This is a genomic window from Sulfurimonas sp. NW15 (genome assembly GCF_051132285.1).
Taxonomy (GTDB): domain Bacteria; phylum Campylobacterota; class Campylobacteria; order Campylobacterales; family Sulfurimonadaceae; genus Sulfurimonas; species Sulfurimonas hydrogeniphila.
In genome coordinates this window covers 2,066,303-2,181,645 of the sequence record NZ_CP093237.1, presented here as the reverse complement: position 1 = coordinate 2,181,645, position 115,343 = coordinate 2,066,303, and the positions used below count along the sequence as shown (strand labels likewise).

116 protein-coding genes, 1 tRNA gene and 3 pseudogenes (2 of these 120 running past the window's edge) are annotated in these 115,343 nt (G+C 37.7%); 87 read left to right on the top strand and 33 right to left on the bottom strand.

What is annotated here, in order from left to right; all coding sequences use genetic code 11:
- The 16 genes from MLC52_RS11245 to MLC52_RS11170 form a co-directional block, all read left to right on the top strand.
- Positions 1-141: the 3' end of an adenylosuccinate synthase gene (locus tag MLC52_RS11245; protein WP_434580505.1), read on the top strand. The gene continues 1,119 nt to the left of window position 1, outside the view; the window shows 141 of its 1,260 coding nt (coding positions 1,120-1,260); the start codon falls outside the window, past its left edge; it ends in the stop codon at positions 139-141.
- 9 nt (positions 142-150) lie between these two features.
- On the top strand, positions 151-579 hold the full coding sequence (locus MLC52_RS11240) for a flagellar export protein FliJ (protein WP_434580503.1): 429 nt from the start codon (positions 151-153) through the stop codon (positions 577-579).
- Positions 576-1,085: a MotE family protein gene (locus tag MLC52_RS11235; protein WP_151899415.1), complete on the top strand. Its 510-nt coding sequence runs from the start codon at positions 576-578 to the stop codon at positions 1,083-1,085. The genes MLC52_RS11240 and MLC52_RS11235 overlap by 4 nt, the downstream gene beginning before the upstream one ends.
- Positions 1,086-1,126: 41 nt before the next feature.
- Positions 1,127-1,678, top strand: coding sequence for a DUF507 family protein (locus tag MLC52_RS11230; RefSeq protein ID WP_151899416.1), 552 nt, complete (start codon positions 1,127-1,129; stop codon positions 1,676-1,678).
- 4 nt (positions 1,679-1,682) lie between these two features.
- The gene (gene carA, locus MLC52_RS11225) at positions 1,683-2,822 is read left to right on the top strand and encodes a glutamine-hydrolyzing carbamoyl-phosphate synthase small subunit (RefSeq protein WP_346389731.1); all 1,140 of its coding nucleotides are present in this window, start codon (positions 1,683-1,685) and stop codon (positions 2,820-2,822) included.
- 213 nt (positions 2,823-3,035) lie between these two features.
- Positions 3,036-4,529: a cytochrome-c oxidase, cbb3-type subunit I gene (gene ccoN, locus MLC52_RS11220; RefSeq protein WP_346389730.1), complete on the top strand. Its 1,494-nt coding sequence runs from the start codon at positions 3,036-3,038 to the stop codon at positions 4,527-4,529.
- 18 nt (positions 4,530-4,547) lie between these two features.
- A complete protein-coding gene (gene ccoO, locus MLC52_RS11215; RefSeq protein WP_346389729.1) occupies positions 4,548-5,240 on the top strand; it encodes a cytochrome-c oxidase, cbb3-type subunit II in 693 nt (230 codons plus the stop codon).
- Positions 5,241-5,254: 14 nt separating this feature from the next.
- The gene (locus tag MLC52_RS11210; protein WP_346389728.1) at positions 5,255-5,458 is read left to right on the top strand and encodes a CcoQ/FixQ family Cbb3-type cytochrome c oxidase assembly chaperone; all 204 of its coding nucleotides are present in this window, start codon (positions 5,255-5,257) and stop codon (positions 5,456-5,458) included.
- A gap of 9 nt (positions 5,459-5,467) precedes the next feature.
- The gene (locus tag MLC52_RS11205; protein WP_346389727.1) at positions 5,468-6,409 is read left to right on the top strand and encodes a c-type cytochrome; all 942 of its coding nucleotides are present in this window, start codon (positions 5,468-5,470) and stop codon (positions 6,407-6,409) included.
- Between the two features lies 1 nt (position 6,410).
- Positions 6,411-6,620, top strand: a complete 210-nt coding sequence (locus MLC52_RS11200; RefSeq protein ID WP_346389726.1) for a DUF4006 family protein — start codon at positions 6,411-6,413, stop codon at positions 6,618-6,620.
- 109 nt (positions 6,621-6,729) lie between these two features.
- Positions 6,730-7,449 (top strand): 3-dehydroquinate dehydratase, encoded by a 720-nt coding sequence (locus MLC52_RS11195; RefSeq protein WP_151899422.1) that lies wholly within the window; start codon positions 6,730-6,732, stop codon positions 7,447-7,449.
- Positions 7,427-7,954 (top strand): FixH family protein, encoded by a 528-nt coding sequence (locus MLC52_RS11190; protein WP_151899423.1) that lies wholly within the window; start codon positions 7,427-7,429, stop codon positions 7,952-7,954. The genes MLC52_RS11195 and MLC52_RS11190 overlap by 23 nt, the downstream gene beginning before the upstream one ends.
- Before the next feature lie 2 nt (positions 7,955-7,956).
- Positions 7,957-10,302 (top strand): PD-(D/E)XK nuclease family protein, encoded by a 2,346-nt coding sequence (locus MLC52_RS11185; RefSeq protein WP_434580499.1) that lies wholly within the window; start codon positions 7,957-7,959, stop codon positions 10,300-10,302.
- Between the two features lie 309 nt (positions 10,303-10,611).
- A complete protein-coding gene (locus MLC52_RS11180) occupies positions 10,612-10,899 on the top strand; it encodes a nucleotidyltransferase family protein (RefSeq protein ID WP_151899425.1) in 288 nt (95 codons plus the stop codon).
- On the top strand, positions 10,892-11,272 hold the full coding sequence (locus MLC52_RS11175; protein ID WP_230973290.1) for a HepT-like ribonuclease domain-containing protein: 381 nt from the start codon (positions 10,892-10,894) through the stop codon (positions 11,270-11,272). The genes MLC52_RS11180 and MLC52_RS11175 overlap by 8 nt, the downstream gene beginning before the upstream one ends.
- Positions 11,265-13,982 (top strand): RecB-like helicase, encoded by a 2,718-nt coding sequence (locus MLC52_RS11170; RefSeq protein WP_434580498.1) that lies wholly within the window; start codon positions 11,265-11,267, stop codon positions 13,980-13,982. Before MLC52_RS11175 ends, MLC52_RS11170 begins: the two co-directional genes overlap by 8 nt.
- Before the next feature lie 159 nt (positions 13,983-14,141).
- Here the strand turns inward: MLC52_RS11170 and MLC52_RS11165 are convergent, their stop codons facing one another.
- The gene (locus MLC52_RS11165; RefSeq protein ID WP_434580170.1) at positions 14,142-15,767 is read right to left on the bottom strand and encodes an IS1634 family transposase; all 1,626 of its coding nucleotides are present in this window, start codon (positions 15,765-15,767) and stop codon (positions 14,142-14,144) included.
- Positions 15,768-15,900: 133 nt separating this feature from the next.
- On the opposite strand from MLC52_RS11165, the gene MLC52_RS11160 reads away from it, so the two are divergent.
- Positions 15,901-16,032 (top strand): hypothetical protein, encoded by a 132-nt coding sequence (locus tag MLC52_RS11160; RefSeq protein ID WP_434580497.1) that lies wholly within the window; start codon positions 15,901-15,903, stop codon positions 16,030-16,032.
- Between the two features lie 53 nt (positions 16,033-16,085).
- On the opposite strand, the gene MLC52_RS11155 is transcribed toward MLC52_RS11160, so the two are convergent.
- The 6 genes from MLC52_RS11155 to MLC52_RS11130 all read right to left on the bottom strand — a co-directional run bounded on the left by MLC52_RS11155 (position 16,086) and on the right by MLC52_RS11130 (position 23,853).
- Positions 16,086-16,463: a response regulator gene (locus tag MLC52_RS11155; protein WP_151899427.1), complete on the bottom strand. Its 378-nt coding sequence runs from the start codon at positions 16,461-16,463 to the stop codon at positions 16,086-16,088.
- A 10-nt stretch (positions 16,464-16,473) separates the two neighbouring features.
- A complete protein-coding gene (locus tag MLC52_RS11150) occupies positions 16,474-19,656 on the bottom strand; it encodes an ATP-binding protein (RefSeq protein WP_346389723.1) in 3,183 nt (1,060 codons plus the stop codon).
- 3 nt (positions 19,657-19,659) lie between these two features.
- Positions 19,660-21,108 carry an Hpt domain-containing protein gene (locus tag MLC52_RS11145; RefSeq protein ID WP_434580496.1) on the bottom strand — a complete coding sequence of 483 codons (1,449 nt, stop codon included), beginning with the start codon at positions 21,106-21,108 and terminating at the stop codon, positions 19,660-19,662.
- Between the two features lie 11 nt (positions 21,109-21,119).
- Positions 21,120-21,536, bottom strand: coding sequence for a PAS domain-containing protein (locus tag MLC52_RS11140; RefSeq protein WP_151899430.1), 417 nt, complete (start codon positions 21,534-21,536; stop codon positions 21,120-21,122).
- A gap of 69 nt (positions 21,537-21,605) precedes the next feature.
- Positions 21,606-23,408, bottom strand: a complete 1,803-nt coding sequence (gene uvrC / locus MLC52_RS11135; RefSeq protein ID WP_151899431.1) for an excinuclease ABC subunit UvrC — start codon at positions 23,406-23,408, stop codon at positions 21,606-21,608.
- The gene (locus tag MLC52_RS11130) at positions 23,398-23,853 is read right to left on the bottom strand and encodes a hypothetical protein (RefSeq protein WP_151899432.1); all 456 of its coding nucleotides are present in this window, start codon (positions 23,851-23,853) and stop codon (positions 23,398-23,400) included. Before MLC52_RS11130 ends, uvrC begins: the two co-directional genes overlap by 11 nt.
- 158 nt (positions 23,854-24,011) lie before the next feature.
- Between MLC52_RS11130 and nadB the strand changes: the two genes are divergently transcribed.
- The 11 genes from nadB (at position 24,012) to MLC52_RS11075 (ending at position 37,016) form a co-directional block, all read left to right on the top strand.
- Positions 24,012-25,463 carry an L-aspartate oxidase gene (gene nadB / locus MLC52_RS11125; RefSeq protein ID WP_151899434.1) on the top strand — a complete coding sequence of 484 codons (1,452 nt, stop codon included), beginning with the start codon at positions 24,012-24,014 and terminating at the stop codon, positions 25,461-25,463.
- Positions 25,463-26,770, top strand: coding sequence for a sodium:proton antiporter NhaD (gene nhaD, locus MLC52_RS11120; RefSeq protein ID WP_151899435.1), 1,308 nt, complete (start codon positions 25,463-25,465; stop codon positions 26,768-26,770). The genes nadB and nhaD overlap by 1 nt, the downstream gene beginning before the upstream one ends.
- Before the next feature lie 249 nt (positions 26,771-27,019).
- The gene (guaA, locus tag MLC52_RS11115; RefSeq protein ID WP_151899436.1) at positions 27,020-28,570 is read left to right on the top strand and encodes a glutamine-hydrolyzing GMP synthase; all 1,551 of its coding nucleotides are present in this window, start codon (positions 27,020-27,022) and stop codon (positions 28,568-28,570) included.
- Between the two features lie 126 nt (positions 28,571-28,696).
- Complete coding sequence (locus MLC52_RS11110; protein ID WP_434580493.1) at positions 28,697-29,338, top strand: uroporphyrinogen-III synthase; 642 nt, start codon at positions 28,697-28,699, stop codon at positions 29,336-29,338.
- 298 nt (positions 29,339-29,636) lie between these two features.
- Positions 29,637-30,902, top strand: coding sequence for a phosphoribosylamine--glycine ligase (gene purD, locus MLC52_RS11105; protein WP_346389718.1), 1,266 nt, complete (start codon positions 29,637-29,639; stop codon positions 30,900-30,902).
- Positions 30,903-30,913: 11 nt separating this feature from the next.
- The gene (locus tag MLC52_RS11100; protein WP_151899439.1) at positions 30,914-31,363 is read left to right on the top strand and encodes an RDD family protein; all 450 of its coding nucleotides are present in this window, start codon (positions 30,914-30,916) and stop codon (positions 31,361-31,363) included.
- Positions 31,356-33,548 carry an LPS-assembly protein LptD gene (locus tag MLC52_RS11095; protein ID WP_434580490.1) on the top strand — a complete coding sequence of 731 codons (2,193 nt, stop codon included), beginning with the start codon at positions 31,356-31,358 and terminating at the stop codon, positions 33,546-33,548. Before MLC52_RS11100 ends, MLC52_RS11095 begins: the two co-directional genes overlap by 8 nt.
- An 11-nt stretch (positions 33,549-33,559) precedes the next feature.
- Positions 33,560-34,228, top strand: a complete 669-nt coding sequence (locus MLC52_RS11090; protein WP_434580488.1) for a phosphoribosyltransferase — start codon at positions 33,560-33,562, stop codon at positions 34,226-34,228.
- The gene (locus MLC52_RS11085; protein WP_434580487.1) at positions 34,225-36,405 is read left to right on the top strand and encodes a polyribonucleotide nucleotidyltransferase; all 2,181 of its coding nucleotides are present in this window, start codon (positions 34,225-34,227) and stop codon (positions 36,403-36,405) included. The genes MLC52_RS11090 and MLC52_RS11085 overlap by 4 nt, the downstream gene beginning before the upstream one ends.
- Before the next feature lie 141 nt (positions 36,406-36,546).
- Positions 36,547-36,861 carry a F0F1 ATP synthase subunit C gene (locus MLC52_RS11080; protein ID WP_151899443.1) on the top strand — a complete coding sequence of 105 codons (315 nt, stop codon included), beginning with the start codon at positions 36,547-36,549 and terminating at the stop codon, positions 36,859-36,861.
- 71 nt (positions 36,862-36,932) lie between these two features.
- A tRNA-Leu gene (locus tag MLC52_RS11075) sits at positions 36,933-37,016 on the top strand.
- 104 nt (positions 37,017-37,120) lie between these two features.
- On the opposite strand, the gene MLC52_RS11070 is transcribed toward MLC52_RS11075, so the two are convergent.
- The 6 genes from MLC52_RS11070 to modA all read right to left on the bottom strand — a co-directional run bounded on the left by MLC52_RS11070 (position 37,121) and on the right by modA (position 43,314).
- Positions 37,121-38,773 (bottom strand): EAL domain-containing protein, encoded by a 1,653-nt coding sequence (locus MLC52_RS11070; protein ID WP_188110016.1) that lies wholly within the window; start codon positions 38,771-38,773, stop codon positions 37,121-37,123.
- A 101-nt stretch (positions 38,774-38,874) separates the two neighbouring features.
- Positions 38,875-40,554, bottom strand: a complete 1,680-nt coding sequence (locus tag MLC52_RS11065; RefSeq protein ID WP_434580484.1) for an EAL domain-containing protein — start codon at positions 40,552-40,554, stop codon at positions 38,875-38,877.
- A 99-nt stretch (positions 40,555-40,653) separates the two neighbouring features.
- Entirely contained in the window at positions 40,654-41,508 is an 855-nt protein-coding gene (locus MLC52_RS11060; protein ID WP_434580483.1) for an ABC transporter ATP-binding protein, read from the bottom strand.
- On the bottom strand, positions 41,505-42,176 hold the full coding sequence (modB, locus tag MLC52_RS11055) for a molybdate ABC transporter permease subunit (protein WP_151899447.1): 672 nt from the start codon (positions 42,174-42,176) through the stop codon (positions 41,505-41,507). The genes MLC52_RS11060 and modB overlap by 4 nt, the downstream gene beginning before the upstream one ends.
- Positions 42,173-42,571, bottom strand: a complete 399-nt coding sequence (locus MLC52_RS11050) for a TOBE domain-containing protein (RefSeq protein ID WP_151899448.1) — start codon at positions 42,569-42,571, stop codon at positions 42,173-42,175. Before MLC52_RS11050 ends, modB begins: the two co-directional genes overlap by 4 nt.
- Positions 42,568-43,314, bottom strand: coding sequence for a molybdate ABC transporter substrate-binding protein (gene modA, locus MLC52_RS11045; RefSeq protein ID WP_434580480.1), 747 nt, complete (start codon positions 43,312-43,314; stop codon positions 42,568-42,570). The genes MLC52_RS11050 and modA overlap by 4 nt, the downstream gene beginning before the upstream one ends.
- 118 nt (positions 43,315-43,432) lie before the next feature.
- Between modA and rplM the strand changes: the two genes are divergently transcribed.
- The 14 genes from rplM (at position 43,433) to MLC52_RS10975 (ending at position 55,806) form a co-directional block, all read left to right on the top strand.
- Positions 43,433-43,855 (top strand): 50S ribosomal protein L13, encoded by a 423-nt coding sequence (gene rplM / locus MLC52_RS11040; RefSeq protein ID WP_151899450.1) that lies wholly within the window; start codon positions 43,433-43,435, stop codon positions 43,853-43,855.
- A gap of 11 nt (positions 43,856-43,866) precedes the next feature.
- Positions 43,867-44,259 (top strand): 30S ribosomal protein S9, encoded by a 393-nt coding sequence (gene rpsI / locus MLC52_RS11035; protein ID WP_151899451.1) that lies wholly within the window; start codon positions 43,867-43,869, stop codon positions 44,257-44,259.
- Between the two features lie 127 nt (positions 44,260-44,386).
- Positions 44,387-45,742, top strand: coding sequence for a hypothetical protein (locus MLC52_RS11030; protein WP_434580478.1), 1,356 nt, complete (start codon positions 44,387-44,389; stop codon positions 45,740-45,742).
- Positions 45,742-47,259, top strand: a complete 1,518-nt coding sequence (locus MLC52_RS11025; RefSeq protein ID WP_434580476.1) for a peptide-binding protein — start codon at positions 45,742-45,744, stop codon at positions 47,257-47,259. The genes MLC52_RS11030 and MLC52_RS11025 overlap by 1 nt, the downstream gene beginning before the upstream one ends.
- A gap of 1 nt (position 47,260) precedes the next feature.
- Positions 47,261-47,914, top strand: coding sequence for an HAD family hydrolase (locus MLC52_RS11020; protein WP_346389711.1), 654 nt, complete (start codon positions 47,261-47,263; stop codon positions 47,912-47,914).
- 112 nt (positions 47,915-48,026) lie between these two features.
- The gene (locus MLC52_RS11015; RefSeq protein WP_346389710.1) at positions 48,027-48,584 is read left to right on the top strand and encodes a pyruvate flavodoxin oxidoreductase subunit gamma; all 558 of its coding nucleotides are present in this window, start codon (positions 48,027-48,029) and stop codon (positions 48,582-48,584) included.
- 10 nt (positions 48,585-48,594) lie between these two features.
- A complete protein-coding gene (locus tag MLC52_RS11010) occupies positions 48,595-48,990 on the top strand; it encodes a 4Fe-4S dicluster-binding protein (RefSeq protein ID WP_346389709.1) in 396 nt (131 codons plus the stop codon).
- Entirely contained in the window at positions 48,991-50,214 is a 1,224-nt protein-coding gene (locus MLC52_RS11005; RefSeq protein ID WP_346389708.1) for a 2-oxoacid:ferredoxin oxidoreductase subunit alpha, read from the top strand.
- 9 nt (positions 50,215-50,223) lie between these two features.
- Entirely contained in the window at positions 50,224-51,180 is a 957-nt protein-coding gene (locus tag MLC52_RS11000; RefSeq protein ID WP_226066313.1) for a thiamine pyrophosphate-dependent enzyme, read from the top strand.
- A gap of 221 nt (positions 51,181-51,401) precedes the next feature.
- Complete coding sequence (gene luxS, locus MLC52_RS10995; RefSeq protein WP_434580472.1) at positions 51,402-51,917, top strand: S-ribosylhomocysteine lyase; 516 nt, start codon at positions 51,402-51,404, stop codon at positions 51,915-51,917.
- Complete coding sequence (locus MLC52_RS10990) at positions 51,917-52,219, top strand: hypothetical protein (RefSeq protein WP_434580470.1); 303 nt, start codon at positions 51,917-51,919, stop codon at positions 52,217-52,219. The genes luxS and MLC52_RS10990 overlap by 1 nt, the downstream gene beginning before the upstream one ends.
- Before the next feature lie 8 nt (positions 52,220-52,227).
- Positions 52,228-52,719, top strand: a complete 492-nt coding sequence (locus MLC52_RS10985; RefSeq protein ID WP_434580468.1) for a hypothetical protein — start codon at positions 52,228-52,230, stop codon at positions 52,717-52,719.
- A gap of 183 nt (positions 52,720-52,902) precedes the next feature.
- The gene (locus MLC52_RS10980) at positions 52,903-54,000 is read left to right on the top strand and encodes a tyrosine-type recombinase/integrase (protein ID WP_434580466.1); all 1,098 of its coding nucleotides are present in this window, start codon (positions 52,903-52,905) and stop codon (positions 53,998-54,000) included.
- Between the two features lie 96 nt (positions 54,001-54,096).
- Positions 54,097-55,806, top strand: a complete 1,710-nt coding sequence (locus MLC52_RS10975) for a DNA-methyltransferase (RefSeq protein WP_434580464.1) — start codon at positions 54,097-54,099, stop codon at positions 55,804-55,806.
- Here the strand turns inward: MLC52_RS10975 and MLC52_RS10970 are convergent.
- Positions 55,799-56,446, bottom strand: coding sequence for a hypothetical protein (locus MLC52_RS10970; RefSeq protein ID WP_434580462.1), 648 nt, complete (start codon positions 56,444-56,446; stop codon positions 55,799-55,801). The two genes, MLC52_RS10975 and MLC52_RS10970, sit on opposite strands and share 8 nt — an antisense overlap.
- A 387-nt stretch (positions 56,447-56,833) precedes the next feature.
- Between MLC52_RS10970 and MLC52_RS10965 the strand changes: the two genes are divergently transcribed.
- Entirely contained in the window at positions 56,834-57,361 is a 528-nt protein-coding gene (locus MLC52_RS10965) for an antirestriction protein ArdA (protein WP_434580460.1), read from the top strand.
- A 452-nt stretch (positions 57,362-57,813) separates the two neighbouring features.
- Here MLC52_RS10965 and MLC52_RS10960 read toward each other — a convergent pair.
- The 3 genes and pseudogenes from MLC52_RS10960 to MLC52_RS10950 all read right to left on the bottom strand — a co-directional run.
- Positions 57,814-58,295 (bottom strand): annotated as a pseudogene (locus MLC52_RS10960) (IS3 family transposase); the annotation flags it as partial.
- 62 nt (positions 58,296-58,357) lie between these two features.
- A complete protein-coding gene (locus tag MLC52_RS10955; protein WP_434580458.1) occupies positions 58,358-58,582 on the bottom strand; it encodes a transposase in 225 nt (74 codons plus the stop codon).
- A complete protein-coding gene (locus MLC52_RS10950) occupies positions 58,573-58,992 on the bottom strand; it encodes a transposase (protein WP_434580457.1) in 420 nt (139 codons plus the stop codon). Before MLC52_RS10950 ends, MLC52_RS10955 begins: the two co-directional genes overlap by 10 nt.
- 191 nt (positions 58,993-59,183) lie before the next feature.
- Here MLC52_RS10950 and MLC52_RS10945 point away from each other — a divergent pair, with 191 nt between their 5' ends.
- A complete protein-coding gene (locus tag MLC52_RS10945) occupies positions 59,184-60,404 on the top strand; it encodes a protein NO VEIN domain-containing protein (protein ID WP_434580455.1) in 1,221 nt (406 codons plus the stop codon).
- Between the two features lie 2 nt (positions 60,405-60,406).
- Here MLC52_RS10945 and MLC52_RS10940 read toward each other — a convergent pair whose 3' ends face one another.
- From MLC52_RS10940 to MLC52_RS10925, 4 genes are all read right to left on the bottom strand, one after another.
- Complete coding sequence (locus MLC52_RS10940) at positions 60,407-61,438, bottom strand: replication initiation protein (protein WP_434580452.1); 1,032 nt, start codon at positions 61,436-61,438, stop codon at positions 60,407-60,409.
- Positions 61,425-61,679: a hypothetical protein gene (locus MLC52_RS10935; RefSeq protein ID WP_434580451.1), complete on the bottom strand. Its 255-nt coding sequence runs from the start codon at positions 61,677-61,679 to the stop codon at positions 61,425-61,427. Before MLC52_RS10935 ends, MLC52_RS10940 begins: the two co-directional genes overlap by 14 nt.
- Positions 61,680-62,201: 522 nt before the next feature.
- Positions 62,202-62,408, bottom strand: a complete 207-nt coding sequence (locus MLC52_RS10930) for a hypothetical protein (RefSeq protein ID WP_434580449.1) — start codon at positions 62,406-62,408, stop codon at positions 62,202-62,204.
- Positions 62,409-62,423: 15 nt separating this feature from the next.
- Positions 62,424-63,413, bottom strand: a complete 990-nt coding sequence (locus MLC52_RS10925; protein ID WP_434580447.1) for a coiled-coil domain-containing protein — start codon at positions 63,411-63,413, stop codon at positions 62,424-62,426.
- 101 nt (positions 63,414-63,514) lie between these two features.
- On the opposite strand from MLC52_RS10925, the gene MLC52_RS10920 reads away from it, so the two are divergent.
- The 6 genes from MLC52_RS10920 (at position 63,515) to MLC52_RS10895 (ending at position 66,575) form a co-directional block, all read left to right on the top strand.
- The gene (locus MLC52_RS10920) at positions 63,515-64,723 is read left to right on the top strand and encodes a hypothetical protein (RefSeq protein WP_434580445.1); all 1,209 of its coding nucleotides are present in this window, start codon (positions 63,515-63,517) and stop codon (positions 64,721-64,723) included.
- Positions 64,724-64,937: 214 nt separating this feature from the next.
- The gene (locus tag MLC52_RS10915; protein ID WP_434580444.1) at positions 64,938-65,171 is read left to right on the top strand and encodes a hypothetical protein; all 234 of its coding nucleotides are present in this window, start codon (positions 64,938-64,940) and stop codon (positions 65,169-65,171) included.
- Between the two features lies 1 nt (position 65,172).
- Positions 65,173-65,454, top strand: a complete 282-nt coding sequence (locus tag MLC52_RS10910) for a hypothetical protein (protein ID WP_434580442.1) — start codon at positions 65,173-65,175, stop codon at positions 65,452-65,454.
- Positions 65,454-65,810, top strand: coding sequence for a hypothetical protein (locus MLC52_RS10905; RefSeq protein WP_434580441.1), 357 nt, complete (start codon positions 65,454-65,456; stop codon positions 65,808-65,810). Before MLC52_RS10910 ends, MLC52_RS10905 begins: the two co-directional genes overlap by 1 nt.
- Positions 65,803-66,042 (top strand): hypothetical protein, encoded by a 240-nt coding sequence (locus MLC52_RS10900; protein WP_434580439.1) that lies wholly within the window; start codon positions 65,803-65,805, stop codon positions 66,040-66,042. Before MLC52_RS10905 ends, MLC52_RS10900 begins: the two co-directional genes overlap by 8 nt.
- 83 nt (positions 66,043-66,125) lie before the next feature.
- Complete coding sequence (locus MLC52_RS10895) at positions 66,126-66,575, top strand: hypothetical protein (RefSeq protein ID WP_434580437.1); 450 nt, start codon at positions 66,126-66,128, stop codon at positions 66,573-66,575.
- Between the two features lie 226 nt (positions 66,576-66,801).
- Here the strand turns inward: MLC52_RS10895 and katG are convergent, their stop codons facing one another.
- Positions 66,802-68,964, bottom strand: a complete 2,163-nt coding sequence (katG, locus tag MLC52_RS10890; protein WP_434580436.1) for a catalase/peroxidase HPI — start codon at positions 68,962-68,964, stop codon at positions 66,802-66,804.
- A gap of 150 nt (positions 68,965-69,114) precedes the next feature.
- On the opposite strand from katG, the gene MLC52_RS10885 reads away from it, so the two are divergent.
- Positions 69,115-69,906: a tRNA (5-methylaminomethyl-2-thiouridine)(34)-methyltransferase MnmD gene (locus MLC52_RS10885; protein ID WP_434580435.1), complete on the top strand. Its 792-nt coding sequence runs from the start codon at positions 69,115-69,117 to the stop codon at positions 69,904-69,906.
- Here MLC52_RS10885 and recQ read toward each other — a convergent pair.
- The 4 genes from recQ to MLC52_RS10865 form a co-directional block, all read right to left on the bottom strand.
- Positions 69,903-71,774, bottom strand: coding sequence for a DNA helicase RecQ (recQ, locus tag MLC52_RS10880; RefSeq protein WP_434580433.1), 1,872 nt, complete (start codon positions 71,772-71,774; stop codon positions 69,903-69,905). The genes MLC52_RS10885 and recQ overlap by 4 nt on opposite strands.
- A gap of 78 nt (positions 71,775-71,852) precedes the next feature.
- Positions 71,853-72,467: a riboflavin synthase gene (gene ribE / locus MLC52_RS10875; protein ID WP_151899467.1), complete on the bottom strand. Its 615-nt coding sequence runs from the start codon at positions 72,465-72,467 to the stop codon at positions 71,853-71,855.
- Between the two features lie 75 nt (positions 72,468-72,542).
- Positions 72,543-73,229 carry a tetratricopeptide repeat protein gene (locus MLC52_RS10870; RefSeq protein WP_151899468.1) on the bottom strand — a complete coding sequence of 229 codons (687 nt, stop codon included), beginning with the start codon at positions 73,227-73,229 and terminating at the stop codon, positions 72,543-72,545.
- A complete protein-coding gene (locus MLC52_RS10865; RefSeq protein WP_151899469.1) occupies positions 73,229-73,432 on the bottom strand; it encodes a hypothetical protein in 204 nt (67 codons plus the stop codon). Before MLC52_RS10865 ends, MLC52_RS10870 begins: the two co-directional genes overlap by 1 nt.
- A gap of 428 nt (positions 73,433-73,860) precedes the next feature.
- Here MLC52_RS10865 and mnmG point away from each other — a divergent pair, with 428 nt between their 5' ends.
- The 14 genes from mnmG to MLC52_RS10795 all read left to right on the top strand — a co-directional run bounded on the left by mnmG (position 73,861) and on the right by MLC52_RS10795 (position 87,007).
- Entirely contained in the window at positions 73,861-75,738 is a 1,878-nt protein-coding gene (gene mnmG / locus MLC52_RS10860; RefSeq protein ID WP_434580431.1) for a tRNA uridine-5-carboxymethylaminomethyl(34) synthesis enzyme MnmG, read from the top strand.
- Entirely contained in the window at positions 75,735-76,601 is an 867-nt protein-coding gene (locus tag MLC52_RS10855) for a hypothetical protein (RefSeq protein ID WP_434580430.1), read from the top strand. The genes mnmG and MLC52_RS10855 overlap by 4 nt, the downstream gene beginning before the upstream one ends.
- Before the next feature lie 61 nt (positions 76,602-76,662).
- On the top strand, positions 76,663-77,229 hold the full coding sequence (petA, locus tag MLC52_RS10850; protein ID WP_434580428.1) for a ubiquinol-cytochrome c reductase iron-sulfur subunit: 567 nt from the start codon (positions 76,663-76,665) through the stop codon (positions 77,227-77,229).
- Positions 77,230-77,243: 14 nt separating this feature from the next.
- Positions 77,244-78,458, top strand: a complete 1,215-nt coding sequence (locus MLC52_RS10845; RefSeq protein ID WP_434580426.1) for a cytochrome b — start codon at positions 77,244-77,246, stop codon at positions 78,456-78,458.
- A 10-nt stretch (positions 78,459-78,468) separates the two neighbouring features.
- On the top strand, positions 78,469-79,437 hold the full coding sequence (locus MLC52_RS10840; protein WP_434580425.1) for a c-type cytochrome: 969 nt from the start codon (positions 78,469-78,471) through the stop codon (positions 79,435-79,437).
- A gap of 234 nt (positions 79,438-79,671) precedes the next feature.
- Complete coding sequence (locus tag MLC52_RS10835; RefSeq protein WP_346389674.1) at positions 79,672-80,136, top strand: RDD family protein; 465 nt, start codon at positions 79,672-79,674, stop codon at positions 80,134-80,136.
- Between the two features lie 54 nt (positions 80,137-80,190).
- On the top strand, positions 80,191-81,156 hold the full coding sequence (moaA, locus tag MLC52_RS10830; protein WP_151899476.1) for a GTP 3',8-cyclase MoaA: 966 nt from the start codon (positions 80,191-80,193) through the stop codon (positions 81,154-81,156).
- Entirely contained in the window at positions 81,153-81,911 is a 759-nt protein-coding gene (locus MLC52_RS10825; RefSeq protein WP_434580423.1) for a 7-carboxy-7-deazaguanine synthase QueE, read from the top strand. The genes moaA and MLC52_RS10825 overlap by 4 nt, the downstream gene beginning before the upstream one ends.
- Positions 81,912-82,151: 240 nt before the next feature.
- Positions 82,152-82,733, top strand: a complete 582-nt coding sequence (locus MLC52_RS10820) for a 6-pyruvoyl trahydropterin synthase family protein (RefSeq protein WP_151899478.1) — start codon at positions 82,152-82,154, stop codon at positions 82,731-82,733.
- Positions 82,734-82,824: 91 nt separating this feature from the next.
- Positions 82,825-84,258 carry a Fe-S cluster assembly protein SufB gene (gene sufB / locus MLC52_RS10815; protein ID WP_151899479.1) on the top strand — a complete coding sequence of 478 codons (1,434 nt, stop codon included), beginning with the start codon at positions 82,825-82,827 and terminating at the stop codon, positions 84,256-84,258.
- Positions 84,259-84,263: 5 nt separating this feature from the next.
- Positions 84,264-85,007: a Fe-S cluster assembly ATPase SufC gene (sufC, locus tag MLC52_RS10810; protein ID WP_434580420.1), complete on the top strand. Its 744-nt coding sequence runs from the start codon at positions 84,264-84,266 to the stop codon at positions 85,005-85,007.
- Between the two features lies 1 nt (position 85,008).
- Positions 85,009-86,241 (top strand): SufD family Fe-S cluster assembly protein, encoded by a 1,233-nt coding sequence (locus MLC52_RS10805; protein WP_434580418.1) that lies wholly within the window; start codon positions 85,009-85,011, stop codon positions 86,239-86,241.
- Positions 86,242-86,282: 41 nt separating this feature from the next.
- Positions 86,283-86,660, top strand: coding sequence for a SufE family protein (locus MLC52_RS10800; RefSeq protein WP_434580415.1), 378 nt, complete (start codon positions 86,283-86,285; stop codon positions 86,658-86,660).
- Positions 86,657-87,007, top strand: coding sequence for a metal-sulfur cluster assembly factor (locus MLC52_RS10795; RefSeq protein WP_346389668.1), 351 nt, complete (start codon positions 86,657-86,659; stop codon positions 87,005-87,007). The genes MLC52_RS10800 and MLC52_RS10795 overlap by 4 nt, the downstream gene beginning before the upstream one ends.
- A 10-nt stretch (positions 87,008-87,017) precedes the next feature.
- Here MLC52_RS10795 and MLC52_RS10790 read toward each other — a convergent pair whose 3' ends face one another.
- Complete coding sequence (locus tag MLC52_RS10790) at positions 87,018-88,229, bottom strand: molybdopterin molybdotransferase MoeA (RefSeq protein WP_151899483.1); 1,212 nt, start codon at positions 88,227-88,229, stop codon at positions 87,018-87,020.
- A 60-nt stretch (positions 88,230-88,289) separates the two neighbouring features.
- On the opposite strand from MLC52_RS10790, the gene MLC52_RS10785 reads away from it, so the two are divergent.
- From MLC52_RS10785 to MLC52_RS10735, 11 genes are all read left to right on the top strand, one after another.
- On the top strand, positions 88,290-88,703 hold the full coding sequence (locus MLC52_RS10785) for a hypothetical protein (protein WP_434580413.1): 414 nt from the start codon (positions 88,290-88,292) through the stop codon (positions 88,701-88,703).
- A 1-nt stretch (position 88,704) separates the two neighbouring features.
- On the top strand, positions 88,705-89,376 hold the full coding sequence (locus tag MLC52_RS10780; protein WP_434580411.1) for a 16S rRNA (uracil(1498)-N(3))-methyltransferase: 672 nt from the start codon (positions 88,705-88,707) through the stop codon (positions 89,374-89,376).
- A gap of 23 nt (positions 89,377-89,399) precedes the next feature.
- Entirely contained in the window at positions 89,400-91,079 is a 1,680-nt protein-coding gene (locus tag MLC52_RS10775) for a sensor domain-containing diguanylate cyclase (protein WP_434580409.1), read from the top strand.
- A 112-nt stretch (positions 91,080-91,191) separates the two neighbouring features.
- Positions 91,192-91,392 carry a 50S ribosomal protein L31 gene (rpmE, locus tag MLC52_RS10770; RefSeq protein WP_151899487.1) on the top strand — a complete coding sequence of 67 codons (201 nt, stop codon included), beginning with the start codon at positions 91,192-91,194 and terminating at the stop codon, positions 91,390-91,392.
- A gap of 9 nt (positions 91,393-91,401) precedes the next feature.
- Positions 91,402-92,211, top strand: coding sequence for a 16S rRNA (cytidine(1402)-2'-O)-methyltransferase (gene rsmI / locus MLC52_RS10765; RefSeq protein ID WP_434580408.1), 810 nt, complete (start codon positions 91,402-91,404; stop codon positions 92,209-92,211).
- Positions 92,212-92,259: 48 nt separating this feature from the next.
- Complete coding sequence (gene rlmB, locus MLC52_RS10760) at positions 92,260-92,946, top strand: 23S rRNA (guanosine(2251)-2'-O)-methyltransferase RlmB (protein WP_151899489.1); 687 nt, start codon at positions 92,260-92,262, stop codon at positions 92,944-92,946.
- On the top strand, positions 92,936-93,718 hold the full coding sequence (locus MLC52_RS10755; protein WP_434580406.1) for a hypothetical protein: 783 nt from the start codon (positions 92,936-92,938) through the stop codon (positions 93,716-93,718). Before rlmB ends, MLC52_RS10755 begins: the two co-directional genes overlap by 11 nt.
- Entirely contained in the window at positions 93,712-94,545 is an 834-nt protein-coding gene (locus MLC52_RS10750) for a hypothetical protein (protein ID WP_434580404.1), read from the top strand. Before MLC52_RS10755 ends, MLC52_RS10750 begins: the two co-directional genes overlap by 7 nt.
- Positions 94,546-94,619: 74 nt before the next feature.
- The gene (locus tag MLC52_RS10745) at positions 94,620-95,852 is read left to right on the top strand and encodes an LL-diaminopimelate aminotransferase (protein WP_151899492.1); all 1,233 of its coding nucleotides are present in this window, start codon (positions 94,620-94,622) and stop codon (positions 95,850-95,852) included.
- On the top strand, positions 95,852-97,114 hold the full coding sequence (locus MLC52_RS10740; protein WP_434580402.1) for a homoserine dehydrogenase: 1,263 nt from the start codon (positions 95,852-95,854) through the stop codon (positions 97,112-97,114). The genes MLC52_RS10745 and MLC52_RS10740 overlap by 1 nt, the downstream gene beginning before the upstream one ends.
- A gap of 8 nt (positions 97,115-97,122) precedes the next feature.
- Positions 97,123-97,590: an SDR family NAD(P)-dependent oxidoreductase gene (locus tag MLC52_RS10735; RefSeq protein ID WP_434580400.1), complete on the top strand. Its 468-nt coding sequence runs from the start codon at positions 97,123-97,125 to the stop codon at positions 97,588-97,590.
- Positions 97,591-97,613: 23 nt separating this feature from the next.
- Here the strand turns inward: MLC52_RS10735 and MLC52_RS10730 are convergent.
- Positions 97,614-99,239, bottom strand: a pseudogene (locus MLC52_RS10730) (IS1634 family transposase).
- A gap of 141 nt (positions 99,240-99,380) precedes the next feature.
- Here MLC52_RS10730 and MLC52_RS10725 point away from each other — a divergent pair.
- The 4 genes and pseudogenes from MLC52_RS10725 to MLC52_RS10710 all read left to right on the top strand — a co-directional run.
- Positions 99,381-99,896 (top strand): annotated as a pseudogene (locus MLC52_RS10725) (SDR family NAD(P)-dependent oxidoreductase); the annotation flags it as partial.
- A gap of 119 nt (positions 99,897-100,015) precedes the next feature.
- Entirely contained in the window at positions 100,016-102,091 is a 2,076-nt protein-coding gene (locus tag MLC52_RS10720; protein ID WP_434580399.1) for a molybdopterin oxidoreductase family protein, read from the top strand.
- Between the two features lie 126 nt (positions 102,092-102,217).
- The gene (locus MLC52_RS10715) at positions 102,218-102,547 is read left to right on the top strand and encodes a YraN family protein (RefSeq protein ID WP_434580397.1); all 330 of its coding nucleotides are present in this window, start codon (positions 102,218-102,220) and stop codon (positions 102,545-102,547) included.
- A gap of 51 nt (positions 102,548-102,598) precedes the next feature.
- On the top strand, positions 102,599-103,687 hold the full coding sequence (locus tag MLC52_RS10710; RefSeq protein WP_151899497.1) for an HD domain-containing phosphohydrolase: 1,089 nt from the start codon (positions 102,599-102,601) through the stop codon (positions 103,685-103,687).
- On the opposite strand, the gene MLC52_RS10705 is transcribed toward MLC52_RS10710, so the two are convergent.
- A complete protein-coding gene (locus tag MLC52_RS10705) occupies positions 103,684-104,082 on the bottom strand; it encodes a thioredoxin family protein (protein ID WP_434580395.1) in 399 nt (132 codons plus the stop codon). The two genes, MLC52_RS10710 and MLC52_RS10705, sit on opposite strands and share 4 nt — an antisense overlap.
- Positions 104,083-104,155: 73 nt before the next feature.
- Between MLC52_RS10705 and MLC52_RS10700 the strand changes: the two genes are divergently transcribed.
- Positions 104,156-105,574, top strand: a complete 1,419-nt coding sequence (locus MLC52_RS10700) for an aldehyde dehydrogenase family protein (RefSeq protein ID WP_434580393.1) — start codon at positions 104,156-104,158, stop codon at positions 105,572-105,574.
- Positions 105,575-105,740: 166 nt separating this feature from the next.
- Positions 105,741-106,211: a DUF523 domain-containing protein gene (locus tag MLC52_RS10695; protein ID WP_434580391.1), complete on the top strand. Its 471-nt coding sequence runs from the start codon at positions 105,741-105,743 to the stop codon at positions 106,209-106,211.
- Between the two features lie 63 nt (positions 106,212-106,274).
- On the opposite strand, the gene MLC52_RS10690 is transcribed toward MLC52_RS10695, so the two are convergent.
- Together MLC52_RS10690 and MLC52_RS10685 are read right to left on the bottom strand one after the other, a co-directional pair.
- Positions 106,275-106,742, bottom strand: coding sequence for a DsrE family protein (locus MLC52_RS10690; protein WP_434580390.1), 468 nt, complete (start codon positions 106,740-106,742; stop codon positions 106,275-106,277).
- A gap of 74 nt (positions 106,743-106,816) precedes the next feature.
- Positions 106,817-107,287, bottom strand: a complete 471-nt coding sequence (locus MLC52_RS10685) for a rhodanese-like domain-containing protein (RefSeq protein WP_151899503.1) — start codon at positions 107,285-107,287, stop codon at positions 106,817-106,819.
- A 109-nt stretch (positions 107,288-107,396) separates the two neighbouring features.
- On the opposite strand from MLC52_RS10685, the gene MLC52_RS10680 reads away from it, so the two are divergent.
- Entirely contained in the window at positions 107,397-107,756 is a 360-nt protein-coding gene (locus MLC52_RS10680) for an ArsR/SmtB family transcription factor (RefSeq protein ID WP_151899504.1), read from the top strand.
- A gap of 16 nt (positions 107,757-107,772) precedes the next feature.
- On the opposite strand, the gene MLC52_RS10675 is transcribed toward MLC52_RS10680, so the two are convergent.
- A complete protein-coding gene (locus MLC52_RS10675) occupies positions 107,773-108,723 on the bottom strand; it encodes an MBL fold metallo-hydrolase (RefSeq protein ID WP_434580388.1) in 951 nt (316 codons plus the stop codon).
- 334 nt (positions 108,724-109,057) lie between these two features.
- Between MLC52_RS10675 and MLC52_RS10670 the strand changes: the two genes are divergently transcribed.
- A complete protein-coding gene (locus MLC52_RS10670) occupies positions 109,058-110,770 on the top strand; it encodes an oleate hydratase (protein WP_434580386.1) in 1,713 nt (570 codons plus the stop codon).
- Between the two features lie 76 nt (positions 110,771-110,846).
- On the opposite strand, the gene MLC52_RS10665 is transcribed toward MLC52_RS10670, so the two are convergent.
- Entirely contained in the window at positions 110,847-111,656 is an 810-nt protein-coding gene (locus tag MLC52_RS10665) for a hypothetical protein (RefSeq protein WP_434580384.1), read from the bottom strand.
- 161 nt (positions 111,657-111,817) lie between these two features.
- Between MLC52_RS10665 and alaS the strand changes: the two genes are divergently transcribed.
- The 3 genes in view from alaS to maf are tightly spaced (each overlapping or abutting the next) and all read left to right on the top strand, a layout consistent with a single transcriptional unit that may run on beyond the window.
- Positions 111,818-114,409: an alanine--tRNA ligase gene (gene alaS / locus MLC52_RS10660; protein ID WP_434580383.1), complete on the top strand. Its 2,592-nt coding sequence runs from the start codon at positions 111,818-111,820 to the stop codon at positions 114,407-114,409.
- A complete protein-coding gene (locus MLC52_RS10655) occupies positions 114,409-114,945 on the top strand; it encodes a hypothetical protein (protein WP_434580381.1) in 537 nt (178 codons plus the stop codon). The genes alaS and MLC52_RS10655 overlap by 1 nt, the downstream gene beginning before the upstream one ends.
- A protein-coding gene (gene maf / locus MLC52_RS10650; protein WP_346389649.1) for a septum formation inhibitor Maf crosses the window boundary here: on the top strand, positions 114,935-115,343 show its 5' portion. The gene runs 149 nt beyond the window's last position; 409 of the gene's 558 nt are visible here — the first part of the coding sequence; the start codon lies at positions 114,935-114,937; its stop codon lies off the right edge, out of view. Before MLC52_RS10655 ends, maf begins: the two co-directional genes overlap by 11 nt.

Sequence of the window (115,343 nt, the reverse complement as noted above, 5' to 3'; positions counted from 1 at the left end):
GACAATTCAGTGGGCGTGAGAACTTTTGAAGAGTTGCCGGCATCTGCGCAGGATTATGTGAAACTTATTGAAGAGATAAGTAAAACAAAAGTCGGTATAATTTCTACATCACCGGAAAGAGAAGATACAATAATTTTATAAGGATACGCCGTGAAAACACGTTTTACCTCTTTGGTACATGTAAAGAAAAACATTATGCAAAAGAGTGAACGTGTTTTGCAAGAGGCAAATACAAACCTGCAAAAAGCAAAAAAAGCGCTGGAAGACTCTCTGGTGTTTTTGCAGGAAATTTCTCTCCCCTCACATGGAAAAATAGCAGAATTTATGGCAGGAAGGGCACTTTTGGATGCACAAAGAGCCGTGATACAGCATAACCAGGAATGGTTGCAATATGCAAAAAACGAAGTAGAACAGGCAAAAGAGGCATTGAAAAAAAACATGACAGAGTATGAAAAGTATAAATATTTAGAATATGAAGAGATAAAAAAAGCACTCAAAAAAATAAAAATCAAAGAGGCAAAAGATTTGGATGAAATTGCTCTAATGACCTATACAAACAAAAGCAAGGAAGCCTCTTGAGATATCTTTTACTTACAGCATTTCTCTGCTCTTCACTTTTTTCGATACAAAACAGTGACAAACTTTTTGAATGCACACAAATATTCAACGAAAGAAAAAATGAACTTTTGGTTGAACTTGAACGTATAGATGAGCAAAAACAGGCATTAAATGCCTTGAAAACGGCTACTGAAGAGTTATTGAAACAAAAAGAGGCAAAACTTTCTTTGAAAGAAGAGGAAGTGAATGCCAAACTGGAGCAGATCAGCGAAAAAGAGAAGAAAATAAAAGCAATGCTTGAAAAAGATGCGCAAATTCTCAAAGAGCTGAAATCGACAAAGATGAATAAAATATCGCAAACATTTGCAAAAATGAAAGCAGGGGCTGCGGCAAATGTACTCTCGGACATGGACGAAATAGAAGCAGTGGCTATTTTGCAGTCTCTCAAACCAAAAGTAGTAGGAAAAATATTAACCAAGATGGATCCAAAAAAAGCATCAAAGTTAACGCAACTATTAGCTAAATAATTGTAAAATACTTAAATTTAATTTATAAGCAGGCTGAATCTATGAAAATATCTCTTAAAACTATTCCCCATATCGCAAATAAAATTGCTGTTGATTTAAACAAAAGCGGTGCTGTTACAATGACAAAAGGGCTTGAAAATGTCGCACTTGAGGCACAGAAAGTATTGGAAGAGAATGTCAAGCAGGAGATGGCTCTTGAGAAAAAAGTAGATGAGATCTGTATGGACAATGAAGAAGAGATTGAGTTTATGCTTGCAGACGAGAGACAGCTTTTCTTTATGATTAAGAAAAAACTGGCTCCCGAATACGGGGTGATTCTGGATTATGAGGAGCGGTACTCGGATATATCGCACAAAATTCTTGATGAACTTTATGAAGAAGATTTGATTCATTTTGAAGTAACGGAAAATCGTATTAAAAATATTATTTACAATGCCATTACTTCTTTTATTGCGGATGCGTCGGAAATTGAAGATGCTGTAATGGACAAAATTCGTTCGTACAAGAGAAAATTTATTCCCGGAACAGATGAGTTTGACATCTTGCATGAAAAACTTTACAGAGAAGAATTAATGAAAAGAGGAATGGAGTAAGCGTATGAGTTATTCATTGAAAAAAGCCTGGATATATTTGGAGAACGGTACTTTTTTGGAAGCAAACAGTTTTGGTGCAGACAAAACAGAGGTCGGCGAAATCGTTTTTAATACCTCAATGAGCGGCTATCAGGAGATAATGAGTGATCCCTCGTATGCCGGACAGTTTGTTACTTTTACAATGCCGGAGATCGGAAATGTCGGTGTGAATGAGCAGGATATGGAGAGCGCCAAGGCGCATGCCAAGGGAATGATAGTGCGAAAATACCAGGGGCGTTATTCAAATTTTCGTGCACAAAACTCCTTGCATGATTTTTTGATTGAGAACAGTGTGATGGGTATTTGTGATATTGACACACGCTATCTGACAAAAATGCTCAGAAGCGAAGGTTCCATGATGATGGTTGCTTCAACACAAATAAGCGACAAAGAAGAGCTGAAACAGATTCTCCAAAACGCTCCCCGCATTGAAGATGTAAACTATATAGAACAGGTCAGCACAAAAGAGCCGTATCAGCATACTTCAAGCACTTTTTCATACAGAGCATTCAAGTATGACGAAGCACCAAAAGCAGAAGCAAAAATCGTTGTCATTGACTTTGGTGTCAAGCGTAATATTTTAAATGAACTTGTGAGTGCAGGCATCGAGGCAGAAGTCATCCCAAATGATTTTATAGCCGAAGACCTGATAGAAAAATATCATGCAAAATTAATTGACGGCGTCTTTTTGTCAAACGGTCCCGGAGATCCTCTGGTGCTTAAACGCGAACAGGAGCAGATTAAAAAGCTTATAGATGCAAAAGTGCCGATGTTTGGAATATGTCTGGGGCATCAACTGCTCTCAATTGCTCACGGGTATGATACTTTTAAATTAAAGTTCGGACATCACGGCGGCAACCATCCTGTCAAAAACGAAAAAACCGGACTGGTTGAGATTACAGCACAAAACCATAACTATAATGTTCCGGACACTATTACAGAGATTGCAGAGGTGACACATACAAATCTTTTTGACGGAACCATTGAAGGCTTACGTTATCATGAAGCGCCTGTATTTTCAGTCCAGCATCACCCGGAAGCTTCCCCCGGTCCCAAAGAGAGCCGCTATATATTCAGTGAGTTTTTATCTTTGATAAGAAGATAAAACTCTCTCTTTTCTCGTAATTTTCTTATAGCAAACACATAATTCCTAATTAATTGCTTCCTTTTAGAATGATATTAAAAAAAGTGTCATTTTTATGTCACTTTTAAGATAGATTAAACAAATCTATTGTTAATATACAAATGTTGATTAGTCTTTTGAGTGTATTTATACATTTAAAAGACTTAATTGCTTTGAATCTTAAGGAGGCTATATATGGAGAATCGTCCATTAGAGTACGACTATACGGTTGCAAAGATGTTCATGTTGACAACAATTGTTTTAGGAATTGTTGGCATGACCATCGGTGTATTTATTGCATTTGAACTTGCATTCCCGGGATTGAATACAATCTTTGGTGCTGGTTTGGCTGAATATACAAACTTTAGTCGTCTTCGTCCATTGCACACAGACAGTGTTGCATTTGGTTTTACAGTAAGTGGTATTTTTGCTACTTGGTTTTATGTTGGTCAGAGGGTACTGAAAGTATCTATGGCAGAATCAAAATTTTTGATGTTTATCGGTAAACTTCAATTTTGGTTATATGTTATCGGTGTTGCAGCAGCAGTTGTAACGCTTTTTATGGGCTATACATCTTCAAAAGAGTATGCAGAATTTGAATGGCCTATTGACATTGCCATTGTTGTTGTATGGGTACTGTGGGGTGTAAGTATTTTTGGTCTTATCGGTATTCGCCGTGAGAAAAGTTTATATATCTCTGTATGGTATTATATTGCTACATTCTTAGGTGTGGCTATGTTGTATCTTTTTAACAATATGGAAATACCTACAATGCTGGCAACTTCTGCTGCAGGTGAGACAAACATTGGTGATTGGTTCCATTCAATTTCAATGTATGCAGGTACAAATGATGCGCTTGTACAGTGGTGGTATGGACACAATGCGGTTGCATTTGTATTTACAGTGCCTATTATTGCTATGATTTACTACTTTTTACCAAAAGAGTCCGGACAGGCGATTTATTCATACAAATTGTCTTTACTATCATTTTGGGGTTTAATGTTTGTTTATCTTTGGGCAGGTGGTCACCACCTTCTTTATTCAACTGTTCCTGACTGGATGCAAACTATGGGTTCTATCTTCTCAGTAGTCTTGATTTTACCGTCTTGGGGTTCAGCGATCAATATGCTTTTGACAATGAAGGGTGAATGGCAACAGGTTGCAGCATCTCCATTGATTAAGTTTATGGTTCTTGCTTCAACTTTCTATATGTTCTCTACACTAGAAGGTCCTATCCAGGCGATTAAATCTGTTAATGCTATTGCACACTTTACTGACTGGATTGTCGGTCACGTACATGACGGTACTCTTGGTTGGGTCGGATTTATGATTATTGCTGCGCTTTACCATATGGCTCCGCGTGTATTCAAACGTGAACTGTATTCTAAAAGTCTTATGGCTGCACAATTCTGGATTCAAACTTTAGGTATCGTTCTTTACTTTACTTCTATGTGGATTGCAGGTATTACACAGGGTATGATGTGGCGTGCTCACGATGAGTTTGGAAACCTGGCATATTCATTTATGGATACTGTTGATGTATTGCATCCATACTACGCACTTCGCGGTACAGGTGGATTGTTATATCTTATCGGTTTCTTTATGTTTGCTTATAATATTTACAAAACTATGTCGTCTCGTCCTGTGGAAGAGTCTGAATTACAAAATGCTTCGCCTATGGGCGCTTAAGAAAGGGAGGATTATATTATGTTTCATTGGTTAGAAAAACACCCGTTCTTTTTTGCGGTAGGTGTATTTGTAGTAATTGCTTTTGCAGGTTTGATTGAAATCGTTCCAAACTTTGCACAGGCTTCTCGTCCTGTTATCGGAACTAAACCGATAAGTCTGTTAGAACAGGCCGGTCGTGATGTTTATATCAAAAACAGCTGTAATGCCTGTCATTCACAGCTGATTCGTCCGTTTAAAGCGGAGACTGACCGTTACGGTCACTACTCTTTAAGTGGAGAGTATGCGTATGACAGACCATTCCTTTGGGGTTCAAAAAGAACAGGTCCGGATTTACATAGAGTAGGAAATTACAGAACAACGGAGTGGCATGAAAACCACATGAAAGATCCAAAGTCTGTAATGCCTTCAAGTATTATGCCTGGTTATCCGTGGATGTTTGCAAATACTGCAGACATAGATACTGCGTATGCGACACAGTTGACAAATGCTCAGTTCTTTGGTGTACCGTATAACAAGCCTGTTCCTATGAAAGACGGCTCAACTACAGTAGTTAAAATGGCAGATTCTGTTGCTCAAGCACATGCTATGGCACTGGAAGAAGCGAAAAAAATTACAGCGAAAATGAAAGATCAAGACGTTAAAGATGCAGTGGCACGTGGTGAAATACCTGAAATAGTTGCATTAATTGCATATTTAAACAGTCTTAAATAGCAAAGGTGTATATAGTGGACTTTAATGAATTTGCAGCGTATGCGTACTTCTTTTTAATAGTATTTTTGGTTGTCGGGACATACTCTTATGTTTATCATCTTTATACAAAAAAGAAAGATGCTACCGGAGTTGATTATGAACACTATAGTAATATGGCACTGAAGGATGATATAGGGGATACTCCGGTAAAACCTGTATCAAAGACAGAAGAAAAATAGGAGAGATATATGAATAAGCTTTATCTTTGGGGAATTATCATAACTGTTGCAATGTTGGCTGCAACATATGTAACAGTTGGATACCAAAAAGGCGGTCTCAATGATGATATCGTCAATATGCTTGCTATTGCAGGGGCTGTGGCACTTGTAATAATTACAGTATTTGTGGTTATCAAGTATGTTCGTCAGATGCAGGTTGATCAGGCAACTGGTGAATTGGCAGATGAGTCATGGGACAACATAGGTGAATATAAAAACCCGGTACCTTTTGGTTGGGCAATTATGTTTTTAGGTACAATGATTTGGGGTATGTGGTATTTTACAATCGGGTATCCGGTAAATGCATTTTCTCAAATCGGTCAGTACAATGAAGAAGTTGCAGAAAAAAATGCTGAATTTGAAAAACAATATGCAAACATCAAAGGCGAGCAACTTGTAAATATGGGTGAATCAGTTTACCTTGTTGAGTGTGTTGCTTGTCACGGTTTGAATGCTGACGGCAATAATGAAGTTGATGCGGCAGATTTAAACCGCAGAATATCTGCTAAAAGTGTGAAGTATGTTATCAATCACGGTTCAAACAACAAACTTTTAGGAACAGAGATGCCGATGCCTGATAGAAACGGTCTTTTCAATGCAGCAACCGGTGCATTGATTACAGACAAAGAGATTGATGAAGTGGCTGATTATGTTGCAGGCGGATTAAAAGATGCAAACAGTGCAGGTGCGGCAGTATTTGCTAATGTATGTGCTGCATGTCACGGTCCTGACGGAAAAGGCATGGCATACGTTGCTCCGGATATTGCAACTTGGAATCAACAACTGATCATCAATGTTCTTGATAACGGTAAAACAGGGGCTATTGGTAAAATGCCAGCAATGGACAGACTGAACCCTAAACAAAAAGAAGCTATTGCAGCATATGTGATGAGCTTAAGTAAAGGAGAGTAGCATGAATGAAAATAGAAGTGTTTTTGCTCTTGACGGTGTAACGGGTATGCTGATTGCAACTGTTTTACTACTTAGCATATTGGCTTTTTTAAGTGTCAATGCTGTAAGTGTACAACATGCTCAAGCTGAAAACTTTTATAAGATAAAAGATGAAAAATCAATTAAGATGTTTAGTACTGAAAATGCTAAGCATGTTGTTGATGTGAAGTAAGGAGTTTAGAATGGAAAAAATTATTTCTTGGGGCCTTGTAATTATGGCTGCATATACTCTTTGGGCTGTTGTAACTCCAAATCATCTTTATGTTGGTTAGGAAGTTTATTTGAAACTTTTAAGAAGAGGGCTTTATGCCCTCACCCTCATACTGTTATTTCAAACACATTTATTTGCAGAGTATTTATATAAAGATGAAGTGATACACAACCCAAAATTCACGGAAGAGGTGGAAACCTTAGGGAGTACGCTTTATAAGAAAACAGGGATTTCTTTACGCCTGATGATGCTTAAAGAACTGCCAAAGAATATGACGATGTACGAATATGAAAAAAAAATATTATCGCAGTTTCAGGAACCGACAATATTGTTGACATTCTCTGAAATGAATTCGCAGGTAGATATAGAAGCAAATGATCAGTCTTTATATAAATATTTTGACAAAAAACAGGTACTGAGTCCGGTTACATCCTATGTACAGGCTTTTATGATGGCAGCCTTTTATGCAAAAAGCTGGGATGACTTTGTCAGCATTATGAGCAATACCGGAGGGACTATTTTGCCTCTTTTAGGCGGAAAAGCAAAAAAAGGAATGGTCGCAGACAAATATTCTGCGGCAATGTTTAACGGTTACCTGGATATAGCGCAGCAGATAGCAAAAGCCAAGGGTGTCAAGTTGGGACATGGATTTGACAGTGATGCAAATCAAACGTCTTTGTTTTATGTAAGAGTATTATTCTATGGTTTTATTTTATATGGTATAGTTATGCTTTTTAAAAGAAAAATTTATAAAATGAGGCATAAAAATGAGCATTATAAAAAGTGGTAGACTCTGGCCTTATGCAATAGGGCTGGCAATTACAGGTGTTTTTGGCTTATGCGTATGGACAATTATAGAAACAAGCAAGGCTGACATACAGCCGAGTGATGATTATATGACAAAATACCAGGATGCAGATGCAAATGCAAACAAACTTATCAAACAGAGAATAGCTTTTGACAAAGCATATAAACTGAAATTTGTTTCAGACAGAATTTCAGAAAATGGTTCGGATGTAAAGTATGCCCTCACTACAAAAGAGGGCAAAGCGGTCAAAGGCGCAAAAATGATTTTGGAAATCAGCCGTCCTGAAGTTGACACCTACACAAAAACGCTCAAAGATCCTGTGTTTGAAGAGGGTCTTTATGTATTTCATGATGTGAAATTTCCAAAAAAAGGTGTTTGGAATCTGTTGTTAAAAGTAGATGTCGGTGACAAGAGCAGATTTTATGCTATCAAAACTGATACCCGCATCATAAACGACAGAAGCATCCAGGAAGCTTCGCAGTACTAAATATGGAAGAGACAACCATAGTCCTTCCGACTGCCCGTGCTATTCGTCACGAGCAGCTTGCTGCACAAGAACAGACACTCTTTTTACCCAACTACATTACTATGAGCGATTTTATCGCCAGACTCACGCTTGTAAAAGGCTATAAATTTATAGATGATGAGAGCAGAATACTGCTTTTGCTTGAAGCGTCAGATTTTAAAGGCTTTGCAAACCTTCAGATCGAGCGGAATTTTTTTACCTTTACCAAAAATTCTTCGTATATCTTTAAATTTTATGAAGAACTGAGTGCAGAACTTTATGATATCAATCTACTCAGCAGTGCCGATGTCTATGCCGAGTATGAAGAGCATATTGTCATTTTGCAAGAACTTTACAAACGTTATGAAAAACTGTGCAATGAAAAAAAACTGCTTGACAGAATATTTTTGCCAAAGCTTTACGAATTTAACGAAGCGTATGCAAAAACACATCAAAATGTGACGATTTATTTAGACGGGCATCTGACAAACTTTGAGCTTGAACTGTTGCAAAAGGCAAAGTCGTTTATGTCTATAAAACTCCGTTTCTGGGCGACGCGCTTTAATGAAAAGATGCAAAACAAACTGGGCGAACTCGGGTTTGAACTGGAAGCCGGATTTATATATGAACTTGACTTTAACAACATAAAAACGCTCACAAAAGAAAAAATACCTACAGATTACAAGCTTACATGTAACAGTTTCAGCGAATCTCTTTTGCAGGTTGCCTTTGTACAGCAGAAAATCTATGAATTTGTACAAAAAGGATATAATCCCCAAAAAATTGCCGTCATTTTGCCCAATGAAACCGCAGCACCGATACTTAAAAGCTTTGATGAAAAGTGCAATCTGAACTTTGCAATGGGGGAGTCTTTTCGTCACTCCGGAGTTTATAAAAAAATCGAAGCAACATTAAATGCGATAGAACAGGACTCAAAAGAGAATGAGGCACGTATACAAAGAGTGGGAGATGAGCTTTTTTTGCTCTTGCACGGACTCTACTATAAAAAAGTTTCAGAGATTGATTTTATACAAAATATGCAGGAAGTGGCTGCTTTTTTTACCAATAGACAGGAGAAGAAAATATTGAACGAGGAGTTGCATAAAATAGAAAAACTTTTGCCTTTTATGCAGGATATGGGTGTAAAATCACTCTTGAATATTTTTATGCAGCGTCTGGCTTTGAGAACTGTGGATGATGTCCGTGGGGGCAAAGTGACGGTAATGGGAGTACTTGAGACAAGAAGTGTTCATTTTGATGCAGTAATTATTATAGATTTTGATGACAAAAATGTTCCAAAACGCAGTGATAAAGATATGTTTTTAAATACACAGATACGAAAAGCTGCCTCTTTGCCAACGATGGGAGACAGGGAAAGCCTGCAGAAACATTACTACCAAATGCTGATTTCACGCTCAAAAGAGGTGGCAATCGCCTATGTCAACTCAAGTGAGAGCAGCGGTTCAAGGTTTTTAAAACAACTCGGCATTACACAAAAAAATGAGTACAGAGAACTGGACTACGCTGAAATTCTCTTTCAAAAAAGAGAGGCAGGTTTTCAAAAAGAAGAAGAGATAATAGAGGAGTACAGTTTTAAAAATGTAGCGCTCTCTGCCAGCAGGCTCAAAACCTTCCTTACATGTAAGCGTAAATATTACTATAAATATATCCAACATATAAAAAACCATGAAATACCAAAAGATATGCCTCAGGAGTATGAAATAGGCAATGTCGTGCACAGTGCATTAAAAGCAGTCTATGAAAAGCAGAATTTTTATACGGATACCGAAAAGCTCAAAAAAGATATCAACAAAGCTCTGGATGATTTTTGCGGAGAGAGTGAGCTTGACAAGTATCTCGTTGAAATGCAAAAAAAACGTCTGGAGGCTTTTGCGGAGGCTGAAATAGAGCGGTTTAAAAAAGGCTGGAAAGTATTCAAAACAGAAGAACTTTTAGAAACGAATTTTGCAGGCATGAAAATTGTCGGTCAAATAGACAGAATAGATAAAAAAGAAAATCTTATCGAGGTGCTTGACTATAAAACAGGTACCTACATGCTTTACAATAAAAACAACTACACAGAGGCAACGGACTTTCAGCTTGAATTTTACGCTCTTTTGGCCGGCGGTTTTGGAAATGTTGAGCGTTGCGGTTTTTATGATTTGAAAGAGTCTCAAATCATCCCGGAAGCATTTTTGCAAGAAAAAACAGAAATATTAAAATCTCATATCAAAGATCTTCTTTCCATAGAGTCCGTCAACTTTGAAAAATGTGAAGAGACAAAGCCCTGCCAGTTTTGTGAATATGCCATCATGTGTAATAGAGATTAATTGTAAGTATAATGCAAAATATTATTTATGAATACAGTAAAATTGAAAATAAAGGTCTGAAAAGCCATATCATCAACACGCCTAAACTATATAAATATTTTAAACTTGATTGGAATGTTTTATAATCACGACAGTATTGTGGGATATTGAATTTTGGGGCATTATACATTTGTAAAAGAGTATTTTTATGCCGATGAAAAAAGTGCAGATGAAATAACGGAAGAGGTCTTGAGAGAAAATAATGGCTAAGTTTGTTATTTACAGAAATGCTATAATACACTTAAGAAAGCAAAAAAGAGGTATATTATTATGACAAAACGTGATGTACTTAATTATTTAAAAGAGCATTACCCCGAGTTCCATAAACAATATGCGGTTGAAAAAATTGGATTGTTCGGAAGTTATGCAAGAGATGAAGCAACACCGCAGAGTGATATAGATATTTTTGTAAAAATGAGACCTAATATGTTTGATATGATTGCAATAAAAGAGCAGATAGAAGAAGATTTGCATATAAAAGTGGATATTGTGCGTGAACATAAAAATATGAAACCTTTTTTCCTGGAAATGATTCAAAAAGATTTGATTTATGCTTAATGATAAACAAAGAATGATTTTATCCACACTTGATGATATACGAATATCATTAGAACTCATTATTCAAAGATGCCAAAAAATAAATTCGAGTGATGATTTTTTAGAAAACGATGAGGGACTTTTAAAACTTGATAGTATCTCAATGCGACTAATTGCTATTGGAGAGGGTTTTAAAAATATTGATAAATTGTCTGAGGGAAAAATATTGCCTCAGTATCCAAATATTCCGTGGAGACAGGTAAAGGGAGTGCGAGATGTTTTATCTCATCACTATTTTGATTTGGATGCGGAGGTAATATTTGAAATTTGTCAAAATGATATACACAATCTTTTAGAAGCAACTGTTGAAATAATAAAAGATCTTCATGTCTAAGTTTAAAAATAATCTTGCCTACGAAGCGAGTGCGGGGAGCGGGAAGACTTTTATGCTTGTTGTGCGCTATCTTTCTCTACTTTTTAAAGGTGCGGAGCCTGCGAAGGTTTTGGCTCTTACTTTTACAAATAAAGCGGCTGCCGAGATGAGTGAGCGGATTGTCGAGACACTGCAGGCATTGGAATCACGTATGGAATTGCATGAAATTGCCAAAGAGTGTGGGATGTCTGACAAAGAGATTTTGGCAAAACGGTCGCAGATTTTGGCCGAGTTTTTAAATGCACATACGAAGATTATGACGATAGACAGCTTTTTCGCTCAGATTTTGAGAAAATTTTCTCTGTATGCCTCTTTGATGCCCGATTTCTCAACGGCGAATGCCCAGCATGAAGTCAAACTGATGTCTCGTTTTTTAAAAGAAGTCAGTGTTGCCAACAAACGCAAGACACTTATCAATCTCTCTTTGGAATCAAACAAACGTGTCAGTGACATTTTTGCGCTGCTGGATGGTTTTTATCTTAAAAAAGAGGAACTTTCTCATCTGAAGTTTCAAAAAAAATCGATACAGGCGTATGAAGAGGAGGCGATGCAAGGGCTCTCTCTTTTGCAAAATATTGTAAAAAACTGCAAAGAGGCATCGGTGACACTGCAAAAAGCCGTTGTTGCCCAAAATTTTGAAGCACTCAAAGCAAAAACATGGGTCTATAAAGAGAGCCTGAACTACTGGGTCTTTAAAAAATGCTTCAGCCCTGCAATGGATGCAGCTCTGTTGCAAATTCAGCGTGCCGTACAGGCGCATGCAAAGGCAAAAGAGCAGAATTTTTTCTATGCTCTGAATGAACTTGTTGTACTTTACAAAAAGGCAAAAAAAGCACTCTATGTAGATGAGGGAGAACTCAGTTTTTCGGATGTGACGCTTCTGGTGTATGAGATTTTGCACCGTCTCAATGAGAGCGAATTTCTGTACTTTCGCCTCGATGCAACGATAGAACATATGCTGCTTGATGAATTCCAAGATACCAGCATATTGCAGTATGAGATTTTAAAACCGCTTATCACAGAGATAACTTCGGGTGCGGGTGTCTGCAGCGAGGGAAGTTTTTTCTTTGTGGGGGATGTTAAACAGTCTATTTACCGTTTTAGGGGAGGTGTGTCGGCTCTTTTTGGGGAGGTGGCAAAAGAACACCGCACCGAGGTAAAAAAACTTTTGACAAACTACCGTTCGCAAAAAGAGGTTATAGAGTTTGTCAACAGAGTCTTTGCGGATAAAATAAAAAACTACACTCCTCAGCTTGTTCGCAAAGAGGCACAGGGCGGTTTTGTCGAAGTGATTGCAGATGAGGAACTTTTGGATGCACTGGTTGAGCAGGTAAAGCGCTTGATAGATCTTGGCGCAGATGTGAATGACATTGCCGTTTTATGTGCGACCAACAGTGACGGACAGGTCATTAAAAACGTACTTGATGAACAAAATATAGAGGTTGTGACTGAGACAACCACAAAGCTTATCAACCAAAGAAGTGTCAAGGCTGTTTTGGAGTATTTGAAATATCTCTATTTCAGAGAAGAGATTTACAGACAGAACTTTTTTGCTTTGATAAATCAGGAGGTCAGGGCTGTTGCCACTGTAGATTTTAACAGTGTCAAGCTTGTAGATGTTGTGAAGAGATGTATAGAAGAGTACAGACTTTTTCAAGATGATTTTCATCTGATTCGCTTTTTGAATGCTGTATCCAAATATGCAGATATTGAAGCGCTTTTGTTTGAGTATGAAAGACTTGATACTTCTGCAGCAGCGGCTGATATCAGTGGAGTGAGGGTTTTAACGGTACATAAATCAAAAGGCCTGGAGTATGAGCATGTGATTGTCATGGACAGACTGAAAAAGGCTCCTGCTCCAAGAGATGCCATTATTTACAATTATGACGGCATCAAACTGCAAAATCTTTATCTGAGAACAAAAAACAGAGAGCTTATTGACCATGACTATGCCTATGCTCTTTCCAAAGAAAAAGAGCTTATACGAGAAGACAGTTTGAATGCCCTGTATGTTGCTTTTACAAGAGCAAGAGAAAACTTGATCATCCTTGCAAAACCAAAAGATTCCATATTTGCATTGCTGGATTTACAACCTCAAAGCTTCGGAGAACTGCGCTCTACATGTAAAGCCAAAAACATACCGCAGGTATATAAAAAACTTTCGTTTGAAAATATCTATTACGGAACACAGAGTGATTTGTTGGCATTAGAAAAACACAATGAAGAAGATTTGCAAGCCATTAATTTTGGAATTGCTTTGCACTATACTCTGGAGATGATGCAGGAGTTTACACAAGAAGCGCTTGCTTGTGCCAAAGATATGATGCTGAACAAATATGGCTTTATGCTCACAGAGTCAGAGATAGATGATATACAGCAGAGAATAGAGAGGCTTGTTGCTGCACCGGAGTTTTTGACTTTGACCCGGGGAGCATGCTATAAAGAAAAGGCTCTGCGCTATAAGAACAATCTGCGTTATCTTGATTTGTTGGTCAAACATGAAAAGGGAGAGTGGAGTGTGATAGACTACAAAAGTGCGATGCATTTTACCGAGGAACATCGCAAGCAGGTTCGATACTATGTAAAAGCAGTGAAAGAGATAACGGGAGATGAAGTGCGTGGCTATATCTGCTATATCTTGGAAGATACCGTTAAAATAGAGACCGTTTAAATGGGTAGAAGAGGTATTAAAAACAGGTCCTTGTGCAGAACCTGTTTTGCAGTTTAGACGATGACTGTTTTGATTTTTGCAATCAAATCGTCATTGCGTATAGGTTTCATTAAAAATCCATTTGCACCGCACCTGACTTCCGCGATAAGGCACACATTTTCAATTTTCAAAAATATCAAGGATTTGCTTCTGAATCGGTGATGGATTTATAGGCAGTAATTCATCATCAATTTTTAAAGCTGTAATATGTTCAATAATTTTTCTTAGTAATTTCTGCGAGAACTTAAATCTGACATCATGCAACTTTAATCTTCTTTCAAACTCTTTGTAAACTGCATATGATACAAACGAAATAAGTACATGTGCTTTTATTCTCTCCTCAACGCGATGGTATATTGGCCGAATGCGTAAATCTGTTTTTGAGATTCTAAAAGCTCTCTCAACATCATACTGATTCTGATAATGTGCTATAACATCATTGGCATTGAGTGAAAAATCATTTGTTGCAAACCCTTTAATACCATCAAGTCTTTCATCTTGCATTACTTTATTTGGGTTGAGTTTGTATTTAATACTGCACTTCTCATCTATATCCAAATATTTTGCATAATATGAAAGCTTTAAATCACTTTTTGTAATATTTTTCTTTGAGAGTTTTGCTTTGATTTTCTCTAACGCTTTCTCTCTTGTTCTTTTATCTTTTTTTGCTCTTTTGGAGGAGTAGGTAAGAATCAGTTTCTGTCTGATAGGGAGTTGCTGTTTATTGCCAAATTCATCTATATAATTTATCGTTTTATCTATATCAATGGTATGGATAGTCCCATCATCAATAAATGTCAAATTTGCAATTTGCTCTTTGAGTACATTGTCAATATTTTTGATTTTATAGGCAAGGATATATTTATAACCGTTATTCTCTAAAAAAGCAATATTTGCATGGGTGAGCATCCCTCTATCCGCAACTACTATCGGTTTTTCTTTGAGTTGAAACCGTGTTTGAAACTTTTGAAGTATATCGATAAGGGTATGCCCTTCATATTTATTTCCCTCGTATATTTCAAAGCTCAGTGGATACCCTTCTAGAGTTGTAAAAAGACCAAGGAGTATTTGGGGACGGGCAAGTTTTCCCTCTTTGGAAAAACCGATTCTTCTTAAATCATCTTCACTCTCACTTTCAAAGTAGAGTGTTGTTACATCATAGAAAGTTACAGTGATAGTTCCTGACATCACTTTTTGGGTGTGTTCAAATACACATTGCTCTATTTGTGTCTTTATCTCCTCTTGATAGATAGTATCCAAGAAGCGATAAATTGTATCTGTTGTCATCTCTTGATGTTTGAAGTAGTCCAAATAGTGTATCAGCTCCAATTTGCTGCCGGGGTAAAGTATTCTTGATATTACCAATGAGCGAAATAAAAACTGTTTTTCTGAAACTTTACGAATGGATGTTGTTTGTAACTTTTCAAAAACTTTATTACACCCTATATCATCAAACAATCTCCCAAATATTAACTCATCACCAATAGGTATAAAATCTTGTGTTGTATATTCTGCAAGCAGCTTTTTTAACAACTCTTTTTTACTGTTAGTTTGTAAAAAATAGAAAAGATTATACTCAAGTTCATCAATACGCCCCAGTGCTTTTTGGTAAAGTTGCTCAATCTCATCTGGATCTTTACTGCTACCCAAAGTTTCAACTACTTTATAGCCTCGATTGCTTCTGTCAACAATATGAATACTGATACTTCCACTGCTATTTTTCTTTTTTCTGACTTTTAATCTCATATAAAATGATAACAAATTCTATGAATATATTCCCGAGGCACACAAATCGTGCCTTTTTATCCTCTGAAAGTACCTATTTTACGAGGTTAAGTTTTATTTAAAAAGTTATCGCGGAAGTCAGGAAAAAAGTGCGATGCATTTTACCGAGGAACATCGCAAGCAGGTTCGATACTATGTAAAAGCAGTGAAAGAGATAACGGGAGATGAAGTGCGTGGCTATATCTGCTATATCTTGGAAGATACCGTTAAAATAGAGACCGTTTAAATGGGTAGAAGAGGTATTAAAAACAGGTCCTTGTGCAGAACCTGTTTTGCAGTTTAGACGATGACTGTTTTGATTTTTGCAATCAAATCGTCATTGCGTATAGGTTTCATTAAAAATCCATTTGCACCGCACTCCAAAGCTTCTGCTTTTTTTGTTTCATCTGTTGTAAGAACCAAAATAGGAAGTTGACGCAGACTTTCATCGGCACGCACGACTTTAAGCATATCGATACCACCCATGATAGGCATGATGATATCCAAGAGTATCAAGTCAATATCATCACGGCTTTTTAAAACACCTATGGCATCTGAGCCGTTTTTTGCTTCGACAACCTCTTTTACATTTCCGCTTTTCATCAGCATAGATTTTAAAAGCTTCAAATTAATGAGATCATCATCAACTGCAAGCACAACCAAATCAGTTTTTTTCATAGTTATTTCCTTAAATAAATTTTTCTATAACAAGTCTCAGCAAGTCTTTGTTTATAATATTTTTAATCGTTTCATCTACATATTTTGAATCTTCTTCACTTACAGGTACAGCCGGATCTACAATCAATACCAGGTAGGTGGAGAGATTGTTTTTTTGACTTTTCTCTTTGACTGACCGGGCGAAATCTTTCAAGTCTAAAGTTTCTGTCTCTTTGTCAAACAATATAAGTTTATAGCTCTCCTCTTCAATTTTCTTTTGCAATTCATCTATATTGTCTATGACTTCGTAAGTATATCCAAGTGAACTGAGAATTTTTGTAAAAAGCTTTGTTTCAAAGGGACTTTTTTTAGCAAGAAGAATATCAGCTTTGTATTTTGCCGGAACTTGTTCCGGTACTGCTTTTTCTTCTTTTTCCGGTACTGCTTTTTCTTCTTCTTTTGCTTCTTCTTCCTGCTGTTGTGCTTTTTCTGTTTTCTTTTCTTCTGTCTTTGCATCATTGACATCCACAATGTGGTCTGCTAAAAAATGATTCAGCAGTGTTATGATCTCTTCACGTACTAATGGTTTTGTTGTATATTCATCAAGTCCGGCTGCTAAAAATCTTTCACGATCACCCTTGAGTGCATTTGCTGTTAAAGCGATTATTGGAACATGGGGCTGGTTGTATACCTCTTCATATTCAAGAATCTCCTGCGTCGCTTCTATACCATCAAGGAAAGGCATTTGGATATCCATAAAAATCAGATCATAGTTATTGTCTTTGCGTTTTTGGAATGCTTCAAGTCCATTGGATGCGATATCAACAGTGAGTCCCAAGTCTTCAAGTGTCCGTTTTATCAGTTTCTGGTTGATTATATTGTCTTCTGCAACAAGTACTTTTGCTGCAAATTTAGACGAACCGACTGTAAAGACTTTGTTTGAAGTTGTTTTTAATTTTGGTGCTGTAAAATTTTGACTTTGGTAATTTTCAAGGGCTGCTTTTAATTTGGTATTATTTAATGGCTCATATATGGTCTTAAATATCTCTATACCCATAGAGTCGATTTTTCTCATAAAATAAGATTTTGTAAGAAGTATCAGCTTTTGCGGAAGAGTGCTGTATGCTTTTAATTCTTCTTCGGTTGCATATTCATAATCTACAAAAAGCATATCATAATTTATTTGTCGCTGGAGTGTTTCAATTTCATTTTTGTTTTTAAATGTTGTATAGCTTACGCCGTAAAAATCAAGATACTCTTTGAGATAGGTGTCTTGTCTCTTTGTTTTATGAGCAGACTCTAAAATTAAAGCATTGATTCCCAGATATTGTTCTTTGGCACTTTCGCTGATAACTTCTATCTCTTCAAAATCAAGTGTAAAGAAGAAAGTTGTTCCTTCTCCCGGTTCACTGTGCAGATCAAGTTGTCCGCCCATCAGTTCAATAAAACGCGCAGAAATTGTAAGACCAAGACCTGTACCGCCGTATTTACGTGTAATGGATGTGTCTGCCTGTGAAAAAGCTTCAAAAATCCTGGATTTTTGCTCGCTTGTAACACCGATACCGCTGTCTTGCACTTCAAATCTGATACGTGTTGTTCCTTCCTGAGGTGATTGCAGTTTTCTGATATCGACATTGATAGCTCCGGAACTGCTTGTAAACTTCACAGCATTAGAGAGCAGGTTAATAAGAACTTCTTTAATTTTTGTCGGGTCACCTTTGAGCGGCTGTTCAAGTTCAGGGTCAATAAAACATCCCAGATCAATGTGCTTTTCACTTGCACGGACAGCATATACATCAACGGCACTTTCAAACTCTTCTATAGGATTAAAGATTACATCTTCAATTTCAAGTTTATTGCTCTCGATTTTTGAAAGGTCAAGAATATTGTTGATAATTTCAAGCAGGTTTTCTGAAGATTTTTCGATAATTTCAACAAACTCCTGTTGCTCTTCTTTGAGTCCTGTATCTTTAAGTAGTTCTGTAAAGCCAACAATTCCGTTGAGCGGCGTACGAATTTCATGGGACATATTTGCAAGAAACATCGATTTTGCTTCACTCGCTTCCTGTGCTGCTTCTTTATCCCGTTTTGTCTGTTCAATGATTTTTTCCAAAAGACTGTAGGCCTCTTCTGTCCCTTTGGCTGTATGAAGATTGATCTCAACTGCTTTGTCGCTCTCATTCGTGTCTTCTGCAACTTTTCTGAGGACACCTTCAAGGTTGTGAATATTTCTGGCAATTTCATTAGAGAGCAAAAAGCCCAAAACTGCCAATATGATTGAAATCAGCCAAATTGTCAATGTAATGGTCAAAAACTGTAAAGCTTCTGTTTTTACCTGAACGGCTCTGGTGTCCATGGCACTCAGGACAACATTTTCTCCCTCTGAAATAAGGTTGCTTTTTTCTGAAAGCATGGCAAACCAGACACCCGGGTTTGTTTCATACTCTCCGCTTGCTGCAGCAATTAAAATAGAAGCACGTTCTGAGTTAAGGTCATCAAAGAGCTCAAGAGCATCATCACTTTTAAATAGTTCATCAAGCTTTTTCTCAAGATTTTTGTCTTTGAGGTTATAGAAGTTGATAGCATCGGCTTTTGCGATTAATGAGAGCCATTGATTTATTTCTTCTTCTTCCATTTCTGTTGAACGGGCAAGGGTATAAGAGATAAAGTCACGTTCATCTGCAGTATAGGCATTTGCACGTACCAGCGAAATATAAACAGAAGCATAAGTGTTGATTTTACTGTCAAGCTGGTGCGACGTAATCGTTTCAAGCTGCTTGATAATTATTTTTTCTGCTTTACCGTATACTTTGTTGTATATATCTTCAAAGTTTATTTTATGTGTATCAACCAATGTTCTGGCATGTTTTATACTTTGCATCGCATTTTTTAATGCCGTGTCTTTTTGTGAAAGTGCCTGTAGCTTTTGAAAATAGAGTTTTTCCTGTTTGTCAACGATCTTTCTCTGCTTTAAGAGTGATTTTAATGTATTTGGTGAGGAATTACCAAGGTACATTACGGTCATACCTCTTTCCCGGGAAACATTTCTCAGAAGGTTGTTGAGTTGCCTGTTTGTGGAAAGTTTATCCTGAAGAAGTTGTGCTGCTTTATAGTTTTCGTATGAGTTATATACAAAATAACTTGTAATAGAAATTAAAATAATAATCGGTAATAAACTAATAAGTCGAAGTCTGTTTTTTAGTCCTATTTGCATTGCCTATTCCTCTTCTTTTGAAATTGCTGTAAGTATATTTTCTATCTCTTTTACAGTTTGTGTCAGCGTCTCTTTATCTGTAGAGTGTGTGAGTGTTTCAAGTTCATTTGTAAAAGTGTGCATTCTCATATTGTCACTCATTCCTTTTAATTTTAAGGCTTGCCGCTTCAGTGCAGAGTAGTCTTGGGTGGCGAGAGCATCATTTATTTTTGCAATTATAGCATGTGCTTCTTTTATAAAGTCTTCAAAGAGTTCATTGAAACTCTCTAAATCCAGGCCTATCTCATTGGCAATTTTTTCTTTAGAATATTTTTTCTCATTTTCTGATTCTTCCTGCGTTTCTGTCCCTTCCTGCGTCTCTGTCTCTTCCTGAATTTCCTGTTCTTCTTGAATCTCCGGCTCTTCTTTAAATTCCAAAGTCAGTTCAGGTTCATCATCTTTAAAAGTGAGAATTTCTTCAGATTCCTGTGGTGCAACAAAATCATCATCATAAAGTTCCGGAATTTCAATTTTTTGAGGCACTTCATCATCTTTTATGGTGGCAAGATCTTCTTCACCGGCTAATTTTGCAATAATTCTGTAAAAATCATCCAGGTTTGTCTGTATGATATCGACATCAGAAGTAGCATTTATAATTGAAAGTACTTCATGTGCATCTTCAATACGAAGATTCGCTGCGACTCCTTTAAGCTTGTGCGAAAGAGTTTTAACATTATCAATATTTCCTTCTTCAAGTGATTTGTAAAGTTCATCTTTAAAGTCGTTTGCCTGGGTTATAAAATCCTGTATAAACTCTTCAATCAAATCAAGTGGCAAACCAAGCTCTTTTGATGCGATATTGGGGTCAAAAACATAGGTGCTTTTCGGTTTTTGAGGAGATTCCTGAACGAAAGGCTCTGTCTTTGTTACTTCCGGGGTTTCGATGCTTAAGTCACCTACATCCAGCATTGCATCAAGGTCTTCTTTCTCTTGTGTCTCCACATGTAACGGAGTGTCATACTCATCTTGTATGACTGTTGCTTCTTCTGTTGTCTTAAGGATTGGTTGTGACTGCTGTGGAGATACTGTTTCCGGTATTGTTCTTTGCGTAATATCTCCTGAAATAGCATCATACTCCTGCGCTGTAAGTGTTCGCAGATTGTTTAAGTGTACTATATAGGCTTTTTGAGTCGGATTGTCTACAAGGTAGGCATTTGTAATTGTAATTATTGCTTTGTAGTTTTTTGAATTGGCATTAATGATGACTTTGGATTCTTCATTAGACTCTGCACATGTTATATAGTCAATCCAGTGCACATGCTGAAAATTATGTATATATCCTGGTGTTTTTACAAACAAATCTGCGAAATCTGTCACTTCTGCGCGCAGATCAGCCAAATCTTTATATCCCAGTGTATGCAGGTTTTTTTCGTCAATACCCAAAAACTCTTTTTGAAAATTATAAATTAGCATTCTTCCATCCCTTATTCCTCTTCTGTCTCAAGCATCTTTTTATATGTTTCTTCTGTTTCTTGAATATCTTTGCGAGAGGCTGCTTTTCTGGCAGCAATATAACCTGTTATATTTTCATCATTATCTCTGATTGGCAGAATTTCTGTCTCTACCCAGTAGTACAGACCGTCTTTTCTAAGGTTTTTTACAAGTCCGTTCCAAGCCTGTCCACTTTGAATAGTTTCCCACATTTTTGCAAATATGCTGCGCGGCATATCCGGATGTCTGAGTATGTTGTGGGGTTGTCCTACCAGTTCATCGGCTTTATAACCGGATACACTGCAAAATAGTTTGTTTGCATAGGTAATAACACCTTTTAAATCTGTCTGAGAAATAATGACATTTCCGTCAAAAAAATACTCTTCGTCTACAGGGATAATTTTGCTCATTAAAAAACCTTATAATTAGTGATTCACTTGAATTCTCACAAATATATCATAAAGGAGTGAAAAAAAAACTTATTTATAAAAATTTTTGATGGTTTTTGCATCTTTTGTATTTAAAAGTGAACGAATATCATCAAATGTGGCACTTTTGAGTGCTTCAAAGGTGCCATAATGATTGAGCAGTTTTTGAATTTTTGCAGCCGATATTCCATGTAAACTTAAAAGTCTGCTCTCCTGGTCAAGTTTGAGTTTTGTTTTTTTGTGAAATGTGATCGCTGCTCTGTGTGCTTCATCCCGTAAATTTTGAACCCACTGCAGACGTTTGTCACTTGTTTTGAGTCTGAAAATTTTCTCTTTTGTATAGAGAATATCCTGAGCATTTCCTTTGGCCCGGTGTGCCTTGGCATCAACTTTTTCTTTTGAAATGGCTATGACATCAAGGGCGATACCGTTGGATTCAAGTATGTCAAGTGCAAGTTTAAGCAGTGTTGCTCCTCCGTCGAGTATCCACAGGTCCGGCGGTGAATTTTTAGAAAAACTCTCTACTCTTTTTGTAAGTGTTTCGCGCATTTGGGAGTACTCGTCTTTTGCCTCCAGATGATAGGTTCTGTAGGATTTCTTGTCAAACTTTGCATTTTCATATACGACCATAGCTCCGACTGTTGCAACACCGGACATATGGGAATTGTCAAATATTTCCACTCTGTTTGGAATTTTTTGCAATTGACACAGTTCCTGGAGTTCTTCGAGTATTTTGACATTAAGTGTTTCTTTGTCTTTTTTCAATAACTCCGCTGCATTTAATTTTGCCAAAGCAATCAAGTCTTTTTTCTTTCCTCTTTGAGGGATGAGAATGTGTGCTTTTTGACCAAATACTTTTGTGAGGTGATGCGCTATAAGTTCTTTGTCCTCAAAACTCTGAGGAAGAAGAATCGGAGCAACGATGGGAGGCTTTTCATCTTTGTAAAATCCAAGCAGTGCTCTTGAATAGAGCTCATTCAAATCCAAGCCTTCATGAAGCTGCAGATACTCATGAGAAGAAGAGATTATTTTGCCGTGTCGCATAAATATTTTTACAACTACCGCTCTTTTTTCAGAATTTTCTATTGCAAAAATATCATAATGTTCATTTGTGGCAAAATCAATTTCGCTTTTAATCTGGGACCGTTCTATTCTCTCTATGGTGTCTCTGAGCTCGGCGGCTTCTTCAAAGCGCAACTCCTGGGCATAAAACTCCATTTTTTCTTCCAGTTTGCCAAGAAGCAGTTTTTTGTTTTTAATCAGCTGCGATGCAAGTGTTACTTCCTGCTGATAACGCTCTTTGCTGATTGGCAGTTCACAGGGACCGAGACATTTGTCTATCTGATAGTAGAGACAAAGTTTTTTTGACTTCAGACAGGATTTTTTCTGTACAAGTTTGCAAATATCATAAATGGAGTTGAGAATATCTCTCGCACCGACAGAGTAGGGACCATAGTAGGTGATATCTTTGGAGTTAATCACCTTTCTTGTAATGTCGAACCGAGGGTACTCCTGAGAGTTGTCTATATAAATGTAGGGGTAGGTTTTGTCATCACGGAGCAAAATATTGTATTTCGGACCCAGCTGTTTGATCAGTGAATTTTCAAGTATGAGCGCATCATGTTCGGAATTTACAATGATATAATCCATGGAAACGGTTTGGTTTATCATTTTTGAGATGCGCAAAGAGAGCTGCGGATTTGCACAAAGTTCGGGAGTAAACTGCCAGTAGCTTTTTACACGCTTGGCAAGGTTCTTGGCTTTGCCCACATACAGGAGATGGCCGTTTTTGTCAAAATACTGATAGACTCCCGGGTTGTTCGGCAGTTGTTGGATTTTTTCTTTAAGTGTCATTTTTTTCTTTTATAATTTTTTGGATAGAGAGAATAAGTTCTCTGAGTTTTTCATCATGAACAGGAATGTCAAAGTTTCCCGTTGCTCTTTCCCTGTAGGATACAATTTTTCTGGGTTGTGTCAATGCTGTTGTGTCTCCATGTAAAGCAGGTTTATGTGTAACAAAAGCTTTTATATCTGTTATAGTTTCATTTTCACATTCTGCGGGAGTGTGAAACTTTAAAGCACTTTTAATGCTTTGTATACTATTATCAAATTCTTGTTTGGCACCGGGATGATTGAGAACGAAAAAAAGTATTTTATTTTTTATATATGAAAACTTAATCATCTTTTGTAAAGGGGGGCTGAATGCCGATTGTATTTTATGAATGCATTTGTATTGAGACAGTTTGGAAAATTGAGGTTTATTTTGAAGAGAGTTGAGAATATCACTGCTGTTTTTCATAGGCTAATTATAGCAAGCTTTTTATTAAGCGTAAGCGGGTGCGGCTATAAAGCACCCCCTTATTATGAACAGAGTGTACCAAAAGAGGATAAAAATGTGAAGTTTATTATTCAAAAGAAAGAGTTTAATAATGATACGAATGAAAGCTGTGCACCGTAATGACTGAATATGATGTAGTAATAATAGGCGCAGGTGTGGCAGGACTCTATGCAAGTATGAATATCCCTGCTGAGAAAAAAGTGCTTATTATCAATAAGCGGGAAACTTTTAAATGCAATACATTCTATGCCCAGGGCGGAGTAGCGCTGGCTCGTGATGAAGCGGATATTCCGGTACATATAAAAGATACGCTTGCCGCCGGTGACGGGCTGTGTGATCCGGAAGCGGTGGATGTGCTGAGCCAGAATTCACGTCAGGCGATTGATGACCTGATAGAACAGGGGTTTCGTTTTGACACCAATGAAGAGGGGGAACTTCTTTATACAAAAGAGGCGGCACATTCCTGCGAACGGATACTGCATGCAGGCGGTGATGCGACGGGGAGATATCTGCACCATTTTCTTCTTGAACATACTGCCCATGCGATGCTCAGTGATGCAAGAGTCGTTGATCTGCTGATTGATAATGGCGAATGTTATGGCGTTACCGTACTTGATCACAGACAGCGCAGAAACATATATGCAAAAAATGTCATTATAGCGAGCGGAGGCGTAGGTTCTTTGTATGAATACCATACAAATGCACCCTGTATCAGTGCTGATATACAGGGACTTTGTGTGATGAAAGGCATAGCCCTTGACAGAATGGAAATGTTGCAGTTTCATCCCACTGTATTTGTAAATTCCAACAATGCCCAAAAAATGCTCTTGACAGAAGCTCTCCGTGGAGAAGGGGCAACCATAGAGGATGAAACCGGAAAAAGATTCCTGTTTGATTATGATGAGAGAGGCGAGCTGGCTTCACGCGATATTGTCAGCAAGGCAATATATAAATATAAAAAGAAGACAGGTATGCATGTGTATCTCAACTGTGAAAATTTTGATAAAGAGTATTTTGAACACAGGTTTCCAAATATTTGCAAGAACCTAAGGGAACTGGGCTTTAATGTTCCTGCGCAAAGGGTTCCGATATCGCCTGCTTTTCATTATGCCATCGGTGGTATTCGCACCGATTTGAATGCCAGAGTGCCAAATGTAAAAAATTTGTATGCTGTTGGCGAAGTTGCTTCAACAAGGGTGCATGGAGCAAACAGACTGGCATCGAACTCACTGTTGGAGGGTTTGGTTTTTGCAAAAAGGGCAGTGGATGATATTTTAAAAAATATTGACACTCCTAAAAGTATGAAAACATTTGAACTCCATGATGAGGTGATGAGTCTCAAAGAGGACAAGGCGAAAAAAGACCAGCTCAGACGAATAATGTGGGAAAATGTTTCTATAATTCGTACAAAAAGCGGATTAAACGATGCTTTATCCACAATTAATGCACTTTTAAATGAAAATATTGGTAAACTACTAAAATTTCGTTTACTGACGGCAAAAGAGATAGTAATATCTGCATTAAACAGGCATGAATCCATAGGGGTTCATACAATACAAGAGGAGAATTAATGGAACACGAAGCAATAAATCTTGCAACAACCTGGGTAGGATGGCTGAGCTTAGCTGTCTTTGTTATAGCGTATTATTTTATCGCTACAGAAGAAAAATATGAGATAAACAAAGCAAAACCGGCACTGTTTGCCGGTACATTTATGTTTATGCTTATCGGTATTTATTATGCTATTAACGGGATGAATCCTGATCCGCTGCATGATGAACTGGAAAAACTGATTTTGGAAATAGCCGAAATTTTCTTTTTCCTGCTTGTTGCAATGACTTTTATTGAGACGCTTTTAGAACGCGGTGTTTTTGATCTGTTAAAGTATAAACTTGTCTCAAAAGGGTATACCTATAAAAAACTCTTTTGGCTGACCGGTCTGCTGGCATTTTTTATCTCCCCTGTCGCAGACAACCTGACAACTGCTTTGATCCTTTCCACCGTGCTTTTTACGATTGACAAGAAAAATCTTGCATTTTTGGTTCCGGGAGCTATAAATATTGTCGTAGCTGCCAATGCAGGCGGCGCATGGTCTCCGTTTGGTGACATTACAACACTCATGGCATGGACTGCCGGCAAAGGAGAGTTTGTGGACTTTCTTTTCCTCTTTCCTGCTTCTGTTGTCGGCTGGGTTGTTACAGCATTTTTACTCTCTTTGTCCGTTCCCTCGGGAGAACCGCCGTTTGATGCAGCGACAGAAAAGAAACCCAAAGTACTTGATGGTGGAATAACCGTTGCCTATTTGGGAGTATTGACCATTGCAATTGCTGTTCTCGGGCATACATTTTTTCATTTTCCGGCAATGTGGGGTATGATGTTCGGTCTGGCTATTTTAAAACTTTATGCGTTCCAGCTTGAAAGAACAGGAAAGAACAGTTTTAACATTTATGTCAATATGGAAAAGGTAGAGAACGATACGCTTCTTTTCTTCTTCGGTATTCTTTCGGCTGTCGGAGCATTGCACTTTTTAGGCTTTTTGGAATACATCCATCATCTGTATGAGTTGCTTGGTTCAACCACAGCCAATATCGGTGTCGGATTCCTTTCTGCAATTGTAGACAATGTACCGGTAATGAGTGCAATTTTAAAATCTTCTCCAAACATGGGAATAGACCAGTGGATGCTTGTAACCATGACAGCGGGTATCGGCGGCAGTCTGATCTCTTTTGGTTCGGCAGCCGGTGTCGGAGTTATGGGAAAACTTCGCGGAATCTATACTTTCGGTTCACACATGAAGCATTCATGGACTATTTTAGTGGGATATGCGGTCTCTATTATAATCTGGTACGTTCAGTTTGAAATTATGGGACTTTATTAAAAATCCAAATTTCGGAACCCGTACTTTATGTGCGGGCTTTGTCTCTAATGGCTAAGACTTGGATTTCCAAGAACAAATCAAACATTAATCTTATTTATTGTATCCTTTCATAACTTAAATTCTTTTCAACTTTTCTTTTCTCAAAAAACATTGTTTTTTGTAGCTTTAGGGGGTTGTAGGGACGCAGAGTCCCTGCTGTAAAATGGGCTTTTGCTCATTTTATATATAAATTTATCAAAAGGCATTTCAATGACAAATGTTAGCATTATAGTTTTAGACTTTGGTTCTCAATACACACAACTCATCGCTCGTCGTCTTCGTGAAGATAAAATATACTGTGAAATCCTTCCTTTTCATACAAAAGCCCAGGATATTGCAGCGAAAAATCCTCAGGGTATCATACTCAGCGGAGGTCCTTCTTCTGTATACAACAAAGATGCCTATGAAGTTGACAAAGAGGTTTATAAAATGGGCATTCCGATTCTTGGTATCTGTTATGGAATGCAAAGGATTGCGGTAGATTTTGGCGGTTCGGTTATACGTTCTGACCACCATGAATACGGAAAAGCAGAACTTGACATAGTCGGCTACCCTGACAATGTTTCTCCTCTTTTTAAAGATTGTGACAATCACACTGTAGTATGGATGAGCCACTCGGACAGAGTAGAAACACTTCCTGAGGGTTTTAAGGTAATCGCCACATCTGACAATTCACCGTATGCGGCCATTGCAAATGATGAAAAACGTGTCTATGCGCTTCAGTTTCATCCGGAAGTACAGCACTCTGAAGAAGGGTACCTGATGCTTCGCAACTTTGCAAAAAATATCTGTGGCGTCACAGAAAAATGGAAAATGGAGCATTTTCTCAAGCAGCAGATTGAATCCATTCGCGAACGTGTCGGTGACGCCAAAGTGCTTTGCGGACTGAGCGGGGGAGTTGACAGTTCTGTTGTGGCAGCAATGCTGTATGAAGCAATCGGTGATCAGCTTATTCCTGTGTTTGTAGATAACGGACTGTTACGCAAAGGTGAGAGAGAGCAGGTTGAGGAAGTTTTCAAAGTAAATCTCAAAGCGCCTCTTGTTACTGTGGATGCAGCGGATAATTTCTTAACAAAACTGGCAGGAGTGAGCGACCCTGAACAAAAACGCAAAATTATCGGGCATACTTTTATAGAAGAGTTTGAAAAAGAGGCGAAAAAACATGACGGTATTAAGTTTTTGGCACAGGGAACACTCTATCCGGATGTCATTGAATCTATCTCTGTCAACGGTCCCTCAGAAGTGATTAAATCTCACCATAATGTCGGCGGTCTTCCTGACTGGATGGATTTTGAACTGATTGAGCCGCTGCGTGAACTTTTTAAAGACGAAGTACGTAAAATCGGACTGGAACTGGGACTTCCGGAGAGTATGATTAACCGTCATCCTTTTCCCGGACCTGGTCTTGCTATTAGAATCATGGGGGATGTAAATGTTCCTGATTTGGATCTTTTACGCGAAGCAGATGTTATTTTACTCGATGAACTCAAAGCAAGCGGATATTATGCAAAAACATGGCAGGCTTTTGCCGTGCTTTTAAATGTAAAATCAGTAGGGGTTATGGGTGACAACCGTACCTATGACAACACGGTATGTATCAGAGTTGTAGAAGCAGTTGATGGTATGACAGCAACATTCGCACATCTGCCACATGACCTGCTTGAGAGAATTTCAAGAAGAATCATTAATGAGGTCGATGGAATAAACCGCGTAGTTTATGATATATCATCTAAACCGCCCGCAACAATAGAGTGGGAATAAAATTGAGAAAAATTTCGGCTCATCTTGAAAGGATTGAGGAATCAGCATAGTTTAACTATGCCTTAACCTCAAAACATTCCAATCTGAACCAAACTTTTTACAATTTCCATAAACGAGGAAATTTCAATGCATAATAAGCCCATTTACCTTTTTTCTGTCTCTTCTCATCCTGATGCTCACCATGTAAACTCTTTGGATATTACTTTTTTTCAGCCTGATATTGATTTTTCCAAATATGATTATCTGATAATTACCTCAAAGCAGGCATCAAAAGCGTTGCAACAGTATGAAAAAAAAGAGTATATAAAGAAGCAGGCGCTGTGTATCTCAAAACAGAGTGCAAAAAGTTTTGAAGATTTAGGGGGTCAGGTCCTGGCTGTCGGTAAGGGGTACGGCGATACTCTTGCGGAAAAAATAAAACAATACCCAAAAGAGACAAAATGGCTTTATTTGCGTGCTGAACTTGTTGCTTCTGATTTTGTCCTTACATGTAAAGAAGAGGGATACTGCATAGATGAAAAAATTGTCTATGCAAGCAAATGCAGTGAAGAGTTGTTACATGTAACAGTGCCGCAGGATGCTATACTTATTTTCACCTCTCCTTCAAGTGTAGAGTGTTTTTTAAGCAGGCATACTTTGCTGCACACACATAAAATAATCGTTATAGGCAAAACAACGGCAAAAGCACTGCCAAAAAACTGCTCCTGTATTCTCTCTGATGAGACAACTATTGAGAGTTGTATGCAAATAGCGCATTCCCTAAAATAAAAACAAGCATATTTTTAGTATAATTATCTTGTTAATCTGAGTAGTTCGTGTCAGCACATATATGCGGGTTCTACATATTCAACCTGTGAATCAGTAGGGTTGTCGTGTGTCGGTGGTTTCGCTTGAGGTATGTTCACTCTGCCGATGAAATTGCCGCCGTCAGGCAACCCTCTCTTCACCCAAATTCGGCTTTTAGAACCAAGCCAGTAGTGCGACGGCTGCTCGGGTTAATGCAAAAAAAGTTTATTTATTTCATCAGGGTGGGCTAAATAAATTTTTTAATTATATGGAGATACAAATGAAAATATTGATCTTGGGGAGCGGTGGACGAGAGTACTCTATTGCCCGTGCTATAAAAAATGAAGAAGAGGAACATGAACTTTTTTTTCAGCCTGGAAACGGTGCAACAAACAATCTGGGAACAAACCTCGATATCAAAGATTACAATGATTTGGCAGCATTTGCAAAAAAAAATGAGATTGATTTGACTATAGTAGGTCCTGAAGCGCCTCTGGTGGATGGTGTTGTTGACATATTTAAAGCACAGGGACTGACAATTTTCGGACCGGGTAAAGAAGCTGCTCAGCTTGAAGGCTCAAAAGTCTACATGAAAAACTTTTTGGCAAAATACAATATTCCTACCGCAAAATATATAGAGAGTGATTCGATAGAAGAGCTGTTCAGGTTTACAAACACCCTGCAGACACCTATCGTTGTAAAAGCAGATGGTCTGTGTGGCGGAAAGGGTGTTATCATCGCACAATCCCATGATGAGGCAAAAAAAGCAATTTCCGAAATGCTCAGCGGAAAAAGTTTCGGTGATGCGGGTAAAAAAGTAATCGTGGAAGAGTTTTTAGACGGCTATGAACTTTCTATGTTTGCAGTATGTGACGGGAAAGATTATATCTTGCTTCCGGCTGCACAGGATCACAAACGCCTGCTTGACGGTGACAAAGGTCCAAATACAGGGGGAATGGGTGCCTATGCCCCGACTCCGCTTGTAGATGAAACACTGTACCAAAAAGTACGAGAGCGTATTATCCGCCCTACACTTGAGGGCATGCAACAAGAGGGTGCACCTTTTGAGGGTGTACTTTTTATCGGTATTATGGTGGTAAACGGTGAGCCGATTACTCTGGAATTTAATGTACGTTTTGGAGATCCTGAATGTGAAATTCTTATGCCGTTAATGACTTCAAGCGTATCTGACATGTTTTACAAAGCGGCAACAAACCGTTTGGGCGAAATCAAAGTAGAATTTTCAGACCAGTATGCTGTCGGTGTGGTTATGGCGAGTGAAAATTATCCGTACGGACCATCAACGCCTGCTGAAATTATTTTAGATGATGTCAAGCATAAAGAAATAGAAGAAAATACACATATATCTTTTGCCGGTGTTACAATGGAAGACGGGAAGCTCTACGCAACGGGTGGACGTGTTTTGGTATGTGTCGGTTTGGGTGAGAGTATCAAAGAGGCGCGTGACAGAGCCTATATGAGATGTGGACAGGTTCATTTTGCAGGAAAAAAACTTCGTACAGATATCGCCTACCAAGCTCTTTAGGAATTTGAATTTTGAATGAAGAGATTGAAAAACTTCTCAACCGAGAACATTTACAGCTCGCCTCTGTTAAAAAAAGGGCAATGGCATTTTTTATAGATGAAATGCTGCTCTCTTTTTTACTTATTATCGCGATGTCTGATTCATTTGCCAATGCGCAGACGGTTGAAGATATTATTATACTGACAAATACCTATGTATTGCAGTATATTGCGATGAAAATAGTCTATCAGACTTTTTTTGTAATGCAGTACGGGGCTACTTTAGGGAAGCTGGCAATGAAAATAAAGGTTATTGATGTGCGCACACTGGACAATCCGAACTTTGCAGCAGCACTCAACAGGGCAGTTTTCAGAATTATAAGTGAAATGATTTTTTATCTTGGTTTTTTATGGGGAATGTTTGATCCGCAGCGCCAGGCATGGCATGATAAAACCGCAAAAACTTTGGTGATAGATGCTTAAATATTTTCTTTTTTTCCTTCTCGCCTGTATGGGTATTCTGATTGCAGATGACAAGATTGAAATATATGCATCCTCTGTTAAATCAAAAAACAATATTGTGTATGCGGACGGAGGAGTCAGTGTTGTTTACAAAGATTATTTTTTAACTGCTCAAAGAGCGGTGTATAACCAAAAGACGCAAGATTTGGAACTCTTTGGGAAGGTACGGCTCAACCATAACAAAAAGTACAAGATACTCGGAAAATATGCAAAACTCAATTTGGCAAAAAAAGAGCGGTATTTTAAACCGCTTTATCTGCTTGAGAACAAATCTGATGTCTGGATCAGTGCAAATGAAGGTGAATCAAAAGGAGTGCTGCTGGATATCACTTCAGGTTCAGTCAGTGGATGTGATCCTGTAGACCCTTTATGGACAATGGAGTTTTCTTCATCGGAATACAATACAGATTCCAAATGGATTAATTTATACAATGCACGGCTTTATATTTACGATATACCGGTATTTTATACACCCTATTTTGGCTACTCTCTTGATACGACACGGCGTACCGGTCTTTTGAAGCCGTCTTTTGGAGTATCCTCAACCGAAGGGTTTTATTATGAACAGCCGATTTACATTGCCGAACAAAACTGGTGGGATTTAGAAATCAATCCACAGATCAGAACCACAAGAGGAAAAGGACTCTATACTACTTTCAGATTTGTGGATTCTGCTGTTTCACACGGAGAATTCAAAGCAGGATATTTTAAAGAAAACGAGGAGTATTATTTAAAATATAATCTGCAAAATCAATCCCATTACGGATTTAATTTTAAGTATGACAATACAAATCCTCTGAATCAATGGCTTGGACTGGACTTGCCGGGACAGTCCGGAATATATGCAGATATTAACCATATGAATGATGTTGACTACATTAACCTTGCACAAAACAACAATGCACTGCAGCAGGCAACTGCAACACAGGTACTTTCACGAGTAAACCTTTTTTATAATACAAATGACAACTATACAGGTGCCTATTTTAAATATTATGAAGATTTGACACTCCAGACAAATGACAATACACTGCAAAAACTCCCAACTGTTCAATACCATCATTATGTAGATACTTTTTTGAAAGATCATTTGCTGTACTCCTTTGATGTGCAGAGTAATAATATTCAAAGAATCATAAACAAAAAAGTAATTCAAACAGATGTAAATCTGCCTGTAACACTTCAGACGCCATTGTTTGGTGAATATGTCAATCTTTCATACAAGGCAAATCTGTATCTGCAACATTCTCAATTTAGCGGGCATGAACAAAATCCAATTCCGGGTTTTGAATATCATGACGGCTTTTATGCAAGCAACTACAATACTGTTACTGTTTCAACACAGTTAACAAAGGCATATGCAAATTTTAGTCATGTTGTAGGCTTTGAAGTGAGTTATAATGCGAAAGGCTGGAGTAAGAAAGACGGTTTTTATCAGGACAATATGGACTACTGTTCAGATTTTACAAATAAGGCAGATCCAAATTTTGCACAAAGATGTGAGTTTTATAATATAGCAACAATTCAAAATGATACACAGCTAAACTTTCAGCAGTATTTTTATGACAGTACCGCACAGGAGATTATCTATCACAGACTTTCCCAAAACATCTCTTACGAAAATACAAAAGAACGCTATGGTGACCTGGAAAATGAGCTTGACTATAAGATAACGAGTTTTTTGTCCTATTACAATAACATGTTTTATAATTATAAGGAAAAAAAGTTTTCAAAGATTTTGAATCAGGTGTCATTCAACAGGAATGGCGTGAAAATTGCACTCTCACATCTCTATAAAAATACCTTTTTACCAAAAACAGCCACTTATACGCCCTATACAAGTTATCTCACATCAAATGTAAAATATACTTACAACAAACACTATTCTTACAATACAAGCTATAATTATGATTTAGAATCAAAAGAGAGAAAAAGTTTTTCTTTCGGATTTTTGTACACAAAGCGATGTTGGGATTTTGGAGTGCAGTATACCGAAAACAACAGACCTGTCTTGACTACAGTCGGGAGTACAAGTTCCTCTGTGTATGACAGGTTTATATACTTGACTATTGTATTAAAACCGTTAATGAAAGCAAATGCCGGCAGCTCTTTTTTATCGTATAAATTGCCGGATGATACAAGATAGGATGCAAAAAGATGCAAAAGTATAAGCATATTTTACAAGACAGGGAAGATGCAGCACAAAAGCTTCGTGATGTACTTCCTATGCAAAAATTAAAAGAAGAAGCGTGGAATATTGTTGCAGTGTCAAAAGGCGGACTTGAATTGGCTTCACTGATAAAAGGCAAGTTGAAAAATAACCTGGAAATTCTTTTTTTAGAAGCAATTATGGCGCCAAACAATCCTGAATGTGAAGTTGCCAGAGTCAGTGAGACAGAGGAGATTGTCCTCAATGAAGAGTTGATTAATGCCTTTGGAATACAGTATGATTATATCTACGGAGAAGCTCACAGAAAGCATGAAGAGGATATACTTAGCTATATATACAAGTATCGCAAAGGAAGACCGTTTCCTCCTATGAAAAACAAGATTGTTTTACTTGTAGATGAGGGAAGTGAGACAGGAAGCAAGTTTATGACTGCACTCAAAACAGTTTTGGCCCAGAAACCAAAAGCAGTTTATATTGCCAGTCCTGTACTGCCAAGAGATGTTTTAGAATTGTTAGAAACATTCGTAGATGACATATTTTTTCTGTATGATATAGATGACTATGTAGAAACATCATTGTATTATAAGAATTTAACAATAATGGAAGATGAAGAAATAGAAGAAATACTCAGTAAAGATTTAAAGGATAACAGATGACGTATGATGTAAAATTAGAATTAGAAAACAGAGTAGAAGAATACTCCTTTGGTGATGTTGCCAAACAGGCAAACGGTTCGGCATGGCTTAAATCAGGTAAAACTGTAATACTGGCGACGGTAGTAATTGATGAGACTGAGGTTGTCAAAGATGACTTTTTGCCTTTGACTGTACAGTATATAGAAAAAACATATGCAGCCGGAAAAATTCCGGGAGGGTTTTTCAAACGTGAAACAAAGCCGAGTGATTTTGAGACTCTGACATCACGAATAGTAGACAGAAGTCTGCGTCCCTTGTTTCCAAAAGGATTCGGGCACCCGACACAAATTACCATTATGGTATTTTCGGCAGATGCTGAGTCTGATATGCAGCTTCTTGCTCTTAATGCCGCTTCGGCTGCACTTTTTACTTCGGACATAGATATAAACAGCAGTGTATGTGCGGTTCGCGCAGCAAAAGTAGACGGAGAGCTTGTCTTGAACCCAACACTTTCACAGCTGAAGAACTCTACACTGGATTTGTATCTTTCAGGAACGAAGAAAGATTTACTGATGATAGAGATGCGTTCCATCGGCAGTGAAAAGGTTGAGGTTGAAGAGACCTACGAGCCGATGCTTGACCCGATGATGGATCCGAGTCTTGGTACAATAGTGGTAGATACACATGTATCCAATGCAATGAGTGAAGATGAACTGATAGAAGTGCTTGATAAAACAGAAAAAATTCTTTTTGCTTCAAATGTTGAATATGAAGTGGCCTTTGGACCGTATCAAAAAGAGATAAAACCTCTGGAACTCAAAACAGACGGTTTAAATGAAGAGATGGTGGCTTTTGTGAAAGAACGTCATATGCAAGACATCATAGATGCCATGAACCAAATGGCAAAGTCTGAACGCTCAACTGCCTTAAGAAACCTCAGAAAAAGAATTCTTACCAATAATCTGGAGTGGGATGAACTTGAACTCAAAGCGGCAATAGAAGCGGTTAAAAGAGAGCAGGTGCGTGCACAGATACTCAATGAAAAAGTGAGAGCCGACGGACGTACACTGACAGAAATACGTCCTATCAGTATTGATACAAATGTATTGCCGGCTGCGCATTCCTCTTGTCTCTTCACCCGTGGACAGACACAGGCTCTTGTGGTCTTAACGATGGGCGGACCCAAAGATGCGCAAATGTTTGAAGGTTTGACAGATTCCGGCACTCAAAATGAAAACTTTATGGTGCATTATAACTTTCCGGGATTTTCGGTAGGGGAAGCTTCTCCTATTATGGGAACAAAAAGACGTGAACTCGGACACGGAAATTTAGCAAAACGTGCGCTTGAACCGATACTCAACCTTGATGGACAGACAGTCCGTCTGGTGTCTGAAATACTGGAGTCAAACGGTTCTTCTTCAATGGCAACTGTGTGTGGCGGGTATCTTGCACTTAAAGCTGCAGGGCTTGAGACAAGTGATACGGTTGCTGGTATTGCCATGGGTATGATAAGTGACGGAGAGCGTTATGCAATTCTTTCTGACATTATGGGTCTTGAAGATCATGATGGTGATATGGATTTCAAGGTTACCGGTTCGAAAGAGGGTATTACCGCTATGCAGATGGATATCAAACTCGGCGGTGTGAGTCTGAACATTTTAAAAGAAGCATTGTACCAGGCAAAAGAAGGACGTGCACATATTATTGATATTATGCTTGATGCAGAGGCTAAAATAGAATTTAATGACGGCGTACTCCCTGTTACAGAATTTTTTCATATTGATCCGGGATTTATCGGTGAAATTATAGGTCAGGCAGGAAAGACAATCCGTGAAATGATAGAAAAATTTGAAGTGGCGATAGATATAGATAAAAAAGAGGGAAAAGTTAAAATTACGGGTAAAAACAAAAATGGTGTAGAGGGAGCAAAAGAGCATATTCAAAAAATTGTCAATGCACCGAAAAAAGAAAAAATAAAATATGAAGTAGGCGGAAAATACGAAGGGACTGTAAAAAAAATCGTTGACTTTGGTGCTTTTATAGAGTTGCCTGACGGAACAGACGGCCTGTTGCACATATCCAAACTTTCAAAAGACAAACGTGTGGAGAATGTAAGTGATATTTTAAGTGAAGGCGATAAAGTAAAGGTGGAAATTTTAGAATTTAAAGGAAATAAAATTTCTTTAGGTCTTGCATAAGAGAATATTTAGCAAAACTTTCATATAATGCGCTTATCAATTTCTAGTAGGGAAATCTGGGCATTTATGTTCAGGTTGCTTCATTACATGTAATGAGGTTACGCTATCCGAACGGATTGTAATTATTTCAAGGAATATATTATGAAAAAAATTCTTTTTCTTTTAGTAGCTTTTTCTGCTGCTGCATTCGCAAATGACGGTGAGGTTGCCAACCAAACTCTTAAAGCATACTCAATGATCGCTGCGGGTCTCGGTCTTGGTCTTGCTGCATTAGGTGGAGCTATCGGTATGGGTCATACTGCTGCTGCAACTATTGCCGGTACTGCACGTAACCCTGGTCTTGGTGCTAAACTTATGACTACAATGTTCATCGCTCTTGCAATGATCGAAGCACAGGTTATTTATGCACTGGTAATTGCGTTAATCGCACTTTACGCTAACCCGTATTTAGGATAATCTTCAAAGATTACTAAATATACCTCAGACCTGGCTCCCAAAGAGTCAGGTCACTTTTATACCACACAAATGCGCAGGTGGTGGAACGGTAGACACGCAACGTTGAGGTCGTTGTGCCTTCGGGTGTGGGGGTTCAAATCCCCCTCTGCGCACCATAACCCCCTATTTTCGAACTTTCAAAGCAATATTTAAAAACCGGCATAAAAGACAACGGAAGATGAAGTGCATGGACATATATGCTATATTTTGGCAGATACCGTTAAGATAGTTCAGGCTTAGGTTCCGATATTTCATAACCCTGGGCATAATCTATCCCCATTTTTTTTACATAATCATAAACTTCCAAAGAACAGACAAATTCGGCAATGACCGGAATATTTTTCTGGTGCGCATAGTCGAGTATTGTTTTTGCGGTAATCTGGGAGTTTCTGTCTGCAACGATGTTTTTGATAAATACCCCGTCTATTTTTATAAAATCGATTTTTAGGTTGTTGAGCTGTCCGAAATTTGAACACTCAGCGCCAAAGTCATCAATGGCAAGTTTACACCCGAGGTCATGCAAAATATTAAGCGTTTTTTGAATCTCTTTGTGTTTTGCGATACTGTTGTTTTCCAAAATTTCAAAGGTCAGTCGTTCCGGACTGATACTGTATTTTTCAATATTTTTTTTCACAACTGCCATAAACTGCGGATGTTTCAGGTCATAGTCACTGATGTTGACGGTAAAATTATAAACACTGGTCTGAATTTTTTTACAGGCCTCTTCAAGAATTATTTTAAATATTTCAAAGAGCTGTCCGCTGTAGCGGGCGGCATCCAAAAAATGGTAGGGAGAATAGATTTCACCTTCATACTCTATGCGGACAAGACTTTCATATTTTTCAATTTTATCTGTTTTGAGATTTTTTATAGGCTGAAAATAGGTAAGAATTCTATGCTCACTCAGGGCGTCCCGGATTCTTCCTGTCCACAAAGAGTTTGAATGGATAGTGCGGAGAATTGTCAGGTCATCACTGTATTTCTTCAGATTGTTTTTTCCATACAGACGGGCTTCTTTTAAGGCAAATTCTGCTTTTTGTATAATGTTTCCATAGTCATCGATGACAACACCAATGCTGGCAGTCAAATGTATTTTAATACCGTTGATGGAGAAAAGATGGTTGTAAATATCATCTTTTACCTTTGTAATTCTCTGCTCGGTTGTGAGCGTGTCTCCCTGTGTATAGAGCATGGCAAAAACATCTGCTTCAAGGTGAAAAACCTGGGCATCCTGTGTATATTTTTCCAATAAAAAACGGGAAAAAGCCCGCAGAACTTTGTCTCCAAAATCAAATCCGTTGTGGTTGTTAATAACACTGAAATCATCAATATTGATAAGTATGAGAGATTTCTTGCCGCTACTGCTGAGATTTTCAGAGAGTTTGAGCCGATTTGGCAGTTTTGTCACCTCATTTGTAGTCATCTTAGTGTAAATTTCATCTTTTTTGTCTTGAATGTCTTTAAACTGCTGGTACTGTTTGATAGCTGCACGCACAGTCAGAAAGAATTTTTGAGACTCTATGCAGGCGCGTGACCTGTAGTCATTTATATCATAATGCTCAAGAATTTCATCAGTGGGAACAGCTGAGTCTACACTGTCTATAATGACTATGCGCATTGTAGTACTGATTTGTGCCCGAATGTAGTTGATTAATTGCAGTCCGCCGCTTAGTTTTTCTATATTGATATCTATAAAGGCAACAGCGATATCTTTATTGTTTTGAATGATTTTTCGTGCTTCTTCTGCGTTGTGTGCATGAAGTACTTTGAGCTTTTTATGGAAAATGACGGCATCTCCCAACTTTTCCTTTAAAATATCGTGGACAAAAGCATCATTGCCAACCAGTAGTATTTCCCAAAATTTTGTAGACATTATGAACTCCATGCGTTAGTAACTATTATATATCGCTGCTCATAAAACTTTTATTAATCAATTAAATGAGGATTGTCAGAAGGAAAGGCTTTTTATCTGTACTAAGGAGACAAGGAGTCTAATTCCTGCAGATCAGGTTTCGGTTCTGCTATTTCATACCCCTGCACATACTCCACGCCCAAAGCCTTTACATAATCATACACCTCTTTGGAGCAGACATATTCTGCAATGACCGGAATCCCTTTTTTGTGGGCAAAGTCAATAATGGTAGTCGTGACTATCTGAGAGTTTTCATCTGTTATGATATTTTTGATGTAGGCTCCGTCAATTTTAATGAAATCTATGGGCAGGTTGTTAAGCTGTCCAAAGTTTGAACACTGGGCACCAAAGTCATCTATGGCAAGCCGAAAGCCCTCTGTATGGAGTTCATTTAAAAGTACCTGAATATTTTTGTTGTGGGCAATGCTGTCATTTTCCAGAATTTCAAAAGTAATACGGGAATGGGACAGGTTATATTTCTTTACTGTCTTTTTGACTGTCGGAAGAAAATCAGGATACTGCATATCGTACTGGCTGATATTTACCGTAAAAAAGTAAGTGCTTTGGGCAGCTTTTTTACAGGCCTCTTCCAAAACAAACTGAAATATTTTAAATATCTGTCCGCTGTAGAGTGCGGCATCCAAAAAGTGAAAAGGGGAGTAGATCTCATTTTCGTATTCCAGTCTGACAAGGGCTTCGTATTTAATGATTTTACCGGTTTTTACTTCTAAAATAGGCTGAAAATAAGTATGCATTTTATGGTTGTGCAGGGCATCGCGTACCCTTGTACTCCATAGTGAATTGGTATGAATCGTCCGGAGTATGTTCAAATCATCTGTATACTTTTGGATACTGTTCTTGCCGTAACGGCGTGCCTCTTTGAGGGCAAACTCCGCTTTTTGGATGATATTTCCGCGTTGATACAGTGCAATGCCTATACTTGCTGTCAGGCGTGTTTTTATACCGTTGACGTTAAAAATATATTTTGCAATATCGTCTTTGATGCGTAAAATATTCTCTTCGGTTGTTTCATTTCCCTGTTTGAGACACAAGAGTGCGAAATTGTCGGAGTGCAGATGAAAAACCTGGGCATATCTGCCATATTTTTTCTCCAAAAATTTTGCAAAAGCACGCAGTACTTCATTGCCAAAGTCAAACCCGTTATGTTCATTGATGAGGCTGAAGTCGTCTATATTAATGAGTATAAGAGATTTTTCTCCCATTGTGTCCAGATATTCTGAGAGTTTGATTCTGTTTGGCAGATGGGTTACATTATTGGTCGTCATCTTTTTATAGATCTCGTCTCTGCTGGATTTTATCTCTTTGTACTGTTCATACTGTTTGAGGGCAGTTCTGACAATCAGATAAAATTTACCGCTTACAATTTCTTCTCTTTCTTTGTAGCCGTTAATATCATAATGGTCAAAAATTTTATCAGGAGGAACCGGCGAGTTTCCGCTGTCTATCATGACAATTCTTATGTTGCTGTTGTGCAGAACATTTCTTATATGTTCAACAAGCTTCAAGCCTGCGTCGGGTGTTTCCATGGATATGTCAACAAAAGCAATAGCAGTATCAGCATTGTTTTTTAAGAGTTCTTTCGCCTCTTGTGCATTGTGTGCATGGAGGATTTTGACAGGTTTGTTTTGAATAAAGATATTTTGCAGTTCTTTCTTAATGACATTATGCACAGCTACATCATCATCAACGACTAAAATTTCCCAATATTTTTCAGACATCATTATATTTCCTAGTAGTATTAACCATAGCCTAGCATGAAAAAGATTAATATCTGTTTATAATAAACGGGGGGGGGAATACCGTTAAGCCAATAAAAAGCTTTAGTTTTGTGTGACAGTCGGAGCAAAAGCCTTTGTACTGAGTCTGACACTTTGTCCGATTTGGAGATTTTTGGCTTCTGTGGAACTGACGACAACCTCGACGAGTTGCTGTCCTATGGCTACAACAGCGATGTAGATGACATCTGCTTTTTTAATATCGAGCAGTTCTCCTTCAAAAGAAAATTTTTGACTGCCCTGCGTCTTGAGCAAAACCTCTTTTGGTGCGCCGTCATTGATGATTTTTCCGTTTTGTAAAATGATGACACGAGAGGCAAGACGGTATATTTCGCTCGGGTCGTGACTGACCATAATGGTTGTCGTGCCAAACTCTTTATGCAGCACAAGCAGTTCGTTTTGCAGCTTTGTCCGCATAGCAGGGTCAAGTGCCGAGAGGGGTTCGTCAAGCAGTAGTATTTTTGGTTTTTTCATCAAGGCACGGCAGATGCTGACTCTCTGTTTCTGCCCGCCGCTGAGGCTGTTTGGATAGCGTTCTTTGAGGCTGGAGAGTTCACTCAGCGCCAAAAGATGTTCGGCTAATTTTTTGTCATTGTTGACAAAAAGCAGATTTTTTTCTACACTCATATTTTCAAAAAGGGCATACTCCTGAAAAACAAAACCGATGGCTCTTTTTTGAACAGACAGGGCCCCTTTTGCATCAAGCCAGACGCTGTTTTGTACAGTGATGCTTCCTTTAGCCTCTTCAAGCCCTGCTAAAATTCTCAAAAGTGTGGTCTTTCCGCTGCCGCTTTTTCCACTGATGGCTACAAACTCGCCCTCTTTTATATTGAGCTTTACATGTAAAGGCATAATGCCCTGGGCTCCGTGAAGTGTTTTTGTGACATCTATATGTATCATAATCCAAACCTTCTGTTGTGTCTGGCATTAAAGATGTAGACGCTCAGAAGTACTGCAAAAGAGATGCCCACCATTATGGCGCTGTAGATATGAGCGGCAGTGTAGTCCATATTTTCCACCATTTCATAAATGGCTACAGAGGCCACCTTTGTCTCACCCGGTATGCTGCCGCCTACCATTAAAACCACGCCGAATTCTCCGACTGTATGGGCAAAAGTGACAATGACGGCAGTGAGTACCGCCGGTTTCATATTTGGCAGGGCGACAAAAAACAGAGTCTGGAGTTTGCTTTTGCCGGCAATGTAACTCGCTTCAAGCATATTTTTGTTGAGACTCTCAAACCCGTTTTGAAGAGGCTGCACCATAAATGGCAAAGAGTAAAAACAACTTGCCACAACAAGTCCCGTAAAAGAAAAAACAAGTTTGACATCAAAAGTCTCTTCAAAAAAGTGACCGATTGGGGAGCTGTATGCAAATGCCCAAAGCAGATAAAACCCCAAAACAGAAGGGGGCAGAACAATTGGCAAAGCTGTGAGGGCTTCTAAAAAAGGTTTTGTTTGTGATTTTGTCTGTGAGAGAAACCATGCAAGCGGCAGGGCGATACAAAAGAGAATAAAAGCTGTCAACGCCGCAAGTTTGAAGGAGAGCACAAAGGGTTCAAAACTCATGAAACTATCTCCTTGAGTGACAAATCACTTGATTTTATCAGTGCAATGACAGATTCCCCCACATGTAACTGCATTCTTTGCAAAGAATCGCTTGTGATGATGGACTCTAAAACATTGTCATAAAACTGTAACTCTACAACAGACAAGAGCTCTCCGACTTCTATAGAACGCACCGTTACATGTAACTGGTTTGCATGGCTCAGTTCTCCCTGAAGATTTTTTGCTATGGCAATGGCTGTGGGTTTACATGTAAGGAGAACTTCTGTGTTTTGTGTGAGCGTTTGGGGCAATTCAAGGCTCATCATGCCCAGCGTGCTCTCATTACATGTAAAGTGTACTACATGTAAGTTTTGTACTGTTTGGATTGTCTCTGCTTTTGCTGGAATTGTATTCATTGTACACTGTATCCGTACGCTTTGAAAATATCTTTTGCCGGTTGTGAGAGTAAAAAGGTGTAAAAAGAGTGTGCGTCTGCATTGTCTGTGGCATGTTTGAGCAAAACAATACCCTGTGCAATGGGTGTGTAGAGTTTTGGATCAACATCTTTAAAATTGACGCCTTCTTTATAGTGTTTCATTTTAGGCGAAAAGAGTGCTGACTTGGCGATAAAACCCAAATCAGCTGCCGTGACTGCATAGGCAACAGTCTGTCCGACAGACTCTCCGTACACAAGTTTCTTTTTGATTTTTTTATACAAAGAAGCATTTTGCAGTGCCTGACGCGCTGCTATTCCGTAAGGTGCGGTTTGCGGATTGGCTATGGCTATTGTTCTGATATTTTTGTCAAGAACGAGAGCTGTTCCCTGCTGAAACTCTCTTTTTTTTGTGCTAAAAAGAGCAAGCGCGCCCCGGGCATACACAACCGGTTTGGTCAGAGCAAAGCCTTTTTCGTATAATTTTTTTGGATAGGCCATATTTGCAGAGAGAAAAATGTCATAAGGTGCGCCGTGCATTATCTGTGCTGTGAGTTTTCCACTGCTGCCTATAGTCATTTGTATTTTTGTTTGCGGATTGTTTTTCTGAAATTCTTTTATCAGTCGGGGAAGGGCATAACTGACATTTGCCGCGGTTGCAATGTTGAGAGTACCCGCCAAAACAGTTGTAAAGGAGAATAAAAGTATAATAAGATAATTTTTCATTACAAGATTATAGCAGAGAAACCCTAATCGGCAAAACTTACAAATAACTTAAATTCAGTTGTTTATAAGTTTATACGGCTATACTTCCATCAAATAAAATTACTTGAAGGGTTCGAGAATGAAATTTACAAAAATTGCAACTCCTGAACAAATCGATCAAAAATGGGTTTTGATTGATGCTGAGGGTAAAACATTCGGTCGTATGATCACTGAAGTAGCTACTATACTTCGTGGGAAAAACAAACCGTGTTTTACTCCTAATATCGACTGTGGTGACTATGTAGTTATCATCAATGCTTCTAAGGCAAAATTTAACGGTCTTGGAAAAATAGCAAACAAAGAATATTTTTCTCACTCTGGGTACTTCGGTAGCACAAAGAGCGTTAAAATGACTGAGCTTTTAGAAAAGAACCCTGAGAAACTGTATAAGTTGGCAACTCGCGGTATGCTTCCTAAAACAAAGCTTGGTGCTAAAATGCTTAAAAAATTAAAAATTTATGCAGGTGCTGAACATCCTCACACTGCACAAATTGCTAAATAAGGACTGATTATATGGCAAATAAAATATATGCAACAGGTCGTCGTAAAGCCTCTGTAGCAAAAGTATGGTTAACTCCAGGAACCGGTAAAATCACTATCAACGGTCTTTCGTTAGACGCATGGTTGGGTGGACTTGAAGCGAAAAAACTTCGTGTAAAACAGCCATTGGTAGTAACAAAACAAGAAACAAATGTTGATATCGTTGCTACTACTTTAGGCGGTGGTTTCGGTGGTCAGGCAGATGCACTTCGTCACGGAATTTCCCGTGCTTTGGTAGCATACAATCCAGAATTAAAAGCAATGCTTAAACCTGAAGGTATGATGACTCGTGACTCACGTGTTGTTGAACGTAAGAAGCCAGGTAAGCGTAAAGCTCGTCGTTCTCGCCAGTTCTCTAAACGTTAATCGTTTGGAATTTTTATCAATGCTTTTTGCATTGGTAAAATTCTTTTTTATCTCCTCTTTGCAAAGTACACAATAAATTAACTCTATTAGTATATAATGTCTGTTCCATAAAAAAGCAGGTATTTATATGAAAAGAACAACGCTCATTCTCACACTGTTTACCATACTCATAATGCTTCTTTTTCCGTTTTTCGGCAACAGTTTCATGCAAAAACTTATAGATGAAAATATTCAGGTTTTGCAGTCACAGGGTCTGGTACTTAAAAAGAGTACAAAAGAGAGCGGTTATCTTAACACAAAACAGCATTTTGAATTTGTTTTGCAAGATACACAGGCACTGCAAAACTATTTACGTTCTTACACAAAATCAGCAGTGCCGCCGGCTGTAGAGAAAGTTTTTCAAGGTGCGACAATAGGCGCAGATGTTGCCTACAGCAATATTCCCTTTTCAAAGGCTGTGACTGTAGAGGTATATCCTTTGCAGCTTGCAAATACACTTATGCAGGAGATGAAAAAAAACAATCCGCAAGCCTACAGATATTTTACTGATTTTCTTAATGCAAAAGGGCTTTTGTATCATGTAGAGTACAATGTGCTCAGTAGTGATTTTAACGGCTTTGTCAAAGATATAGATACGCATTACAGTGTAAAAAAGAATGCAAATGTGCGTATGCAGTTAGAAGGTATCAGGTTCAGCGGAGAGGGAAGCCTTTTTGCAGCAGAAAATATGACTTTTCATCTACAAACAATGAAGCTCGCTTTGGAAGATGCTGCAAATGCACTCTCTTTTGAGATAAATAATTTGCAAAACAGGAGTGAATTTACATCTTTTTCCCACTATACAACGGATACTAAAGTATTTCAAATCAAGTTTTTGATGAAAAATTCTCAGGATGATATCAATATATCTCTTGGTAATGTGGATATGGCTTCCTCTTCTTCTGAAAAAGACGGCAAAGTGGCATTGCATTCAAAAAGCTTTATAGATACTTTGATATTTCACGCAAATAAATTAAATTTTTCTCTCAAAGCATTGAACAGCGATATCTCTATTGAGGACCTGGACAAACAAAGCTATGAAAAATTTTCGCAGTTACTCACACAGTCAAAACAGATAAAACAGCAGGCCTTGCTTGCCATGCTTGCACACGGTTTACATGTAAAGGTATCGGACCTCTCCTTTGAAAATATAACACTCAACAGGATTGAAGAACTTGGCAGTATGAAAATTCAAAGTGATTTGAAAATAGCACAGGACAAAGATTTTGCCAAAAAACTCAAGATGTCACCTCTGTTGCTGCTTGCAAATGCACAGATGAATATGAAAATAAAAGTGGCAAAAGCACTCTATCTCAAAATGATAGAAGATACACCTGCGGCAGCAGTGATTGTATCCTATGCAAAAGAGGATGCGCAGAGTGTCTATTTTGATATAGCATTTACAGACAGCAGACTTACAGTAAACGGTAAAGTTGTACAGTAATGGCAAAGACGGTTTTTTTTCTTTTTTTTTCCTGGAGTTTCTTCTTGGGCTCTCTCAACGGAGCCACTTTGCATCTGGCTACATCGTCAAATCCTTCAAGGCTCAATCCTGTTTTGGCAACAGATTCTTCTTCCTCGGAAATCAGCTCTTTTATATTTAACGGGCTTGTCAAATATGACAAAGATTCCAAAGAGATTATAGGGGATTTGGCAGAGAAATTTTATTTTAAAGACAATAAAACACTTGTTTTTGAACTGAAAAAAAATGTTTTGTGGCATGACGGCAAAAAATTCAGTGCCAAGGATGTACTCTTTACCTATAAAACACTTCTCTCAGATAAAATAGTTTCTCCTTACAGTTCAGATTTTCGTTTTGTCAAAAGCGTCAGGATCATCAATGACTACAAGATAGAAGTACGATACACAAAACCTTACTTTAAGGCACTTGAGACATGGATGATGGGGATACTCCCCGAACATATTTTAAAAAACGAAAAAAACCTGATGAACGCCTCTTTTAATACACATCCGACAGGGACAGGTCCCTATAAACTGACGCGTCTTGAATACTCAAAAAATATAGAGCTCTCTGCTTTTGATACGTATTTCGAGGGCAGACCAAAGATAGATACTGTTTCTTTCCATGTTATCGGTGATGCAATGACAAGATTTTTGATGCTTAAATCAGGACAACTGGATATCGGCAGTGTAGAGCCTTTCGTCTATGAAAGACAGCTTACTCAGAAATTTTTTGAAAACTTCAATATATATGAAAAAATCACTCTCTCCTATACATATCTCGGATTTAATCTGCGAAAAAAGAAGTTTCAAAATCCGAAAGTCAGACGCGCACTCTCTTTGGCGATTGACAGGCAGGAACTCATCGACATCCTTTTTTTAAAACATGCAAAGGTCTGCACGGGTCCGTTTCTGCCGGGAACAATTGCCTTTAATCCTGATGTCAAAGCTCCGACACAAAATATTGGGGAGGCAAAAAGACTGCTTAAAGAGGCAGGTTATGACGAGCAGCACCCTTTTACTTTTGAAATAGCCACATCAAACGCCAGCTCGATTCGCCCCTATGCGGCAGAAATCCTGCAGTATCAGCTCAAAAAAGCCGGTGTAATTGTCAAGCTGAGAGTCATGGAGTGGCAGGCCTTTTTAAATATGGTGGTTTTTCCGCATAAATTTGACACGGTTCTTTTGGGCTGGGGACTCTCACCTACACCCGACCCCTATATGTTCTGGCACTCAAAAAGCGATAAACCGGGCGGTTTTAACCTTGTAGGCTATCACAACAGTGAAATAGACGCAATGATAGAAAAATCACAGGCGACAATTGACAGAAAAAAACTGGGAGAGCTGTGGAGAAAGATGTTTAAAATCATTGCAGAGGACAACCCTTATCTTTTTTTGTATATTCCAAATTCCATCACGGCCGTGAATAAAAAGATAAAGCATATTCAACCGGCACAAAGCGGTATATGGCACAACTACATACAATGGGAGAAAAACTGACGTGATAATATTATTTGATTTGGACGGCACACTTATAGACTCGACAGAGGCAATTTTGGAGAGTTTTCACAACTCTTTTGCAGTGCACGGCTTCTCTGTACCCGCTGATGCACAGATAAAGGCGCTTATCGGCCATCCTTTGGATGTAATGTACAGAGAACTCGGGGTGGATGAAGCGCTTGTTTTGGATTTTGTCACTACCTACAAAGAGCATTACAGAGAAATTTCCACGCAAAAAACAAAACTCCTGCCCAATGCCAAAGAGGCCGTAGAAGCGGCAGCAGCATTTGCTTCTTTGGGAATAGTGACAACAAAAACAGGAAAATATTCCCGGATTTTAATGGAACATTTCGGATTAATGGATAAATTTGAGGTCCTTGTAGGCAGAGAACATGTGCAAAATCCCAAACCGCATGCGGAACCGATTTTAAAAGCTCTGCAGAGTTTTGATACAAAAAACAAAGAGATATGGATGATCGGAGATACACAGATGGATCTGTTGTCGGCAAAAAATGCCGGTGTCAATTCCATCGGTGTTTTGAGTGGATATGAAGAGAAAAAAAGTTTAAAAAAGTTTTCTGACATTATATTTAATGATTCTTTGGATGCAATCGGTTACCTGAAAAGTAGAAAAACCGCACACTTTATAGTATAAGTTAATCTTAATCATATTATCAAGCTAACTTTAAGTGGGTCTGTTCTAAAATAGAGCTTAAGAATTGACAAAAATTGTTAAAGTAAGTTTCTTGAAAATTGAAGGAGAATTTATGCTAGAGATTAGATGGCATAGTCGTGCTGGCCAAGGTGCTGTTACAGGTGCCAAGGGTTTGGCAGACGTTATTTCTACAACTGGTAAACATGTACAGGCATTTGCGTTTTACGGTTCTGCAAAACGTGGAGCTGCGATGACAGCATATAATCGTGTGGATGATAAAGTAATCATGAATCATGAAAAATATATGGAGCCTGATTATGTCTTTGTCATAGATCCCGCTTTGGTATACACAACAGATGTTACGGTAAACGGGAAAGACAATACAAAATACATCATTACAACGCATATGAGTACAGAAGAACTTGTCGCCTCTCAGCCAAAACTTGAGGGCAAAGATGTTTACACGGTTGACTGTATTAAAATTGCGCAAGAAACGATTGGGCGTCCTATTCCTAATACACCGATGCTTGGTGCTTTTATGAAGATATCGGGTATGTATGATATTGAATTCTTTAAAGAGAATATGATGAGAATATTAGATAAACTGCCTAAGAAAATTGTTGATGCAAATATGATCGCCATACAGCGCGCATATGATGAAGTAAAATAAGGAGCTATAGATGGCAAATACAGGTTGGGACGAATTTGAAATCGGAGCAATGCTTCGTACATTTGATGGTGCAGTAGAAGATATTGCAGGTACACTCCAAGAAGACCGTCCGTATTCACAAAACAGCTCTTTTTCTGCAAGTGTTGCTGACTGGAGAATTGAAAAACCGGTTTTTAATAAGGATTTTTGTATTGATTGCCAATTTTGCTGGGTCTACTGTCCGGATATTTCAATTATTTCAAGAGACAAAAAGATGATAGGTATAGATATGGATCACTGTAAAGGGTGCGGAATTTGTGTTGAGGTTTGTCCTACAAACCCAAAATCACTTTTAATGTTTCCGGAACAGGCAGACGAAGAGACAGAAATAGCAAATTGGCCTGCTAAAGAGACAAAGGAGAAATAGATGGCATTTGATAAAATGGAATTAAGAGATATCGAAGTATGGGATGGAAACTTTGCAGCTGCACAGGCAATGAGACAGTGTCAAATTGATGTTGTTTCCGCATACCCGATTACGCCGTCAACTCCTATAGTTGAGGGATATGCAAAATTTTTGGCAGACAACTATGTCGAGGGTGAATTCGTAATGGTTGAGTCTGAACATGCGGCTATGTCGGGATGTATCGGTGCCGCAGCTGCCGGCGGGCGTGTTGCTACCGCAACATCTTCACAGGGTTTTGCTTTAATGGTTGAAACGCTTTATCAGGCTTCCGGTATGCGTTTGCCGATTGTCTTAAATGTCGTAAACCGTGCATTGGCTGCACCGCTGAACGTAAATGGTGACCATTCAGATATGTATCTTGGACGCGACTGCGGTTGGATACAGCTTGATGCATACTGCCCTCAGGATGCGTATGACTTGAACTTTATCGCTTTTAAAGTGGCTGAAGATCATGATGTGAGACTGCCGTGTATGGTACACCAGGATGGTTTCATGACTTCACATACAGCACAGGGTGTGCATACACTTGATGATGATACCGCATACAGTTTTGTAGGTGATTTCAAGCCTATGAACGATATGCTTGATTTTGAACATCCGGTAACACACGGAGTACAAACAGAAGAAGACTGGCATTTTGAACATAAAGCACGCCAGCATAATGACCTTATGACAAAAGTAATGCCAAAGATTCAAGCAGCCTTTGATGAGTTCGAGAAACTCTCAGGACGCAAATACAATATCGTTGAAAAATATGATATGGATGATGCGGATGTGTGTGTTGTATGTATGGGTACTTCAGTGGAAACTGCCCGTGAAGTGGCAACCGAGATGAGAGAAAAGGGTGTTAAGGCCGGTGTTGTCGGACTTCGTGTTATTCGGCCGTTTCCGTTTTTTGAAATTCAAGAAGCGCTTAAAGATGTAAAAGCTATAGCAGCACTTGACCGTTCGTCTCCAAACGGAGCGCCGGGTATGCTTTTTAATGAAATTGCGGGTGCACTTTTTAACACAGATACAAAAGCCTTACTTTCGGGTTACATTTATGGTCTTGGCGGGAGAGATTTAACAAAAAGACATCTCACAGACCTGTATACTGAACTGCAGGCAAATGCTGATGCCGGCAAGGTGCTTACTCCACTACAACAATTTATCGGTGTTCGTGGACCGAAATTACAATTTTTATAGGAAAAAACGATGAGTGAAATGAAAAAAATTAAAAACTTAAAAGAGTTTTCTACATCAGCAGACCGTTTTGAAGGGGCAAACCTTCTTTGCCCTGGTTGTGCACACTCTATCATTGTTCGTGAAGTTTTAAATGCAACGAATGATGACCTGGTTCTTTCAGCATCTACCGGATGTTTAGAAGTTTGTACAGCAGTGTATCCTTATACTTCATGGGATGCTTCATGGATTCATATCGGTTTTGAAAACGGCTCAACTGCTGTTGCAGGAGCTGAAGCCATGTATAATGCATTAAAACGCAAAGGCCGTCTCAAGCAGCCTGACCGTAATCCTAAATTCGTATCTTTTGCCGGTGACGGTGCTTCTTACGATATCGGTTTTCAGTGGATTTCAGGCTGTATGGAGCGTGGGCACAATATGATGCATGTTGTTTTAGACAATGAAGTATATGCAAATACGGGCGGACAGCGTTCCTCTTCAACACCGATCGGTTCAAGCACAACAACTGCACCGGCAGGTCGTGTAAGCTACGGTGAGAAGAAAAACAAAAAAGACATGGTAAGCATTATGGCAAGCCACGGTATTCCGTATGCGGCGCAGGTAGCTCCAAACAAATGGAAAGATATGGTGAAAAAAATCCAACACGGTATGGCAGTGGAGGGGCCTGTATTTATCAATGCAGTTTCTCCTTGTACGACTGAGTGGAAATTTGACCCAAAAGATACGATGCTGTTAACGGACCTTGCGACTGATTCGTTGGTATTTCCGCTTTATGAAATCATTGACGGGCATGAGTTAAACATAACATACAGACCAAAAAACGTTATTCCTGTTGAAGAATATCTGGCTGCACAGGGACGTTTCAAGCATCTTTTTAAAGATGAATACAAACATCTTATTAAAGAGTGGCAAGAGCGTGTAGATGCAAACTGGGAGTACTTAAACCGCCGAGAAGAAGCTCGCGTTTAAGAAGTTTCATCTTCACCGCATTTTGCACAAAAGTCAGAAACGGCAGGCTGTTAGCCTAGCCTTTTTCTGACTTTGGCACAAACTACAGTAAATCTAAAACTTCTTTATTTTTCGGAACCCGGACTTCAGTCCGGGCTAAAATTCATGCCTGCTTTCATCCTTCAATTTATCATCAATTTTTTTCGCTAAAATACATGTAATATAAACTAAGGAATAGACTCATGCCATTATTAGACTCATTTACCGTTGACCACACAATTATGCCGGCACCTGCAGTGCGTAAAGCAAAAGTTATGAAAACACCGTGCGGAGACAAAATTACAGTTTTTGACTTGCGTTTTTACAAACCAAACGAAGAGAAAATGGACGGACGGGGAATTCATACCTTGGAACACCTTTTTGCAGGATTTATGCGCAATCATTTAAATTCGAAAAATGTTGAAATTATTGACCTCTCGCCGATGGGATGCCGCACAGGATTCTATATGTCGGTAATTGGAACTCCTGATGAAAAAAGAGTGGCAAAAGCCTGGAAAAAATCTATGGAAGATGTCTTACATGTAAAGAGCAAAAAAGATATTCCTGAACTCAATATTTATCAGTGCGGAACCTATAAAATGCACTCTCTTAAAAATGCCAAAAAAATTGCCAGTGACATTCTTTCGAATAAAATAGGCGTGATGGATAACAAAAAACTGCAACTGAGTAAAAAGAAACTTAAAGAGATAAACAGCTAATGTTGGTTTTAGTACCGATGAACACTGCAGATGTGCAAGCAGCCGAGATTACACCGGTTTTAGAAGCAAAAACATGGGCACAGCTTCGTATAGAAGAGGGTGAACTTGTAGAGGTACTGCATTGTGACACATACGACGGTTTTGAGAACTGGTCTGAAGCCGTTGTTGTAAACAGCGATGGTGAACCTGTTATGGACTTTATGAATATGTCCATGATGGTACTCGTTGCACATACGCAAAAAACGATTGATGAGATTGTAGAAGCGTATTTATTTCGAGAACTGCATGATCTTGCATATTAGGAGAAACAATGGAGTTAAAACAGTTTTTAGAACTTTTTAACCCTCTGCCGGGAAATCACTATATTCAGATTACCGACAAAATTGATGCAACGACCCTTGCTTTGCAAAAAATGATTGCAGCAGTTGAGGGTGAGTTTCATCTGGCTCTTTATACAGAAATAAAGCTGCAAATTCCCGATGTTCTCAAAGAGACTAAAATAGAGTATATACCAAATTTTTCAAAACCTTTTCGTGCATTGCCCAGAGATCATGACCTTGTAATTTTCAAAGATGTTTTTTTTAGGCATCAAAACCCGGAGCTGCTCCTCAGAATTGCCTACACAACACTTGCAAATACGGCAAATGTGATAATTATGCAAAAAAAAGGGACAATGGATATAGAAAATACAAAAGAGCTATTAGAAAAATTTGAATTTCGTGCTCCCAATGCCATAGACATACTGCCTGAGTATGATTTGGTTATGGCAAAAAAAATGCACATGTGGGGCAATGGGTTATAATAATTTTATGTACCCCTTGTAAATAGTCATAAAATCCCTTATTTATGGTATTTAATGCTAAATGAAGCATATGTTTTGAACCACTTTGAACCACTATTTACCATTTTGAAGTACATAAAAAAGTACATAAATATTTTTATTCTGCTACAATACATTAATACTTCAATTAGGAAAATGTATATTATGTCTAAATATCCAGGAATAACTACAAAAGTAATGAAAAATGGGACTACTTCCATTATGGTTAGTTTTAAATATCTATCTAAAAGATATCCAACAAAAAACTTCACTAAATTATTTGGTTCTAAAACTGAAAAACAAGCATATTATAGGCTTCAAGAAGTAAAGCTTGAAATCTCAAAAGGTAGAGACCCATTTACAATAACGAAAGAAACATTAAATGACTTATATGAAGAAAGGAAAATCACAAGTCTAAAAAATGGAACTTGGAGACCAAGAACGGTGGAAAGTTATGACTATTTTTACAATAAATATATTAGAAAAACCATCGGACATAAAAAGTTGTCAAAAATTACTTATGAAGATTTGAGAAAAATATATGATATTGAAATGGCACATGTTGAAAACTCAACTAAAAATCAATTTAAAAGAATAGTAAGACCAATCTTTGCAGAGGAGATAAAAAAGGGAAATCTACATACTAATGTAGTTGATATGATAGAAACATATAATATGCCTGTCCGCGAGAAAATAGAGTTAAGAACATTTGAAAATAATCTTGATATAGTAAGAAAATTATATAATGCAGTTCCAAAGTATGAGGCACTTGCTTATAGTCAAAAAGAAGAAATGAGAAGTTATTTAATGATGATTGTAATGACTGCTCATAGACACGGAGAATTAAGACAATTAACCATTGAAGATTGCTATTTAGATAGAAAAATGGTTATAGCACCTAAAACAATCACAAAAACAAAGGAAGATTACAGATACCCCATTCCAGAAGAAGTTATACCATATTTGAAAACTATAAAATCGGGTTTAATCTTTCCGACAGTCAAGAAAGGTTCTATGTATCAAGTATTTCAAAGATTAGTAAAGTCGGCAGGTATAGAAACTTTTAAAGGCAAAAGGATATCTCCACACGATATGAGAAGATTGATGTTATCTGTTATGATTAAAGATTTAAGAATTGATAGTGTCCTTGCTGATAGTTGTTTAAATCATAAACAAAGAGGAGTAATTAACCATTATTTGAGTTTTGAATATAAAGATATTGAAGAAGCATATTATAAATATTGGAAATTGATAAGAAAATAATTTAAATTTTATTTTCTATAGATAATACATAGGTTTTAGCTTGGCAAATAGATTTTGCTTTGCTATACTTTGAAAATAAATTTAGGGATATAATATATGAAAATAATATCAGTAAAAAAATCGGATGAACTATGGAAAGAAGATAAATATGATGTTGTGATTGTAAATACATATTTTGAACTTTCTGAAATCAAAACTCCATATAAAGAGGATGGTACATTCTATTATATACAAGATATTGTTTTAAATATTGAAAAACATATAAATAAAAATGGTTTAATTTATATATATGGTATCACACAAGAGTTAATTTATTTTGCTTTGGAATTGAATAAGAGGTTTATATTTAAGTACTGGAATGTAATAGATATAGTTAGAGATAATCAAGATGAAGATTTACCTAATAATCATGTAGGCTTATTAGTATATTCAGTAAGTAAAAATTTATCTTTATTTACACCTAATAAAATTAGAATACCTTATAAAGCATGTACCATTTGTGGAAAAAATGTTAAGGATTGGGGTGGTAAAAAGCATCTTATGAATAAAAATGGTACGGCTTTATCTGATGTATGGACAGATTTCAATGTTGTAAAAGAAGTTATTAAAGACCCCGATGTTGAAAATATTGAATTATTAAAGATAGATATAGATAAATTAGAATTAAATTTACAAGATTGCAAAATTCCTAAAAAAGTTTTAAATCGTATCTTAAATATGTCAAATACAGAAAATGTTTTACAAGTTAATTTATATAATTCAATAAGAAATATCATTAAAGCTCCAGAAGTACAAACTCTTAAATCTATAAAAGTATCAGATACAGATATAAATGATGAATATTCAAATAAAATTTTTTTAAGAGATTCTATTGATTTATTGAAAGAAATTATTGATAAATATCCAAATGGTTATTTTGATTTAATTTTTGCAGATCCTCCGTATAATTTAGTAAAAAAATATAAAGATCACAATGATGGGATGGAGGAAATAGAGTATATTAAATGGTGTAATGAATGGTTATCTCTTTGTTCGAAAGCATTAAAACCAAATGGAAGTTTATATGTTCTTAATATACCAAAATGGTCTATTTATCATGCAGAGGAATTAAATAAACATATGTATTTAAAAAATTGGATAGTTTGGGATGCATTATCTGTTCCAATGGGTAAGGTAATGCCAGCACATTATACACTATTATATTATGTTAAAAATCCAAATGACTATACTTTTAATTTACAATTTAGTACAGAAAGAAAAGATTTATGTTTGAGAAATAAATGTATTAAAATTAGAATAAATAAAGATTTACATTTTGATAAAGTAAATAATATTTGGAGTGATATACATAGAATAAAACATAAAAAAGATAGAGACGAACATCCTTGTCAATTGCCATTAAAGTTAATGAATAGAATTATTAAAATGAGTACTAATAAAAATGATATTGTTTATGACCCATTTTGTGGAGCAGGAACTACTGCAATTGCAGCGAAAGGATTAGGAAGAAAATACTGTTCATCTGATATATCGGATATGTATGTACAAATTACAGAGAAAAATCTTCAAAATATAGATGATCAAGGATCGTTAAATAGAAAAAGTGTTAAAAAGTTAAGAACAAATGTATATACAAAAAAAGAAATTGAACTGAGAGTACAAGAGTTGGCTAAAAAATATAATAGAAAAATAACAATTAATGAACTTCTTAGAGAATCTCCTTTTGAAGAATCTGATCTTATATCACTATATAAAAATCTATCAATACCTTTGAAAGCTTGTTCAAAGGTGATTGATATTAATTAGAAAAAAACTCTTTTTTTAATTTTTCCATATATTCTGGATAATCTTGAAGATCTTTTATCTTTTTCGCTGCTATCCTATAAGCACGATATAAATTAGTAGAGTTTAATTTTGTTTTAAACTCTGTAATATTATGAACATATGATGTTCCTGATTCAAAATCTTCCCATGATTTAGGTCGTAAATTTCCATCTTTTTCACGATATTTTAAAGTACCTGCTCTATTTTCTCCAATAAATTTATAAACTTTATCTATAAATACATCATCGATTTTATTCACAGTATCATCATCATCACATCCATATTTGACAAAAACATAGTATATATTATCATTAAATTTATTGAGTTTTTTAGTCCAAGAATTCAATGTTCCCATGTCATTCTCTGGATTTGCATTATTTCTTCCAGCTTTAATTTCTAAGGCAATCTTATCATCTATTAATTCAAAGTCTGGAAAATAATTTTTATCTGGTGCTATCTTGAACTTTGAAATACCTATTTTTGTAAAGTAATTTGACATTGAGTCAGTGATGAAAACTTCTATTTCTTTACCAAAAGTAGTGTAGTCAAAGCTGTTTTGACTGGGAACATTCTTAATATCATTTAAAATATGTTCTTGTAATTCTTTTATGTTTATATTCATGTTAATCTCCAATTGTAATATTTGTACAATTGTAGCAGAATTTTTTTTGGCATTAAACTTTAAAAATAATTTCTAAACCCTTTAATTTTCATTAGCACATCATAACTTCAAAAAATCAATAATCTTTCAAAGCTCAATCATTAGTTCAAGTTTTCGTCATTTAACTCTATCCAGTTATCTACTGATACTAACATTAAATATTGCATATTTAGAGGTTATTATAAGTCAAAATTTTCTTCATACAATCCTACAAACCCGATGAACTAACGAAAGAGATATTTGAAAGATTAAGAGATTTTTGTTTGAAGTTTTTAAAATTAAAAAGTTAAGAAGAAAAAACACCCCTCAAAATCTTCAAAAAAGATATTTAAATTTAAAGGACAAGAGATGAGAGTATATATAACAGACTTAGAGGCTTACAATAACGGACATTTGGTTGGAGAGTGGTATCAACTACCTATGAGTGAGGACTTACTTGCTGAGAGTATTGAAAATGTGTTAAACGAGGGTAAAGAGATTTGTGAAGATGAACATTTTCACGAAGAATATTTTATAGCTGACTATGAATGTGAGTATATGGAAATAGACGAGTATGCAAACCTTACAAAACATAATGAAGTTGCCGAAGCTATGGAAGCTATGAGTGAATATGAGATAAAAATCATAAAATTTTTACTTGATAATCATATTGTTTCAGATATTTTTGAAGCAATAGAACAAAGAGATGATGTTCGTGTATATGAAGACCAGACTATGGAAGATATAGCATATGATTTAATCGAAGAGTGTTACAACCTTGATAATATTCCCTCTATCATTTCCAACAATATTGACTATAAATCAATAGCGAGAGATTTAGAGATAGAAGGCAGTTATTATAAATTTGGTTCAGACATATATGAATATATAGGGTAAAATACCTTATATTTATCAATTTTTTTAAAAAGGAATACAAAATTATGAAAAACTTAATATTAGTGCTTTTACTATCATTTATAATTATATAATTATCAACGGTAAATTAAAAATATATCAAACTAAAACCTATAAAAATAACTATAAAATCAAAGATAAAAAACATTATGATTTATGGGCTATGAGTGGGAGTTTTGAGAATTGTAGTGTTGCTAAAATAGTGAAGAAAAAAATGACTGGTTATTATAGAAAAGATGGCTATAAATGGTGTAAGGTTCAAGACTACCCTCAATCAACTTTTAGAAGTAATGAAGATTTTAATTTTTAAATTTTTATTATATAATACTTAAAAATAAAGTTGAAAAATGTCAAGATACTTATGCACCGATTATAATGCCCCTAAAAATCAAGACAACTTCTCCAGAAATTTAATTTCATCTTCATCTGTTACCCTATGCCACATTTTTTAGATATTCAAGATAAACATTCATTGGTTTTTGATAGTTTATACTTGAATGAAATCTTTTAAAATTATATTTGTGTATATATGCTGCTACTCCTTCTTTTAAATCTTTGATTGTTATATAATCATTTATATAGATATTGCTGTGCTTGAGAGTTCTGAAGAATCTCTCAATTACGATATTATCGATACTTCTGCCTCTGCCATTCATTGATATTTGGATATCATGTTTTTTGAGTAATTGGGTGTGCTCATAACTTGTATACTGGCTCCCCTGATCAGAGTTAAATATCTTAGGCTTAGGATACTTTGCAAGTGCCTCTTGAAGTACATCTGTGGCAAGTGTTGCATCCATACTGTTAGAGATTTTATATGCAAGCACAGCTTTACTGTGCCAGTCGATAATAGCAGCAAGATACAAAACCCACCATTGATGCGAATATAGGTAATATCTCCACTCCACACTTCATTGGTGTTGAGACATACACTGTTTTTTCTTGCCGTTTTGAGTCCAGTACTGCTTGAGCAAATATTCATATACTGATGTTGGGGATGTTTGATACTTGTGACTCTTTCTTTGTTGGATATATCGCTTGTATCCCTAAAATCCCCATATATTTGAGCACTCTATTTCTTCCAATATTGTAGCCATCCTCTTTGAGTTGTTCATAGATGAGTCGATACCCATATTCTGAATTATCAGTAGCGATTTCATCGATTTTATGGAGTATTTTTATATTCTCTGCACTTATAGGCACGGGGTATAGTAAAAACTACTTCTACTGACACCAATAAGTTCACACTGCTCTGATATTGAAAGTTGTTTATGCCTGGACTCTATCAGAGCTCTTTTTTCAATCAAGTCCAAGCTCTTTAACTTTCCCACTGCCCACTCCGCCTTTACAGTTGCCTTGCCGAGTGCTTTAGCCAACTGCTCATTTTCAGATTTAAGCTCTTCTATCTCATCTTTATAGGCTTTGGTAGCTCCGCCAACATCAAATGCTAAAGAAGCATTTTCTAAAAACTGCTGTTTCCATTTCCCTAATGATTGTGATGTTACCCCATACTTCGAGGCTAATTGACTTGTTGTCATCTCCTCTTTTAGCATCTCTAAGACTATTTTTGTTTTTTGTTCAGCTGTGTAAGTTTGACCTTTTTTTCTACTCATAATTTCATCTCCATAATTCTTATTATTTTAACTTTTTTGAAAATAAATCTTACTGAATTGTTGTCTTAGATTTTAGGGGCATTATAGATAACAATAATTTTAATACTCAAGAAAACTTAAAAATATGTGAAAAATTTACAGAGTTTAAGGAGTGCTTTTTTGAGAATGGAGTTTCATTTTTTGACAAAAATTTGAATCTTTTTGAAGACAATGAAGTATTTATAGAGTTTGAAAATAGAATAATTACAAATTTTGATGCTTCCAATAGAAAGAATACTGAAAAATACAAAATTCAATTAAATGGTGCAAGTAAAAAATTTAGGCATTTTTTTGCAAATTTAATTTGGCTATATAATTATCCAATTGCAGATAAAAAACGAGAAACAAAGCTGTCTGAATTAAAAATGTATCTTAATAATAGTTATAACCAAGATATCTTAGAAAACACTGTTTTAGAACATGGCATAGCTTCATATGGAAGATTATCTCAATATATTTATTATGATATAAATTTTTTATATTTTTTCACAAAACAATATATTCAAAATAAAACACAAAATCCTCATGATATCATTGAAAATATTAATTTATATGATTTAATGAAAGATTTAACAACAGAAGATTTTAAAAATATGAAATGGTTATCTTCCAAACATATTTTGCATTATTTGTTTAATCCTGATTATTATGAGCCAATTGTAAATACTGAATGTAAAAGAAAAATTGTTAAATATTTTTTGAAAAAAGTTTCTGATAATATTCTTGATGAAGATATATATAACATAAGAAAAAACATATACGGATTTGATAAAAGTTTATATCATATATGTGAAGATAGTGCTATAAATAGAAATAATACAAAATGTCTTAGAAAAGTTGCTCGTATCATTCAAAAGCACATAACTACAAATGAGTATGCTATTACAGTTGAACCAAAAAATGATATAGATATTTTATCAGTAGAAAAGACTAAAATTGAGAACGGATTAAAAGCGGAGGAAATTGTCCATGAAGAAGAATTAACACGAGTAAATAAAACTGTTTTAATAAATCAGATTGCTAAAATATACGATATTAAAGAATTTGGTCTATTAACTCAAAATATTGATAATTTAATGCACTATTCTAAAAACTTTGATACTTTTGCACCCTTTGACTTGTTATCAACAAGAGATGAAAAACTTGTATATATTGAAGTGAAAAGCACAACTAGCAATGAAATATATTTTTCTAAAAGCGAAATTATTTTTGCATATAATCATATAGATCAATATTTTGTCAAAGTTGTTTCTGACAACATTGTATATGATTTAGATATTCAAGAAAGTTTTGAGCAAATATATATGGAAATAACTGATAATACTTCCTTGTGGACTTGTGAAACTTTTAAATTGAAATTAGAGTTTTTGTAATATTACTTAAAATTTTCAGCATAATTTTCACTTCTTTTTTTCTGCAAAAATAGCTCATATAAATCAGAGTTAAACCATTCGAAATTTTTACGATTTATATAGCAATTATACAACACTTCCATAGATATATGGGTATCTAAAACGGTGGTGCCCATTTTATCATTCATAACAAGCTTTTTGCCACCATTTTTATTAGTTTTATGAAAATAAACTTCTTTATTATCTATAAAACCAACTACTTTTTTATCAGCATATTTTGGTAAAAAAATATCTATAAAATCAAGTAATTTTTCGTTGTCATAAAATAGTGCTGTATCAATGATATTTTTATCATTTTCTTTAAATTTTGAATGAAATAAAATATCTGTATAAATGTTTCCACTTTTAAACAGTTCATATGATATTTTTATATCACTTTTAGCATTAATTTCATTAACTACTATATCTAAAACACTCCTCTTAAAATGGCTAATTCTCTTATATTTATCTTCTTTAATTCCCATCAATCTTTTAAAGGTTTTTATTTCCATTTTTGGTAAATGTATAAAACTATTTGAGTGTGTCATATATCGTTTTATATTTTCATATAGTCGTATGCTATATTTAGATTTAAACCTATTAATCAGTATAAAATTCAGATTGCAATAATGATTTTTATCGTTTAAAATCATATCAATAAAGATATCAGAGAAAGTAATTGTTATGCTTCCATTTTCATACTCAATCTCTTGTATAAAATGGGTTAGTTTATAACTTCCTTTTTTCTTATTTAAGAGTGCCACTTCAAGAACTGTTTGCATCATTTTTGTAAAAATATTTTTCATCATTTTATTATTGATTGTAAAGCCTAAAAACTGATTTATCTCCCAATGGGAGGTATTTATCTTCTTATTAAAAAGTCTCTTATTTTTAATAGAATAAATTAAGAAGTTAAATATTTTTTCTTCATTGAGAGTTGAGTTTTCATAATACACTTGAATTAAATCGTGGTGCTTTGCGACAGAATAAATTTTTAAAATATTATCTGTTTTCATATAACTCTTTTTCTAACTGCTCGCCAAACATTACAATCTCAAAATATCCATCACCTTTTGACATATCAATAATATCTTCAAAAAGTTCCAAGTGTTCTTTATCAGAATTTCGTATAATTCCCTGCAAATCAACATTTGTAAATTTAAGAGGGTTAAAAATATTTAAAATCATATCCCTAATCCTAACCATACTTTGATACTCTGTTTTTTTGATTAAATCTTTACTATCTTTAAACTTCATCTTCCTCCCTTTTTTATGTATAATCACATTCTATTGCATAAAAAAATAAAAGACAAAAAAAAGTTAGTTTTTAAGAAAAAAATCTTGAAAATTTTTACTCGTATCATTTGTGGCTCTATTTTTACTTTATATGGCTTAACTTGTATGATTTATGGCTACTGATACTTTGAAAATCTTGTAAAACTCAATACTTTTAAGAATGGTAATTTACTAATCTTTATAACTTCTATATATTTTGCATTTTGATTGTGTTGTGTGGATATTTAGCAATGTATAGTTTAATGGTTTTTTGGAAGAATAAAAAACTCTAATCCGAGTTTTTCATATATTAGAAGAATTGTATCTTTTATCCCTCTTTGGCTAAGTTTGTATATTATAAGCCAAGTCGAGGAGATTTATTTTTAGGTTTTTTCGCTGGTTCAGGGGTTAATAATGGTGCGAAGATATCTATTTTATTCATTAAAACGAACTCCAAGATATCAAATACACTATTAAGAAAGTTGAAAAATATTGAAAAAAACATCACTTCACTCCCTTTTTCTTGGCAAGTTCAACAGCAAACTCCATAAAAATATTTACCATCATTTTTATTGCTTCTCTTTTTTCATTATCTAACCACAGTGATTTTTCGATAAGGGCAAGAACTATACCGTGTTTAGAGTGTAGTTTTTTGAGTTTTCTCTCAATATTGTTAGTTGTTTTAATTTTTATAGTTGTTGATTTATTCATAATAATTTTTCCTTTTTATTTTGGTGTCAAATCTATACTTGGGCTATTATTATAAGAAGAAGATAGTGCTTTTTTAAGTAAATCATATTTATCTTTACTTTTATCATATAATCGTTTATTTTTTTCTAATCGTTTTAAGTCCATTTGTTCCCTATCTTTGGCAAGTTCCTCCTCTGCTCTCCTGCTATAAACTTCCATCCGTTTTACAAGCTTTTGAAGTTGAATATTTAACTTCTTTTGCTCCTCTGTCTGTTCTACCATTTGAGTAGAAATTTTTTCTTGTTTTAATCGCTCATCTTTGATATCTTGCTTCATTGAAGCGATAGGATTTTGTTTATTATTTTTACGAACCTTTTTAATAACATAATCACTTAAAGAATAGCCCATTTTAAGCATATTTTGTTCAACTAATAGTTTGGTTTGATAAGAGAATTTTCGCAGTCCTAATCGTAGTTTTTTTATTTTATTAGTTGCTCGATATTTTTTATTATCTTTTTCAATTGTTGTAAAAGTTTTTACAACTGATGGAAGCATAATGTTAATATGGGGATTGTTCTTTTTAAAATGTATGGAACTAATAACATAATCATTTATAAACTTTTGTGCTTCATTTTTAGTGAAGTTGAGTTTATAAATTTCATTAAGTTTAGATACGATATCTCGAATCATAATATTATGTAGTTTTTTCATATCTTCAAGAGATATTCTCTTTTCTCCAATAATTTCAGGGAGTGAAATCATTATCGAAGTTGCGGGGGAACTCGGCTTGCCACCCTTGCGGTTGAGTTTAATTCGTGTAGTATGAAAATTAGCAATATTGATAATATTTCGTAATTTTCTATCAACATCTGTCTGATTGTCAAATACTACCGTTTTATGATTATCTGAGCTGTGGTTGATATGATTATCATTTCTATCAGTAATGTAATCAGCTATTCGCACTAAATCTTTTATCGTTTTCATTGATAAAAATTCAGTATAAAAGTTTTTTGGTTTTTGTTTCATAATTTTCCTTTTTAGGATAATTATGACAGACCAAATCAACTTTTCTTTAATGCACTAAACTACAACTTCAAATCGTTCCCCTATCAAGATAGCATACCCTGATGGGTGTGCTACTTGTGAAGTCTTTAAAAAAGACTTTCAAAACAAAAAAAGATATAATAAATTTTAAAAAGGTTAGACAAGTGATTTTAAGCAGTAATGTTTTTAAAAGGATTAAGCGATTAGAAAAAAAGAATGAACTAAATTTTACATTGTTGTATTTTTCTTCAGTAAGAATTGATTTGATTTATTCTAATTTGAGTAAAAATGATATTGAAGAATTGACAAGGTATTATCCTATATTGGTTATCAGAGATAAAGAAAGAACACAAAAATTATACAAGTCTGTTATTGATAATTTTATTTATAGCTCTTTGAATAGATTGTCAGATGAAAAAATTTTACTTATAAAAAAGCATTTAAAGAATATTACATATAGAGAATTTATAGAACAAAAAGATTTGCTTGTAAGAAAAATCGATAGTATTTTAAGAGTAGTAAATTTTGTTGATAAAATTGAAAAAAAATTTGATGAAAATTATTTAACAAAGTCTAATAAAAAGCTATTATCATCTAATCAAGAAAAATTGCTTCAACTTAAACCCATACAAGATATTGATTCTCCTATATATAATAATGAAGTAATCAAGGAGGAAAATAAGCAGATATCAATGTCTAAAAAAAACATAAAAAAATTACTTGAAAAGGAAGGGTGTGAGTTTTTAGATTCTTTTTTCTTTGAATACTTTGACAAAAAAACTTATGATATTAAACACAAAATGAACTTATATGATAGTAATGATATGACAGAGTTGATAGATCTCTTTGAAAAAGCGAATAGAAATTTAACTTTGAACAAAACTGTAATAAAATATTACAAAGAGATAATAAATAAGATTGAATTTACAAATCTATATGGATATGATTATCTTTGTCAAAATAATGATAATGCAATAGGATATTTTTTTACTCACATATATGATAAATTATTTAAAAGTATGGAAAAAAATAAAATTTTAAAATTATCAACAGTTTTTCAAGGTGATTATTTATCGTATTTAAAAAATGATTTAAATAGATTGTATGAAACGATGGCAACTCGTATTCATTATGAAAAAATGTTAAAACACAGAAAGGACTTAACAGATGAGCAACTAAGAAATTTAATAGAATATAGATTTTTCGAAGAACATTCAATAAACCTTGCAAAATCATTAGAATTTTATGAAAAGGACTTAATTATAGGTCAAATAAAACATAGAAAAGCATAATAATAGAAACTTTTTTTAATTCAAATCAAAAAAAACAACCCCAAACCATCTTTTTTATACTGCAATCAGAGCAAATTACAATAGAATTATTTGTTTAAATTATATTTATTATAACTTTATATTGGATTATAATTTTGGCACGAGACTTCATAATAGCATGACAAAATTGCTCCCTTATGAATTTGTATCGTAAATAAAATTAAAGGACTTAAAAATGGTTACAGTAAATGTAAATGAAGAATATACCAGTATTGAAATTACTGATATGGAAGTTGTAGTAGATATGTTAAATACACTTGAAATAATGTATGTGGAAAGTGAAGAAGATTTTTATGAATCAGTAAGTTTGTTTGAAGACTTGGTAGGAATGAATTACTATACTTTTTTATCTTTAATTATGGATAAAAAGGATTTTGAGAAATTAATTAAATCAAGAGGGGGGAAATAATATGTTAAAACTAACTGCATCAGAAGAAGAAAGTTTAAGTAAATTACCAAAAATAGAACAGATATTAGTTAAAACATTTTTAACTCAATTATCAGACCAAAAAGAAAAGGTTGATATTCAGTCTAAAAAACTTGATGAATTACAGAATGAAATTCATAGACGAAAAGACTCCGGAGAACTACTAAGTTGGGAAGATGTTTTTAAAGTAGATTATGAAATGAATATACTTGAAAATTTGTTAGAAGAATTACGAAGTATGTACAATCAAGTGGAGGTGGTGTAATGAGTTTTATTTTAGATTATTATGATATTGAAAGACATAATGGAAAAGATTATTTAGTAGACACACACAATAATAAAGTGTGTCTAACTGGACGATCTTTAAACGAGTGTTATCGTATGCTTGTCTCACTTGAAAATTGTACAGATTGTATTGACTGCGAAAACCTATATCAATGTAATGAGTGTATTGAATGTTCTGATAGTTCAGAGTTAGATAATTGTAGTCAATGTAAATTTTGTGAATATGGAGATTTTTTAGTTGGAAAAACTTTTTATAATGGTAAAGAAAAATATGAAATAGATGAGAACCTTATAGATTTTTACAATGAGTGTCAATATGGAGGTGGTTATGAATAAAATAAGTAAGTATAAAACTCTTGAGTTAATAAAAAATAATCCATATTTTAAATGTAGTTTCATAAAAAAAGACAACTCTTTAAGACATATGATTTGTTCTTTTGAAATGAACCAAAAAGTAGATAACTCATTAGTTTTAGTATGGGATTTGGAAAATGATAATTATAGAAATATTAATTTAGATACTCTACAAACTCTTACAATTAAAGATATATCTTATAAAATTGTATAAATTAGAGATAAAACTCTAATTTATACATAAACCTTCCTAAAATTTAAATTGCCCCATTATGTTTATCCTGCTAAAATTATCGTATGAATAAGAAATCAAAAGACACTATAAAAGAAGTTATTGAAGAACTTTTAAAATTACGAACAGAGAAATTACATCAAGACAGAATAGTACAGCTTTCAAGTTATGGTAGTAATGAAGACTATGATGATAAACGAAAAGCAATGAAAAAGCATCAACTAAAAACAATAAGTATGTTCTATAAGCCACTTGTTAAGTTAAATCATCTTTTAGATAAAAAAGAACAGAATAAAGAAGTTATTGATTTAGAACAACAGATGAGAAAAATTCAAGCAAAAAAATATATATCAGTAAAAGAATTATCAGAAATATATAATATATCAAAAACTTCACAGCAAAATTATAGGGGAAGAATACATAACCCTTTGCCATATCACCAAAAAGTGGAGGGTGGAAAGATTACTTATATAGTTGAAGAAGTTGAAAAATGGTTAGAAAACCAACACAAATAAAGGAGTTTAAACCAGAATGAAGTACATAAAAAAGTACATAAGTTTTTTATGTACCTCTCTTAAACATCTTAAAATAGGGTTATATTTTAATAAAATACAAATGTGGGGCAACGGGTTATAATTTTTCTCAAACTTCACCTGCCCCTTTTGCAGTTCATTTGACACAGGAGATGATCCCTTTTGATGAGCTAAAAGAAGTGTTTCATCAAGAAATCATCAAATAATTTTATAAAACATCAAACCTGTCTAAATTCATGACTTTATCCCATGCCGAAATGAAGTCATCTACGAACTGTTCCTTTTTGTCATCCTGGGCATAAAATTCTGTTTGTGCGCGCAGTTGCGAGTTCGCACCAAAAATTAAATCTGCACGTGTTGCCCTGTATCGAATTTCGCCGTTGTGGCGGCCCTCAAACAAGCTGTGTGTTTCATCTGCCGGTGACCATGATAAATTCATATCTGCCAAATTGACAAAAAAATCATTGCTGAGCACTTCTTTTTTATCGCTGAGCACTCCATAGTCACTTTGGCTATAATTGACCTCGAGCACTCTCAGCCCACCGATGAGCACTGTCATTTCAGGAACACTCAGTGTCAATTGCTGTGCTTTGTCGAGTAAAAGACGTTCAGCAGCTACCTGAGACTCTTTTGGAAGATAATTTCTAAAGGCATCTCCCTCTTTTGGTTCAAGGTATGCAAAGCTGTGAACATCGGTCTGCTCCTGTGTTGCATCAACTCTTCCCGGCAGGAAAGGAACTTTTTTTGCATAGCCGCCATTGTGTACAGCTTTTTCAAGTGCCGCTGCTCCTCCAAGGATAATCATGTCCGCAAGTGAAATTTTATTTTTATGATTTTCATTGAAATCTTTTTGAATTTCTTGCAAAACAGATAATACTTGTTGCAGCTGTATCGGATCGTTGACTTGCCAGTTTATTTGTGGTTCTAGAGCAATTCTTGCACCATTGGCACCGCCTCTTTTATCTGAATCTCTGTAGCTTGCAGCAGATGACCAGGCGGTATACAGCAGCTCGGAGATTTGCAGGGAGCTTTGTAAAATCTCTTCTTTAAGAGCCTCTGTCTCATCGTCATTTATCAGCGTATCCTCATTAACAGCAGGAAGCGGATCTTGCCACAAGAAGTCATCTTGCGGTACTTCCGGTCCAAGATAACGTGATTTTGGACCCATGTCCCGATGTGTCAGTTTAAACCATGCTTTTGCAAAACTTTGGGCAAATAATTCCGGATTTTCTAAAAAAGAGCGGGAAACTTTTTCAAATTCAGGATCCATTCGCAGTGCCAAATCTGTTGTAAACATAATTGTTTTGTCTTTTTTCCCTGCTATATGTGCATCAGGGGCCAAATCTTCTGCATCAGGATTGACAGGGACCCATTGCCACGCACCTGCAGGGCTTTTTTCAAGATTCCATTCATATTTAAACAGAATTTCAAGATAGCTGTTGTCCCATTTTGTAGGAGTCGGTGTCCAGGCACCTTCCAAGCCGCTTGAAATAGTATCGGCTCCTTTGCCGCTTTTATAGCTGTTTTTCCAACCAAAGCCCTGTTGTTCCAATGGGGCTGCTTCAGGTTCGGGACCTACATACTTTTGAGGATCAGCGGCTCCATGGCTTTTGCCAAAGGTATGTCCGCCTGCAATAAGCGCAATTGTTTCTGCATCATTCATTCCCATTCGACGAAAACTTACCCGTATGTCCTCAGCGGCAGCCAAAACATTCGGTTCTCCGTTAGGGCCTTCAGGATTCACATAGATAAGTCCCATCTGTACAGCAGCTAATGGGTTTTGAAGCTTTTTGTCCTCTGAATGGCGCTTGTCTGCAAGCCACTCCTCTTCCTCTCCCCAGTAAATGTCTTCTTCTGTCTGCCAGATATCTTCACGGCCGCCGCCAAAACCGTAAGTCTGTAGACCCATAGATTCCATCGCCACAGTTCCGGCAAGTATCATTAAATCCGCCCAGGAAATTTTTTCTCCATATTTCTTTTTCAGAGGCCATAACAAACGGCGGGCTTTGTCCAGGTTGACATTATCGGGCCAGCTGTTAAGCGGGGCAAAGCGCTGGTTGCCTGTTGCTGCGCCGCCGCGTCCGTCTGTGATTCGATAAGTTCCGGCGCTGTGCCATGCCATACGAATAAAAAAAGGACCGTAATGCCCATAATCGGCAGGCCACCAGGAAACGGAAGTCGTCATAAGCGAAATAAGATCTTTTTTGAGTTCTTCATAGGGGAGTGTCCCAAAAGCTTTTTTGTAAGAAAACTCTGATGTTGCAGGCGTCAGACGCGGATTGTTCTGTGTAAGTATTTTAAGATTAAGCTGATTTGGCCACCATTTTGCGATTTCATCACCATCTACAATGGTATGTTTGTATGATTGCATAATAAATCCTTTAAAGAACTATTTTCTTAATGGAAAATAATTATCCTTTATTATTGCAGAACTAAACTTAAACGATTATTTATTATTAGAAATTTTTACAATTTGTTTCTCTGTGCAATATTTTGAGTAACACAATGGTAAAATAGCATCATGAAAAAAGATACAGACAGATTCGACACAGATATGCATACCTTGGAACTTACAAAAGACGGAAGCTATACGGCCTACTCAAAAGAGTATGCCCAGCACTATCATTCAACAAGAGACGGCGCTCTGCATGAGTCCTTGAAAAAGCATATACTCCCTGCTTCTTTACATGTAAAGGAGAAAAAAGAGGTAGCTATTTTAGATATTTGTTACGGACTCGGGTTTAATACTCTGGCAACAGTATTGCATTACAAAAAATATGCACCGCAGATAAAACTGCATATATATTCTCCGGAGTTGGATGCAAAACTGGTGCAATCCCTGCCTTCTTTTCACTATCCGGAGGAATTTAAAATACTGCACGAGGTAATAACAGCACTCAGTACACAGGGAAGATATGAGGATGAGACGCTTTGCATAGAACTTTTTTTAGGGGATGCACGGGAGTATGTAAACAAATTTGAAAACAAATTTGACATTGTCTATCAGGATGCTTTCTCTCCTGACGCAAATCCGATGCTCTGGACACAGGAGTATTTCAGTGATATAAAAAAGAGTATGAAAAAAGATGCGATTTTGACAACATACTCTACAGCACTCAAAACCCGTCTGGCCTTACATGTAAACGGGTTTTATATCTATTTAAACAAAGGAGAGGATTTCAGAGCTGCAACGGTGGCATCTCTGAGGGAGTTAAGCAACTTTGAACCGGTGAATATGCAACACAAGATTACATGTAACCCTGACGTACAACCCTTGCGAGACAGTGAACTGAATTTTTTGTCACCTGTTTAGTCATTGATAACATCCAAAAACTCTTTTCCAAACTGTGCGAATTTCTTTTCTCCCACACCGTTTACTTCAAGCATCTCTTCTTTGTTGGTCGGCATGTCATTGGCAAGGTGTTTGAGTGTTTTATCTCCAAAAATGATGTAGGCAGGTACCCCCATTTCACTTGCGAGTTCGGCTCTTTTTGCCCGAAGTTTTTCAAATAACTCTTCATCATAATCAAACTCTTTTGCCTGTTTGATCTTTTTCTCTTTTATGTTTATCTGGAGTCTGGAAGATTTGATATCTACAAGTTTTTGTGATTTGAGTACGGCTATGGCATCATTTGTGAGTTTTAAAACGCTGAAATCACCCAGCAGTAAGATTTTTAATTCCAAAAGGCGTTCAATGATGACAAACCACTCTTTTTTGCTTAGTTCCAAGCCGATGCCATAGACTGAAAGCTTGTCAGCACCGTTGGCAAGCAGCTTTTGTTCAGTGGAACCGCGAAGAATATCTATGATGTAGTTTTTTCCAAAACCCTGATTGGTCTTGTAGATTGTACTGAGAATCATTTGTGCCTCTTTGGTGATATCCTGGCGTTTGTCATCGGATGTCAGACAGTTGTCGCAGCGTTCTTTACAGGCATCAAGAGTGTCGTTAAAGTATTCGGCAAGCTGTTTGTGAAAGCAGATCTCGCTGGTGGCATATTTGTATATTTTGTCTATTTTTGTATCAAGATGGGCTTTGTACTCTTCATTTTCGATATCTGCCAGAAATCGTTTATGCTGTGCCATATCGCCTGCATTAAACAGCAACAGCACTTCGCTGTCTTCACCGTCACGTCCCGCACGTCCGATTTCCTGATAGTAGTTCTCCTGTGACTTTGGCAGGCTCATATGCACGACAAAACGGATGTCGCTTTTATCTATGCCCATGCCAAAGGCAATGGTCGCCACCATAATGTTGATCTTGTCGTTGACAAAGATTTTAAAATTCTGTTCTCTTACATGTTGAGGCAGGCCTGCATGGTAGGCAAGAGATTTGTAGCCGTTGACATTTAAAAAAGTGCTGAGTTCTTCGGCTTTTTTTCGCGAACTCACATATATGATTCCGCTTTCGTCTTGGTGTCTTGCCAAAAAGTTTTTGAGCTGTGCATGACCGTTGCTTATGCGTCTTTGCGCGGAAATAAAGATATTTTTGCGAAATACTTTTCCTTTGAGCAAAAGAGGGTTTTCAAGACGCAGTTCTCTTAAAATATCCTGTGTGACATTGTCTGTTGATGTTGCGGTAAAAGCGGCGATTGTCGTATGTGGAAAGTTGTGTTTCAGATTTCCCAAGGCACGATAATCATCACGAAACTCATGTCCCCACTGCGAAATACAGTGTGCCTCGTCAATCACAAAAAAGTTTACATGTAAACCGTGCAGCAGTTCAATGGTATGTCCGTTGTTTAAGCGTTCGGGAGAGAGATACAAAAACTTTAAAGCACCGCTGTATGCCTGTGATATAATATCCTGCACCTCTTCATAACTTTGTGCCGAACTTATCATTTGTGCAGATATGTTTTGTGCCTGCAGTGCGCGTACCTGATCCTGCATCAGGGCGATAAGAGGAGAGATGACAATAGTAATGCCCTCCATCATCATCGTCGGGAGCTGATAAACAAGAGACTTTCCGCCGCCGGTTGGCAGTATCATCAGTAAATCCTGCCCCTTTAAGATGGCATCCACACCCTCTTCCTGGAGTTCTCTAAAGCTGTTATGTCCGAAATTGTCTTTTAATATCTGATTTTTGATTTGTACTCCATTGGTTGTCAACTTTTTTTCTGCACTGCTGATTGTTGTTGCTTTGCTTTTTCTCTCAGCCCACCCTGAAGGATGGGTTCCTGACATTTATTTTCCCGGAATTGGTACTTCAGTGCCGACTGCTGCAACTTTCCTGCCGTTTTCAGCCCGCACTACAGAAAAAAATTAATAATTTGCACTTATTCGATCTACTTCATCCCATGAGAGTGAAGTTGATTTTTGATGTTTGATGATATGTGCGACGTACCGGGCAAACATATCTGTCTCGACATTGACACGACTGCCTTTTTTGTAGTTCTTAAAAAGTGTCTCTTTCATTGTATGGGGAATGATAGTCAGACGAAAACTGTTTTCGTCGACATCATTGACCGTAAGGCTGACCCCGTCTATGGTAATGGAGCCTTTTGGCACAATATAGGGAATAAATTTCTTCTCTACTGTGATAAAAACATCATAAGAGTTGCCGTTGTTTTTGATCTCTTTAATGGTGCCTACAGTATCAACATGTCCCTGAACGATATGCCCCTCAAACCGGTCACCCATTTTCATAGCAGGTTCTATATGCACCTCGTTTTTATAATTTTCTATGGCCAAAAGTTTTTGGCTCTCAGGAGAGAGTTCTACGGCAAAGCCGTCTGGATTTACTTTTACTACGGTTAAACAGGCACCGTTTACGGCAATTGAATCACCGATACCGGCTTTGTATGTTGCTCTGATACTGAGAGTGGAACCCACAAAGCTTTTCACTGTTGCAACTTCTCTGATTAGTCCTGTAAACATATATCTGTTTCTCCTCTGCCTCATGAGAGGCTAGCGCAGTGAATCGGGACGTGTTCCGATTCACGTGTTAAAAAACTAGAAGACGATTTTACCGTCTTCTTGAAGACCCTTAATGATAGCTTTGGCTTTTTCATGTCCTTGATAGGCAGCTTTTCGGCACAGGTCAAGGGCTTTGTCATGATCCTCTTCACAGCCTATTCCCTGATCATACAGGAGTCCAAGATTATACAGCCCTTCTGTGAGTCCGCCATCAGCTGCACGCTTGAAACAGATAAAAGCTTTTGCATCGTTCTGTATCACGCCATGGCCCTCTTTGTAGAGTGCGCCAAGATTGTTAAATGCCTGCAAATGTCCGCGTTTTGCCGCCTCTTCATACCAAAATGCGGCTTCTGAATAGTTTTGCATACAGCCAAGCCCGCGCTCAAGCATAAGCGCAACTTCATACATGGCAGGCGGAACGCCTCTTGTTGCCGCTTCCATATGCAGCTCATATGCTTTGAACATGTCATGTTTGACACCGCCAATACCGTTTTCATATAAAATAGCGAGATTAAAAAGGGCATAAGGCTGTTTTGCCTCGGCTGCCTTTGTGTAGAGCTCCAGTGTTTTTGCCTCATCCTTTTCACACCCCTGTGCCATTTGGTGCATATAGCCCAAAGAGGTTTGCGCATCGGCATTGCCTTCTTGGGCAAGCTGTGTATAAAGTTTGTATGCAGTTTCAAAATCACCGGAATTATAGGCTTCGTTTGCTTTTTGTATCATTATTCTTCATTCTCCGTACGAATTGGTTGTCTAAAAGTTGTTGTATTGCCTTTGGCGGCTGCTTTTGCTTTTCTTACTTTTTCTAATAATTTTTCTTTGCTGCTGAGATGTTCGTCCCGTATTTTATGCTTGTAACTGCCGTCAATTTCTGGGTCATAAACCAGTATTTCGGGTACATAATCTTGAAATAAATCTGTACGCATCTTAAAAACCTCAGGTAATTTACTTTATATTATGCAAATGATACTGAAAAATGATAAAATTCGCATTAATAAAGTAAGTTTATATAAGTAATTTAAGGGCATCTCTAAAAACCCTGATATCCCTCAAAGCCAAAAAGAGGAGTGAGATTGTGCAAAACTTTTCTTGAAGCATAGCCGTAGCTACGGTGATCGAAAATTTTGTGCAAGATTGCTTCTCTTTTTGGCTCCGGCAGGGCATTATAGCAAAAGCACTACTGCTTCGTTAAAACCACTTGAAGCTACTCGTAGCTCCTGCGTAGTTTTGCCTTGCATTAGTACCTTCGCTATAATGTTGAGATATATCAGGGTTTTTAGAGGTGCCCTTAATTAGCCCATTCTCAAAAAATTAAACTACTTATATAAACAAGCTATGCTAACAGGATGTATAAATGAATTATGATGTAATAGTAGTAGGCGGTGGACATGCCGGTATAGAGGCTTCTTTGGCGGCAGCTCGAATGGGGAACAAAACACTGATGATTTCCATGCTTGCGGAAAATGTCGGGGCAACTTCCTGTAATCCTGCCGTAGGCGGACTCGCAAAAGGGCATTTGGTACGTGAGCTTGATGCACTCGGCGGCGAAATGGGACTCATTACCGATGAAGCGGGCATACAGTTTCGCATACTCAATCAGACAAAAGGGCCTGCAGTTCGCGGAAGCCGTGCACAGATAGATATGGACAAGTACCGTGTAATCGCCAGAAATGTTGTACTCAATACGCCTAATCTTGATTTGGCACAGGATACGGTTGAATCATTAATCATAGAAGAAGATGAGGTAAAAGGTGTCCGCACAGCATTGTTAAATGAGTACAGAGCCAAAAAAGTCATCATTACTTCGGGGACATTTCTCAACGGTATAATCCATATAGGCGAGGTGCAGCAAGAGGGCGGACGTTTTGGAGAACCACGAAGCGTCGGACTTTCTGCTTCGCTTAAAAATGATGCAGGGCTGAGTATGGCACGCCTCAAAACCGGTACCTGTGCGCGTATTGACAGTTCGAGTATTGATTTTTCCGTCATGGAAGAACAAGACGGGGATGCCTTGCCGAATCCTTTCAGTTTCAGAACAGACAGAGAAAAATTCCGTGCGACAAAAAAACAGCTGCCGTGCTATATCGCCTATACAAATGAAACGACACACAAAATCATTGAGAGCAATTTTTACAGAGCCCCTCTTTTTACGGGTCAGATTGCAGGAAAAAGTCCGCGATACTGTCCTTCTATCGAAGACAAAATAGACAAGTTTCCCGACAAAGAGCGACACCATCTTTTTTTGGAACCGCAAACCATGGACAATACAGAGATCTATGTCAACGGGCTCAGTACCTCTTTGCCTCCTGAAGTGCAAAGAGAAATGATTCATTCGGTTAAAGGAATGGAAAATGCAAAAATTGTCCGTTACGGCTATGCCATAGAGTATGATTTTGTCGATCCGCGTGAACTGAAGCACTCGCTTGAAACCAAAAAAATCAAAGGTCTGTATCTTGCCGGACAGATAAACGGGACAACAGGCTATGAAGAGGCGGCAGCACAGGGAATTATGGCGGGAATCAATGCTTCTTTGGCATTGCAAAACAAAGAACCGCTTATTTTACGTCGTGATGAGGCATACATCGGTGTACTGATTGATGATCTGGTCACAAAAGGAACGAACGAACCGTACAGAATGTTTACTTCGCGTGCAGAGTACAGACTCCTTTTGCGTGAAGAATCAGCGGATGTACGACTGGGAAAATACGGACATGAACTTGGACTCATCTCCGATGAACAGTATGAAAAAATCAAAACAAAAGCCCAGCAGATACAAGAGGGTGCCAAACTTTTGGAAGAGACAAAATTTACACCAAACAAAGAGTTTAATGCACTGTTGGCATCTATGGACGAACAGCCGCTCAAGGATGTCTCAACCGCACAGCAGCTTATTGCCCGTAAAACATTTGATGTACAAAAGATGGTCACGATTGTGCCGGAACTTGACAAGTATGATGACTATATAAAAGAAGAAATTTTGGTGGAGGGAAAATATGCCCGTTACGTTGACAAACAGAGCCAGGAAATAGAACGTATGAAAAAATATTTGAAAGTCAAAATACCCGAAGGGTTTGATTTTACGGGTGTGAGCGGACTCTCCAAAGAGGTACAGGAAAAACTGGCGGCTTTTTCTCCGCCGACACTCCAGGCAGCGATGAATATCAGCGGAATTACACCCGCAGCAATTGAGATACTGCATATATATATCAGAATGGCTGCAAAAAAACTATGAGAACTTTTTATTATGTGCATACGGGGCACAGAATAGGCCTGGACAGATTTCGCAGGGCAGTGGCGATACTCAATGCTTTAAAAGATGAAAATATTACACTGTTGACAAGTGATTATCGCATTGCACAGGCGGCACGTGATTTTGGCATACAAAAGAGTGTGGGGATTGATGTTGTCAGAAATATCCCCCAAATTGCCCATAACGGCGACAAGCTGATTTTTGATTCTGCAGAGGCAAATCCTGTTATGCTTGAAGATATGCGAAACTATTTTTCAAGATTTGTGAGAATCAGCGATAAGCCTGATGAGGTAAAAGCGGAGAATGAATTTTTGCTCTCTCCCTATTTGGAAGATGAAGGTATCTGCAAAGCCGTGGTTGTAGCTGACAAATACTTTACATGTAAAGAAAAGACAGTACCACTCTCCTATTTTTTCGGAGATGATGATTATGAAAAAGATTTGGAAAAACATGTAGATTTTATAGAAGATTTACGTTCACATTTGCAGCTTGGATTTTATTATTTTCTAGATTATGAAGAAATGTTAAAAACAAGATTCGTTCATTATTTCGAATTTGAAGAGTATGATGAGATGATAATGCAGAGTGAAGTTTTAGTCACAGCTTCGCCACAGGCAGTGCTGGATTCTTTAGCCTCTGGCGGGAAACCTGTTTATATACAGAGAGAAGATTACACACGGGATTTTATTCCTCTGTTTGAAAGCTTAAATATTCCTGTCGTTTATAATTATGATAAAAATCACTTAAATGTGATATTAGAGACTGTTTTTACGAGAAATTATGAAATAATTGAAAAAAATAGTAACAAAACAGCAAACTTTCTAAAGGAAAGCTTAAATTTATAAATAATTAAAACTTATTTGGTATATAATAAGGATTGAAAATTGAATAAAGAAGAGAGAAAACATGAAAAATAATAGCCGTAGAGGTTTTATGGGCAAAGCGTTTGGTGCTGTTGCCGGTGTGGGTGCTGTCGCTTCATTGTACGCGATGAAGAGATCATGGGATCCTTTACCGAGCGTCAAAGCAGCCGGATTTACTACTCTGGACATGTCTCAATATAAAGAGAATGAACTGGTAGTGGAAAAATGGAGAGGGAAGCCTATTTTTGTTTTAAAGCAGTCCAAAGAGATGCTTGAATCATTCGATAAAAATATAAGTCAGATTACCGGAAAGTCAACTGCAGAGATGGACAAGAAAAGATTGATTAAAGTAGGAGATGATTATTTCCTTATATGTGTCGGTCTTTGTACGCATCTTGGATGTATCCCAGGTTACAACCCTGATGAAAAAAGTTTCTTATGTGCCTGTCATGGCGGTATGTATGATGACACGGGAATGGTAACGAAGTCTCCGCCTCCACGTGGTTTGGACATTCCTCCGTTTAAAGTGGATGGTATGAAAGTAGTGTTAGGTGAAACATCACCGGAATATGAAAAAATGCTTGCCGATGGCATAACACTGAAAGTATAGGGTAAAGGAAAGATATGGCACATTTTACAAAAGCAACAAGCCTGCACGATTGGTTAAATCAACGCCTTGGCATTGATACACTCAACCGTGTTTTGGCGACGGAATATTGGATCCCTAAAAATATTAACTTTTTATGGGCAATGGGTATGATACTTGCGATTACATTCGGACTGTTATTGATATCGGGTATCTTTTTACTGATGTATTATCAACCGAATATCGATTTGGCATTTGACAGTGTAAACTACACGATAATGCAGGAAGTCGGTTACGGCTGGTTATGGAGACATGTTCACGGTGTAGCGGCATCTGTAGTGTTCCTGATAATCTACATTCATATGTTCACAGGGATATATTACGGTTCATACAAGAACGGTCGTGAAATGATTTGGATTTCAGGGATGCTTTTATTTGTTGCGTTTTCAGCAGAAGCATTTTCAGGATACATGCTCCCATGGGGTCAAATGTCTTACTGGGCAGGTATGGTTATTACCAATCTTTTTAGTATGGGCGGATTACATATGGACGGTTTGGTTGAGTGGATTCGCGGGGATTATGTTCCTGCACAGGCATTTTTGAACCGTTTCTTTATGTTACATGTATTGCTTATTCCTTTGGCAATCATCGGTCTTATCGGATTACACTTCGGTGCGCTTCGTATTCCGCATGTAAACAACCAGGACGGTGAAGAGATTGACTTTGATGTTGAAGCGAAAAAATATTTGGCCGGCGACAAAGCAAATTCAAAAGTAATTCGTTTTATGAATGACTTTTTGGCAAAAGATATGATGGTTGTGGGAATTTTCCTCATCCTTTTCTTTTATCTTGTCTTTTATCATTATGATTTTGCAATGGACCCTGTAAACTTTGACCCTGCAAACGGTCTGAAGACACCGACGCATATTTACCCTGAGTGGTACTTCTTGTGGTCTTATGAGATTTTACGTCCATTTTCAACAAATGTCGGACTGATTGCATTTGCTTTTGCACAGGTTATTTTCTTCTTGTTACCATTTTTAGACAGAAGCCCAAATGCAGTGCCTGCGTCACGTCGAGGTCTGTTCAAATACTGGTTTTGGGCAATGTTGATTGACATGATTATACTGACGGCAATGGGTAAAGTTCCGCCAGAAGGTGTATTTAGCGCTATCGGTTTTTATGCGGCTATAACGTTTATCGGTTTATGGATAGCACTTCCATTTATCACAAAATTTGAAAAAAAAGTTTAAGGAGTAAACAGTGAAAGAATTATTTATATTAGTGGTCGTAACTGTATTTACTCTTGTGACATACTATTTGGTTGAGCCGTTTGCACATTCACAAATGCACAAGCATGTAGAAGGTGAAGGGTTTGCATACAAAGATTTACCGGCATTGACAAAAAAAGGTGATGCTGCACGTGGAAAAGACCTGGTCATGGGTGCAGGTGCCTGTGTTGGTTGTCACAGTATCGAGGTTGCCGGTATGCCGGCTCCGATGGATCCTGTAACTGCAGCACAAAGCTACGGTGTAAACCCACCGGATTTATCAAATGCAGGAGTTGTTTTCGATGCTAAATTTTTAGCGGCACTCATTAAAAACCCTGCACATGCTTTAATGCTTGAGCATAAATACAATGAAAAAAGCGGTAAATCCTATCCGATGCCGCAGTTCTACGGAGCCGGCGGAGATATGGATCAGGAAGTGGCTGACATGGTTGCCTACTTACAGTCAATTGCAGTACCGCAAGAGAAATTAACGCCAAATATGGCATTTGAAACAGCTTGTGGAAGATGCCATGCAATTCACTATCCGTATTCGTTGGATGGTAAAATTCATGCACCATGGACACAAATCGGAGAAAAACCGACATTCAAACACAAGCAGGATGAGTTGGCATTTGAAACAAAAGTGCTTGATTATCAGGACGCTTTAACAAAATATCTCGGTACCTTGCCACCGGATTTAAGTATGTATATCCGTTCTCGCGGAGAGCACTACATCAAAACTTTTGTTGAAGATCCTCAAGCGTATCTTAAAGGAACTGCGATGCCTCGTGTAGGTGTGACTGCAGAAGCTGCTGATAAAGTGATTGAGCATCTTGAAAATGTCGGAGATTCCAAACGTCACAAAAGAGAAGAAATCGGTAAATATGTTATGATATATATTATTATCTTTGCAATATTTGCTATTCTTTGGAAAAAAGAAGTGTGGAGAGACTTGCACTAGTCTTTTTCTTTGGGTTTCCATACTTTGTGTGGGAACCCATTCCTTGGTTATTACAATCAATGTTATTAAGTTAAGCGACTTTTGGGAACCCGTACTTCAGTGCGGGCTGAGAGTGGCAAGACTATTGCAACAGCCGGTACTGAAGTACGGGTTCCGAAAAAGTATTAATTTTTTTCACTTAATAACACTGCGCTATTACCCCTCCTAAAGTTAAGCTTTGATATAATCTTTTTTATGAGATTTAGAGATATCAAAAAAAACACAAAACATCAAAAACAACAACAAAAGAGACCTCACATACGCTATGCGCGTTATCCGGATAGAATAAAAGCACTCATTACCGACTTGTTTATGATATATGCACCTATTTTATATATTATTGCTTATATTGTTATGGGAAGCAAAGAAGCATTTCAGTCTTCGCAATGGGCACCATTTTTCGGGGTAGCAACATATGGATTGATTTACGCCGTTCTTCTGGCAAAATTTGGACAGACTCCGGGAAAAAAAGCCTATAAAATTAAAGTAGTTGACGATAAAACATATAAAAATATAGGATTTTTTCGGGCTTTGTGCCGTTTTACAGCTTTTTTGTTTTCTGCAACAATTCTTTTAGGATTAGCAATTCCATTTTACAGAAAAGACAAAAAAGCATTGCATGATATAATATGCGCAACTGTAGAAATTGAAGTTGATTAAGAAGTGCATCAACTCGAAAAGATATAATGACAAGAATTAAAATTAGGAAATATAATGCTTATTGATAGCTATGACAGAGTGGTAGATTATTTAAGAGTTTCTGTAACCGAACGATGTAATTTTAGATGTCAGTACTGTATGCCCGAAAAACCGTTTTCATGGGTTCCAAAAGAAAACTTATTGAGTTTTGAAGAGCTGTTTGAATTTATGAAAGTGGCTATTGACGAGGGTGTGAAAAAGATTCGCATTACAGGCGGAGAACCGCTTTTGCGCGAAGATCTGGACAAATTTATTCAAATGATTTATGATTATGAACCTGCGATAGATTTGGCAATGACAACCAATGCTTTTTTGCTCAAAGGCACGGCACAGCGGCTTAAAGATGCAGGGCTTAAACGCATTAATGTCAGTATTGATACTCTTAAACCGGAAGTGGCACAGGCTATAGCGGGAAAAGATGTTTTGAAAAATGTACTTGAAGGCGTGGATGAAGCACTCAAAGTAGGGCTGAAAGTCAAAGTAAACATGGTACCTATGAAAAACATGAATGCTGATGAGATTGTGGATGTGCTGGAGTATTGCAAAGAGCGTGATATGAGTGTGCGTTTTATAGAGTATATGGAAAACAAATTTGCCAAAGCGGATATTTCAGGGCTGAAATCATCAGAGCTTCTGGAAATTCTCAGAGAAAAATATGAATTTGAAGATGAAGGTTTTGACGGTGCCTCGCCATCGCATTATTACAGAATGAAAGACGGATACCGGTTTGGTATTATTGAACCCTACGGAGATGATTTTTGCAAGCAGTGCAACCGAATAAGACTGACTGCCGAGGGTAATCTGATACCGTGCCTGTATTTTGATGAGGCAATGAGCATTGCGGAGTCGATTAAAAAGGGTGATATCAAAGGGGCGGCAGCTGTTTTAAAAGAAGTAGTACGCACAAAACCGGAAAAAAATCGCTGGGGCGGAGAAGATGATGAAGTTTCCAACCGGGCTTTTTACGAGACGGGTGGATGATCTACCTCGTTGAGCATTTTTACTCTATTCAGGGGGAGGGCAAGTATGTAGGCACGCCTTCTCTTTTTTTCCGTTTCGGCGGCTGCAATATGAAGTGCGAAGGTTTCGGTTGTAAAGAGACAGCAAATGACGGTACAGAAGTTGTCGGCTGTGATACTGTTTATGCCGTCAATAAAGAGCATTTTTTACAGAGTTGGGTGCCTGTTTATAAAGCAGAAGAACTGCTCAATATTCTCTCTTTGTATGATTTGCCCGAAGCGGTAGACATTGTTTTGACAGGCGGTGAGCCTCTGATTTATGCCAACGATGCACTCTTTGTTGCTTTTTTGGAAGCGCTGGTGGCAAAGGGACATCAGATAACTTTTGAAACAAACGGTTCTTTAGCGGTTGATTTTGAAAAATATCCTGTATACAAAGAGTGTGTGTTTGCTCTGTCAGTGAAGCTTTTTAATTCTGGGGAATCCCTGAGTAAACGTCTGCGCGGTGATGTGATTTACAATATTGCCGCAAATGCAAAAGATGCTTTTTTTAAATTTTCCATTGACAAAGAGTCTATAAATATAGCTCTGGAAGAGGAGATACAAAGCGTCACCATGCATTCCCCTCAGACCAAGGTTTACTGTATGCCTGTAGCAGGAAGCAAAAAAGAGTTGGAAGAAAATACCGAACCGCTGATAGAGTTCTGCAAGGCAAAGGGGTACAATTTCAGTGACAGACTGCACATAAGAATCTGGGATGCCAACAAAGGTGTATAGCATCAAGGCAGTTTCATATGTTTTGTCGGAATCCGTACTTTAATGCTCAAACATGATTTGAGAGAAAATTAAATTTTTTTCTGCAGTCCGGGCTGAGAGTGGCAAGGCTATTGCAACAGCCGGCACTGAAGTACCGGTTCCGACAACACTATTAAGTTAAGAAAACTAATGCTTTCTTGGAACCGGTACTTCAGTGCCGGCTTTGTGTCTTTAAAAATAGGTGAACAAGAGGGATTTATCATGATTATCAGAAAACTTTTTAAATTTGAAAATGCACATATTGTACGGGGATGCTCAACTGTAAAATGCAGAAGTTCGATTCACGGGCACTCTTACAAAGTGGAACTGCTTTTTGCATCCAACTTTTTGGATAACGGACAGATGGTCTATGATTTTGGACTGATGAAGCAAAACATGAAAGATCTCGTGGAGAGTTTTGATCATGCGATTGCTCTGTGGCGTGATGATGATCCGGAGTTTGTCCGTGATATGAAAAAACACTCTGCGCGATGGGTCCAATTGCCGGTGTCGCCTTCTGCAGAGCAGTTTTCACGCGTCATTTTTGTGATGATAGAGAGACTTTTGTCGCTTACATCAACACAAAACGGAGAAAAAGAAGTACGCCTTGAGAGCGTCATAGTGCATGAAACAGCCACAGGTTATGCACAATGTTTTCGTGAAGATGCCCACTCAAAAAACATGGGTGAAATCAAGCTTGAAGAGATTGTTTTTTCTGTGCAGGTTTTAGAGGATTTTAAAGATAAAGACCTATTTGAAAAGATAAAAAGAGGAGAAACTTTTTTAAATCCTGCAAGTGTCTGAGCCCTCTTAATATTTTTTAATAATAGAGTGCTATACTTAAAGCAAACAAAAATATAAAACACTGTTCTTTTGGTATAAAAGGAGAAGAGATATGGCACAGGAAGAGATTAACAAAGCTGTCTCGGGCGAGTATAAACTCGGATTTGAGATAGATATAGAACAGGACACACTGCCTCCCGGGTTAAATGAAACAACCGTTCGTTTCATTTCCCAAAAGAAAAATGAACCGGAGTGGATGACGCAGTGGCGCTTAAATGCTCTTGAAAAATGGCAGAAAATGCAAGAGCCCCACTGGGCACATGTAACTTACGAACCTATAGACTACCAATCAATTTCTTATTTTTCGGCTCCAAAAAAGGGAGCAAATTCTCTTGATGAAGTTGATCCAAAAATTCTTGAAGCCTATAAAAAACTCGGCATTCCTTTGGATGAACAAAAACAGCTGCAGGGGATTGCCGTAGATGCCGTTGTGGATTCTGTTTCTGTAAAAACCACATTTTCTGAGGAGTTGAAAAAGCACGGGATTATCTTTTGTTCTATTTCTGAGGCCCTGCAGGATTATCCTGAACTTGTTAAAAAGTATATGTTCAGTGTCGTACCGATGAATGACAACTATTATGCAGCCCTGAATGCTGCTGTTTTTACAGACGGCACCTTTGTCTACATTCCAAAAGGGGTTCGCTGTCCGATGGAGTTGAGTACCTACTTTCGTATCAATGCACTCAACACAGGACAGTTTGAGAGAACACTGATTGTTGCAGACGAAGGAAGTTATGTAAGCTACAATGAAGGCTGTTCCGCACCAATGCGGGATGATTCACAGCTGCATGCCGCAGTTGTGGAACTGATTGCGATGAGGGATGCGGAAATCAAATATTCTACCATTCAAAACTGGTATCCCGGTGACAAAGAGGGCAAAGGCGGCATTTACAACTTTGTTACCAAGCGCGGTCTTTGCAAGGGAGACAATGCGAAAATTTCCTGGACGCAGGTGGAGACCGGTTCCGTCATCACCTGGAAGTATCCAAGCTGTATTTTGCAGGGAGACAACAGTGTGGGTGAGTTTTATTCAGTTGCCGTGACAACGCTTGCACAGCAGGCAGATACAGGAACAAAGATGATTCACCTGGGAAAAAATACAAGTTCTACCATCATCTCAAAAGGAATTTCTGCGATGCGGGGACAGAACAGTTATCGCGGACTAGTCAAAATGGCGGCCAAAGCTGAAGGTGCACACAATCGAAGCGAATGTGATTCCCTGCTTATAGGAAGCGAGTGCGGGGCACATACATTTCCTTATTTGGAGAACAAAAGTGCCCATGCCAAGGTTGAACATGAGGCAACAACAACAAAAATCAGCGACGAACAGCTTTTTTATCTGCGTCAACGGGGTATCAGCGAAGAGGATGCTGTGAGCATGATAGTACACGGATTTTGTAAAGAGGTGTTTAACCAACTGCCGATGGAGTACGCGGTAGAAGCCAAAGCGCTCTTAGAATTAACATTGGAGGGAAGTGTAGGATGAATACAATGATGGAAATAAAAAATTTGCATGCAAATATAGGTGAAAAAAATATTTTAAAAGGATTGAATCTTTCACTCGAAACAGGGAAAGTTCATGTCATTATGGGGCCAAACGGTGCAGGGAAGTCGACACTCTCCAAAGCCATTGTCGGGCATTATGATATCAGTGTCGGTGAGGGCGATATTGTTTACAAAGGAGAAAGTATTGTTGAAGAAGCACCGGAAATGCGTGCGCTCAAAGGTATATTTTTAAGTTTTCAAAATCCTGTAGAGATTCCGGGTGTGAGCAATGCCTATTTTTTACGAACAGCGGTGAATGCAAAAAGAAAGTTTGAAGGCAAAGAAGAGCTTAACGCTGCAGAATTTTTACGCGAAGCAAAGCGTCTGGCAACGGAACTCGGAATGAAACCTGAGCTCATTACCCGTTCACTCAACGAGGGTTTTTCGGGCGGCGAGAAAAAACGAAACGAAATACTGCAGATGCTGATGCTTGAACCTGATTTTATTATTTTGGATGAGATTGATTCCGGACTTGACATTGATGCTCTGCGGGCAGTAAGTGAGGGGATTAACAAAATCAGAGATGAGAAAAGAACCTTCTTGATTATCACACATTACAGCAGAATTCTTGAGTATGTGAAACCTGACTATGTGCATGTTCTCAAAGACGGCAGAATTGTTAAAACTGCGGGTCCTGAACTTGTGGCAGAGTTGGAAGAGAAGGGATATACAACTCTTGAGGAGTTTTAAAATGAAACAGATAGTTTTGGCCAATATTTTAGCAAACCTTTCTTCTGTGGTCTCACAAGAAACAGCAGCTGCGGCATCCCGTCTGCAACTACTCGGACTGCCTACGAAAAAAACAGAGCAGTACCGGTATTTTCCTATTGAAAAACTCCTCAATGCAGAGTACAGAGCAATCGCAAAAAAAGAGTCTGAAATTGAAGAAGCCGATTTTGTGGAGATAGTTGATGGTGTTGTAGTACGTGCGCCAAAGGGCTTGAAAATCGGCTATACAAAGAGGCGCACTATTGCTGAAGAGCATTTTGACCCGCTCTATTATCTTGGGCATCTGCTCTCTTTGGAAGTCATTGAAATCAATTTTGAAAATGACAGCAGCATAAAGATTTTACACAGATATACCCAGGAAAATGCGCTTATTGCCTACAGGGTAGTTGTGCAGACTGCACCAAATATAAAAGTGACACTTTCTGAATCTTTTATAGGCTGTGATGCAAAAGAGAGTTTGGTGCTCTACGGCTGTGATATCCGTCTTCAAAGAGATACGCGATTCACTTTTATAAAAGATGAAACACTCGTTGAGGGTATCTATACACCGATCCATTCGCATTATATAGAGCTGGCAGAACAAAGCAGTGCAGACTTTTTCAGTTTTGATTTTGGCAATGCCGACGGGCTTCAGTTGATTCAGGCAAAACTGATGCGCGCAAGTGATTTCAGGGCACATCATCTTTTATATACAAAGGGAGAGAGCAAAAGAGGCACAGTTTCCCAGATTGTGCATGCGGCAAGGGAAGCAAAAAGTTCCCAAAAAGCAAAAACAATTTTAGGAGAGAGCGGACGGGGAATTTTTGATGCGCTCATTAAAATCAAAGCAGAAGGGAGCGGTACAAAAGCCTACCAAAACTCCCAGGCCGTTTTACTCAATGACGGGGCCTACATGGTGAGTAAACCACAGTTGGAAATTTATATAGATGATGTGGAAGCCAGTCACGGTTCAACGATAGGGGAGCTTGATGCACAACAGCTTTTTTATCTTCGCTCACGTGGTATTATGCTTGAAGAGGCCAGAAAAATGTTGATTTTGGCTTTTGCAAATGAAATCATTGATGCGATAGAAGATGAAAAGACAAGAGAAAATGTGCACCTTTCTTTTGAAAAGGTTTATTACGGTCATGGACAGTTGGAGTGTATAGCCACCTGCCATCACTGCTGTGAGACTGTGTTTGGAGAAGAGTTGTGAGTGTTAGGGACAAAGTAAATTATTACAAAGAAGATCTGGAGATGTTTGAAACACCAAACGAAAAGTTTGAATATATTTTTGATTTGGGAAAAAAACACACTGTCTTGCCTGAAGAAGAAAAAAATGAAGCAACATTTATAGAAGGCTGTTCTTCTCCTGCCTGGCTTGTCGGTGAGTGTAAAGATGGTAAGCTTGTTTTAAGAGGTGAGGGCAGCAGTGAAATGGCAAAGGGAATGCTGAGTCTGCTTTTAGATATTTTCAGCGGACAGGAGGTGGATGATATTCTTGCCTTTGATCCCAAAGAGCTTGAAAAACTGGGAATAGTCGAGCACCTTTCCCCTGTTCGTCAACAGAGTTTAGAGGCTTTTTTAAACAAAGTCTATGCTTATGCAAAAAGATGCAAAGAGGAAGCGGTATGAGTGATATAAGAGATGTGACGCCTAAGGAGAGTGAAGCACGGGTTATTGAAGAGTTAAAGAAGATATATGATCCTGAACTTCCGGTAGATATTTATAATCTTGGTCTGATTTATGATGTCAAGTGTGAAAAAGATCCGGTGAGCAAATTAAACAGATGCAAAGTTGTCATGACGCTTACCGCACCAACCTGTTCGATGAGCCAGGTCATTATAGATATGGTGAAAAATATTGCCAATACGATAGAAGACGGTTCTGTTGAAGAACTTGATGTTGAGGTGGTGTATGATCCGCCATGGGATCAAAGCAAGATGAGCGAAGAGGCAAAACTTGCTATGGGGATGCTGTAAAATTACGCTGCTAACTTAAAGGTATAAAGTCTGCACTGCAGAAGCTGAACTTTGTACTGATTGTCTTTACCGGGGTTTCTTTTGGAATTTCTGTACAGTTTTCATCAGTGATGATAAAACTGTTCGCCTCTGCGAGAGGAGAAATCATTCCCGGAGCATACTGCTCACAAACCGTAAAATATTCACCGTCAAAATAGCCGGGAATGACTGTTCTTCTTCCTGCGCGCAGTGTGACATCATTTTTCATTTTGGCAGTAATGGGGTTGATGTATTTGTCTTTTTGTCCGCTCATTGCATAAATAATGCTTCTTCCGAAAAGCTCAAAATTTAGAGCTGCTGCGAGCGGATTTCCAGGCAGATTCAAGATGACTTTGTTTCCGATTTTTCCAAAAGTAGTCGGTTTTCCAGGTTTGATGGCTACTTTGTCAAAAAGAATTTCATACCCGAAGGCGCCAAACGCCTCTTTTGTAAAGTCGGCATCTCCGACACTTACTCCGCCGCTTGTAATGATAAAATCACAGTCAAGTGCACTCCTTATGTGCGTATGAATATCTTCGAGGGTATCTGCGGCAGTACCGATAAACTCCACTTCACAGCCGAGTTCTTTGACACGGGAGAGGAGCGTCGGTGTATTTGTATTGTAGAGTTGATACTCTGTAATCTGCTCAAAGTGCATTTTCAGTTCATTCCCTGAAGCAAACAGAGCGACACGGGGCTTTTTGTACACTTTGACATGGCTGATACCCTGGGATGCGAGCAGTGTAATCTGATGTGCATCGATTTTGTCACCGACACAGAGCAAGAGAGTCTCTTTTTTGATATCTTCACCACTGAGACGGATATGCTTTGAGATGACAAGATTGTCGGGAAGTTTGACACCGTTTTGGCACTCCTGTGTGTCTTCAACCGGTACGATACACTGGGTTCCAAGCGGAATTCTTGCTCCTGTCATGATTTTGATGGCTTCTCCGTGTCTGAGTTCACCCTGAAAATCATCCCCTGCAAAAATTGTACAAGACACCGTAACACATTTGTCAGAGTCTTCTATCTTTACCGCATACCCGTCCATCGCGGAATTGTCATAAGGCGGGAGATTGTGTGTTGCTGTAATATTTTCGGCAAGTACATAGCCCAAAGCTTCTTCAATGGGCAGTATTTTGAGCGATTTTCGTTTCGTATTTGTATAAATCAGTTCGAGTGCTTTTTCAATGCTTACAGTCATAATAGTATATCCTTTGTGCAGACTCTTTGTTTAATGGACATATTATAATATAATTTCGTTATGAATGAAATGTATAATATGGGTTTAAGCCTACATAGTTGGTCTGCGGTTGCAATTTTGGTGATGATTTTTGTAAATCTTTTTTTTCTGATAAGTTCTCAGGAGCTTGCCAGATACAAAAGGGTCAACTCTTTGTATTTGACACCTTTGACAATGACAATACTTGGTTCGCTTTTGTTTACCGGTATTGTGATGATGGCGGCAAAGCACCTGCACTTCAGTATAGAAAATATTGCTATGATTTTTTTAGGTGTTGTATTGATTGTTTTGGAAACAAAAAGGTTAAAAGCCCTGAAATATCTGAGTACGAAAAAAGAGCATGCTTTTAACGCATACAAACCGTTTGCAAGAACAATTTTGCAGGCAGAATTTGTTTTGGTGCTTTTGATGTCACTGTGGATGTGGTTTTTGTAAAATGGTATATCTTTTCAATGCAGAGGCAGGCAAAGACTCTTTACATGTAAAGAACGAAGATTTTAAATATCTTATAAAAGTACGCCGCCACAAAGTCGGTGACGAACTGGGTTTTCGCAATAAAGAAGATATAGAGAGGCTGCATATATACAGGCTGCAGAAAATCGAACCAAGAACGGCAGTGTTTGAGCGTATTTCTTCAGAAATCCTGAGAGTCAAAGCAGAAAAAGAGTTGCATATCGGCTGGTGTGTCATTGACAACAGGTCTGTTGAAAAAGTACTGGCAAGTCTGAACGAAACAGGGGTGAAAAAGATTACTTTCATCTACTGCGAGCGCAGTCAGAAAAACTTTAAGCCTGATTTCAAGCGGTTTGAACGGATTTTGCAGGCTTCAAATCAGCAGTGCGGGCGTACAGAGTTTATGGAATTTGCTACATGTAAAGGGCTTGAAACATTTATTAAAGAAAATCCGGATACAAAAGTTTTTGATTTTACAGACAAAATACTGGAGTGTGAGAGTGATTTTACAACAGTACTGATAGGCTGTGAGGGCGGGTTTTCAGCCAAAGAAAAAGAGTTTTTGAAAAATCAGGAAGTGTTCCGGCTGGATACACCTATGATTCTTCGTTCTGAGAGTGCAGTTTTAGCAGTTGCAAGCAAAATATTGCTTTAAGAGAAGCGTGATATAATTTTTGAATGAAGAGTTATAATATAATTTATAAAGATGAAAAAACATTTCAAAAATTTGTAAAAAAGTATAAACTGAAAGAGGAAAAGGCACTTCTTGTTCAGGTATTGAGCGGGATTACAGAGGAAGAGTTCTGTCTCTCTCTTGCACAGTTTATCAAAAAAGAACTCCCCTATGCAAATATCATCGGTACCACAACGGCCGGCGGCATAGCGAATGCTGTCATGTATGACAAAGAAGTTGTGCTCTCTTTGAGTCTCTTTAAAAAAAGTACAGTCGCTTCGAAACTTTACTCTTTTGAAGATGATTTTAATGTTGCAATGATGCAAAAAGCGCTGGTACGGGAAAATACAAAAGCGATGATAATTTTCAGTGACGGATTTAAAAGTAACGCTGAAGCATTGATAGAAAATATTCACAGGACCATGCCCGATATTGTCATTGCAGGAGGAAGAGCCGGTGATGAACTTTTTCAAAAAACATTTGTTTTTGACGAGAAAAATTACAGTGACAACGGATGTGTGATAGCAACATTAAGCGGTGAGGAACTGCATGCCAAGAGTGATTATATTCTTGCCTGGACCCCTATCGGCAAAGAGATGATAGTGACAAAAGCACAAGAGACAGTTTTGTATGAACTTGACGGAATCCCTGTTTTGGACATATACAAGAGATACCTGGGCAAGCATATTTTGGAAAAAATTCCTGAAGCATGTGCTCCTTTTCCTTTGTTGCTGAAAAAAGGAGACATTACTGTAGCGCGGGATCCTATTGCTGTGACGCAAGAGGGCTTTTTGCAGTATGCAGGCAGATTTGAAGTGGGCGATGTTGTGCGGTTTAGTTTTGCCGACATTGAAGATTTGACAGATCATCTTGATGAACTTTACGGTGCTTTGAGCCGGCACTGCGCAGAAACAATCTTTATATATTCCTGTGTCGCACGAAAAGCACTTTTAGGAGAAAAACTCGAAGATGAACTGGGTGTTTTGGAAGCCATTGCACCGACAGGCGGTTTTTTTACTTTTGGTGAATTCTTTCAATCTTCTGAGATGGCAGAGTTGTTAAATGTCACGACAACAGCGCTCTTCTTGTCAGAATCAGACTATACAGAGTGCGAGAAAAAAAGTTTTGCACCAAAGCATACTTTTGACTCTATAAAAAAATCATTAACCCATCTGGTCAAGATGACATCCCAGGAGTTGGAGACCCTGACTATCCATGATCCTCTGACTGCCTTGTATAACCGACAGGAGTATATCCGCATAGTTACAAAGAAGATAAAAAGTGCAAAACGGTATGGCGAAGTTTTTGGCATGATGATGATTGATATAGACTTTTTTAAACTGGTCAACGACAATTACGGACACGATGTCGGAGATCATGTCTTGAAAAAAATTGCACAAATTTTGCTGAAAAATGTACGTGAGGATGATTTTGTTGCACGATGGGGCGGCGAAGAATTTATTATTATTGTAAAAAACGCCAAAGTAGAAGCTTTGGAAAAAGTAGCACAGAAGATTCAGAAAAAGATGCTCCAGGAATCTTTTGCTCCGGTGCCAAAGGTGACGCTCTCCTTCGGATTAACGCTTTACTGTGAGGGAGATGATGAGGATGCACTCTTTAAACGTGTAGACAATGCACTCTACAGAGCAAAGGAGAACGGAAGAAATCAGTATATCATCGGATAAATTTTGTATTAAGAAAAAATTTGGTTATAATTCCATTCAGAAAATCTGCCCCCATACGGATTTAAAAAATATATAGATATTCGTACTTCGACGAGTATCAAAAGGTAAAAAGATGAAAAAAGGTATTCACCCTCAGTTAGTTGACTGTACTGTAACATGTGCATGTGGAAATAGTTTTGTAACAAAAAGCCAAAAGCCGGAAATGAGAATTGATATTTGTAATGAATGTCACCCGTTCTTTACAGGCGAAGAGCGTATGGTTGATACGGCTGGTCGTATCGAGAAATTTAACGCACGTTACAATAAAAAATAATTTTTTAACTTGCTGACTCTTGTTCCAACTCCGATTGGAAACATCGGCGATATTTCACTCAGAGCGATTGATGCTCTGAGAAATGCCGATACACTTTTATGCGAAGACACCCGCGTTACCAAAAAACTCATCCATATTCTTAAAGAACGCTATAATACAGAATTTAAAGAGAACCAACAGTTTATTGCTCTGCATTCTCATAATGAACAAAGTTTTGTTGAAAAACTTTCTCCCTCTTTTTTTGAGCAAAATATTGTCTATGTCAGTGATGCCGGCATGCCCGGTGTGAGTGATCCCGGACAGGCCTTGGTTGCCTATTGTCTGGAACATGATATTTCCTATGATGTGCTTCCTGGTGCCAATGCCGTGCTTACTGCTTTTGTTGCCAGTGGATTTTGTGAAACAAAAATGCTGTTTTTAGGATTTTTGGACCATAAAGGAAGCAGTCGCAGTGAAGGTTTGCAGCGTGCTTTGCACAGTGGCTATACAACAGTTTTATATGAGTCCCCCCACCGTTTGGAAAAACTGCTTTTAGAAATTGCAAAAGAAGCACCTGAAAGAGAAATATTTCTGTGTAAAGAGCTGAGTAAGAAATATCAAAGATACCTGCGTGGCACTGCAGCTGAAATAGTTGTAAAACTTGATGGAAATTTTCGTGGCGAATGGGTTGTGGTGATTCAGGCAGCCAATGAACAAAACAGTTCTGCCGTCAGTGAAAACGATATACTGGCACTGGACTTGCCTAAAAAAGTGCAGGCAAAACTTATCAGTAAAATTACAGGTGAAAATACAAAAGAGATCTATCAAAGATTAATGTAAATTTATGAAAAAATTTTAAATAAACACTTTTTTGGATAAAATACTCTCATGTTAATTTATGCCAAACAACCAATATATTATCTTATCAACAACTATCCGCAAAAAATAAAGACTCTGTATCTTGCAAAAGAACTTGAGAAAAAAGAGTACTCCCGCCTTATGAAAATGGATTTTGCAATTAAACGCATTCCAAATGAAGCAGCCGTTAAAATGAGTAAAAATGCCAATCACCAGGGATTTTTGGCTGAAGTTGAAGATTACAAACTCCATAATTACCAGACATTTTTAGACAAAGAGTTTGTAGTTGTTTTGGCAGGGCTCACAGATGTCGGCAATATTGGCGCCATTGTACGAAGTGCTTATGCCTTGGGTGTGGATGCGATTATTGTCAGCGGGATCAAACATCTTGCTGTTGAACCATTGCTTCGTACAAGTACCGGTGCACTTTTTGATATGCCTTTGGCTGTTGAAAATAACATACATAACTTATTGAATGATTTTAAGATGTCCGGTTTTGTCAGCTATGGTGCTGATATGGGCGGTATTGATATCAGAGAAGCAAAAATTGCGAAAAAAAGGCTTTTAGTCCTGGGCAATGAAGGAGAAGGTCTGACCGCAAGAGTAAGCGCGAAGTTAGACAATATAGTCAGTATAAAAATGGCACATGATTTTGATTCACTGAATGTAAGTGTTGCCGGAGCTATTTTAATGGACAGGATGAGATATGAACAATGACGGGTTGCAAAAATTAAAAGATATCGGCGCACAGAAAATTTATGAAGATACACACATACCGGTAGGACATATACAGGCAATTTTACATGCAAGTTTTGACGGTTTGAACAAAATTCAGTTTATTGGTTTTATTTCGATACTCCAAAGAGAGTACAACATTGATTTGAGTGAATTGAAAAATGCCGGAACTGCCTACTATAATGAAAAAAATCCTGTTGAGACAACCACTGAAGACGGGATTTTTATAGCACCGAAAAAAAAGAAAAACTTCACACTTTTATATATTTTACTTACAATGGTTGCTCTGCTTGCTGCTTTGTATTATACAGTGGAATATACAGATAAAGAAATAAAAACTCCTCCTCCAAAACAAAGCAATATTCAGATTTTATCTGTTGATACAAATGTCAGTCAGAAAAAAGATGAAAACAAGACACTCAAAGATGCAAACACGACACAGGAAACTGCAATAAAAAAAGAAAAAGCCGTAGAGAAAAGTTTTAAAATTATTGCAAGATCAAAAGTCTGGATGGGTTATATTGATGTTGCAACAAACAAGAAATATCAAAAGACATTTACGGGAGAGTTTGATCTTGATCCAGACAAAGAGTGGCTTTTGATTTTTGGGCATGGCTACATAGATGTTGTCACGGATACAGAGAAAAAGAAATTTAATTCGAAAAAAACATTAAGACTCCTGTATAAAGAGGGTGCAGTGAAGGAGTTGACTTTTGAGGAATTTAAAAGACTCAACAGAGGTAGTGCATGGTAAAAGTCTTTGTTCTCATGGCACTCTTTTTTGGTTTTGCAAATTGTGCTGATATAACACAAGACCCATTGGATGTGAAAATTAAAAGCTTTTTAGGTGAGAAATCCTATGAGACAAACAAAGATTTTATCAATGTGATTTTTGAACCGAAATCCTCTTTTTATGTCAAAGACAGGGTCAATGCGGTGAAGGTCATACAGACACTCAAAGACAATGGTCTGTTAAATCTTTTTTTTCGTTCACCACAGGATTTTCGGCTCAATTTTAAAACAAGCGGGTATCCTCTCTTTTTTGTAAAAATTATGGAAGACACGCTGCAAAACCTGGGCTATTTCAGATATGTGACAACAGCATCAAATTTTGACAGTTCAGAATTTTCCTGGAGTATTAATCTCACATCAGAGTATGCAACCGACCCTTTGATACTGCAAAACGAACTGCAAAAAAGCGGTTGTAATATAATAGACGTAGAAAAAAATTCTCTCAAAGAGTGGACATACACCATTGACATAAGCAACGGATATCTCAATGTCGCTCAGCTGCATACAGGCGAAGAGATAAAACTAAAGCGCTCTTTGTATGCCCACTGGCTTGATATTTCAAAGATCAGAAGTCTGACGATCAAAAGTTCAAGAAGAAACAGATGGTATCCGTATATTGCTTATTATGATGCCTCTTTGCATCTTTTAAAACTTTTTAAAAAAAATAAAATTTATAAAAAACTGACACTTATCATGCCCAAAAATGCGAAATATATCAAAATATCGGATATGCATACACTCAAAAATGTCAAAGATTCTCTTGTTTTATATCCAAAGGGCAAAAGATAATTTACAGACCGTAACTTTATTCTAATAATTTTTCGCTAAAATAGCACTAAATATTTCATGTTATAGGGTAAACAATGTTTGATGAGTTTAATTTTAATAGAGTTGAGAGACTTCCAAAGTATGTATTTGCGGAAGTTAATGATATAAAAATGGCAGAACGCCGTGCCGGTAAAGATGTGATAGATTTTTCTATGGGAAATCCTGACGGACCGACGCCGGAGCATATACGAAACAAACTTGTCGAATCAGCCCAAAAGACAAAAACACACGGATACTCTTCTTCAAAAGGGATTCCGAAACTCCTCAAAGCAATTGCAGACTGGTATGAACGCCGTTATGACTGCAAGCTTGATCCTGAAACAGAGTGTGTGGCGACAATGGGTTCCAAAGAGGGGTATGCACACCTTACCTATGCCATTACAAACATAGGAGATGTGGCGGTTGTACCTGATCCTACCTACCCGATTCACGAATACTCTTTTATTCTGGCCGGAGGCAATGTTATCAAATTCGGTATAGAGTTTGATGAGCACTACCGGGTGAATGAAGATCACTTTTTTGAGAGTCTGGAAAAGGTTTTCAAAGAGAGCTCCCCGAAACCAAAATATGTTTTGGTCAATTTTCCGCACAATCCGACAACAGCAACGGTTACGCCTGAGTTTTATGAACGTTTGGTTGCGATGGCAAAAGAGAAAAGATTTTATGTGATTTCCGATATTGCCTATGGTGACATTACCTTTGACGGCTATAAAACACCATCTATTATGAGCGTAGAGGGTGCAAAAGATGTGGCAGTCGAGTCGTTTACGCTTTCAAAATCGTACAATATGGCAGGCTGGCGTGTAGGTTTCTTTGTAGGAAACAAAAAACTCATAGGTGCCTTGCAAAAAATCAAATCATGGTTGGATTACGGTATGTTTACGCCTATTCAGGTGGCGGCGACGGTTGCACTTAACGGCGATCAGACCTGTGTGAGCGAGATTACCCAAAAATACAATCACCGCCAGGAGGTGCTTATAGAAGCATTCGGGCGTGCAGGCTGGCATATACAAAAGAATGAGGCAACAATGTTTTCCTGGGCAAAAATTCCTGAGTGTGTCGCACATCTCGGTTCTTTGGAGTTTTCGAAACGTCTGTTGATTGAAGCAGGTGTTGCCGTGGCTCCGGGAATCGGTTTTGGAGAATACGGTGAGGGCTATGTTCGTATAGCACTCATTGAAAATGACAACAGGATTCGTCAGGCTGCCAGAAATATAAAAGAATTTTTAAAACAGTTTGACGGCTGTAAAAAAGAGAGTAAAAAGTAATGATAAAAGTCGGAATAATCGGTGTCGGAACAGTCGGAACAAGTGTAGCGCAAATTTTAAAAGAGAATGCGGATGTGATTTCTGCCCGTGCGGGTGTTGATATTGTCGTCAAAAGCGGTGTCGTGAAAAATCTCAAAAAAGAGCGGGGTCTGGACATTGTATTAACAGATAATGTAGATGATATTTTAAATGATGAAGAAATAGATATTGTCGTAGAATTGATGGGCGGGGTGGAAGAGGCATTTGAAGTGGTAAAACGCGCACTCAAAGCCGGTAAGTCTGTTGTAACTGCAAACAAAGCGCTGCTGGCATACCATCGTTATGAATTGCAGGAGATTGCAAAAGACAAAGCCTTTGAATTTGAAGCGAGTGTTGCCGGTGGTATTCCAATTATAACGGCACTTCGTGACGGTTTGTCAGCCAATCATATAGAATCAATCATGGGTATTATGAACGGTACATGTAACTATATGATGACAAAGATGACGAATGAGGGTGTGGCATACGATGACATTTTAAAAGAGTCTCAGGAACTCGGCTATGCCGAAGCTGATCCGACGTTTGATGTGGGCGGATATGATGCTGCGCACAAGCTGCTTATTTTGGCTTCCATTGCTTACGGCATTGATGCAAAACCCGAAGATATTTTGATTGAGGGCATTGAAAATGTGACGCAGGACGATATTGCATTTGCCAAAGAGTTCGGTTATGCCATCAAACTTTTAGGGATTGCAAAAAAAGACAAAAATGAAGTTGAGTTGCGAGTACATGCCTGTTTGATTAAACAAGAAGAGATGATAGCAAAAATAGACGGCGTGATGAACGGCATCTCTGTTGTCGGCGACAAAGTCGGCGAAACACTTTACTACGGTCCGGGTGCAGGCGGCGATGCAACGGCTTCGGCAGTTGTGGCAAACATCATAGATATAGCAAGAAGCGGAAAATCGACGCCGATGCTTGGATTTAACCGACCGATGGAAGGCAATCAGCTGACACTCAAACCAACGGAAAAAATCGAGTCCAAATACTATTTGAGAGTCAATGTCTCAGACAGAACCGGTGTTTTGGCAAGACTGACAAAAATATTTGAAACACACAATATCTCTATAGAAACCATGCTGCAGCGTCCAAGTGACAATGAAAGTGCAAATCTGTTGATATCAACACATACAGCCGTGGAAAAAGATATACAAAATATGATCCGCGAACTTGAAGCCCTTGATTTTATAAATGCAAAACCTTCTATGATCAGGATAGTGTAACTTTTAAGATGAAAATCCTGATTACAGGGGCAAGCTCCGGTCTTGGTGCGGAATTTGCACGTCAATATGCGAACAAAGATACTGAACTTATTTTGTTGGCACGCAGAGAGCAAAAACTGCGAAGCCTGCAAAAAGAACTCGCTCCAAAATGTAAAAGTATTACTTTGCTTGTTGTGGATGTAACTGATTTTGTTCAACTTCAGAAAAAAGTCAGGTCAGTCGGAGCAGTTGATTTACTTCTGTTAAATGCCGGAATATCGCTTGGACATACGCAAAATATTCCAACGATACATGATTTTCAAAATCTTTACAATGTGAATGTGCTGGCAAATCATGCGATTTTAGAAGTGCTTTTACCGCAACTGCAGGCACAAAAAAGCGGTCATATTGTATTTGTTTCATCGCTTTCGTCACTTTTTACTATGCCGAGTGCAAAAGTGTATGCTTCGTCCAAACGTGCTTTAAATGCCTCCTGACTTCCGCGATAAGGCACACATTTTCAATTTTCAAAAATATCAAGGATTTGCTTCTGAATCGGTGATGGATTTATAGGCAGTAATTCATCATCAATTTTTAAAGCTGTAATATGTTCAATAATTTTTCTTAGTAATTTCTGCGAGAACTTAAATCTGACATCATGCAACTTTAATCTTCTTTCAAACTCTTTGTAAACTGCATATGATACAAACGAAATAAGTACATGTGCTTTTATTCTCTCCTCAACGCGATGGTATATTGGCCGAATGCGTAAATCTGTTTTTGAGATTCTAAAGCTCTCTCAACATCATACTGATTCTGATAATGTGCTATAACATCATTGGCATTGAGTGAAAAATCATTTGTTTGCAAACCCTTTAATACCATCAAGTCTTTCATCTTGCATTACTTTATTTGGGTTGAGTTTGTATTTAATACTGCACTTCTCATCTATATCCAAATATTTTGCATAATATGAAAGCTTTAAATCACTTTTTGTAATATTTTTCTTTGAGAGTTTTGCTTTGATTTTCTCTAACGCTTTCTCTCTTGTTCTTTTATCTTTTTTTGCTCTTTTGGAGGAGTAGGTAAGAATCAGTTTCTGTCTGATAGGGAGTTGCTGTTTATTGCCAAATTCATCTATATAATTTATCGTTTTATCTATATCAATGGTATGGATAGTCCCATCATCAATAAATGTCAAATTTGCAATTTGCTCTTTGAGTACATTGTCAATATTTTTGATTTTATAGGCAAGGATATATTTATAACCGTTATTCTCTAAAAAAGCAATATTTGCATGGGTGAGCATCCCTCTATCCGCAACTACTATCGGTTTTTCTTTGAGTTGAAACCGTGTTTGAAACTTTTGAAGTATATCGATAAGGGTATGCCCTTCATATTTATTTCCCTCGTATATTTCAAAGCTCAGTGGATACCCTTCTAGAGTTGTAAAAAGACCAAGGAGTATTTGGGGACGGGCAAGTTTTCCCTCTTTGGAAAAACCGATTCTTCTTAAATCATCTTCACTCTCACTTTCAAAGTAGAGTGTTGTTACATCATAGAAAGTTACAGTGATAGTTCCTGACATCACTTTTTGGGTGTGTTCAAATACACATTGCTCTATTTGTGTCTTTATCTCCTCTTGATAGATAGTATCCAAGAAGCGATAAATTGTATCTGTTGTCATCTCTTGATGTTTGAAGTAGTCCAAATAGTGTATCAGCTCCAATTTGCTGCCGGGGTAAAGTATTCTTGATATTACCAATGAGCGAAATAAAAACTGTTTTTCTGAAACTTTACGAATGGATGTTGTTTGTAACTTTTCAAAAACTTTATTACACCCTATATCATCAAACAATCTCCCAAATATTAACTCATCACCAATAGGTATAAAATCTTGTGTTGTATATTCTGCAAGCAGCTTTTTTAACAACTCTTTTTTACTGTTAGTTTGTAAAAAATAGAAAAGATTATACTCAAGTTCATCAATACGCCCCAGTGCTTTTTGGTAAAGTTGCTCAATCTCATCTGGATCTTTACTGCTACCCAAAGTTTCAACTACTTTATAGCCTCGATTGCTTCTGTCAACAATATGAATACTGATACTTCCACTGCTATTTTTCTTTTTTCTGACTTTTAATCTCATATAAAATGATAACAAATTCTATGAATATATTCCCGAGGCACACAAATCGTGCCTTTTTATCCTCTGAAAGTACCTATTTTACGAGGTTAAGTTTTATTTAAAAAGTTATCGCGGAAGTCAGGAAAAGTCAGGTCAGTCGGAGCAGTTGATTTACTTCTGTTAAATGCCGGAATATCGCTTGGACATACGCAAAATATTCCAACGATACATGATTTTCAAAATCTTTACAATGTGAATGTGCTGGCAAATCATGCGATTTTAGAAGTGCTTTTACCGCAACTGCAGGCACAAAAAAGCGGTCATATTGTATTTGTTTCATCGCTTTCGTCACTTTTTACTATGCCGAGTGCAAAAGTGTATGCTTCGTCCAAACGTGCTTTAAATGCCTATGCTGAGGGTATATTTTACAAGTATGCAAAAGACGGTTTACATGTAAGCATACTTTTGCCGGGATTTGTCAAAAGTGAAATGACTGACAAAAATGAATTTAAGATGCCGTTTTTGCTGGATACTGCAGAGGGAGTCAAACGTATGAAAAAGGCAATAGAAAAAAGAAAAAAGTTTTATGCCTTTCCTCTTAGATTTTATTTAATCATTCGTTTTATGAATTTACTTCCATCAGCTTTAAGTCAAAGAATTGTAAACTATCTTTCATAGTTGCATATTGCAGATTTTTTAAGAATATTTTATGAAGACAAATCCTCCCTTCGGTCTGAGCTTCACAAAACATCCTTAAAAAATCTTATTGAAAATATGGTAATAGTTAAGGGTGGAAAATGGAAAATATAGAGACAATAGACAGTGTGTGCGCATACTGTGGCGTAGGCTGTGACATTGCCGCACATGTTGATGTCAAAGAGAACAAAATCAAGAAGATATTCGCACATCCCGACGGTGCTACATCAGAGGGAAAGCTTTGTATCAAAGGAACATACGGTTTTGACTTTGTTGATGCAAAAGAGCGTATTAAAAATCCCCGTATCCGAAAAAGCTTTTTGGAAAAGAATCCTCATATCAAAGCTGTTATAGCTGATTCGCTTCATTCTCTGGATGAAAAATGGTATGAAACAAATTTGGAGAGTGCAACAACAGCCGGTGCAATGAAGCTCAAAGATATTCAGGCAAAATATGGCGACAAATCTGTCTGTTCGCTTGGCGGGGCAAGAAGCTCTTGTGAGAGTGCCTACTATTTTCAGAAATTTACGCGTTATACACTGAACTCTCCACATGTGGACAACTGTGCGAGAGTCTGCCATTCCCCATCACTAAAAGGCATGCGTCTTACTATAGGCGAAGGGGCTGCCTCGAATCCTTTTGATGATATATACAAAACAGAATTTATGATCGTAATGGGCTCAAATACTACAGAAGCTCATCCTATTGTCGGAAACCGTATGATAAAAGCGGCACAAAAGGGCACGCCTATTGCATGTTTTGATGTTCGTGAGATAAAACTGCACAAGTTTTCAAAGTATAAAGCGGTAACACCGCATGAATCAAATCTGCTTGTTTTAAATATGATAGCCTACACTATCATCAAAGAAGAGCTTTACTGTAAAGATTTTATCAAAAACAGAACAAAGAACTGGGAACATTTCAAGGAAAACATATTAGCCGACCCGTATGCAAATCCGGAGTTTTTCAGAGATGTAGAAGGGTATGAGTATCTTGCGGATATGCTTCCTGAAATTGCCCGTGAGTATGCGGCCAAAAAGTCTTTGATTCTCTGGGGTCTCGGGATTACCGAACATGTGGACGGTTCCTATGCTGTTATGGCCATAGTGCATTTGGCACTAATGACCGGAAATATAGGTAAAGACGGAGCCGGTGTTATGCCGCTTCGCGGACAGACCAATGTACAGGGTGTCTGTGACATGGGAATGCTTCCGTATTATGCGCCTGATTATACAGCTCCAAAAGAGGTAGGGCTAATGACACCCCAACTGGTTGACGGAATGCTTGACGGCAGTATAAAAGGTGTTCTCAACATTGGTGAGGATCTGACACACATTCATCCGAATCTTAACAAGATTACGAAAGCCTTTGAAAATTTGGAACTGATATTTGTGCAAGAGCTTTTTATGACAGATATTGCCGAACGTGCCGATATAGTGGTAGGTGTAAAATCAGCCTACGAAAAAACAGGTGTTTATATCAATGCCATGAGAAAAGTACATCTTTCAAGACCTTTGGTAGAGTGTGATTTACCTGATGACTGGGAAGTGATCAAACTGCTTGATGAAAAGATGGGCGGCGGTTTTGGTTTTGACTCGTCCGAAGCAATATGGGAAGATGTCAGAAAAACAGCGACAAACAGATTTAAAGGCGCTTCTTACAAAGTGCTCAGAGAAAATGAAAAAAAAGGCATTTCCTGGCCGATAACCGAAGAGGGAGAGGGCACTCCTGTACTGCATCGCGAAGATTTCAGAACACGTGACGGCATTGGTGCTTTTAGATACCACGGATACAAACTCTCAGGGATGGTAGAAGAGATTTTAAACAAAAATCTCAAAGGATACCATCTTACAACAGGCCGTGCTATGGCACATTACAACAACTCTGCACAAACAAAATATACCGAAAAACTGATGAAACGCTATACAGAGGATCTCTTGTTGGTACATGAAGAGGATGCGGCAGACTTTGTGAGCGAAAAGGTGATTCTAAAAACAGAGTTTGGTCAGACAAATCCTCTTCGTGTAAAGTTTACCAACAAAGTCCGTCCAAAAACGCTTTATACAACATTTCATCATGCAGATTCAAAACTGAACAATATATTTGGAGACAAGAGTGATGAGCTAATCCTAACTGCTGCATTCAAATCGGTACAAGTTGAAATAATAAACTGCTAAGCAAACACCAGCCCAGGTTAAAACCTGGGTTTCGAATAAATATAAGCATGTCAAGATATCGAGGAACCCAGACTTCAGTCTGGGCTGAGAGTTGTTTTGAAAATTGCCAAGAAAGGACATAAACCCATGAGCAGAGCAAAAGGAAATATAGCAGAAGAAAAGGCTGCTCTATTCCTGCAGGAACATGGGTATACTATTTTAGAAAAGAATTTTTATTCCCGTTTTGGCGAATTGGACATTATTGCCTTCAAAGATAATATCCTGCATTTCGTAGAAGTAAAAAGCGGTGAAAATTATGAACTAGCCATTCAAAACATAACACCGGCAAAACTCTCCCGTCTTATAAAAACCGCACAGGTCTATATGAAAAAAAATACTCTGGATCCTGAGTATATGTTTGATGCACTGATAGTCACCCCGAAAAACATAGAAATATTGGAAAATATTACAATTTAATTTAATTTTTGCTAAACTGTAGAAAGTGATATTTGTTTTACAGGTTTTTTTATGAAAAATAATTTTTTGAATGATACAATGAATAAAGACTATTTGCTCAAAACATTTGACAGAGATGTCATTTTTTCTGCAACTGATTTGCAGGGAAAAATTGTATATGCCAGTGAGGCATTTTGCAGAATAAGCAAATATTCAAAAGAAGAACTTTTAGGAAAAAACCATAATATTTTAAGACATAAAGATATGCCAAAAGAGCTGTTTGCAGATTTGTGGGCTACTCTCAAAGCCGGAAAAGAATGGTATGGCGAGATAAAAAACAGGGCCAAAGACGGCAGTTTTTATTGGGTGTATGCGCATATCGGACCATATACCAATGAGAGCGGGGAAGTTGTCGGCTACCATGCATTGAGAGAAAACATTACAGACAAAAAAGCTTTGCAGGAGCTGCAGAAAAATATGGAAAATATGAATGAGTATCTCAAAGAAGAGGTACACCGCAGAATCAAAGATATTGTAGCACTCAACAAAGATATACGTGAAACACAAAAAGAGATCATATTTACAATGGGCACAATCGGTGAGAGCCGTTCCAAAGAGACAGGAAATCATGTAAGGCGGGTTGCAGAGTATTCCCGCTTGTTGGCGGAGTACAGTGGTATGGATAAATTTCATGCGCAGATGTTAAAAGAAGCAAGTCCAATGCATGACATAGGAAAAGTAGGCATACCCGATGCCATACTCAACAAACCCGCAAGACATACAGCCCAGGAGACTGAAATTATGAAGACACATACTACTCTGGGGTATGATATGCTTAGACACAGCGACAAAGAACTTTTACAGATTGCAGCTACGATTGCGTATGAGCATCATGAAAAATATGACGGCTCTGGATATCCCAGAGGTTTGGCAGGAGAAGAGATAAGCATATATGCAAGAATTACCGCTGTAGCAGATGTATTTGATGCGCTTGGAAGCGAGAGAGTGTACAAAAAAGCCTGGAAGGATGAAGATATTGTTGCAATGTTTCAAGAAGAAAAAGGAAGACACTTTGACCCTCTGCTTGTTGATATATTTTTAAATAATATTGCGGACTTTAAGAAAATAAGAGACCGATATTGTGATGTTGCCTGCTCTTAGTTATTTGTATTTAAATCGGCTTCGTCTAAAAGGGTAAAAAAGCCTGCGGGCTCAAGCACTCCGAAACTTTCAAATAAAATTTTTCCCTGTGAATTAAGAAAATAGTGTCTTGGAACGCCGAATCTTTGGAATTTTTTTGGAATGAAGTGCCGGTCACGTGAGAGATATACAAGAATATAGTCTTGACGAAGCCTCTGTATGACTTTTTTTTGAGAGAGTGTTACTTCTTTAAATCTTTTGCAAAAATGGCATCTGTCCGCTCCGACAAAGAGGTAGATGTTCTTTTGCTCTTTTTGTGCCTGATTTACTGCCGTATTGTAATCATGCAGCCATTTGTCTGTTTCAAATCCAAAAAGAGAAGATGCTAAAAATAGGATAGTTATAAATGTTTTCATAATCAAATTGTATTAGGATTACAATTAAAATGATATAATTTTCTTAATATAAAATGATATCTTAGGAAAAATGATGAAAGAAGCAAAAATATTTTTCGGTTCTAAAGAAGCAGAAAAAGCAGAAGTAAGCCAAAGAAAATCGCCTTACAGCGGGGAAGTGGTCTCAACTGCTCCTGTATGCAGTGAAGAGGATGCAAAAAAAGCATTGCAGATTGCCAAAGATGCCGCTGTATTTGCCAAAAAAAGTACTTTGGCACAGCGTTGCGCATGGCTGCTTGATGTTGCCAAAAAACTTCAAGAAAACAAAGAAGATTTGGCAAAAACCATTACGGATGAAGTAGGGAAGCCTATCTCTTTTTCACGTATAGAAGTTGAACGTTGTATTGAAACCATAACGCTTTCAGCAGAGACAATGCGGACAATGCACGGTGAAACGATCAATACTGATGCCATGCCAAGCGGAAAAAAAACGCTTAGCTTTTTTCGACGCGAACCTGCCGGTGTTGTTGTGGCAATTACGCCTTTTAATTTTCCTTTAAATCTCGTGGCACATAAACTCGGACCGGCACTTGTCGCAGGTAATGCCGTAGTGCTTAAACCGACACCCGAAGCACCTCTGACCGCATACAAGTTTGCAAAGCTTTTTATAGAGAGTGATTATGCCGTACCTGATACATTAAGTGTTGTTTACGGTGATGCAGAAGTTGGTAATGCACTAATTACAAGCGATATTCCCCGTGTTATCAGTTTTACAGGCAGTGTTCCTGTCGGCAATATTATTACAAAGAATGCCGGTATCAAAAAAATAGGACTTGAACTCGGAGGCAATGCCGCGACATTCATAGAAAAATCGGCTGATCTGGCCTATGCTGCAACGAAATGCGCCATGGGTGCTTTTGTCAATTCGGGACAGGTGTGTATATCGCTGCAGCGTATTTATGTGCAAGAAGATATATATGATGAATTTGCAGAACTTATGGCAGCGGCTACAAAAAAACTCAAAGTCGGCAGCCCTTATGATGAGGAGACATTTATGGGACCGCTCATAGACGATGAATCATGCCAGCGTGCTATGGGTTGGGTTGATGCCGCTATAAAAGAGGGTGCAATTCCTTTACTGGTTCCGCGTTTGGAAGGCAGAACATTTTATCCCTGTGTCATGGCAAATGTAAGGGATGATATGGCAATTGTCTGCGAAGAGGTCTTTGCACCGATAGTTTCGCTGGTAAAAGTGATGGATTTTGATGATGCTGCCCTAAGAATGAATGACTCGCCTTACGGTTTGCAGTTTTCGGTTTTTACGAACGATTTAAGCATTGCAAACCGTGCAATAGAGGAGCTTGATGCGGGCGGAATAGTTATAAACGATATGCCGACACTTCGTTTTGACATACAGCCCTACGGCGGGGTGAAACTCAGCGGAGTAGGACGCGAAGGTCCGCGTTTTGCCATAGAAGAGATGACGGAGTTGAAGTCTATTGTCATTTGTTAAATGACAAGTGAAATTTAGACTTTTGTAGCCTAAGAGTCGGCACTAAAGTACCGATTTCGATGAAAGAGCTTTTTTGAACCCGCACTTTTAACGCTAAAGCGTAACTTAGAAAAAACTAAATTTTTTTTTGCAGTGCGGGCTTTGTTTTTTTACAAGAGAGGGCTGTATGAAAAAAAAAGTAATTGTTTCTGCCTGTTTACTCGGTGAGTGTTGCCGTTATGACGGTAAAACAAAAAAGACAGATGTGGTAGAAGAGGCTTTAAAGAAGTATGAAATCATTCCTTTCTGCCCTGAAGCACCGCTTTTTGGAACGCCGAGAGAACGTATCAATGTTTTGGAAATACACGGAAAAAAGAGAATCGTGACAGATGAGACAAACAAAGATGTTACACAGCTTTTGGAAGACGAAATAAACACTTTTATGAAACTGCATCCAAATGTTGAGCGTATCATCCTCAAATCCAAGTCACCAAGCTGCGGATATGGTACGACTCCTGTTTTGAATGAGAAAAAAGAGACTGTGAAACTCGGCAACGGAATCGCTGCAGAGCTTATGAGCAAATATTACAAAAATATCAAAATCGAAGATGAATTAAATTTTATGAAACATAATCCAAACGAGTCAGATAGACTTTAAAAGCATCATCCAGATCATAAAAAAACTCTAACTCGGGATTGTTCGCATCTATCGTATTCTCTGTTAATCTCCTACAGGAATATAGGCAAAACCGTCATTTTGTTTGTTGATAAGTCCTATGGTAGAGTTTGGAATAATTGTTACAAAAGGAACAATGTCATCTTTTGTAAGCCTGTTGCGGTCCATTGCCGCACCGCACATTAGAAATTCCACATCGTAGGTGTCAGCCATTGTGGCGATACGCTGCTTGAGCTCTTTGTAGGCTTTTTGAAGTTTTTGATCATTTTTAAAGATGGTAGTGTCCAGATTTTTTACAAAAAATCTGTAGGCTCCTCCATGGATAACAACGGCTACATCAAGCTCTTTGAGCTGGTTTGCATAGAGTGTTTTGTTGAAAACAATTCCTTTGAGTATATTTCTTTCAAATTTTGCCAAATTTTTTGTTGTCAAATCATACACTGCCTTTGCATTTTCATCTTCGGCCTGAACCAGACTAAGAAGTAAGGTTAAAATCAGTATCACTTTTTTCATTTATACATTCCTTTTGAATTAATGGCATTGGAGATGCCCTTATATTATCCCAGATAAGTAAAATTTATGTAAAATCACTTTTCTTTTTTTAGTACAACTTCACCCAGACCTGTTTTTACAGGGTATCCTGCTTTTACCCAGCCTTTGAGCCCGCCTTTGAGCGTGGTTACATTTTTGTAACCCATTTTTTTCAACACTTCGGCTGCCAATGCCCCTCTGCCTCCGCTTCGACAATATGTTACTATCAGGACATCAGGATCTTTGATCTTTTTCGCCGCTTCCCATTCCAGATTGCCGCGTGTAATGGCTACAAAGTTTTCTTTGTTGAACTCATCATAGGGAATACTTCCCTCGGCTCGCTGTTCACTCTCTCTTACATCCAGAACAATGACGTCTTCACCCTCATCAAGCAAAGCTTTAAGCTGTTTTGCAGGCATCTCTCCCACACTTTTTCTGGCTTCTTTGATAAGCACCATTTTATTTGCAATATCTGCCATAAGCAGGTTGGTACTCAACAATGCAATGATCAACAACAATTTTTTCATTGTTATTCCTTTGTTTTGAAATAACCTAATAGTTAAATGCTTAATTAGGCATTTAACTAAATAGATGAGAGTATGGTATAATTTTATAATTAAAATGTCAAGGACAACAATGCTGGATATGCAACAAAAAATCAAGATATTCAAGGCGCTTGGGAATGAAACACGTTTTTTAATTTTTAAAAATGTTTTTACTGGCGGATATACATGTTCTCTTGATAAAAAAGATCCAAAGGTCAAGGTCAGTCCCCATGCAACCTGTGTAAGCACCATTGCCGAGCATTTTGATTTTTCACTGCCTACGATCTCAAAACATTTAAAAGAACTTCGAGAAGCCGGTATCATCACAATGGAAAAAAAATCAAATAAAATCTATATAGAACCGAATATGGAAACAATTCGGGAGTTAGGGGGCTGTTTCAATACTTTGGTTGAAAACTTTGAAGCCAACCGGGAACTTTTTTTCACATAAGACAAAGCGTGTAAAATTACAACTTTTGAAGTTTTTTCTCCCTGTCAAGATAAAAAACATCAAAATCAGCGGCAACAAAACATTCCCCTTTATAGGCAAACTTTATCTCCTTGCAAATCATTTCTGCATCGCAGGAACTTCCCCGTGAATATCTTGGACTGATGTGGGTAGCTATAAGATTTTTGATGTGATGTTTCTGTGCCGCTTCACCCAGTTTTTTTGCTGTAGTATGAAGAAATTTTGTCTTTAATGCATCGTATACTTTCTGTGTGTAGGTACTTTCATGCACCAGCAGATCAAGATTCTCCAGATAAGCGCCTAAAATATTAGGCTCACTGTTGTCTCCGGCTATTATGAGGCTTCTTCCCGGCAGGGGAGACAGCATATAGTCCTTTGAGAGAAACTCTTTTCCTTTGTGCATAATGCTGTTTCCGCGTTTAAGCTCTCCATAAAGAGGCGAAGGCTCGAGTCCCGCCAGGCGCAGCTTTTGCTCATCAAGTTTGTCTGTTGTGCCATGCTCTTGTATAAAATAGGCAAAACTTTCCACAGAGTGTACAAGCGGGAGAACACGGAGGACGAATATGTCAAAGTTTATTCTCCTGTTTGCTCCTGTCTCAACTATTTTGAGCGTATATCCCAGATGCTCTTGGGAAGTGTCTGTAACACATTCAATGAAATGTTTGATCCCTTTTGGTCCATAGATCGTCAGAGGAGAAAAGGCTTTGTCGAGTTTTTTTGAAGAGAGCAGTCCGGGAAGTCCGTAGCAATGATCACCGTGGAGATGGGTGATGAAGACTGTAGAGAGTTTTCCAATGCAAAGAGAGGTTCTGAGTATCTGATGCTGCGTAGCTTCCCCGCAGTCAAAAAGATACCATTTGTTGTCCTGGTCAAATTCGAGTGCAAGGGCTGTGACATTTCTCTCTTTTGTCGGTTTTCCGGCACTTGTTCCTAAAAAAGTAAGTTTCAATGCGTATTCCTTATATTTGTAATATAGGGCACTTCTAAAAACCCTGATATCCCTCAAAGCCAAAAAGAGGAGTGAGATTGTGCAAAACTTTTCTTGAACCATAGCCGTAGCTACGGTGATCGAAAATTTTGTGCAAGATTGCTTCTCTTTTTGGTTCCCGCAGGGCATTTTAGCAAAAGCACTACTGCTTCGTTAAAACCACTTGAAGCTACTCGTAGCTCCTGCGTAGTTTTGCCTTGCATTAGCACTTTTGCTATAATGTTGAGATATACCAGGGTTTTTAGAAGTGCCCTATAATGATAATAGTGAAATTTTATACAAAGGATACCCAATCATGAATAATTATCAAAGAGTCCATCCGCACAAACCCGCAGGTATTGAAAACAAACGAGCTTTTTTGATTGGTTCGGGTATAGCTTCTTTGGCTGCTGCCGAGTATTTAATGCGTGACGGATATATGCAGGGTCATCAAATAACGATATTTGAAGAGAGCAGTGTGGCCGGTGGTGCGCTTGATGGCGCAGGCAATCCTCAAACGGGCTTTGTAGCGCGCGGAGGACGGGAGATGGAAGAGCATTATGAGTGTTTGTGGGATTTGTATGCCGGGGTCCCATCTCTGGAGGAGGAGGGAAGAACTGTTCTTGATGAGTTTAAAGAACTCAATGACATTGATCCGAATTTTTCAAAGGTACGCGTAATATACAACAGGGGAGAAAAACAGCGTTCAACAGGTTTGGGACTGGAAGAGAAACACATAAAAGAGTTGACAAAACTGCTTTTGAAAAAGGAAGAGGATTTGGGAACTATGAGTGTTGAAGAGTATTTTGAGGCATCCTATTTTGAGACAGACATGTGGCTGTACTGGAGAAGCATGTTTGCTTTTGAGCCGTGGCACAGTGTTGTCGAGATGAAGCGCTATATGCACCGTTTTATGCATCTTTTGCCGGGAATGAGTACGATGAGGGGCCTGGTGTTTACCAAGTATAACCAATACGATTCTTTGACCCTTCCGCTGAAAAAACTTTTAGAGGACAAAGGTGTCAATTTTGTTTTTAACACCAAAGTAAGTGATCTGGAAGTAGATATTCAGGAAGAGAAAAAGACGATAACCGCCATCCATCTGCTGCAAAACTCCAAAGAAGAAGTTATTGAGACATGTGAAAATGATTTGGTATTTTTTACCAACGGCTCAATGGTGGAAAACTCCTCTTTTGGAGATATGAAGAGGGCTCCTGTTTTAAATAGAAAAGAGGGTGCCTGCTGGGCTTTGTGGAAAAAACTGGCACAAAAAGATGCGTCTTTCGGCAAACCGGAAGTTTTTTGCAGTGATATAGACAAAACAAAATGGGAATCGTTTACGATAACTGCCAGGGGACCAAAAATGCGCAAACTTTTGGAGAGTTTTGCCGAGAGAAAATTTTTGCCGCACAAAACGGCAACGGGCGGAATTATTACCATTAAAGATTCGAACTGGCTTATGAGTGTTACGGTAAACAGGCAGCCGCAGTATAAAAACCAGCCAATTGATTATACAGTTGCCTGGGCATATGCGCTCTATCCGGACAACAAGGGTGATTTTATCGACAAGAAGATGAGTGAATGTTCCGGAGAAGAATTGTTAAAGGAACTGTTGTACCATTTTGGAATAGATGACAAGGATATGCAGGCATATGTTGAGGAGTGTATCGTTATTCCTGTGATGATGCCTTATATAACAAGCCAGTTTATGCCAAGGCTTCAAGGCGACAGACCGGAAGTTGTACCAAAAGGGAGTGTGAATCTGGCTTTTTTGGGGCAGTTCTGTGAGATTAAAGATGATTGCGTCTTTACTGTTGAATACTCTGTCCGTTCTGCAATTACCGCTGTGTATACACTATTGAATCTCAATAAAAAAGTACCGGAGATATATCCGGGCCAGTATGATATTCGTGTGTTGGCAAGAGCTGTCAAAACGATGAAAAGTGAGCATGAAGGCTTGATAATGCGTTTGATTGAGAGTGTTGTCAAAAAGAAATTAAAAAATACCATTTTTGAAAAGTTGCTTTAAGGCACCCCGTAAAGGCTCCGGACAAGAGATACCTGATGAGAAATCAAAAGTATCAATTGTCACGCAAAAGAGCTTATTACTGAAAAAGAGATGTAAAGTAGTCTTCAATATCTCCAGGTGTGCCTGAGATTGACATAAACTCACCCATGCTGAGGTTTGGATAGGCAATAGCAAGATAGTATTTCGGGTGTAGGATTTTTGCTGTGTCTCCTTCAACCATTACCATATAAGGTAAAAATGCACTGTGTTTTTCTCCTTTTATTTCAGAAACATAGTATTTTTCACCTTTCTTAGTCGGCATTGCTATACCATAAAGCGTTGCACTCCCGGTTTCTAATGTAAAAACAATGTTTTTTGCTGCATTTTTTTCCAGTTTCTCTTTGAGTTTTTCTCCTTTTGCAACTTCTATCATATCTTCATAATACGGCATAGCCATCATAAAGTGATACCCTGCAATATCGTCATCATCAAGAGCATCGTCTGAATTTTTGAGTGTGCCAAAAGCATTTGCAAGCTTGGTGTTTACTTTTTTTGCATGTGCTTTTTGAAAATCATCCTGCATAAAAGCATGTAAAAAATATTGTGGATTTGTAAGCACGAGTTCATTGTCTTTAGTGTTTACGAGCACTTTTTGCACACCGGCAAATGCCCTGTCTTTTTTAGAAGCATCTTTTGTCAATGTAGGACATGTATAGGCTATGACATGATAATTTGGGTCCTGCATAGCATCATATTCGCCAACAACCTGTAAACCGTTTTTTGTAAGTGCCGTTTTGACATCATTTGCATTTTGAAATGCCGCATATTCATATGTGCTTACTTTTTCAGCCAAAAGATTTGCTCCTATTATCATTGTTACCAAGCCTGTTACTACTGTTTTTTTCATTTTCTCTCCGTGAATTAAATTGAAAAATATTATAATTTATTATAGTTAAGAGGCACATTAATTTTAAAAAATTTGTTTAATTTGTAGAAAAAAGAGAATAAATTCAAAAAATTTAGCTCCTTTTGGATATAATCGCGTAATTTTATAAAAGAGAAACAACCATGGATATTAGAGAAGAGTATTTAAAATTTTTTGAATCAAAACAACATACAAGAGTTCCCTCAGCGCCTTTGGTGCCTGAAGATGCGACTCTGCTTTTTAACAACGCAGGCATGGTGCCTTTTAAGTCGATTTTTACAGGGGAGGTTCCTCGTCCCAAAAATCCTCGTGCCACATCCTGCCAGACTTGTATCCGTGCGGGTGGAAAACACAATGACCTGGAAAATGTCGGACATACAGCGCGTCATCATACTTTCTTTGAAATGCTGGGAAATTTCAGTTTCGGAGACTACTTCAAAGAAGAGGCAATTGCCTATGCCTGGGAGTTTATCACTGAGATATTGCATCTGGACAAAGACAAACTCTGGGTAACAGTGCATGAAAGTGATGATGAGGCTGAAGAAATCTGGAAAAAGCACATTGCGCCTGAGCGGATTATGCGTCTTGGAGACAAAGACAACTTCTGGTCTATGGGTGATACGGGACCGTGCGGACCGTGTTCTGAAATCTTTTATGATCAGGGAGCAGAGCATTTTAGCGGTCCCGAGGATTATATGGGCGGTGAAGGCGACAGATTTTTGGAAATCTGGAACCTTGTTTTTATGCAGTATGAAGTCAAAGAAAAAGGCGGAGAGAGAATTCCTCTTGCACATCCATCCATAGATACAGGAATGGGACTGGAGCGTGTTGTAGCCATTAAAGAGGGTGCCATTTCCAATTATGGATCCTCTTTGTTTATGCCGATTATCCGAAAAGTCGAAGATTTGACAGGCAAAGAGTATGTGTACGCTACGGGTGCATCGTACCGTGTTATAGCAGATCATATCAGAACCGCAGTATTTTTACTCTCTCAGGGTGTAAATTTTTCTAATGAGGGACGCGGGTACGTGCTTCGAAGAATCCTGCGCCGTGCTGTGCGTCACGGATATCTTCTTGGATTCCGTGAGCCTTTTATGTATAAACTTGTCGATACTTTGGTTGATATTATGGGTGGGGAGTATGAGTATCTTCAGACCAAAGCAGAGGTTGTCAAAGAACAGATAGAGCTTGAAGAGGCACGATTTTTCAAGACAATAGAATCAGGCATAGCACTTTTTAACATGGAACTGCAAAACACTAAAGACAAGGTGAATGCCGAGGGCAGAGAAGGTGCCCTGGGGTATGTGTTTTCGGGTGAAGTGGCTTTTAAACTCTATGATACCTACGGCTTTCCGCTTGACTTGACAGAAGATATGCTCAAGGAAAAAAACCTCTCACTGGATACGGCAACATTTGAGAGCCTGATGAATGAGCAGAGAAGACGTGCCAAAGCTGCCTGGAAAGGGAGTGGGGATGATGCCATCAGCGGTGACTTTAAAACACTGCTTGAGGAGTTTGGTGAAAACAGATTTGTCGGATATGAAACTATGCATCATGCAAGCAAAGTGCTGGCACTTTTAGATGAAAAGTATGTGCGTGTGGAAGAACTGCAAGCCGGAGAAAAAGGATGGGTATTTTTAGATATTACACCTTTTTATGCTGAGAGTGGCGGACAGTGTGGTGATATTGGAGAACTTGAAGGCATTGCACAGGTAGTTGATACGAAAAAATTCTTTGGTTTGAATCTTTCGAAGATAGAGTTGCATGCCTCTCTCAAAGTCGGACAGCATGTAGATGCAAAAGTGGATATTTCCAGAAATGAGATAACAAAACATCACTCGGCAACACACCTGTTGCATGCGGTACTTTTTGATGTGCTTGGAGAACATATTTCACAGGCGGGTTCTTTGGTTGAGGCAAATCGTCTGCGATTTGATTTTTCTCATCCAAAAGCGCTCAGTGAAGAAGAATTACATGTAATAGAAGAACGTGTAAATGTTGAAATAATGCGTGCAATTCCTGCCCAAACCGAGGTACTGCCTATAGAAGAGGCAAAAAAATCAGGTGCGAAGAGCCAGTTTGGCGAGAAGTATGGAGATGAGGTGCGTGTTGTCAAATTTGCAGACGCTTCTGTTGAGTTTTGTGGCGGAATACATGTAGACAATACGGCAAATATCGGTTCGTTTATCATTACCAAAGAGAGCGGTGTGAGTGCCGGTGTGCGACGTATTGAAGCTGTGTGCGGCAATGCGGCGTATAAATACTTTTGTGAGCAAAGAGCACTTGTAAAAGAGGCGCAGAGTGAAGTGAAAAATCTTGATCTGCTTGCAGGAATCAGCAGGCTCAAATCAAATATAGCTGCTTTGAAAGATGAACTCAAAGAGGCACACGAAGCTGCAAAAGTTGAAATTGAAGCAGATGAGATAAACGGTGTGTCAGTAGTTGTGGATGAACTGCCTAACGGGGATATCAAAGAAAAGATAGATGAGCTGAAAAATCAAAATGACAAACTCTGTGCAATGCTTTTCCAGGTCAAAGGTGATAAAGTGCTCATAGCCGCAGGTGTCAAAGGGTGCGATGCGAAAGCGGGTGATTGGATCAAAAAAATAGCACCGCTTCTTGGCGGAGGCGGTGGCGGTCGTCCTGACTTTGCCCAAGCCGGAGGAAAAGATGCTTCAAAACTGCCTGAGGCAAAAGAAGCAGCACTGAAATTTATTACAGAGGTATTGGATTGATGAAAGATTTTATGATTGAACTTTTTGCAGATTACAGAACACAGATAGTCTTTTTACATGTAATCTCTGCCGTTGTTTGGGTCGGAGGGATGATTGCCATGAAATTTGCAGCGCATCCTTCATTTATACAAATTGAATCACCCTTACACAGACTCGAACGAATTTCACAGGCACTCAACAGGCTCTTTATGATTGTTTTGCCTTTTGTTGTTATACTTATCATTACAGCAGTCATCATGGCTGTCGGACTTGGTTTTCGTGCGGCTGCCGTTGATGCAGGCGGCAATGTGATAGATGAGTATGCGATGCATATATATAATCTTGTGCATGTAAAAGAGGTGATCTGGATGATTATGGCGGCTAATCTTGCGGCTATGATTTTCAGACGCAACAAAGCACAGAAACTTTTACAAAAAGGTGATACAGCAGGTGCAAAAAAAGCGTTAGAGCTTATTGGAAAATATATGGTTCCCATCAATATCACATTTGGAATTATTGCAATTTATCTGGGAGTGACTCTGCGAAATGCGTATTAGACTCTGCTCATCATCTCAGACACGCGCCATGCTTTTAAAAAAAGCAGGCATTGATTTTATTCAAGAGAGTGTTGATTTTGATGAAGAGAGTATTGTCGCAAACAGCCCGAAAAACTTTGTTTATCAGGCAACTTTGGGCAAGTATGAAGCAAATCTCAGAGTATTTGGCTATGAAGAGTATCCGCTGTTGGTAGCCGATACTGTTGTTACAAGCCAGGGACATATTTTAAGAAAGGCACGCTGCAAAGATGATGCCCGTAATATTTTAATGACGCAGAGCGGAAATATTACGAGTATCATTACATGTATGATATATCATGCAAAACAGCAAAAGATAATAGATATTTCAAAGACAGACTATCTGTTTGAACCATTTAATACACAAGATTTGGAACGTT

Coding starts and splice junctions, on each gene's coding strand:
- MLC52_RS11230 (WP_151899416.1), top strand. CDS start 1,127: ATGAAAATATCTCTTAAAACTATTCCCCATATCGCAAATAAAATTGCT.
- carA (WP_346389731.1), top strand. CDS start 1,683: ATGAGTTATTCATTGAAAAAAGCCTGGATATATTTGGAGAACGGTACT.
- ccoN (WP_346389730.1), top strand. CDS start 3,036: ATGGAGAATCGTCCATTAGAGTACGACTATACGGTTGCAAAGATGTTC.
- ccoO (WP_346389729.1), top strand. CDS start 4,548: ATGTTTCATTGGTTAGAAAAACACCCGTTCTTTTTTGCGGTAGGTGTA.
- MLC52_RS11205 (WP_346389727.1), top strand. CDS start 5,468: ATGAATAAGCTTTATCTTTGGGGAATTATCATAACTGTTGCAATGTTG.
- MLC52_RS11200 (WP_346389726.1), top strand. CDS start 6,411: ATGAATGAAAATAGAAGTGTTTTTGCTCTTGACGGTGTAACGGGTATG.
- MLC52_RS11190 (WP_151899423.1), top strand. CDS start 7,427: ATGAGCATTATAAAAAGTGGTAGACTCTGGCCTTATGCAATAGGGCTG.
- MLC52_RS11185 (WP_434580499.1), top strand. CDS start 7,957: ATGGAAGAGACAACCATAGTCCTTCCGACTGCCCGTGCTATTCGTCAC.
- MLC52_RS11180 (WP_151899425.1), top strand. CDS start 10,612: ATGACAAAACGTGATGTACTTAATTATTTAAAAGAGCATTACCCCGAG.
- MLC52_RS11175 (WP_230973290.1), top strand. CDS start 10,892: ATGCTTAATGATAAACAAAGAATGATTTTATCCACACTTGATGATATA.
- MLC52_RS11170 (WP_434580498.1), top strand. CDS start 11,265: ATGTCTAAGTTTAAAAATAATCTTGCCTACGAAGCGAGTGCGGGGAGC.
- MLC52_RS11165 (WP_434580170.1), bottom strand. CDS start 15,767: ATGAGATTAAAAGTCAGAAAAAAGAAAAATAGCAGTGGAAGTATCAGT.
- MLC52_RS11160 (WP_434580497.1), top strand. CDS start 15,901: ATGCATTTTACCGAGGAACATCGCAAGCAGGTTCGATACTATGTAAAA.
- MLC52_RS11155 (WP_151899427.1), bottom strand. CDS start 16,463: ATGAAAAAAACTGATTTGGTTGTGCTTGCAGTTGATGATGATCTCATT.
- MLC52_RS11150 (WP_346389723.1), bottom strand. CDS start 19,656: ATGCAAATAGGACTAAAAAACAGACTTCGACTTATTAGTTTATTACCG.
- MLC52_RS11145 (WP_434580496.1), bottom strand. CDS start 21,108: ATGCTAATTTATAATTTTCAAAAAGAGTTTTTGGGTATTGACGAAAAA.
- MLC52_RS11140 (WP_151899430.1), bottom strand. CDS start 21,536: ATGAGCAAAATTATCCCTGTAGACGAAGAGTATTTTTTTGACGGAAAT.
- uvrC (WP_151899431.1), bottom strand. CDS start 23,408: ATGACACTTAAAGAAAAAATCCAACAACTGCCGAACAACCCGGGAGTC.
- MLC52_RS11130 (WP_151899432.1), bottom strand. CDS start 23,853: ATGAAAAACAGCAGTGATATTCTCAACTCTCTTCAAAATAAACCTCAA.
- nadB (WP_151899434.1), top strand. CDS start 24,012: ATGACTGAATATGATGTAGTAATAATAGGCGCAGGTGTGGCAGGACTC.
- nhaD (WP_151899435.1), top strand. CDS start 25,463: ATGGAACACGAAGCAATAAATCTTGCAACAACCTGGGTAGGATGGCTG.
- guaA (WP_151899436.1), top strand. CDS start 27,020: ATGACAAATGTTAGCATTATAGTTTTAGACTTTGGTTCTCAATACACA.
- MLC52_RS11110 (WP_434580493.1), top strand. CDS start 28,697: ATGCATAATAAGCCCATTTACCTTTTTTCTGTCTCTTCTCATCCTGAT.
- purD (WP_346389718.1), top strand. CDS start 29,637: ATGAAAATATTGATCTTGGGGAGCGGTGGACGAGAGTACTCTATTGCC.
- MLC52_RS11095 (WP_434580490.1), top strand. CDS start 31,356: ATGCTTAAATATTTTCTTTTTTTCCTTCTCGCCTGTATGGGTATTCTG.
- MLC52_RS11090 (WP_434580488.1), top strand. CDS start 33,560: ATGCAAAAGTATAAGCATATTTTACAAGACAGGGAAGATGCAGCACAA.
- MLC52_RS11085 (WP_434580487.1), top strand. CDS start 34,225: ATGACGTATGATGTAAAATTAGAATTAGAAAACAGAGTAGAAGAATAC.
- MLC52_RS11080 (WP_151899443.1), top strand. CDS start 36,547: ATGAAAAAAATTCTTTTTCTTTTAGTAGCTTTTTCTGCTGCTGCATTC.
- MLC52_RS11070 (WP_188110016.1), bottom strand. CDS start 38,773: ATGTCTACAAAATTTTGGGAAATACTACTGGTTGGCAATGATGCTTTT.
- MLC52_RS11065 (WP_434580484.1), bottom strand. CDS start 40,554: ATGATGTCTGAAAAATATTGGGAAATTTTAGTCGTTGATGATGATGTA.
- MLC52_RS11060 (WP_434580483.1), bottom strand. CDS start 41,508: ATGATACATATAGATGTCACAAAAACACTTCACGGAGCCCAGGGCATT.
- modB (WP_151899447.1), bottom strand. CDS start 42,176: ATGAGTTTTGAACCCTTTGTGCTCTCCTTCAAACTTGCGGCGTTGACA.
- MLC52_RS11050 (WP_151899448.1), bottom strand. CDS start 42,571: ATGAATACAATTCCAGCAAAAGCAGAGACAATCCAAACAGTACAAAAC.
- modA (WP_434580480.1), bottom strand. CDS start 43,314: ATGAAAAATTATCTTATTATACTTTTATTCTCCTTTACAACTGTTTTG.
- rplM (WP_151899450.1), top strand. CDS start 43,433: ATGAAATTTACAAAAATTGCAACTCCTGAACAAATCGATCAAAAATGG.
- rpsI (WP_151899451.1), top strand. CDS start 43,867: ATGGCAAATAAAATATATGCAACAGGTCGTCGTAAAGCCTCTGTAGCA.
- MLC52_RS11030 (WP_434580478.1), top strand. CDS start 44,387: ATGAAAAGAACAACGCTCATTCTCACACTGTTTACCATACTCATAATG.
- MLC52_RS11025 (WP_434580476.1), top strand. CDS start 45,742: ATGGCAAAGACGGTTTTTTTTCTTTTTTTTTCCTGGAGTTTCTTCTTG.
- MLC52_RS11015 (WP_346389710.1), top strand. CDS start 48,027: ATGCTAGAGATTAGATGGCATAGTCGTGCTGGCCAAGGTGCTGTTACA.
- MLC52_RS11010 (WP_346389709.1), top strand. CDS start 48,595: ATGGCAAATACAGGTTGGGACGAATTTGAAATCGGAGCAATGCTTCGT.
- MLC52_RS11005 (WP_346389708.1), top strand. CDS start 48,991: ATGGCATTTGATAAAATGGAATTAAGAGATATCGAAGTATGGGATGGA.
- MLC52_RS11000 (WP_226066313.1), top strand. CDS start 50,224: ATGAGTGAAATGAAAAAAATTAAAAACTTAAAAGAGTTTTCTACATCA.
- luxS (WP_434580472.1), top strand. CDS start 51,402: ATGCCATTATTAGACTCATTTACCGTTGACCACACAATTATGCCGGCA.
- MLC52_RS10990 (WP_434580470.1), top strand. CDS start 51,917: ATGTTGGTTTTAGTACCGATGAACACTGCAGATGTGCAAGCAGCCGAG.
- MLC52_RS10985 (WP_434580468.1), top strand. CDS start 52,228: ATGGAGTTAAAACAGTTTTTAGAACTTTTTAACCCTCTGCCGGGAAAT.
- MLC52_RS10980 (WP_434580466.1), top strand. CDS start 52,903: ATGTCTAAATATCCAGGAATAACTACAAAAGTAATGAAAAATGGGACT.
- MLC52_RS10975 (WP_434580464.1), top strand. CDS start 54,097: ATGAAAATAATATCAGTAAAAAAATCGGATGAACTATGGAAAGAAGAT.
- MLC52_RS10970 (WP_434580462.1), bottom strand. CDS start 56,446: ATGAATATAAACATAAAAGAATTACAAGAACATATTTTAAATGATATT.
- MLC52_RS10965 (WP_434580460.1), top strand. CDS start 56,834: ATGAGAGTATATATAACAGACTTAGAGGCTTACAATAACGGACATTTG.
- MLC52_RS10950 (WP_434580457.1), bottom strand. CDS start 58,992: ATGAGTAGAAAAAAAGGTCAAACTTACACAGCTGAACAAAAAACAAAA.
- MLC52_RS10940 (WP_434580452.1), bottom strand. CDS start 61,438: ATGAAAACAGATAATATTTTAAAAATTTATTCTGTCGCAAAGCACCAC.
- MLC52_RS10935 (WP_434580451.1), bottom strand. CDS start 61,679: ATGAAGTTTAAAGATAGTAAAGATTTAATCAAAAAAACAGAGTATCAA.
- MLC52_RS10930 (WP_434580449.1), bottom strand. CDS start 62,408: ATGAATAAATCAACAACTATAAAAATTAAAACAACTAACAATATTGAG.
- MLC52_RS10925 (WP_434580447.1), bottom strand. CDS start 63,413: ATGAAACAAAAACCAAAAAACTTTTATACTGAATTTTTATCAATGAAA.
- MLC52_RS10920 (WP_434580445.1), top strand. CDS start 63,515: ATGGGTGTGCTACTTGTGAAGTCTTTAAAAAAGACTTTCAAAACAAAA.
- MLC52_RS10915 (WP_434580444.1), top strand. CDS start 64,938: ATGGTTACAGTAAATGTAAATGAAGAATATACCAGTATTGAAATTACT.
- MLC52_RS10910 (WP_434580442.1), top strand. CDS start 65,173: ATGTTAAAACTAACTGCATCAGAAGAAGAAAGTTTAAGTAAATTACCA.
- MLC52_RS10905 (WP_434580441.1), top strand. CDS start 65,454: ATGAGTTTTATTTTAGATTATTATGATATTGAAAGACATAATGGAAAA.
- MLC52_RS10900 (WP_434580439.1), top strand. CDS start 65,803: ATGAATAAAATAAGTAAGTATAAAACTCTTGAGTTAATAAAAAATAAT.
- MLC52_RS10895 (WP_434580437.1), top strand. CDS start 66,126: ATGAATAAGAAATCAAAAGACACTATAAAAGAAGTTATTGAAGAACTT.
- katG (WP_434580436.1), bottom strand. CDS start 68,964: ATGCAATCATACAAACATACCATTGTAGATGGTGATGAAATCGCAAAA.
- MLC52_RS10885 (WP_434580435.1), top strand. CDS start 69,115: ATGAAAAAAGATACAGACAGATTCGACACAGATATGCATACCTTGGAA.
- recQ (WP_434580433.1), bottom strand. CDS start 71,774: ATGTCAGGAACCCATCCTTCAGGGTGGGCTGAGAGAAAAAGCAAAGCA.
- ribE (WP_151899467.1), bottom strand. CDS start 72,467: ATGTTTACAGGACTAATCAGAGAAGTTGCAACAGTGAAAAGCTTTGTG.
- MLC52_RS10870 (WP_151899468.1), bottom strand. CDS start 73,229: ATGATACAAAAAGCAAACGAAGCCTATAATTCCGGTGATTTTGAAACT.
- MLC52_RS10865 (WP_151899469.1), bottom strand. CDS start 73,432: ATGCGTACAGATTTATTTCAAGATTATGTACCCGAAATACTGGTTTAT.
- mnmG (WP_434580431.1), top strand. CDS start 73,861: ATGAATTATGATGTAATAGTAGTAGGCGGTGGACATGCCGGTATAGAG.
- MLC52_RS10855 (WP_434580430.1), top strand. CDS start 75,735: ATGAGAACTTTTTATTATGTGCATACGGGGCACAGAATAGGCCTGGAC.
- petA (WP_434580428.1), top strand. CDS start 76,663: ATGAAAAATAATAGCCGTAGAGGTTTTATGGGCAAAGCGTTTGGTGCT.
- MLC52_RS10845 (WP_434580426.1), top strand. CDS start 77,244: ATGGCACATTTTACAAAAGCAACAAGCCTGCACGATTGGTTAAATCAA.
- MLC52_RS10835 (WP_346389674.1), top strand. CDS start 79,672: ATGAGATTTAGAGATATCAAAAAAAACACAAAACATCAAAAACAACAA.
- moaA (WP_151899476.1), top strand. CDS start 80,191: ATGCTTATTGATAGCTATGACAGAGTGGTAGATTATTTAAGAGTTTCT.
- MLC52_RS10825 (WP_434580423.1), top strand. CDS start 81,153: ATGATCTACCTCGTTGAGCATTTTTACTCTATTCAGGGGGAGGGCAAG.
- MLC52_RS10820 (WP_151899478.1), top strand. CDS start 82,152: ATGATTATCAGAAAACTTTTTAAATTTGAAAATGCACATATTGTACGG.
- sufB (WP_151899479.1), top strand. CDS start 82,825: ATGGCACAGGAAGAGATTAACAAAGCTGTCTCGGGCGAGTATAAACTC.
- sufC (WP_434580420.1), top strand. CDS start 84,264: ATGATGGAAATAAAAAATTTGCATGCAAATATAGGTGAAAAAAATATT.
- MLC52_RS10805 (WP_434580418.1), top strand. CDS start 85,009: ATGAAACAGATAGTTTTGGCCAATATTTTAGCAAACCTTTCTTCTGTG.
- MLC52_RS10800 (WP_434580415.1), top strand. CDS start 86,283: ATGTTTGAAACACCAAACGAAAAGTTTGAATATATTTTTGATTTGGGA.
- MLC52_RS10795 (WP_346389668.1), top strand. CDS start 86,657: ATGAGTGATATAAGAGATGTGACGCCTAAGGAGAGTGAAGCACGGGTT.
- MLC52_RS10790 (WP_151899483.1), bottom strand. CDS start 88,229: ATGACTGTAAGCATTGAAAAAGCACTCGAACTGATTTATACAAATACG.
- MLC52_RS10785 (WP_434580413.1), top strand. CDS start 88,290: ATGAATGAAATGTATAATATGGGTTTAAGCCTACATAGTTGGTCTGCG.
- MLC52_RS10780 (WP_434580411.1), top strand. CDS start 88,705: ATGGTATATCTTTTCAATGCAGAGGCAGGCAAAGACTCTTTACATGTA.
- MLC52_RS10775 (WP_434580409.1), top strand. CDS start 89,400: ATGAAGAGTTATAATATAATTTATAAAGATGAAAAAACATTTCAAAAA.
- rpmE (WP_151899487.1), top strand. CDS start 91,192: ATGAAAAAAGGTATTCACCCTCAGTTAGTTGACTGTACTGTAACATGT.
- rlmB (WP_151899489.1), top strand. CDS start 92,260: ATGTTAATTTATGCCAAACAACCAATATATTATCTTATCAACAACTAT.
- MLC52_RS10755 (WP_434580406.1), top strand. CDS start 92,936: ATGAACAATGACGGGTTGCAAAAATTAAAAGATATCGGCGCACAGAAA.
- MLC52_RS10750 (WP_434580404.1), top strand. CDS start 93,712: ATGGTAAAAGTCTTTGTTCTCATGGCACTCTTTTTTGGTTTTGCAAAT.
- MLC52_RS10745 (WP_151899492.1), top strand. CDS start 94,620: ATGTTTGATGAGTTTAATTTTAATAGAGTTGAGAGACTTCCAAAGTAT.
- MLC52_RS10740 (WP_434580402.1), top strand. CDS start 95,852: ATGATAAAAGTCGGAATAATCGGTGTCGGAACAGTCGGAACAAGTGTA.
- MLC52_RS10735 (WP_434580400.1), top strand. CDS start 97,123: ATGAAAATCCTGATTACAGGGGCAAGCTCCGGTCTTGGTGCGGAATTT.
- MLC52_RS10720 (WP_434580399.1), top strand. CDS start 100,016: ATGGAAAATATAGAGACAATAGACAGTGTGTGCGCATACTGTGGCGTA.
- MLC52_RS10715 (WP_434580397.1), top strand. CDS start 102,218: ATGAGCAGAGCAAAAGGAAATATAGCAGAAGAAAAGGCTGCTCTATTC.
- MLC52_RS10710 (WP_151899497.1), top strand. CDS start 102,599: ATGAAAAATAATTTTTTGAATGATACAATGAATAAAGACTATTTGCTC.
- MLC52_RS10705 (WP_434580395.1), bottom strand. CDS start 104,082: ATGAAAACATTTATAACTATCCTATTTTTAGCATCTTCTCTTTTTGGA.
- MLC52_RS10700 (WP_434580393.1), top strand. CDS start 104,156: ATGAAAGAAGCAAAAATATTTTTCGGTTCTAAAGAAGCAGAAAAAGCA.
- MLC52_RS10695 (WP_434580391.1), top strand. CDS start 105,741: ATGAAAAAAAAAGTAATTGTTTCTGCCTGTTTACTCGGTGAGTGTTGC.
- MLC52_RS10690 (WP_434580390.1), bottom strand. CDS start 106,742: ATGAAAAAAGTGATACTGATTTTAACCTTACTTCTTAGTCTGGTTCAG.
- MLC52_RS10685 (WP_151899503.1), bottom strand. CDS start 107,287: ATGAAAAAATTGTTGTTGATCATTGCATTGTTGAGTACCAACCTGCTT.
- MLC52_RS10680 (WP_151899504.1), top strand. CDS start 107,397: ATGCTGGATATGCAACAAAAAATCAAGATATTCAAGGCGCTTGGGAAT.
- MLC52_RS10670 (WP_434580386.1), top strand. CDS start 109,058: ATGAATAATTATCAAAGAGTCCATCCGCACAAACCCGCAGGTATTGAA.
- MLC52_RS10665 (WP_434580384.1), bottom strand. CDS start 111,656: ATGAAAAAAACAGTAGTAACAGGCTTGGTAACAATGATAATAGGAGCA.
- alaS (WP_434580383.1), top strand. CDS start 111,818: ATGGATATTAGAGAAGAGTATTTAAAATTTTTTGAATCAAAACAACAT.
- MLC52_RS10655 (WP_434580381.1), top strand. CDS start 114,409: ATGAAAGATTTTATGATTGAACTTTTTGCAGATTACAGAACACAGATA.